Origin of the sequence: Antricoccus suffuscus, from assembly GCF_003003235.1 — a bacterium.
Classification (GTDB): domain Bacteria; phylum Actinomycetota; class Actinomycetes; order Mycobacteriales; family Antricoccaceae; genus Antricoccus; species Antricoccus suffuscus.
Genome location: NZ_PVUE01000004.1, coordinates 57,672 through 172,622, shown reverse-complemented (window position 1 = coordinate 172,622; position 114,951 = coordinate 57,672). Strand labels below are relative to the sequence as shown.

Here is a 114,951-nt window from a genome sequence, read left to right as displayed (position 1 = left end):
AATCAGCCGTGCCATAGCTCAGCTCTCCTGCTTCTCGTTGTCGATTGGCCTGATCAGCAAGCTTCCGCTGGGATGCACGGTCGCCTCGTGTCCGGGCAGGATCAACGTGGTCGAGTCCATCTCGGTCACGATCGCCGGACCGGTCACGACGTTTTCGGCCTTCAGTTTGCCGCGGTCGTATTGGCGGGCCTTCACGACGGCGTCGTCGATCCAGACCTCGGTGTCCGAAAGGTACGCCGAGGCAGGGTCCTTGCCCCCGCCCTCGAGCGTCGTCAATCCGATCTGCGGACGCGGGCCGGCCGCCGTCGCACGGAGGGTGACCAGTTCGTGCTGGTTGTTGTCGAGAAGGAAGTCGAAGAGCCGCTTGTGCTCGGCGTCGAACTCCGCACGCAGGCTAGCCAGCCCGGCTCCGCTGCCGTCGAAAGCGGTGAGGTCGATCGTCACCGGGATCTCGAATCCCTGCCCGTGATAGCGCAGGTCGCCCGAATAGGTGACCTTTTGCTCCGATTCGGGAATCCCTTCCTCGTCGAGCGGTACCCGCGCCTCGTCCGCCAGCTCCTGCATCATCGAACGCATTTCGTCGTCGGTGAGCGCGTCGAACGTGCGGATCAGCGTCTGTACAGCCTCGTTGCGCATGTTCGTCGTCGCGTCGCCGTACGCGCACAGCACGCCGGGCGAGGGCGGGATGATCACCGGCCACGCGCCGGTCAGCTTGCCAAGCGCGTTGGCATGAAGCGGCCCGGCCCCGCCAAACGCGACAAGCGCAAACTCCCGGGGATCGAAGCCCTGCTGCACCGACACCAACCGCAGCGCGCCGAACATGTTTTCGTTGACGATGTCGATAATCCCGGCGGCCGCGTGTTCGGCCGACCCGAGCTTCGCCGCTTCGGCAATCGTCGCCACCGCCGCACGGGAGGCCTCGCGGTCGAGTTTCACCTCGCCGCCGGCCAGGTCAGAGGGCAGATAGCCGAGTACGACGTTGGCATCGGTGACGGTCGGCTCGGTGCCGCCGCTGCCGTACGCCGCCGGGCCAGGCACTGCGCCGGCCGACTGAGGCCCGACCCGCAATGCGCCGGTGAGCTCGGGGACGTGTGCGATCGAGCCGCCACCAGCACCCACGCTGCGGACGTCGACCGAGGTCGCGCGGACCTTAAGGTCACCGATGTTGGTCTCCCGTCCGATCCGCGGCTGCAGTCCTTGCACAAGTGCAACGTCCGTCGACGTACCGCCCATATCGAAGGTCAAAAAGTCCGGAAAGCCTGCCTGCTCGGCAAACCAGGCCGCGCCAGTGACGCCACCGGCAGGCCCAGACATCAGCATGGAGACCGGGTTTTGTTGCGCCGAGCTCGCCGCGATCAGCCCACCGTCACTGCGCAAGATGTAGAGCTTGCCGTCGACCCCGGCGTCGGTGAGCTCACGCTCCAGATTGGCTACATAGCGGGACACCTGCGGCTGCACATAGGCGTTGGCAACGGTAGTAATGGTGCGTTCGTACTCGCGCAGCTCGGGGAGCACCGTCGAGGAGAGTGACACCTCGATCCCTGGCAGCTCCTCGGCGGCGATCTCTCGAATGCGAGTCTCGTGGTCCGCGTTGGCGTAGGCATTGATGAGGCTTACACTCAACGCCTCAATATCGCGCGTCTTCAATTGGCGCAGCGCGCGGCGTACGTCGTCCTCGTCCAACTCGGTGACGACCTTGCCGTCGGAGTCGACCCGTTCGGTCACCTCGACGGTGTTTTCCAGTGCGGCAAGGGGTTCTGGCTTAGGCCAGATGATCCAGCCGGCCAGTCCGCCGGGCACGAACGAGCGCGCGATCTGGAGCACTTGGCGAAACCCCCGGGTCGTCACGAGCCCGACCCGCGCGCCCTTCCCTTCGAGGATCGCGTTGGTGGCGACCGTCGTACCGTGGAGGACCTCGCGCACCTGGTCCAGCGTGACACCCGCCGAATCGCAGGCCTGTTGGATGCCTCGCAGTACGCCGATCGATTGGTCTTCGGAAGTTGAGGGCGTCTTAGCCCGGTAGCTCGCGCCGCTCTCCTCGTCGATCAGGAGTATGTCGGTGAAGGTCCCCCCGACGTCGGCGCCCAGGCGAAATGTCATAACCGGCTTCCTTCCCAATTTGCGGTTCAGCACCAAAAACACTTAGCGGCAACGCAAGCCCCGTGCAAACCCAACCCGAAAGTCGTATACGACTTTCCGCAATCACGCGTTAGCCACGGCTCAAACATACGGAGTAACAGGGTGTCGATCAATAGCGCGCGCTAGAATGGCATACGATCTGCCCTTCTTGGGCAGCTGATTCTGCCTGATAGGTTGACGCTCGTGCGCACAGTTACCCCCAACTCCGACCCCGCCCGTGCGTCCGAGCTCGTCTACGCCACGGTCCGCCGCGAGATACTGTCCGGGCGACGCGTCTCGGACAGCTGGCTGCGCGAGGGTGACATCGCCGACGAGCTGGGAGTCAGTCGTACGCCGGTGCGCGAAGCTCTTCGCCGGCTGACCGCAGAAGGACTGGTGCGGCACGAGTTCAACCGCGGCGTACGGGTCGAGACCTGGTCCTCGAAGCAGCTGGAGGAAATCTTCAGCATGCGCTACGTGCTCGAGCCCTGGGCGTGCTCGCTGGCCGCTACCGCCGGGCTTATCGAGATCGCCGAGCTGGACTCGCTCGCATCAGCGATGGATGAGGCCGTCAGTGATACGCCGGACTTCGCGCAGCTCACCACTCTCAACAACGCGTTTCATCGCCACATCGTCGAGGGATCCGGCAACTCTCAGCTGGCTAGCGTGATCGCGTCGATCATCCAAGTCCCGTTGGTGCACCGCACTTTTGAGCAATATTCGGCCCGATCACTTCGCCGTAGCCTGGCGCACCACCACGAGCTCGTCGATGCACTGTCCGCACACGATCCGCAATGGGCACAATCGGTCATGCAGTCACACGTGCGCGCCGCGTGGACGACTGTCATTGCTCACCAACCGCCGTCAGGACAGCTTTCCGCCCTGCCCGATCCGCCCGCTCACCCCGATATAGAGGACGACCATGTCTGATTTTCTTAACCCACAGCCGCCGGCCCGACGCAAACTGCGTGAGGCATTGGCTCGAGGCATGGTGATCGCGCCCGGCGCCTATGACGCGCTCAGCGCGCGGATGATCGACGACGCCGGCTTCGATGCCTGCTATCTCACGGGGTTTGGCACGACCGCGAGCTTGTTGGGCCGACCCGACATTGGGCTCGTGTCCCAGAGCGAGATGGCTTCGACGGTACGACGAGTCGCAGCCGCCATCGACGTACCGGTGATCGCCGATGCCGACACCGGCTACGGCAACACCCTCAACGTCGTACGCACCGTGCACGAGTACGAACAGGCTGGGGCCAGCGCGATCCAGCTCGAGGACCAGGTCTTCCCCAAGCGCTGTGGGCACATGGACGGCAAGGAGGTCGTCGATCTTGGTGAGGCCGTCTCCAAGATCAGGGCCGCCGTCGCGGCGCGGACCGACCCGGACTTCCAGGTCATCGCGCGTACAGACATCGCGGCCATAGAGGGTGTCGACGCGGCAATCGACCGCGCGAAGGCTTTTGCCGACGCCGGGGCCGACGTACTGTTTGTCGAGGCGCCCCCCACGCGCGCTGACATCGAGAAGGTCGCGAACTCGCTTTCCGACCACACGTTGCTGTTCAACTGGGTCGAAGGCGGAAAGACCGAGGGCATCGACATCGACGTCATCCGCGACCTCGGATTCCGTCTGGTGATCTTCCCAATCAGCACGCTTTTGGCTGCCACACATGCGCTCCGCGACCTACTGACCACACTGAAGTCGACATCCTCGACGGATGCAGCGCGCGCCCGCATGGACTCCTTCGACGACGTCGTACAGATCGTCGGTCTCGACGAAGTCCGCCAAATCGAAGAGTCCTTTAGTCGGTGAAGTTGGCTCGGACCTCGGCGGCCATGCCCTCGGGGGCGAGGTCGATCATCGCCTCGGAGTGCAACTTCTCGAAGTAGGTGACATCGCTGCGATACATCGGTTCCGCGTTGGACCTGCTCACAACCCTCAGCAGCAGCGAGTATCGATCGGACGGCGACGGCCCTCCGCCGTACATCGCCCAGTTGAACGCCGTGAGGTTGAGCGAGAAGTAGGTCTGGAAGACCTTTGACAGCGTAAAGCCCAGATCCGCGCAGTCGTCAGGGGTCAGTTCGGTGATGTCGTGTGCGCCATCGACGACCGCCCACACCTCATGGAAGCCGATCGGCGCCCAGGGTGTGAGGACCGAGACTCGGCCACGACGACCGATCCACCGCTCGCCGGCTTCTTCCTGACCTACGAGGGCATCCCAGTAGGACCCGGGGCCGGCCCACTGCTGAGAGAGGTTCACAAGGTTGCGTTGGACCGTCGTACCAATGTCATCATGAGCGGATTGGCCGTGCGGGTGAATCAGCGAACTGCCGCTCGGAGGCAGATAGTTGGCGTTGACCGACGACCACATGGGACGCAGTCCGTGCACGCCTTTGGTGTAGACCGTAAATGCCTCCAACAGGTCACCGACCCGCTTCGGCGTCAGCTCGGGCAGGTCGAGGAAGTGTGACTCGGTGTCGTAGAGGCCGACCGATGAAAACTCCGAGTACGCCATCACGTTGGGGACGACCGCGGCCGACCCACGACGGATGCGGCCCTCGTCCGTGATCGACGGGTCGAAGGAACCGGTCGCCATCTCGATCTTGTCTGCGCAGAACGGGCAGAAGGGTGGCGTCGCAGTCAGCTCCGACAGGTCGGGGCGGGTCTGCGGCGCGAGCTTAGAGCCGGTGATGATTCGCGAAGTGTGGCCCGTGAGCGGATCCACTCGCACCTCGAGCGGCACCTCGACGATCGACGTGGGGTTGGTGAGCTCCGGTACGCGTGCGGTGATGTCGTGCTTGACGAACTCGATAGCAGCCATGCGCCCAGCCTACAAAGTCGGCCGCCCAGCGCAGACCCGCCCACTCGCGAGGCCCCCACCCGTCACAAAATTCCCCAGCCTTGAATCCGAATTTTGTGACGGATCATCGGGGATTTTGTGACGGATCATCGGGGATTTTGTGACGGATCGTCGGGGATTTTGTGACGGATCGCGCTACTTGGCGGGCCAGTACGTCGCGCGGAGCGCCTTCTTCTGAAGCTTGCCGGCCGGCGTACGGGGCAACTCGGCAACGAATTCGACCGTGCGCGGGCACTTGAACCGCGCGGCGCGCTCGATGCAGTAGTCGATCAGTTCGCGTTCGAGGTCAGCATCGGACTTGTCCGAGGCGGTGCGGATGACGACGGCCTTGACCTGCTCGCCGAGGTCGTCGTCCGGTACGCCGATGACGGCCGCGTCGAGGATCTCCGGATGGCTCAGGATGAGGTCCTCGACCTCCTGCGGATAGATGTTTACGCCGCCGGAGATGATCATGTGGGTCTTGCGGTCGGTCAGATAGAGGTAGCCGTCCTCATCGAGGTAGCCGACATCCTCAACGGTCGCCATCGCGCCATCCTCGTCGGTGGCCTCAGCCGTACGTTCCGGATCACCCTTGTAATAGAAGTTGGTCGCGCCGCGGAACCAGATGACACCTTCTTTGCCTGGCGGGCAGTCGTTGCCGTCTTCGTCGCGGATCACCAGCTCGCCCAGCACCGCTTTCCCAACGGTGCCAGGGCGCGCCAACCACTCCTCGGAATCGGACATCGTGAAACCGTGACCCTCGGTGGCGCCGTAGTACTCGTACATCACCGGACCCCAACGATCGATGATGGCCTGCTTGAGCTGCGGCGGGCACGGTGCCGCGCCGTGCACGACCGTCTTGAGGGTCGACACGTCGTACGACGAGAGCACCTCTTCAGGCAGTCGCATGATGCGCGCGAGCATCGTCGGCACCACCTGCGTGGTGGTGATTTTGTACTTCTCAACTAGTGCAAGGAACTGCTCGGGGTCAAATCGCTCCATCACGACCGATGTCACGCCCAGCCGAATCGCGCCGGACAGCGCACTGTGTGGCGCCGAGTGATAGAGCGGCGCCGACGACAAATACGTCATGTCCGCGGTGAGTCGGAAGATCATGTCGGTGAACGCGTAGACCGGAAGCGTGTCGCGTGGATGGCCCTCGGGCAGCGGCCGCGCGATGCCCTTCGGGCGGCCCGTCGTACCGGACGAGTAGAGCAAGGCCACGCCGAGCCGTTCGTCCTCGATAGGTTCCTTCGGGTACGGCGCGATCAGCTCCTCAAAGCTCTCGAACGGCGCCTCGAGATCGCCTGCCTCACTGATGATCCAGCGCTCGACGTTGGGGCATGCGGCGGGCAGTTCGCGCGCGATCTCCAGCAGCTCCGAGCCGATGAAGGCAACACGCGACTCGCTGTCGTTGATGATGTAGGCGATCTCGTCGACCTTGAGGTGCGAGTTGACGCAAACATATCGCAACCCGGCACGCTCGGCGGCGCCCTTGCAGGTGATGTACGTCGGAGTGTTGTACATGACCAACGCGATGTGATCGAGCGGCTTAAGACCGAGACCGCGCAACAACTGGGCCGCTTGGTTCGCACGTGCCTCGTAGTCGGCGTAGGTGATCACTTCGCCACTACCGGCCATGATGATCGCAGGCTTGTCAGGATTGGTGCGAGCGTGTTCGGCGGCGTACATCTTGGGTGGACCTCCGGGATAAGAGAATTAACTGAAGGTTAATCGGCTCGCGTTTAGACGATCAGGCGACCCACGGGGCCACTCATTGGGCCCGGTCAGCCTATATACGTATCGACGTACGGCCCATATATTGGCAAGGTGGCCGCACGCGCTGAGGGGACGTCGTCTAGGCCGAACCGGACAATAGCTGCGCTGTGTACCGGTACGGCGATCAGTGGCATGAATTCCGGCATGATCGCCGTCGCGCTCTCGACGATGCGCGGCGAGCTCAAACTGAATCCCGCATCGATCATGTGGGTGATCACGATCTACTACCTGGCCTCGGCGATCCTGCAGCCGTTGATGGGGCGGCTCGCCGATCGGTACGGCCCGCGGAAACTGTTCCTGTTCGGCATGGGCGTCATCGTGGCGGTCGGTATTGTCGGCCCGTTCGCCTCCACGCTGCTCACCGTCTGCATCGCACGCGTCTTTCTCGCGATGGGTACCGCGACAGCCTTCCCTTCTGCCGCGGCCATGTTGCGGGGTATCGCGGCTTCATCCGGCAAGAGTGCGCCCAAGATGATCGGTCGGATCCAGATGATCGACACCGGCGCCTCCGCAATCGGTCCGGTCATCGGCGGGTTACTCGTCACCCACATGGGTTGGCAGTCGGTCTTCTGGGTCAACATTCCCTTTGCGGCACTAGCCCTGATCAGTTCGCTGTTCTTCGCACCGGAGGACGGCGTACGCGCAAAGGTTCCGCTGCGGAGCACCATCGTCGAGTCGGACGTCCCAGGAGTAGCGGCCTTCGCCGTGGCGGTCGTGGCGCTGCTGACCTTCCTACTCGAGCTCCCCACCGCACCGATCTGGTGGCTGCTTCCCCTCACGCTGGTCGCCGGCGCAGTCTTCGTCTGGCGAGAGTCACGCTGCGTGAAACCTTTTATCGATCTTCAACTGCTCGGGGCTAACACCGAGCTACTCATGGTCTATCTGCGCTTTGCACTGATCAATATCGTCTTCTACGGGGCTCTGTTCGGGGTGCCGCAGTTCCTCGATGACCACGGCGGCTACCGCACCGATGTCGTCGGGATACTCGTCGTGCCACTGGCCGCGTTCACCCTGCTCCTTACGCCGTACACCGAGCGGCTGATCGAACGAACGGGTCTTCGGCATGCGCTCGTCGTTGGCGGCGTCGGGCTTTTTGCCTCGACGGTTCTGTCTATGCTTCTCGTCGTGTCGACGGCGCCGTACGTCGTGCTCGTGGTCACCGCGGCCATGGGCATCCCCTATTGCATTCTCACTATCTCGCTCACGCAGTCCCTCTATGTGGCAGCCAACCCCGACGAAGTCGGGGAGGCCGCGGGCCTCTTCCAGTTGTCCCGTTGCATCGCGGGTATCTGCTCGACCGCGGTCGTCGGTATCGCATTCGCTTCGGGCAGCGGCGCCACGGCTTGGCTCTACGTCGCGGGCGCCATCACGATTCTCGCTTTCGGATACCTACTGCTCGTCCTGGGTCGGCAACCACGACAGCTCAGGCCCGCCTGACCGCCGAGATCGACCCCGCGTTGTTCGGCCTACTTGGCGGGCCAGTACGTCGCGCGGAGCGCCTTCTTCAGCAACTTGCCTGTTGGCGTACGAGGCAGTGACTCGACGAAGTCGACCGTGCGCGGGGATTTAAAATCTGCCACGCGCTGAGTGCAGTAGTCGATCAGCTCGCGTTCGAGGTCAGCGTCGGACTTGTCGGACTCGGTGCGGATCACGACGGCCTTGACCTGCTCGCCGAGGTCGTCGTCCGGGACGCCGATGACCGCGGCGTCGAGGATCTCCGGATGGCTGAGGATGAGATCCTCGACCTCCTGGGGATAGATGTTTACGCCGCCGGAGATGATCATGTGAGTCTTGCGGTCGGTCAGATAGAGGTAGCCGTCCTCATCGACGTACCCCACGTCCTCAACTGTGGCCATTGTCCCGTCTTCGTCGGTCGCCTCCGCCGTGCGCTCCGGATCGTCTTTGTAGTAGAAACTGGTCGCGCCGCGGAACCAGATGACACCTTCTTTGCCTGGCGGACAGTCATTTCCCTCGTCGTCACGTATGACAAGCTCACCAAGAACAGGCTTACCCACGGTGCCCGGACGCGCGAGCCACTCCTCGGAGTCGGACATGGTGAGCCCGTGCCCTTCGGTGGCGCCGTAGTACTCGTACATCACCGGGCCCCAGCGGTCGATGATGGCCTGCTTGAGCTGCGGCGGGCAGGGCGCGGCGCCGTGCACGATCGTCTTGAGCGTGGATACGTCGTACGACGAGAGCACGTCTTCGGGTAGTCGCATGATGCGTGCGAGCATCGTCGGCACTACCTGCGTGGTGGTGATCTTGTACTTCTCAACCAGTGCAAGGAACTGCTCGGGATCAAATCGTTCCATCACGATCGAGGTCGCACCGAGCCGGATCGCACCGGACAATGCTCCGTGGGGCGCCGAGTGGTAGAGCGGTGCCGTCGACAGGTAGGTCATGTCCGCGGTGAGTCGGAAGATCATGTCGACGAAGGCGTAGACCGGCAGCGTGTCCTGCGGATGCCCGTCCGGAAGGGGCCGCTCAATCCCTTTTGGCCGCCCCGTCGTACCGGACGAGTAAAGCAAGGCCACGCCGAGGCGTTCATCGTCGATGGGCTCCTTCGGATACGGCGCGATCAGCGCCTCAAAGCTCTCGAACGGCGCCTCGAGACCGCCCGTCTCGCTGACGATCCAACGCTCCACGCCGGAGCACATGGCGGGCAGGTCGCGCGCCATCTCCAGCAGCTCCGCGCCAAGCACAACGATCCTCGACTCACTGTCGTTGATGATGTAGGCGACCTCGTCGACCTTGAGGTGCGAGTTGACGCAGACGTACCTCAGACCGGTGCGCTCGGCCGCGCCCTTGCAGATGATGTTCGTCGAGGTGTTGTACATCAGCAAGGCGATGTGATCCAACGACTTGAGCCCCAGCCCACGAAGCAGCTGCGCCACCTGGTTGGCACGCCCTTCGAAGTCGGCGTACGTGATCACCTCGCCACTACCGGCCATGATGACCGCGGGCTTATCGGGAGTATTGCGAGCATGTTCGGCGGCGTACATCGAAGTGAACCTCCGGGACTGGCGACTATCTGAAGGCTACTGGGTGGCGGCCATAACCTCCACGAACTTCAGCGGCGTCAGTCGTAAAACCGAAATGCCAACCCGCGTGGGCAGCGACGCGCACGGCAATCGGTTCTATAGTCGGTCGTATGGCTGACGCATCTGCTCATCACAGCAGGATTACTTTCGATCGCCGCATCCGCGCCATGCACGAAGATCAGTCGCTCGCTCGAGTCCGCGAGCTGGCGCTGTTGGCGGGTTGCCAGTGACGACCGTCGCCGAGTTCGCCGATCTCGCTCAGGCAGAACAAGGGTTAGTCGTGGTCGCGACGCAGCGAGCGGACCGTAGTGTCCAGGCCTCGCTGGTCAACGCCGGCGTACTCGACCACCCGCGCACCGGCGAACCCGTGGTTGGCTTCGTCACCTATGGGCGCGTGAAGTTGGCCAACCTACGGGCTCGACCCCAGCTCGCGGTCACGGTCCGCTCAGGCTGGCAGTGGGCGACGGTGGAGGGCGATGCAGAACTGATCGGACCGGAAGACCCGGTTCCTGGCATGGACGCCGAACGGATTCGGCTGCTGCTTCGCGAGGTTTTCGTGGCCGCCGGTGGGCAGCACGACGACTGGAACGAATACGACCGGGTAATGACCGAGCAGCGCCGTTGCGTTGTGCTCGTACGACCGACCCGCTGCTACAGCAACGCGCCGACCAGCTGACAGGACCTGTCGGCGCTACCCTGCTTGGCGGCCCATGTGCGGTGCGGGTTGCGCCGAGGCCCATGCGGACGGGCACCCGGTCCCCGCCGCGACCGTCGCGAAGTCGGTTATCCCGGGTTGATGAGGTACGAGTAGGGCGCCCTGAGCATGCGGGACCCTGCGAGGGGTAGCAGCACAACCACGTGTCCTGCTACCGAAAACGCACCCGCGGCGGGCGCGGGTGCGTTTTCAGTCGAAGATCCACAGGGCCGATTAGGCCTCCACGCGCTCGATGATCACGGCCGGGGCCATCCCGCCGCCGGCGCACATGGTGATCAGGCCGTAGCGGCCACCGGTGCGCTCAAGCTCGTCGAGGGCGGTGCCGATCAGCATCGAGCCGGTGGCGCCGATCGGATGACCCAGCGCGATCGCGCCGCCGTTCGGGTTGACCTTTGCGCGGTCGACGTCCATGTCCCGGATGAACTTCTCGGTGACGACGGCGAACGCCTCGTTGACCTCGTAGACGTCGATGTCGTCCTTGGACAGGCCCGCCTTCTCCAGCACCTTCTTAGCGGCCGGGACCGGCGCGTTAAGCATGAATGTCGGGTCGTCGCCCATGTTCGCGTAGGCCACGATGCGAGCACGCGGCTTCAGGTTGTTCTTCTCGGCATATTCCTTCGAGGCCAGCAGAATCGCGGCCGCGCCATCAACGACACCGGACGAGATTCCGGCGTGGTGCATCGCCTCGAACTTCAGATCCGGGTAGCGGCGGGTGATCTGCTCACGCGGGGTGTGCCCGTTGCCCTGGTCGGAGTCGATGATCGCGCCGAAGGCCGGCTTGAGTCCTGCGAGACCCTCCGCGGTCGTCGACGGGCGCGGGTACTCCTCCTTGTCGAGCGCAATCGATCCATCCTCGTTGTAGACCGGTACGACGGACTTGTCGAAACGGCCTTCCTCGATCGCGATGGCTGCGCGACGCTGGCTCTCCAGCCCGAGCTTCTCCAGATCCTCGCGGCTGATCCCCTCGTTAGCGGCAATCGCGTCGGCGCCGATGCCCTGATGGGTCTGTGGGTGCAGCTCATCGAGGGCCTCGTTGCCGGCGCCCATGCCGTAGACCTTGATGCCCTTCTCGATCTTCTCCCGGGCCTGGGCGGCGGTCAGGCTCATCATCTCGGTGCCACCGGCGATGACGAGGTCCTCCATGCCGGACATGATCGAAGCCGCTGCCATGTTGACGGTGGTGATGCCGCTGCCGCAGAAGCGGTCGAGCGTGACGCCGGATGCCTTAGTGTCGTAACCGGCAGCCAGCAGTGCCATCCGGCCGAGGTCGCCGCCCTGCTTTCCGTCCTGTGAGGACGTCCCCCAGATGACGTCGTCGACCTCTGCGGTGTTGATGCTATTGCGGTCGCGGATCGCCTTCAGCACGGTCGCGCCAAGGTGCTGCGGGTGCAGGTGCGCGAGCGCGCCCTTGCCCTGCTTGCCGATTCCGCGCGGTGTACGAACCGCGTCGATGATGTAAGCGTCTGCCATGATGGCCTCCGAGATTGTATTAAGGGCTCAATTTGCAGCCTACGACACAACTATTCGGCATGCGTCGCCGCACACGTCGCGATGCAGCAAAACGGCGCGGAGACCTAACGACTGTCCGCCGCCGACTCTTAGGACAGCGCTTCGTTCAGCAGACCCAGCGCCGACGCAGCGAAGGCATGCATGTTTGACACGCGGTCGCCGGAACCGGTCTCGATCGTGCGGGACAACTCCACCGGACCCACCACACTGAGGAAGGTGCACCCCGCCGGATCGCCGTACCGCGTAGCCGACGGCCCAGCCGCGCCGAACTCGGCGATTCCCCAGGTCGTGCCAAGCCGGTCTCGTACGGCGCTCGCGAGCAGGTTTGCGTGCGGTTCGCTCAGCGGGCGCACCCCGGTCATGTCCGACGGGGTAATCGCCAGCAGATTGGTGATCGCGGCCTTGGTGTAGACCACGCTGCCGCCCACGAAGTACGCCGATGCCCCCGCCTGGGCCAACAGGGCCGCGGAGATCAGCCCGCCCGACGACGCTTCCGTCACGGCGATCGTCTCGCCTCGCTCACGCAGCGCAGCCGCGACCTCGCTCGCCGCCGCCAGCAGTTCGTCCACGGGTCCTCCTACGTTCGATTACGAATAGGCATCCAGGCTATCGGCCACATCCGACCGGTACATTGACGCGGCATACTCGGGCAGAAAAAACCCCGTGAGCTCGTGGTCGACGATCGCCGCCGCATGCGGTCGTTATTCGAACCGCAGGACGAGTTTGCCGCGCGCGTGCCGGGTCTGGACCTTGGCCAACGCGTCCAACGCATTATCGAACGGATAGACCCGTTCGACCTCCACATGCATTTCCCGCGAGGCTATCTGCGCCATCAGGTCGGCCAACTCGTCCCGGACGTCCGTTTGATAAGGGACCGTTTGCACGTGTACGCCGCGCTCGGGCTCCACGATGTCCCCGGAAATGGAAACGACGCTCCCGCCGTCCCGCACCACACTCAGGCTGCCGGCCGTGGTGTCAGGTTGCACAGCTATTGCCGCGTGAACCCCGGCCGGTGTCCACTTCATGATTTGCTCGGCCCAGGCCGGGTCGTGGTAGTCGACGACCATCTCGGCGCCCAGCGAGCGCATATAGCTGTGGTTCTGCTCGGAAGCCGAAGCACCGACCCGCCACCCCCGATGTCGAGCGAGTTGAATCGCCAGCGTGCCGATCGCCCCGGAACCTCCGGCGATGAACAGTGAGCCCCCGGCGGGCACCGCATCAAGGGCACGTAACGCCCGCAGCACAGTGTTGCCGGCTACCGGAACAGCCGCGGCGTCGACGAAATCCATCTCGGACGGCACCGTAACGATGGCCGCATCGGCCTTGACTGCGACGTACTCGGCCCAGGTGCCGCCCTTGGGCTGCATGGAACTGACGAACGCGATCCGATCACCAGGGGCGTGCGCCGACACCCGGCTGCCCACCTCTACGACGACGCCGGCAGCCTCGATCCCAATTGTGAAAGGATATTTCGCGTCACCTGGCAAAAAATAAGAGTCATGGATCCCCACGCCGACTGCACGCACACCGACGAGCAACTCGTCGTCGTCGATCTGCGGGGTCGGGACATCCGCTAGCTCAACGGAGTGAGCGCCGGCATGTGGTAGGACGAAAGCTCTCATGGCTCTGGTGTGCTCCTTGCTCCCCGGTAGTTACACGCTGAGACGTCGCCCGCGGCTGTGTTTGCGGGGCGCTTATGGCCACACTATGGGTTTTGTACCGCGGATGGGACCGACGATCCACCGGCTCCGCTGAGCGCACAAACCAAAATGACCCCTGACCGTGCTACCTGGTCAGGGGTCATTTTGTCTGGTGGGCAAGGGGGGACTTGAACCCCCACGTCCTTACGGACACTGGCACCTGAAGCCAGCGCGTCTGCCATTCCGCCACTTGCCCAAGCGGTGCTTAAACGACGGCATAGGTTAGCACGATCGGCCTGGCTCGTCGTACGCCGCCCTGGTCCGGGTCGGCTTTCGACTCCAGGGACGGATTTGGTCGCGAGTATGCGACCAAATCCGTCCCTGGAAGTCGCTACCTTGGGTGAGCCGCGTGCTGAGGCAGACTCGGGTGATGGAGTGGACGTCGTACGCCGACGCGTGGCTCGGCCGCGCGATCTACGAACACGGCCTCGGGCTCCTGCTGCTCGTCGCGTTTGTCAGCAGCATCGCTCAGTTCCGGGCGCTGCTCAGCAGCACTGGGCTGCTGCCGATCCCGGCGTACCTCAAGGCCACGAAGTTCTGGGCCCGGCCGAGCATTTTCGGCGCGCGTTACTCCGACGCGATCTTCCTGACGGTGGCGTGGATCGGTGCCGGTCTGGCCGCACTGACGGCGACCGGGCTGACCGCGCGGCTCCCTTGGTGGGCGCACACCGCAGTCTGGGCGGCGATGTGGCTGCTCTACTTGTCGATCGTCAATGTCGGGCAACGCTGGTATGGCTTCATGTGGGAGATGATCATCTGCGAGGCGACGTTCGTCGGAATCTTTGTTGGCCCCGCCAGTACGACGCCGTCCACGCTGGTGGTGTGGATGTTGATCTGGTTGCTAATTCGCATCGAGCTCGGCGCCGGGCTGATCAAGCTGCGCGGCGACTCGTGCTGGCGGGACCTGACCTGCCTGGACTTCCACCACGAGACGCAACCGATGCCCGGCCCACTGAGCTGGCACTTCCATCACCTGCCAAAGCCCTTGCACCGGATGGAGACCGCGGCGAATCACGTTGTACAGCTCGTCGTACCGTTCCTACTCACCGCGCCGCAGCCGGTGCGGACTTGGGCGGCGCTGGCGATCGCTCTCACCCAGGCCTGGCTCGTGTTGTCCGGCAACTTCGCCTGGGTCAACTTCCTCACGATCGTGCTCGCGCTATCGCTCGTCGACGCCTCTGTTTTCGGCGTCAGCGCACCATCGATGACCGCACCTGATCCCGCGGCGCAAGGCGTCGTGATCGCGGTGGCGGCCGTCGTACTGGTGTTGAGCTGGTGGCCGCTGCGCAACCTGCTGTCCAAGCGCCAACGCATGAACGCCCGCTACAACCCGCTATTGATCTGCAGCTCGTACGGCGCGTTCGGATCGATTGGGCGGGTACGGCGGGAGGTGGTCATCGAGGGCACCGCCGACCGCTCACTGTCGGCCTCTTCGCAGTGGCTTGAATACGAGTTCTACGGGAAACCGGGCGACGTACGACGGCGGCCGCCGCAGGTCGCGCCGTACCACTTGCGGCTGGGCTGGATGTTGTGGTTCGCGGCGCTGTCCCCGGCGTACCGGATCGGCTGGTTTGAACGGCTGCTCGCGCGACTGCTGCACGGCGACCCCGCGCTTTTGCGGATGGTGCGAGTGAATCCGTTCCCGGACGGGCCTCCGGCGTACGTGCGGGTGCGCCTTTATGACTACCGCTTCACCACGCGCGCGGAGCGGCGGCAGTCTGGCGCGTGGTGGCACCGCGATCTAGTCGGCACGGTGAACGATCCGCGGCGGCTACGCGAGCCACCGGTCCGGACGTGACGGATGGTCCGACATTCGTGACGGATCGTCGGACATACGTGACGGATCGCGGGTTACTTGGAGAGGAGGTTGGTGGGCACGGCTTCGTCGTTGGCGAGCGCGCCGAAGAAGGCCTTCGCGCCCTGTTCGTCCCATTTCACGACCGATCCGACGCCGCTGAGGGTCGGCGTACTCCCGATAGGCACGGTCGACGTAACCAGTTTGCTGTCGCCCATCGCCAGGCCCATGCTGGCGAGGTTCCACAGGTGTGTGCCGCTGTCGACCTCGAGCGAGTCGACCGCGGACAGCGCCATCGGCACCGACTTGAAGGGGTTGATCAGCGTGCCGATGCCGGATGCCTTGCTCAGCAGCGCGGCCAGGAACTTGCGCTGGTGCTTGACCCGGTCGAGGTCGGCCATCGGCGTCGCACGAGTCCGGACGTAGCCGAGCGCCTGCGCGCCGTCGAGCGTCTGACAACCGGCTTGCAAGTTGAGACCGGCCTTCGGATCGTTGATCGGCTTATCGACGCAGATGTCCACGCCGCCGACCGCGTCGACAACCGACGCGAATCCGCCGAACCCGACCTCCGCGTAGTGATCGATCCTGAGGTTCGTGATCTTCTGGACTGTTTGCGCGAGCAACTTGCCGCCACCGAAATTGAACGCCGCGTTGAGTTTCTGCTTCCCGTGCCCGGGGAGGTCGACGAGCGTGTCGCGCGGCAGGCTCACCAGTGTCGGTGCGACACCCGAGTCGGGCACGTGAAGCACCATGATCGTGTCGGTACGTTTGCCCGCAGCATCGCCGGTGGCGAGCTTCTTCTTCTGCTCGGCGGTGAGTCCCGCCCGGCCGTCCGAGCCGACCAGCAACCAGTTGGTGCCCTTCGTCGCGGCGGGACGACCGGAGTAGTCGGCCAGTACGTCGGACCGCTTCAAGGAAAAGTCCAGGTAGGCGCCGAAGCCGACGATGACCAACACCAGCACGAGCACGATCGACCCGAAGATCTTGAGCCCCTTGTGTCGTTTCTTCGGGCGCCCGCTCGGCGGCGGCGGATAGCCACCGCCAGGCGGCGGTTGACGGGGTGGCTGCTGAGGCGGGTACGTTCGCCGCTGGCCCGGGTAGTAGTCCTGCCCATACGACGTCGGCGGCGCGAGGGGGCGTTGCGGCGTACCCATGACGCGGGTGTCATTCGGCCCAGGACTATGTCGTTCACCTGCCGGCGCCTGATCGCCGCGACGGCGTTTGGAGGCGTTCCCGCGACCCCGTGGATCGAGGTACGCAGGAAGCTCGCGGTCACCGTAAGGGTCAGTCATTCGTACGAGGATACGTACTCCGGCGCCCGTCCAGCGTGATGCGACCGTGATTTGCCGCGAGCTTTCCTCGCGAGAGGCCTGCGGCGTGCGCGCTACGAGCGACGCGGCTCAGTTGGTACGTCGAGATCGGCCTTGCGCAGGCGGTAGACCTGGAGCTGCAGGTCGTAGTACTTATCGGTCTCTCCGACCCACTCCATCCCCACACTCTTAGCGGTGGCAGCGCCCCGAACGTTTCGTGGCCGCACAACCGCAAACAATTCGTCGATGAGCGCGCCGGACTCGAAAGCCTGATGTGCCACCGCATGACCGGCCTCGGCAGCCAGACCCTTACCCCAGGCGCGCGGGGCCAGCTGCCAGGCAATTTCGAGATCACCGTGGTACGGCGGCATCGGCAGCAGGGCGATGCCGCCAACAAGTTCTCCGGTTTCGCGTAACTCGATCGCCCATCGACCTTCGGGCAGATCGCGTCCATCGCACTCGGAGATCCAACGCTCAAGGATCTCTTCCATCGCGGGGATGTCTGGCACCTGCTGCATCGCCGGCGCGAGCCATCGAGACACGTCAGGGGTGCCGTAGATTGCAAGCGCGGCGGGCGCGTCCTGCAGCGTCCATGGTCGCAGCGTCAGTCGCGGCGTATGAATGCTGGACTCCTCGATGATGACCCCGTGCATCCTGTCAGTCATATGTTGAAGGTAACCGCGAAATAGGTGTTGTGCCCGGTCCGGGGGTCAAATGCCCGCGCTGCGCAGTCGGACGGCGAGTGCAGGGGACACACAACCAGCCGTACCTCCGGCTCGGGACGGGCCGTGGTTAGTTGTCGTCGCGAGGCAGATACGTGGACATCGGTAGACGTTGAGCGGGCTCACGTTTGGCTCGCCCGGCACGTCTACATCGTGGAAGTATCAGTACGACGAATTGAGGATGATCATGTTCGACCGTCACGCAACGATCACCACGGCCATCGGCGACCTCACCTTGGTCGCCGCAGACGACGCACTGATCGGGATCTACTTTCCGCACCACTGGGTCGGCGCCGCCCGCGCCTCCCGCGGTGCTGAAGTGGCCGCCGATAATGACCCTGTCCTGTCTGTGGCTGCCGCTCAGTTGCGGGAGTACCTCGCCGGTGAGCGCTCCGACTTCACCATCAAAACGGCCGCTGAAGGCGACGAGTTTCAGCAACGGGTCTGGGCCATCCTGCACGAGATTCCATCCGGGGAGACCACGACGTACGGCGCGATCGCCGCGCAACTCGGCGACAAGTCGCTGGCGCGGATGGTCGGCAAGGCGGTCGGTTCGAACCCGCTGTCGATCGTCGTACCGTGCCACCGGGTTGTCGGGGCCGACGGAAAGCTGACCGGGTACGCCGGCGGCCTGGAACGCAAACAGCACCTGCTCAACCTCGAGGGCGCGCTACCCGCGCAGGCCGAGGCGCTCTTCTAACGAAGCCCTCAGCGCGGTCACGCGACCCAGCAGCCGAAGCCAACGGCAAGTCGACCGGCTATGTCCGGGGTATCGAACGGTCCCCGTTTCGACAACTAGGGTAGACGCGTGAATCGCACCGATCGCCTGTACGCACTCGTGGAGGAGTTGCGGGCGGTGGCGCCACGACCGAGGAGCGCCCGGTGGCTCGCAGATCGATTCGAGGTCAGCACTCGGACCGTAGAACGGGACCTATCGGCCCTGCAACAGGCCGGAGTGCCGATCTGGGCAGAACCCGGCCGTACCGGCGGCTACTGCCTCGATCCGTCGCACACGCTCGCGCCTCTTGGCTTCACGGTCGACGAAGCGCTCGCGGTGACGATCTCTCTCGGGATGCTGGCCACGAGCCCCTTCCGTGACGCAGCGACCTCAGCACTTCGCAAAGTGGTTGCCGTGATGGATGACCGCAGCCTGAGCGAGACCGCGGACCTAGCGACACGCATCCACTTGCTCGATGACGGTCCTGCAGCAGAAGTACCCGCCGACTTACCACAAGCGCTGCGCACCGGACACGTGCTCCAGATTCTCTATCAAGACCGAAGCGGTACCGAGACCGTCCGTGAGGTCGAGCCCCTTGGCTTCGTCGGGAAGGGCCGCGGCTGGTACCTGATTGCCTGGTGCCGGCTCCGGAACGGAATCCGCGCATTCCGCGGCGACCGAATTATCACAGCGGAACCCACCGGCGAAAGATCGCCGCGGCGCGACTTTCGCGCGGAGGACCTCGACATCGTTTACGGGGAGCTGCGCACCGTCGGCGCGGGCAGATAAAGCCGATAAACACCGACAGGACGGTGTCGCCGAGGCACCCTACCGTCAGCGTGTCGCGGCAACGGGCCCGGCGGAAGGGAACATCATGGAATTCGCATCGATTCGGATTATCACCAACCACGTCGACCGGCTTGCCCACTTCTACGAGGCGGTCACGGGCACGACGGCGGCACGACCGGCCCCAGTGTTCGCTGAACTCCGAACCGCGACTGGCATCCTCGCGATCGGAAGTACCGCGACGATGGCGATGCTTGGGGAACACGCCCCGACACCAGCTAACAACAACTCGGTCATCATCGAGTTCCTCGTTGACGACGTCGACGCCGAGTTCACGCGACTGCGCGACGCCCTCGACGAGGTCGTGCTCGCGCCGGCCACGATGCCGTGGGGAAACCGGTCGACGTTATTCCGCGACCCGGACGGCAACCTCGTCAACCTTTTCTCACGGCCTGCCAGCTGAACACAACCGGCCGGTCAGCCGCGCGATCAGGGTCAGCGAGGTGGCGGGCCCGGGGTCACCAGGTGGCTGCGAAACGCCATGACGACGGCCTGGGTCCGGTCGCGCAGGCCGAGTTTCATCAGGATTCGGCTCACGTGCGTCTTGACGGTGCCCTCACCGAGCACCAGGTGCGCCGCGATCTCGGCGTTGTTGAGACCTTCGGCCATGAGTATCAGCACCTCGCGTTCGCGCGGCGTCAGGAGGGCAAGATCTTCGGCCGGCGGTAGCGCGTTGTCCGGACGAGCCGTGAACTCCGAGATCAAGGTGCGGGCAACCGCCGGGTCCAGCCATGCCTCACCGGCGGCGACAGCTCGGGTGGCCGGGACCAGATCCTGCGGGGCGGCGTCCTTGAGCAGAAAACCAGAGGCGCCAGCCCGCAGCGCCGCAAACACTGCCTTGTCGAGGTTGAACGTGCTGAGCACCAGTACCGACACCTCCCGGCGATCGGCCGCGACCTCAATACCGCCAGCGGTGATTCGCCGGGTCGCCTCGACGCCATCCATATTCGGCATCCGGACGTCGAGGATCGCGACGTCCGGTCGAAGCTCGGTCACCGCCTCGACCGCGGCCCGGCCGTCGTTGACCTGAGCGAGCACCTCAATATCCGACGCGACCGACAGCAACATCGACAGCCCGCCGAGCACCAACGCCTCGTCATCGGCGAGCACCACTCGGATCGTCATAGCGTCGCACCTCCAGTCACCGCGACCGCTGGTGTGGTGGATGGAATGGGCAACGTCGCGTGGACCTCATAACCACCGGCGTCACGCGGTTTCGCCTCAAACGCACCGCCGGCGAGCACGATGCGCTCGGTGAGGCCGAGCAGCCCGTTGCCGGTCGATAGCCGCTCGTCCGCACCACGCCCGAGCCCGTTGTCCCAGATCTTGATATCGAGCTGCGCCGCGGTCCACTTGAAATGCACGTTGACCGTCGCGCCGGCCCCTGAATGTTTGGTGACGTTGGTCAGCGATTCGCTCACTATCCGGTACGCCGCGGCATCCACACTTCGAGCGAGTGGCCGCGGAGATCCTTCGGCGTGCAGGATGACCTCGACTCCGGTGGCGCGGATCGACTCCAGCAGTGCCGGCATCTCGTCGAGACCGGGAGGCAAGACCAACTCGTGGATCGGGTGCTCGTCGACATCGGAGGTCCGCAGGACCGACAGAAGCCGGCGTAGCTCCGCCATTGCCTGCGTGCCGGTCTTCTCCACCACGTCGAGGGCATCCAGAGCGCGCTGTTGATCGTGTGTCATCACCGCGCGTGCGCCGGACGCCTGCAGCACCATAAGTGTGACGGCGTGGGCGACGATGTCGTGAAGCTCGCGCGCCACCTCGCTGCGCACGCTCATCACGGCGGCGCGCGCGGCTTCGGCCCGGCGAAGCTCATAGTTGCGATCCGCCGTCTTGCGCCACCAACCGATGCCGGCACCGACAAGCAGGATCGCGAGATAGCCGATCAGGATTCCGACGTAGACGCCGGCGCCCCAGTCGAAGTCGTGCGTGCGTGCCTCGGAGTACACCCACGACATGGCCGGAACGATCGCGACTACGGCGGCAAAGACGCCGGCGCGCAACGGCAGGAACGCGATGACTCCGGCAAGCACGATGCACACCGGGACGACCGGCCGGTACGTCGTACTCAGGGTAATCGCCACCGACAGCGCGCAGACCACGAGGAAGACCGGAATCCGGGCTCGCACCCGCAGCAGAAGTACCCCGAACATCAGCACACCGCAGGCCAGGACTATGCCCCATGCGGTCTGCGGGCCGCCGGCCCGCGGGTCGGGCGCAACGACGTCGGAGAAGAGGAACACGTCGAGCACAACCGCAGCCGCCAGCAGTAGCGTCTCGCGGATCCGGTCGACGCGGGGATTCTTGCTCTGTAGCAGTCGGCGGGTCGTGTCCGCGGGGTCGGTGCGCAGCGGGATCGTCGCACCCGTCGCCCGGTCTGCGTCGTCAGTCATCCCGGCACCTCAGTCGGTCGATGGTCAGCAAAAGATGCCGAGCCAGCTGCACAAGGACCACCGGTACTTCATGCCGACCACGACTTGCGGTGGCGTGCAGGTGATCTTCCGCGGGGCCTTCGTCAGCACTCGCTCATCGGTGAGGAGGGCGGTCCGCATCCCTTCGGCCGCGAGGCCGGCATGCAGGTCGCCGTCGAACCGGCTGATCAGGTCCTCGAAGTGTTTTTCGGTGGTGAGGTGATCGGGCACCCGTACGTCCGCGACGGGCGTCGCAAGCGTAATGATCGCGGTGACGGTCGGCGCGTCCTCGGTCGCTCGGTGTGCGAATGTGCCGGTCGGCTGCGCGCGTCGTACCGGCAGATCCGAGCCGGGCGGCGGTAGCACCGAGACTTCGCCAGGACAGATCCCGTCGAGCCGTTCGAACGGTAGGTCACGAACGAGGATCCGGTTGCCGGGCAGAAGCGTCGCGGGAAATCCGGTCAGCCCCGCCTCGTCCTTCGTCAGCAGCATCGCGTAGCAGGAGTCGTCGACCTTGTCGGGTTTGTCCGTTTTCGGCGTACCTGTTTTCGGCGCCGGGACCTTAGGAGCGCCGTCCTTGGCAGCGCCGTCCTTGAGGGCGCCGGACTTGGTCACCTTTTTAGGTCGTTTGGGCTCGATGGGTCGTTTGGGCTCGTTCGGTGTAGTCACGGTCTCCCCCGTCTTCAACTCACGCGCGTCCGATTGGACCTCGTGTCATCAATCTTGCGTTGGCAGCCCCCGCGGCGCATCTGCGCCGATGGATATTCACGTTGTATGCCGGCCGATGTATGCCTAGAGATATACCCCGAATACCTCTCCTTGGACAGATGCACGCCGCTGCTCGGCTGGGCAATAGTGAGGTCGTCGTTCCAAGCGGTGAGTACGCGATGAGCCATCGAGCGGCCGGATCGGGGGACTTGGCCACTCACTCCCCGCCTGCAGACGCTGCAGACTCTTCAGAAATGAAGAAATAGGTACGGCGGCTGCAAGCCAATGAGGGGGCGGTTCGGGGGACCGCCCCCTTTGGCTTTGTTCAGTCGGCTTTGTTCAGCGGGCATTGTTCGGCGGCGCGGTGGGTCATCTTTCGACTTGTGTGGAAGTTCGACGTACACCGGCGTACGTGAGACTTCCACGCAAATCGCGTTTGGCGAGCTAGGGCCGGAAGACGGGAGTGCGCTTCTCCTGGAAAGCGCTGATCGCCTCGGCGTGCTCCGCCGTTTCGTAGGCCTCGCTGAGGCGTTCCATCTCGCGCTGCTGGACGAGCGACAGATCGGACTCGACGGCGTTGACGGTGAGCAGCTCCTTGATGAACCTCAGCTGGGTAGGCGGATTCGCCGCCAGCTCGGTCGCCATCGACATCGCGCACTCGAGTACCTTGTCCGCGGCGACGACCCGGTCGACGAGCCCGATGCGTCCTGCTTCGGTTCCCAGGATCGTCGTACCGCTGAGGGCCAACCACGATCCCGCGCCGTAGCCGCACCGGGAAATGAGGAAGTGTGAGGAGGCGAGCTCCGGCACGAGGCCCATCTTGACGAATCTGGCAGATAACTTCGCGTCCTCGGAGGCCACAATCTGGTCGAACGGCAAGATCATCGTCAGCCCCACACCGACCGAGGCGCCATTCACCGCGGCGATCAGCGGCTTGGACCTGCGGCATAGTGCGACCCAGTCACTCACCTGATTCGTGGCTTTCGCATCGGACGGGGCGGGTGTCTTGTCCGCAAACACCGCACCGATATCCGCACCGGCACAGAAACCCCGTCCTGCGCCGGTCACTACGATCGCCCCGACACTGTCGTCGGCGTTCGCTGCTTCTATCGCGCTCGTGAGTTCGGCGCTCATCTGCCGCGTCCAGGCATTCATTCGCTCAGGACGGTTGAGCGTGATCTGTAAGACCGCATCGTGTTGGTCGACGAGAATTTGTTCGAACCCGGATCCGCTGACTGCCATGCGACACTCCCTCGGTGCATGCGTCACTCGGGCGCACGCTGATTAAGGCATTTGCCTCACGTTAGCGGATGCGCCGCAAGGAACGGTTCGACCATTGGCGGGCCTGGGCCGTCGGTGTCGCCCGCCGGAGCGGGCGACGCCGATGACTCCCCTTACCGTAGGGACCGTTCCGAGCCGTCGGGCGCGATTGCGATGACTTGAGATCCCCCGGTCTTGCGCCATCGCCATCGCGCGATAGGCCGATTTCTCGGCGCCTTGCGCAGTCTGGCCGGTCCCTACACTTGTAGAGACGCTCAACCCCGGCGAGTGTGACACGGGTTTCAGATATTTCTTTTCGACAATCCGCAGACCGTCGTAACCAGGATTCCGAGGTGGTTAGCTGGAAGGTTTGATGCGCTGAGCGCACCAAACCTTCCCGCTAAGACACAATCCGCCACCGCTAGGCGCGAAGGGTCTAAGGACGTCGCAAGATGATCGGTGGCTAGACGGCCTCGTCTGCGGTCACTTCCGGCGCCACGTGCTCACCGGGATAGAAGTACATCGTGACGAGAGCGGCAATCGCGCCACCGACGAGCGGCGCGACAATGAATAGCCACAGTTGGCTCAGCGAGTCACCGCCGACGAACAGCGCTGGGCCGATGCTGCGCGCGGGGTTGACCGACGTACCGGTCAGGGGGATACCGATGAGGTGCACCGTCGTAAGGGACAGGCCAATAGCGACCCCGCCGAGCTGCGGCCAGGAAGCCTTGCGCGTCACCGCGAGTACGACGGTCACGAACATAAAGGTCAGGACAACTTCAGCGAGGAAGGCGCCGCCGGCGTTCAGTCCGATCATCGACGCATCACCCCAACCATCCGTGCCGAGCCCGACTTTGTCGGTCGAATAGTCGGCCGCCCCGGCGAACATGGCACGCAGAAGCGCCGCTCCGGCGATACCGCCAACAATCTGAGCAATCCAGTAGCCGACCGCCTCGGTGATGGAAATGCGCCGCGCAACCAAGAAGCCGATCGTCACGGCCGGGTTGATGTGACAGCCGGAGATCGGGCCGATCGCGTAGGCGAGTACGAGCAGCACAAGCCCGAACGAGAGGGCGGTCGCGACGACACCCGCGGCAGCGCTCTTGCCCGTCATGCCGAACCCGAAGCACAGTGTCGCCGTACCGACAGATAAGAAGACAAGGAGCGCCGTACCAAGTGCCTCTGCGACCAACTTGCGGATATCCATTGATTCCTCCAGTTATGGCCGTCGAACATTACGACGACTAAACACATCTTTACCCCGTCGACGAGGCGTGTCTAGTCCTGTGAGCAGCGCAGATGGCAATTTTTCGCCGACAATTCACTCACCTATAGCCCGGTTGAATCTTCAAACTCCACCCGTGATTGGCTGGCTGCATGACTTCCATATCCTCATCCGAGTCGCAGCTCCTCGACGGCGTCGATCCGTCGCCCCTGTTCACGCCGTACTCCCTCGGCGGCCGAACGCTCGCCAATCGATTCGTCATGGCACCGATGACCCGCCAGAAGTCTCCGGGCGGCGTCCCCGGTGACGACGTGGCCGCCTACTACGCACGCCGCGCCGCCGATCTCGGCCTCCTGATCACCGAGGCGACGTACGTCGATCACCCATCGTCCGGCACAAGCCGCAGAGTGCCGCGCTTTTACGGTGAAGATGCCCTGGCCGGCTGGGCGCGTGTGGCCGAGGCGGTGCACGCCGAGGGTGGGCTGATCATTCCGCAGCTCTGGCACCTCGGGACTCAGCGTCAGGAAGGATCGCCATTCAACGAGGGTGCGCCGGTCATCAACCCGTCGGGCATCCATTTGGACGGTACGGCGAAGGGCGTCGCCGCGACCGTCCGCGACGTCGACGACATCATCGCCGCGTTCGTGCAGGGCGCCGTTGACGCTCAGCGGATCGGGTTCGACGGCATCGAAATCCACGGCGCACACGGCTATCTGCTCGACCAGTTCTTCTGGTCGCAGACGAACAACCGCGACGACAACTACGGCGGCACGCTCACCAAGCGGGTGCGATTTGCCGCCGAACTCGTGGCCGCCGTACGCGAAGCGGTAGGCCCCGAATTCCTCGTCGCTTTCCGCTATTCACAGTGGAAAGGCGGGAATTACGACGCGCAGATCGCCCAGAGTCCGGCCGAGCTCGAGCAGATTCTGACGCCGCTGGTCGACGCGGGCGTCAGCGCGATGCACGTCTCGACCCGGCGTTACTGGCTTCCGGCGTACGACGACTCCGAACGCACCCTGTCCGGCTGGACGAAGAAACTGACTGGACTGCCGACAATCTCGGTCGGTTCGGTCGGCGTCGCCAAGGCCTACCGCGCCACCGACGACGAGCAGACCGCGTCCTTGAGCCTCGCCCGTCTGGTCGAGCTGTTCGAGGCGGGCGAATTCGATCTCGTCGCACTCGGCCGCGCCGTACTCTCCGAGCCACAGTGGGCGACGAAGGTACGCGAGGGCCGCACCGACGAGATTCGACCCTACGACAAGGCCGACGACGCGACCCTCCTCTAACCCAGCAGGTCGGGAGGAACTCGCGGATCGTGCCACGCGTTCTCACGCTGGCGAGTACAAGCTCACGGAGGGCCGAGCAGGCGCGAGATATCGCGACTTGCAGAGTGATCAACCGCACCGCTCACAACGGGACCGATACCATGGCATACGCGTCTTTTCGGGCGCACGGCTTTTGGGTGCCCGCACACGGCAGCGAGAGGAGGCACGATGGGCGTTTTTTCACGGTTCGAGCGCAAGCTCGAAAACACCGTGGGCAATGCCTTCGCTCGCGTCTTCAAGGGCAAGGTCCACCCATCTGAGATCGCCCGTGCCCTGAAGATCGATGCCGACGACAACAAGGTAATAGTGGGTCATGACCGGGTCATGGTCCCCAACCGGTACGTCGTACAACTAGGCGCAACCGACTACGACCACCTCCACGAGTGGGAAACCCAGCTCACCCGCAGCCTGTCGGACATGGTCCGCGAGCACGCCGCGAGCGAGGGCTGGTCGACGTACGGTCAGATCAAGATCCAGTTCGCGCGTCAGGACTCGCTGAGCACGGGCGTGTTTCACGTCCAGTCATCCGTCAGCGGTAATAAGGACTCGATGCCGCCACCGCCGCCACCGGTTTCGCGCTCAACGGCACCGCCGATCGCCGCACCACCGCCACCGATCCCGCGATCCAACGACGACGACGAGCCGTCCACTCGGCTCATCGGCCGCCAACCGGCCGCCCCGCCCAGCCCTGCTCCCGCGGCGTACCAGCACCTCATCGTGGTCGACGGACCCAACACAAAGCACGTGCTCAAGAACGGCAAGAACGTCATCGGCCGCGGTTCGGCGGCGGACATCCAGATCACCGACACCGGCGTCTCACGGCTGCACGCCCAGGTCGTCGTCGATCAACAGGGAGCCGACGTGCAGGACCTGCAGTCGACCAACGGCACCCACGTCAACGGTCGCAAGGTCAGCAGCCAACGCCTCACTCACGGCGATGTCATCCGGCTCGGGCATAGCGTATTGGTGTACCGCTACGAGCCTGGTGATGGCCGATGACCGCAGCGATCGTCATCCAGGCCATCCGGTTTGGATTCCTCGCGCTTCTGTGGCTGTTTCTCTACTTCATCTTCCGGCTCGTCAAGGCCGACCTCAGCGGCTCGAAACCGCGCAGCGTCGCCACCGCTCCACCGCGCGCCGCAGCCCGTCCGCAACCCGCGCAAACGCAGCGCCCTATGGCACCGCGCGGCTCACCCCGCCAGCTGATCGTCACCGCCGGTGCACTGGTCGGCACCCGGATCAACCTCGGTACGGCGCCGATTCTCGTCGGGCGCGCGGACGACTCGACCGTCGTACTCACCGACGACTTCGCCAGCTCACGACACGCTCGACTCACCCGCCGCAGCGACGGGGAATGGCTCGTCGAGGATCTGGGCTCCACCAACGGCACGTACCTCGACCGCCAACGGGTCGCCGCTCCTATTCATGTGCCCGTCGGCGTACCGATCCGCATCGGTAAGACGGTCCTCGAGCTGCGCGCATGACGCTGTATCTGCGCTATGCGGCTCGTTCCGACCGCGGCCTCGTCCGGCAGAACAACCAAGACTCGGTGTACGCCGGATCGCGACTGCTTGCCGTAGCGGACGGGATGGGCGGTCACGTCGGCGGCGAAGTCGCGAGCAAGATCGTCATCGCCGCGTTCGAATATCTCGATGAGGACGTGCCAGCCGCCGACATGCTCGAGGCCCTACGGGACGCCACCCACTCCAGCACTCAGCATCTGCGGGAAGTCGTCGACGAACGGCCGGAGCTCGACGGCATGGGTACGACGCTCACCGCGATGCTGTTCAACGGACAGCGGATCGCGCTGTGTCACGTCGGCGACAGCCGCGCCTACTTGCTGCGCGATGGCACGCTGACGCAGATCACCCACGACGACACGTTTGTGCAGGCGCTGATCGACGAGGGTCGGATCACCGAAGAGGAGGCCAGCGTCCACCCGCAGCGCTCAGTGATTCTGCGCGCGCTCAATGGCGCCGACGTCGAGCCGGACCTCTCGATGCGCGAGGCGCGCCCGGGCGACCGTTACGTGCTGTGCAGCGACGGGCTGTCGAGCTTCGTGTCGTTCGAGACGATCCACGACGGCCTCGCGATCACCGACCCAGAGGATGCCGCCGAGCGTCTCATCGACCTGGCGCTGCGCGCCGGTGGTCCGGACAACGTGACGGTGATCGTCGCCGACGTGCTGGACGATGACGAGTCCGCGAGCGTGTCTGACTCACCCGTCGTCGACGGCGCGGCCGGCAACAACCAGGGGCAGCGCGAGTTGACGGGTACGACGCCGGCGGCCCGCGCCGCTATCGCGACCAATAACGACCGAGCCGCACCGCGCGACGAGGACGAGACACCCGACGACTCAGACGAGGAGCCGAAAAAGCGCAAGGGTAAGCGATTACTGATCACCCTGATCGTCGTCATTCTCGCCCTGATCGGGTTGTTCTTCGCTGGCCGTGCCTACATACACTCGCAGTACTTCGTGGGCGTCAAGGGCGACAACGTCGTGATATACAACGGCGTCAACACCACCATCGGGCCGGTTCGGCTCTACTCGCTTCAAGAAGACACCAAATACCGGGCCAGCGATCTCAATGAGGTCACCCGGTCCGACCTCACCACGGGTGTGGACGCGACCTCTCTGAAAAATGCGCGCGAGATCGTCGGGCGGCTCGCCAAACAGCTCCTGCCGTTGTGCCACACGACGCCCGACCCGGCAAGTCCGACGCCGACAAACCCCACGCCGACAAGCCCCGCACCAACAAGTCCGGCACCGGGCTCGGACACGGCGAGCCCACCGGCGGAGCCCTCCTCACCGCCGGCGGACCCATCGGCCTCCGGAGAGTCCGGCGCCAGCCAGTCGTCGGCGCCGCAGACACCCGGCGTCACTTGCCGGAAGGAGAGGTGACCGATGGTCGCCGTCTCCCCCGCCCAGCAAAACCGCGCACCCGCCGCGGCGTACCCCAAGCGCCGTAACGCCGAGCTGGCGATGCTCGTGTTCGCGACCGTCATCGTCATCGCCGCTCAAGTCGCTACCGACCTCGCACTCACCGGCAAACTCGACAAGCAACTCGCGTGGTACGCCCTCGGCTTTATCGGTGTCTGGGGGGTCGCGCACGTCGCCATCCGGATCACCGCGCCGTACGCCGACCCGATCTTGCTGCCGTGCGTCGCGCTACTGAACGGGATTGGGCTGGTCATGATCCGGCGACTCGATTTCGCCGATCAGGAGTACGCGCGCAGCGAGGGTCTGCCGATGCCCAAGGCGGATGGCACAACCCAGATCGGCTGGATGATCGTCGGGCTGGTGCTGTTCGTCGCGTTGCTCATCTTCATCCGCGATCACCGAACGCTCGGCAAGTTCAGCTTCACCCTCGGCCTCGCCGGAATTATCCTGCTGGCGCTCCCCGCGATCTTGCCCGGATCCCTCAGCCCCGTCATCAACGGCGCAAAGATCTGGATCCGCATGGCCGGGTTCTCCATCCAGCCGGGGGAGTTCGCGAAGATCGCGCTGCTGATCAGCTTCGCCGGCTACCTCGTCGCCAAACGGGACGTGCTCAGCCTCGCCAGTCGCAAAGTGGCCGGGATCGAGTTCCCGCGCGCCCGCGACCTCGGCCCGATCATCATCATGTGGGTCGTCAGCCTGCTGGTGCTGATGTTTGAGCGCGACCTCGGCTCGTCGTTGCTGTTCTTCGGCATCTTCGTCGCACTGCTCTACATCGCCACCGAACGCGTCTCCTGGGTCGTTATCGGACTCCTCCTGTTCCTTGGCGGCTCGACGCTTGCCTACTTCCTGTTCGGTCACGTGCGCGACCGGGTCACCGCCTGGCTTAACCCCTTCGGCAGTGGCGATATCGGCTACCAACTTCGACAGTCCCTGTTCAGCTTCGGCACCGGCGGCATCTTCGGCACCGGCTGGGGCCTCGGTCATCCCGACAAGGTGCCGCTGCCCAAGTCCGACTTCATCTCCGCTGCGCTCGGCGAAGAGCTCGGGCTGGTCGGGCTGGTCGGGATTCTTGTGCTGTTCGTCGTCATCGTCGAACGCGGCTTCCGCACCTCGCTGCTGGTGCGCGACTCCTTTGGCACGCTGCTGGCTGCCGGCCTCGGATTCTCGATGGGACTGCAGGTCTTCGTGATCACCGGCGGCGTCACCGGGCTGATCCCGCTGACCGGGCTTACGACACCCTTCCTGTCGTACGGCGGATCTTCCCTCGTCGCCAACTTCGCGCTGATTGCGCTCATCATGCGGATCTCGGACGCGGCAAGGCGACCCGCCGTACGCCCGACCCCGAAGGCCCCGATCAGCGAGCAGACTCTACAGATGGCGCAGATCAAGGTCGAAGAAGCCGCCAAGCGCCACCCGGCGAAGGCTCCTCGCCTGACGCTGCGCAAAAATGCTGCCGGTGAGCGTCTACCGCTATCCGACCAGCTGCAGAACCCTCCGGCTGACGAGGGGGACAAGGCGTGAAGAAGCCGGTCCGCAAACTCGCGCTGTTCGTCGTCGTCCTCTTCGCGCTGGTCGTCGCCAACCTCAACTGGCTGCAAGTCGTCCGCGCCAACGCGCTGCGCAACAACCCAGCCAACACCCGGGTCCTGCTCGACGAGTATCAGCGCCAGCGCGGCGCGATCGTGGTAGACGGCAAGGCCATCGCTACCTCGGTGAAAACCAAGGATCAGCTCAAATACCTGCGTACATACCCGCAGGGCGGTGAGTACGCCGCGGTCACCGGTTACTACTCCATCGTCTACGGCGCGACCGGGATCGAGAAGACCGAGAACGACGTCCTGTCAGGTACCGACGACCGGCTTGTCGGTACGGCGATCGGCGACCTGTTCTCCGGCCGTGATCCCAAGGGCGGCAACGTCGTACTCACGCTCGACTCGGCGGCCCAAGACGCGGCGTACAACGCTCTTGTGGCGGCAAAAGTCGTCGGCGGAGTTGTCGCTCTCGATCCCAAGACCGGCGCGATCCTGGCCGTCGCAAGCACACCGTCGTACGATCCCAACACCCTGAGCAGCCACTCGCCGTCGGCAATCCGCGCCGCCTCGCAGGCGCTCAGCGCGCAGAACCCGGACCCGCGCAACAACCAGGCGCTGAGCGAGAATTACCCACCAGGCAGCACCTTCAAGATCATCGACATGGCCGCCGCCTTGGACAAGGGTATGAAGCCGGACGACAAGGTGCCCGCGCCCGACCTCTACAAGCTGCCCGGCACGCAGACCACGCTCAGTAACTACAACGGCGAAAGCTGCACCTCGACCGGCGAGGACACGCTGCTGCACTCGTTTACGATCTCCTGCAACACGACCTTCGCGAAGCTCGTCGTCGACGAGATCGGTGAGACATCACTGCGCAGCATGGCGAAGAAATTCGGCGTGACCGGCAACTCGTTCGAGACACCGCTCAAAGTGGCTCCCAGCTCGCTGGGAGACATCATCGACAAGGCCGCGCTCGCGCAGTCCGCGATCGGTCAGCGTGACGTACGGTTTACCACTATGCAGGCCGCAATGCTGTCGGCCACGGTTGCCAACGGCGGCCAACTGATGAAGCCGTACATGATCAAGGAGACCCAGGCGCCGGACTTGTCCGTCCTCGACACGACATCGCCCGAGAAGTTCGGCGATCAGGCCATCAGTAAGAGCCAGGCCAAAGATCTCACGGACATGATGGTCAGTGTGGTCCAAAACGGCAGCGGCAAGGCCGCAAAGATCAGTGGTGTTGACGTCGCGGGCAAGACCGGCACGGCGCAGGTCGCCACGGGCATCCCGGACCACACCTGGTTCACCGGTTTCGCGCCGGCGAACAATCCGAAGATCGCGGTTGCCGTGTTCATCAAGAACGGCGGTGGGACCGGTGGCGAGAAGTCCGCGCCGATCGCCGCGGATGTCATGAAGGCTTACCTCAACGCGCACGGGGGTGGCAAGTGAGTGTGAAACCCGGCGTGCGCCTCGGGGACCGCTACCAGTTGCTCAGCCCTATTGCGACCGGCGGCATGGGTCAAGTGTGGCGGGCCGAAGACACCACGCTGCACCGCATTGTCGCGGCAAAGATCCTGCGCAGCGAATTCACCGGAGACGAGACGTTTATCGCCCGGTTCCGCGCCGAGGCCCGCAACACCGCGGCCCTGTCGCATCCCAACATCGCGAGCATCTACGACTACGGCGAAACCGTCCACGAAAGTGAGCGGCTGGCGTACCTCATCATGGAACTAGTCGACGGCGAGCCGCTCGTCGAGACGCTCATCCGCGAGCGCCGGCTGTCCCCCGACCGCACCCTCGACATCCTCGAACAGACCGCGATGGGTCTGGGGGCCGCACACCGCGCCGGGATGGTGCACCGCGACGTGAAGCCGGGCAACCTGATCATCCGGCCGGACGGCGTACTGAAAATCACCGACTTCGGCATCGCACGGGCCGCGAACAGTGTCGCGCTTACTGAGCAGGGCACGGTCGTCGGTACGGCGCAGTACCTCGCGCCCGAACAAGCCGAGGGTAAGCCGGCTATCCCGACCAGCGACATCTACGCGCTCGGCGTCGTTGGCTACGAGTGTCTCGCCGGCGTACGACCGTTCGACGGAGACAACTCGGTCGCGATCGCGCTGTCGCAGATCCGCGACACTCCGCGGCCGTTACCGCCCGACGTACCACCACACGTGCGGGCGCTGATCCAGATGACGATGGCGAAGAACCCGTTGATGCGTTATCGCGACGGTGCGGCGTACGTCCCAGTAGTACGCCAAGTGCGTGCTGGCGGCGCGCCCAATCCGCCGATAGCTCCAAACGCCGCGGGTACGGGCACCTTTCCGGCGGCCCGCGGTCCGCTCAGCAGCAACACCTCGAGTCGCCCCGTCGTACCGTTTGGGCCCGGCGGTCCGCCGCGTGGCTCTGGAGCGCCCGGTGGCCCTGGTGCGCCCGGCATGCCTGGAGGTCCTAGTACGCCGGGCGCCCGCGGCGGTCCTGGCTTACCGTCCCCCCCGGTTAGTTCGCAGACATTCGCCGGCGGCGTACCGATCGTTCCTGCAGCCCCTCCGGTCGGCTCCGACGGCAAGGGTGATCGCACCAAAATCGCTATTATCGTTGGGATCGGGCTGCTGGTACTGATCGCGCTGGTCGTGGCAATCGTGATCACTGTGAATGCGTCCAGCGATCCGTCGTCCCTCAATCAGCTCCCCCACGCGGAGCTCAAGCTACTCAATGCATCAACCGCGGAAGGCCAGACGATTACCTCATGACCCAGTCTCGAGTGTTCGGCGGACGTTACGAACTCGGATCCCTGCTCGGTTACGGCGGGATGGCCGAGGTGCTGCACGGGCGTGATACTCGCCTCGGTCGGGACGTCGCCGTCAAGGTGCTGCGCAGCGATCTTGCCCGCGATCAAACGTTTCAAGCCCGATTCCGCCGCGAAGCACAGGCCGCCGCCGCCCTCAACCATCCGTCGATCGTCGCCGTCTACGACACCGGCGCCGACACCGTCGACGGGGTCACGACGCCGTACATCGTGATGGAGTACGTCGAGGGACGCACGTTACGCGACTTGCTGAAGGCCGAAAAGACGCTACAACCCGATCAAGCGATGCGCATTACGTCGGAGATCTGCGCGGCGCTGGACTTCTCGCACCGCAACGGCATCGTTCATCGCGACGTCAAGCCCGGCAACGTGATGATCACCAACTCCGGCCGGGTCAAGGTGATGGATTTCGGGATTGCTCGCGCGGTGTCCGACAGTGCCGCGACGATGACCGCGACTGCCGCCGTGATCGGTACCGCGCAGTATCTCTCGCCGGAGCAGGCGCGCGGGGAAAATGTGGACGCACGTTCCGACGTGTACGCCGTCGGCTGCGTGCTCTACGAACTGCTCACCGGCGCGCCGCCGTTTGTCGGCGACTCGCCCGTAGCGGTCGCCTACCAGCATGTCCGGGAAAACCCGAAACCGCCGAGCGCCGTCAATCCGCGTGTGTCGCGCACCCTCGACGCGATCGTACTCAAGGCCCTGAGCAAGAACCCGGCCAACCGCTACCAGAGCGCCGCGCAAATGCAGGAAGACCTGAGCCGAGCACTCGAGGGCCGGCCGGTCGAGGCGACCCCGGTGATGACTGAAGAAGAAGCGACCACCGTCATCCCCACGACCCCACCGCCACCGGTCCCGCCGAACCGATCCGAACGCGCAGCGGCGTACGACGAAGACGAACGCAAAAGCGGTAGCCACAAAGCCATCTGGGCAGTCGTCATCGTCGCAGTAATCGCGGCCGTCATCGCCGCGTTCATCCTGATTCCCAAGCTCAGCGCGAAGGACGCGCCGCCGAAGGTCGCCGTGCCATCCCTGACCGGGCTGAGCGTTGACCAGGCAACCGCTGCGCTGGACTCCGCCGGACTTAAGCTCGGCAAGCAGACCGCGGCCGTCTCATCGCCGGGCGAAAAAGGCAAGGTCATCAGCCAGGACCCGAGCTCGGACTCGAAGGTCACAAAAGGGACGGCGGTCGATATCCAAATCGGTTCCGGACCCAGTACCCAGACGATCCCGCAGATCGTCGGACTGAGCAAGGACGATGCGCAAGCGGCGCTCACCGCAGCGCACCTGAAGGCGACGTTCCTCGATCGCGACTCGGCTGAACCGGCCGGTACCGTTGTGGACTCCTCGCCGAAGTCCGGTGAGCAAGTCGTCGAGGACAGCGTCGTCACCGTCTTCGTCAGCACCGGCCAGCTCACCCTGCCCAATGTCGTCGGCAAGGACATCACCTCCGCGCAACAGATCCTCAACTCTGCGGGGTTCAACAACATCCAAACGACCGAGGTCGAGGACGCCGGGCACGCGGCCGGGTCGGTTGTCGCGCAAGATCCGGTGACGCCCAAGGCGGCACCGACCAACACGATCAACTTGACCGTCGCGAAGGCCCCGCCCGCGCCGCCACCTCCACCGCCGTCGTCGTCGTCCTCGTCCTCGTCCTCGTCGTCGTCTGCCGCCAGCTCCTCGTCGAGTAGTCCGCCCACCCCTGGCGCCTAGGTCGCAAAGAGGCGCATGCGCCTCGGCGGCCGTTGCGCGGAATGTATTACTTAAGGCAGATGTCGCCGTACGCCAGTATTGTTAATCTTGGGCCGTCTCGGGGTACCTGTTTCGAAGGTTCCGCCACCACCGCACGCCGATTCGAAGGATCTGAATGCCCGCCACGCGCCCCATCGCCCGTAAGGTTTTGGCGTCCGCGACTGGCCTCGGATTGGCGGCGGCAATAATGATCGGCGGTGGGACGGCTGCTGCCGACCCGGATCTGTCGACGATGTCGCACCCACTGATATCCGGCTCGGCGATTCCCGCTCCGAAGCTTGGCGCGCCTGGCGTGTCCTCGGCCACCGAGGCTCCGGGTGCGGCGGGCGCTGACTCAGCTGGCCTTGGCGCGATAGACGACAACACGCTCATGGGGCCGTCGGTGCTCGATCCGTCTGAAAACCCGCCCCCCACTGCGTCCGGGTCCGGCTCGCCCGGGAAATCATCGTTAGACGGTCCGCCGACGCTCGACACCGACGTCACCTCGCCGTCTGCCCCAGTTCCCGCCGACAATTCGGCCACCGACTCGTCCGCAAGTGGCACGTCCGACACGGGCGATGGATCCGGCTCGTCGTCTTCTAGCGACCAGTCCAGCTCTTCCCCATCGACCACAGGTTCGACTGATTCATCAGCGTCGTCGGGTGACTCGACTTCTTCTGCTCCGGAAGACAGTGACTATCCGATTCCGCCGCTTGATCCACCCCAGTCTGATCCGGGTTCCGGCTCGCCCGGCGCCGTACCGACGGCTCAGCCAACCAGCACCGTCTCGGCAACCGCTTCTGCGCCGAGCACACCGAAATCGCCGGCTTCGCCCTCGGCGTACGGGAAACTGCCGAATACCGGGGTCGACGCCGTACCTATGTTGATCCTCGGCCTTGGACTGGTTGTCGTGGGTGTCGCGCTCGTGTTGTTCACTCGCCGCCGCAGTCGCCACTAACCCCCTCGCCTATCCGTCACGTATGTCGCGCGATCCGTCACGTATGTCGCGCGATCCGTCACGAAAGTTCGCCCATCCGTCACGAAAATTCGCCCATCCGTCACCACATGCGTGGAAGGTTAGGTTCGGCATATAACCACCCGCCGACCTCGAGCTCTAGCCGTTCATCTTGTCCAAGGATCGACTTCTTATCTCCTACTGCGATTCGCCAGCCAAGCTGCTCGCGTAGAAAGTCGCGTCGACTCTCATCGTGCGCTTTGTCCTCCGGCGACGTATGAAACTCCGCACCGTCGTACTCGACCGCAATACGTTTCTCTCTATAACCCATGTCAAGCCGATAGACGTCGTTACCCTGCTGATCTTTGATGATGATCTGGGCTTGGGGCCGCGGAAAGCCCGCATCCAGTAGCCGCAAACGGGTCCATGATTCACCGGGGGATTCCGATTTCACGTCGATCAGCCTGGCCAACTCTCGAGCTTGGACGATTCCAGGAAATCCACGCAGTCGCTGGACGTAGGACACGACCTCATCGACACAGACCAATTTAGCCCTGGCCAATCCGTCGGCTGCGGCGAGAGCGTACGGTCGTCGCATCTGTCGCAGCAGGTCAGCGGTGGTTCTCAGAGGTGTCGTGATGAGCAGTGAGTCGATCTCCATGACGTCATTTGGGTCGATGAATGCCTCTCGGCAGTCAACGTTGGGGTGCCGGACACGGGACGACCCATGCGGAATTACGACTGACGGGGTCAGCCGAAACCAATCGCTTGGCCGAAACGTATCGACGCCGTAAATCCAGGACGCGGATCCGTCGCAGATGATCGCGTGTGGAGGGGCGACGAGCCTTATCCCGGTTACCCGAAGTTCTCGGCTGTCGGGCACCGATGCATCGACGTACACGCCACGAAATAGCCGACGTAGCGCACGCTCACGAACCGCGTCGCGCAACTCCTTGCGGGTCATGCCGAACTCTAGGTGTTCCAGACTGATGAACGGCATTCCGTCGTTGATAAGAGACATACGAGGATTCCACTGCGAAACACCCGAGAGGGGCGCATCAGATGTCAGATTCTGTGGACGACACGCCGAGCTGTGGACAAATGCGAAGGCATACGTGACGGACGAGCCGACATACGTGACGGACGAGCGGACATACGTGACGGACGAGCGGACATAGGTGACGGATCGCCGGACATAGGTGACGGATCGAGCGGTGGGTTAGAAGGCGCCGGCGAGCCAGGCGAGTACGGCGGCTGTCACGTCCGTCGGGTGTTTGCCGAAGCTATGCGTGCCGGCCGCCGCCGTGACGTACGACGGATCGGGTAGTTCGGCGCGCACGTCATCCGGCGTACCAAATGGGTCACGCGCACCCTGTACGACGTGCAGCGGCAAGCCGGCTTCCAACGGCAGCCGCAGCTCCGAGGCTCGCGACTTCTCCGGCTTACCAGGCGGATGCAGCGGAAACGACAGACACAGTACGCCGTCCGCGCCGACCTCCTGCGCCGTACGGCAGGCCACGCGCGCACCCGCGCTGCGGCCACCGACAACCAGCGGCCGCGGTAGCTTCCCGCGACCGCTCATCAACGACGCCACGATCGGCAACCATCCTGCGTCGAGCGTCTTCGGCGGAGTCGCGACCTTCTTGCCGGCGACCCGCCACGGCATCTCGACGAGTACGACGGCCCACCCGGCCAGCGGTACGGCGTCGGCGATCGCGGCAAGATCAGACGCGCCGATGCCGCCGCCAGCGCCGTGCCCGAGGACCAGCGTGCCGACAGCCCGCGGCGGGCGAGTGACGTGTGCACGGGCAGGCCCGGTCGGCGTATCGATGTCGATGACTCGGCGGTTCATCGGGCCGCCCCTGACTACTTCTTCAGGCTCGCGCGGTAATCGGTGATGGCTTTGGCGGTCGACGGGTCGACGAAAACGTCGGCGAAGACATCGCGGCTACGCTCGATCCCCACCGCGAGCGGGGTGTTGAGCCAGGTTTCGATGAGGCCTTTCTGAGCCGCGATCGCGACTGGCGTGTGGCCGGAAAGTTTGTCCATGAAACGCATTGCCTCGGTCTTGAGATCCTCGGGCGCGACGAAGCTGTTCACGATGCTCGACAGCGGAGCCTGCGTGGCCGGGTAGTTGTCACCGGTCAGCAGGAACTCCTTGGCGAAGCCGAGGCCGACGTACTCCTGCAGCAGCGACGCGTCCGCGATGGACGGAATACCCAGCTTGACCTCGGGCAGCCCGAACAGGACCTTGTCGTGCGCAACGCGGATGTCGGCGGACATCACCATTTCGAACGCCGCACCCAGACAGAATCCGTTAATAACGGCAATCACGGGCTTCGGTGAGGTGCGTACGGCGGTCAGACACTCCGCGACGACACTGATCGCGTCGAACGCTTCCCGCCGGTTGAGACCGTGGAACGTGTCGGTGTGCATGCCGGCTGAGAACGAGCGGTCGCCGGCGCCAGTCAGGACGATGCCGCGGACAGTCCCATCGGACTCGTTGACCGCCTTGGTGATGACCCGCAGGTCGTCGAGGGTGGTGGCATTGAGGATCTCGGGCCGGTTTAGCGTGATCCAGCGGATGCCGTCGACATCCTCAACAAGCGGTGCGCCCATGGCTATCTGGTCCTCTCGGTTCTCATCAGTACGACGTGCCGATCTTGCCACGGCTGTCGGCCGATGAGTCTCGGCGGTACACGAACGGACCAAGGTTCTGTACCGCCCGACTCGCCTTCCTTGCGCGGACGCCGAAACCAGCACGCGGATCGGACACGTGCGCTGCGGTCATTTGTCGGGCTCACAGAGATACGCCGCAGATCGCCGCGACCGTTCTGACGAGCGCGCTGGGCTAGGGTTGTTGCATGGCTAGAAGCATCGCGACCTCGGACACTGTCGGACTCGATGAGCTCCTGGAGTTCGTGCGACCGCGTCACCGACTGGTGCTGAGCACGACACGCGCCGACGGTACGCCGCAAATCTCGCCGGTCACCGGCGGCGTCGACAAGGGCGGCCGGATCGTGATCGCGACATACCCGGGGCGGGCCAAGACCCGCAACGCCGAACGCCGCCCCCAGGTTTCTATCTGCGTGATTTCCGACGAATGGAACGGCCCATTCGTTCAGGTCGACGGCGACGCGGAGGTCCTCCATATGCCGGACGCGCTCGACGGCCTGGTCGACTACTTCCGCTCTATATCAGGAGAGCACTCCGACTGGGACGAGTACCGCGAGGCGATGAAGGTCCAGAACAAGTCGCTGATCCGGGTGACGCCAACCCGCTGGGGGCCGATCGCGACCGGCGGCTTCCCGGCCGATGTCGCCGCTCGACTGGACGCCCAGTCGTAGCGACGTGTGACGTAACGAAGGACGTCATCCGCGTTGGCGGCTATTGCGGCCAACACGTATAACCTCCGCCAAGAGGACTAGCCCGCGGCCCGTGCGTCAGCAGAGTGACGCCCCTGCGGAGCCGACTGCGGACGCCGGGAACGCGCGCGTCTCAGGCACCGGATTCCACGGACCGTCGGAGCACTCGTATGTCCAGCGCGGACCCCGCGCCACTAGCTCACCGAGTGCGGCGACGAGCCGGTCCACGTCGCCCGCCGTAGAGCCCAACCCAAGACTTGCCCGTACGGCGCCGACGCCGTTACCAAAGCGCGCCAGCAATGGATGCGCACAAAACCGTCCATCTCGTACGCCGATCCCATGCTCGGCCGAGAGGTACGCGGCCACCTGACCGGGCGCGTAGCCGGCGACCGTGAAAGCGACGATCCCGACCGATTCGCGCGAGTCATCCCAGATACGAAGTACGTCGATCCCTTTGATACCAGCTAATCCGGCCAACAAACGGTCGCGCAGCGCGGCCTCGCGCGGCCCGCCGTCATGTGCCGAGAGCGCGTCGCACGCAGCCGCGATCGCCGCTGCCCCGAGCACGTTGGGAGACCCGGCCTCGTGCCGGGCAGGAGCCGAAGCCCAGATCGCCTCGCCGACCGTCACGTTGATCACTGCGCCACCGCCTGCGAGGTACGGCGGAGCATCGTCGAGCCAATCGCGCCGTCCGACCAGTACGCCGGCACCAAATGGCGCATAAAGCTTGTGTCCGGAGAACGCTAGATAGTCGACACCGCACTCCGCCAAGTCCACCCGGCGGTGCGGCACGAGCTGCGCGCCGTCGACCACAATCCTTGCACCGCAGCGATGCGCGATCTCAGCGAGACGCGCGATCGGCAACACCTCACCAGTCACGTTCGAGGCCCCGGTGACAGCAAGCAACGCCGCTGGGCGGACGGTCAGTTCGTCGGACAACCGCTCGCACGTCTCATCAATAGTTCCGGCCGCCTCAACGATGCGCGCATCACGCCAAGGCAGCAGGTTTGCATGATGCTCGACGTCGAGTACGACGGTCTCCCCCGGCACGCAGCCGGCAAGAAGATTCAGTGAGTCGGTGGTGTTGCGGGTGAACACGACGACCTGGTCGTCGCACGCCCCGATAAACCTGGCCACAGATGCACGAGCATCTTCGTACGCCGCAGTCGACACGCGCGAGGCGTAGCCCGCGCCGCGATGCACACTCGCGTAAAACGGCAGCAGTTCGGCGATCCGGTCGGTGACCTCAGAGAGGGCGGGAGCGCTTGCGGCATAGTCGAAGTTGGCATACCGGATGGTGCCGCCGGGCACCAACGGGACTTCAAGGTCGCTGCCCGAGACCCGCGCGTACGGCGTGTCGCATGCCGGAGCCGCGGCGCAAGCCGGCACGGAATCGCGGTTCAGCTCAGGATCGCGGTAATGCAACGCATCATCGAACTGGACAGCTGGGAGTACAGAAGTCATCTCAAAACATCCCTCGGGATAAGGGACTCGTAGGAAATCCAACTCAGGATGAGAGAACCGACGTCCTCGGAGTCCGCGCTTGCCGCCTCCGGTTTTGGAGGTACGGCCTGGTCGTCACCCGGAGCACCCCACCGCGGTGGAGGGTTGCCGACCAGCGAGCCGGGGCTTGACGCTGGTACTCATGACCTGGGGAAGATAGTGACAGACGTGCCCGTGACGCGTCAACTCGGGGTACGTCGGAGCCGGCGACTACATTCATGAAACAGGCAAACTTCGGAGGTATATATGAAGATCGGTCAGCTCGACGTACTCCCCGTCATCGACGGTTCCATGCAGGCGCCGGCCCGTGACATCCTCAGTCGGCCCGGCGTAGACGACGCCTGGGCGTGTCACAGCGAACTCCTCGACGACAGTGGAGCGTTGCACATGACCGCCGGCGGGTTCCTGATCCGCACCGGTGGCCGCATCATCGTCATCGACACCGGACTCGGCACCATCAAGGCCGACGACGTCCAGGTCGGTGGATTCCTTGACAGTCTGCGCGGGTACGGCGTCGAGCCCGCCGATGTCACCGACGTTCTGTTCACGCACCTGCACTACGACCACGTGGGCTGGGCGACGTCGAAAGGTCAGGTGATCTTCCCGAACGCGACATATCGCGCGCACGCCGCGGACTGGGCACACTTCGTGACCGCCGACGACGCCGTACCGGGCGCGGTCAAGAAACTGAAACCGATCGAGCCGCAGTTGGAACTGTTCGACGCCGAACACACTGTCGCGCCCGGCCTCGACGCGCGGCCGGCGCCCGGGCACACTCCCGGTACGACGCTGTTCATCATCTCCAGCGAGGGGCAGCGCGCGCTACTGCTCGGCGACATCGTGCACTCGGTCGTCGAACTGTCCGAACCCGACTGGCAGGCGGTGTACGACGTCGACGCCGCGATGGCCAGCGCCGTACGCAATGCGATCGCCGACGAAGCGCTAGCGAAGGCCGACCTCGTGGCCGCGGGACACTTTCCGGACCTCGCCTTCGGGCGAATCCTCAAGAGTGACGGGGTACGACGATGGGAACGCGTCGGGCGTTGACCTCCGGTCGCTACCATCCAATGAGTGAGATCTAAACGTCGTAAGCCACCACGGCCCGCCCATCGGGGCCCGTGGGCATCGACGCTGCGGGTAGTCCTCGCCTTGTACGTCGTATTCGGGATCGTCGCGGGGATCGGCATACTCACCTTCGGGCCGTCGGCGCCATTCGACCCGTCAGACTCGTCGTCCGCACTGGACCGACTTTCCTCGGACCCGGCCGGCAGTACGTCGCGCTTCAACAGCGGCGCCGCCGAACAAGAACCCTCGTGGAGCGCCGACGACTTCCTCGCCGCGGTTAAAGGGCACGACTCCGGCGGCCAGATAGTGCGAATGCCAGGTGCGCAGACCTACCTCGATGACGCGGCTGTCGAGGCGGCCATCGCGGGGAGCAATCTCGTCGTTGTGGTCACCCCACCGACCCCGCTTGGGGCCGTCGAGAAGACCCGAGTCCGCGACAACACGGTGCAGAAGTTCTGGGCTGCCAAGCGCGGGCTAACTGTCATCATGGTTCACGGTCAGGCGGCGTACTTGCCCGGACCGGACCTATATATCCGTACGACGCCGCAGGGCGGAATCCCGATGCGTGAGGTGATGCGCACCGCGGACATGACCCCATCGGTGATCTACGTCGCGACGGAATCGGTCCAACACGCGAACAAAAACGATCAGCCGCGTGAGTACCCGCCGGGCAGCGGTGCGACCACAGCAAAGGACCTGGCGCTGACCGACACTCGAGCGCCCACAAGTGCCGAACTCGCCCCGATCACCAAAAAATTGAACTCCGGCAACCTCTACGTCGACCCGTCCATCAAACACAAACCCAAGTACAACAAGGCCTGGGGCGACGTCGCACCCGGCAAGAAACTCAAAGTTGTCATCCTCCCGTTCGCGAAGCCGGGCACCGCGATCGACTACACCGCGGCCCTGAAGAAGAAGTACCCTCACGACGCCATCCTGGTGATGACCGGCAAGTGGGTCGAATCGGCAGGCATCAACCGGCAGACGATGGTCGACGCCATGATCCAGACGTACGGTCTGGGCGGCTTCGCACTCGACGAGGCCTCGCAGCAGCACGCCGGGAAGATCCTCGACTGGATCACCAGCATCGACGCGTCCGCCACCGAAAGTCACGCGTTCGCGCGCCCCCTGCCGGTCCTGCCGAAGCCTGGCTTCCCGCGGTGGGCGTCGTATCTGCTCCTGGCCACGTCGCTTGTCATTGCGGCCGGTTTCGGCGTCGATTTTCTGCTCTCGAAACGCCCGAACGCCGCCGAGCTAAACGGTCAACACTGGCGCGACCGGGTGGCGGGCGGATTCGCCGCCAGCTATCTCGACCTCTCGAGTGCGCCGTACCTCGGCAAGGACGGCAGCCTCGACAAACCGGCCTCGGTGCAGCACCTACTAGATAGCGCGTACGCCGACCTGCTCACCCTGCGCGGCATCAACGTGGACAAGAGCCACAAGCGAGCCGAACATCTGGCGGACACGATCTGGCACGCCCTGGATAAGGCCGCCGCGGCGCTCGACCGACCCGAAGCCGGGCCGACGCAGACGATGCCGGCAACTCTGCGCACCGCGCCGGACCCGGCCACCGTCAAAGAGGACCGCGAGCGGCAGACGAAGATGCACAATCAAATCAGGGGCTGGCTGATCACGGTCTGCGTCATCGGCGGTCTCGTTGGCGGGTTCTTACTCCTCAACAAGGTCCGCGAAGCGAATATGGACGACCATCCGGACATGAACGTCACAGCCCTGAGCACGTCGAACATCATGACCGTCGGCGTGGACGGCGTCGACGTCAAGGCACTGCGGCACATCGTGGGCGATCGCGGCATGCTGGTCGCGGTCAGCAACAAATCGGGTGAGTACAACTCCGACCTGGCCTACAACATGGCCAAGAACTACCCGGACGCGGTCGTCTTCGTGATCAAGGACGGTGAGGTCGACTCGGCGGAGATCGGGTCAAGTGTCCAGGAAGGTGACTACGACCGGTACTCCCTCATCGACGACTACACGGGTCTGGGGAACAGCGAGGCCGGTAACGCCCCGCTCGTTCGGCAACTCGCGTTGCTCTATGACCGGCTCGGCGCGGACGGCTCGATCGACAACGTCAACCGTACGACGTACGACCCGCCGTCGCCGCCGTGGGGCTGGATCGCCGCCGGGCTGGCGGTCTCGCTGGCCGCCGCCGGCCTGATGGTGCGCACCGGGACGCGGCAAGCCGCCGCCCGAGAACGTGAACGGACCGAGCAGCGGGCCGCACGCGAAGCGCTCGCCACGCGAGCCGCCGGCATCGCACTGCTGCTGCTGAAAGCGCGCGACGAATCCACCTCGGATACCGAGCGGCTGGCGAGTCTGGGCGCGGAGTATTCGGCGCTCCTGCAACGGCTCGATGAGGTCGACCCAGGCGACATCGACACGCTCCGCAGCGACATCGACGCATTCGGCAAAAAGGTACGCGCCACCGCGCCGAAGGCCAAGGGGCACTAGCTCAGGAACTCATCGATGAGCCACGACGTCAGAGTCCAGCCGATATCATCTGCGGGCGGCGTACAAGCGCCGCGGGCGGACCGACAAAGTAGACCGAGGAGGACGCGCGTGCCCACGTGGCTCATCCTCGCTCTCGCCGTTGCCATCGTCGTACTGGCGGCGTTCCTGACCGCTTACTTGCGAGTACGACGCGATCAGAACAAGTCCTTTGCGCCCGCAATCCGGGCCGTGCGCGCCCGCCTTGAGGCCGTCACGTACGAGATCGATACCAGCCCCGTCGACGTCGACACCTCCGAAGCCGCAGGCATCCGCGACACCGCCGAGGCACTGCTCGCGACGGCCGAGGACCGCCGTTCGGCGCGTGTCTGCGGGCGCGCCGATCAACTGCTGCTGCGGGCCGAGCGGGCACTGCTCACAGCGCGTAGCGGCGTTGCGCACGACGGGAAACAGGGCGGAAAGTAGTGCGTCGTACGACCGCGCATCGTCGCCCCGGGTGGTTAGTCGTACTGCGCGCGTTTCTCGCGACGTACGTCGTACTCGCGCTCGTGGGCGGGATTCTGACGATTGCCGCTACCGCGAGCCCGTCGTTCAACAGCAACACCGACGGCGCCAACGCAATCAGTAATGACGTCGCCGACAGCATCTCGCGGTTTAACCAGGACAGCGACAGCGAGGAACCCTCGTGGACCGGCGACGACTTCCTCGCCGCCGTCGCCGGGCACGAGTCAGGTGGGCAGATCGTGCGCATGCCGGGCGCCGACACCTACCTCGATGACGCCACGATTATTGCGGCTACCGCCGGGACCAAGGTGCTCGTTGTCGTCACCCCACCGACCCCGCTCGGCGCCGTAGAGAAGACCCGCGTTCGCGACAACACCGTGCAGAAATACTGGGCGCAGAAGCGTGGGCTGTCGGTCGTCATGGTGCATGGTCAGGAGGTCTATCTCCCCGGGCCCGATCTGTATGTCATCTCGACACCCTCGACCGGCGTACCCATGCGGGAAGCGATGCGCACCGGTGATGCGACCTCGACGGTGGTCTACGTCGCCAAGACCGCGGCCGCCTACGTGCCCGGGACGTCGGACTATCAGGACATCACCCACGCAGGCTCGGACGCCACGACCGCCAAGACCCTCGCTCTCACCGACACGCGCCCTCCGACCGAAGCCGAACTCGCGCCGATCACCGCCGCCCTGGACGCCGGCGATCTGTTCGTCGACCCGTCGATCAGCCCGCGACCCGAATACAAAAAGGCGTGGGGTGCCGTCGCTCCCGGCAAGACGCTCAAGGTCGCGATCCTTCCGTACGCCGCACCCGGTACGGCGGTCGACTACGCAGGCGCTCTCGCGCAGAGGTACCCCGACGACGCCGTACTTGTCATGACCGGCAAATGGATCGAGTCTGCTGGCGTGGACCGGCAGATCATGGTCGATGCCTACATGCAGGTCTACGGACTGGGCGGATTCTCTTTCGCCGCGTCCGCGCCCCAGTACGGCGCGGTCCTTGACTGGGTCACCAACGTCGCCGGATCGGCGATCAAGAGCCACGCGTTCGACCGTCCCCTGCCCAGCCTGCCCGAGACCAGCTTTCCCCGCTGGGTGTCCTACTTGCTGCTCGCGACCTCGCTCCTCATCGCCGTCGGCTTCGGCCTCGAGTACCTGATTGAGCGGCGCCGGCCGGTGAGCAGTCAGAGCAGGCAACAATGGCGCGACCACGTCTCGAGTGCGCTCGCCGCGAGCTATCTCGGTCTCAGCACGGCGCCGTACCTTGGCAAGGACGGCGGCCTGACCAAACCACCCGAGATCCAAGCACTACTCGACGGCGCATATGCCGATTTGCTGACGTTGCATGGAATCGACGTAGATCACGAACCTGCCCACGCCGGGCAGATCGCGCTCGCCGCTTGGGACGCACTGGATCACGCCGCGCGCGACCTAGACCGCCCAGGGTCCGGGCCGACACAGAGTCTTCCAGCCGCGATGCGCGTCGTACCTGAACCCGCTCGGCCAGCGAAACCGTCGCTTTTTGCCCGTATAAAAGCGAAGTTGACGAAGCGGGTGCGGCGCGCGGACAAGCCGGCACTCGTAGGCCGCGTGGTCATTGTCGTCGTGATTATTGGGTTCGCCGGGTTCTTCGTGAAGTCATTGACATCGCCAGCGGACTTTTCCACCCAGACCACCGCCGACATCTCGGCGCTTTCCACATCCAACGTCCTGTCCCTCGGTGACCTACCACGCAAGGAGATAGCCGCGATCTCCCAGGACATCGGCAATCGGGCCATGCTGGTCGCCGTCGCCGACTCGTCCCAGACCACTAATCCCTACAATCTGGCGAACGCGATGGCGGCCGAGTATCCCGATGCCGTCGTCTTCGTCGTCCAGGATGGGGACGTCAAGGCGGCACAGATCGGCTCCGACGCGCGGATCGGGAAATACAACAAATACTCGCTGATTGACGACTACTCCGGCCTCGAGAATCCTTCGGGAGGCAACGAACCCTTAGTGCGACAACTCGCGCTTCTCTACGACCAGCTCGCCGCGGAACACTCGATCGCACAAGTCAACCGCAACAGTTACGACCCGCCGACCCCGCCGTGGGGCTGGATCGCTGCCGGGCTGGTGATCGCGCTCGCGGCGACTGCCTTCTTGGTCAGTGCGGCGACCCGGCGTACCTCGCTACGCGAACGCGAACGCGACGAGGAACGCGCGACCCGCGAAGCACTGTCTTTACGGCTCGGCGCAGTCGCGCCCGTCCTGCTCGATGCCGGTCCCGCAGTAGACCAAGCGCTGTTGGCACGGCTCGGCGCCGAGCACTCCGCGCTAATGGACCGAGTGGCCGCCGGCGATCCGACCCAGCTCGACGACCTGCGCACCGAGATCGACGCGTATGTGCAGAAGGTGCGATCGTCCGTGCCCGCGGTCCGTCCCTAAGCCACACCCGGCGTTACGTACCCGCGGCAGGGGCGCATCGTCACCCCCTGTCACGCGAAACTCCCCCTTGTCGCGGCACTGGAGGCGGGACAAGGAAGCGGCTGAGCGCATCTAGACACCGGCAAACGCGCGACGGTAGGCGGTCGGCGTGGTCTTCACGATCCGACCGAAATGCACCCGCATGGTCGCGGCATCCTTGAAACCGGACCGTACGGCGACCTTGTCCATCGGATCGTCGGTCTGCTCGAGAAGGTGCTGGGCATATTGGATTCGCTGCTGCACCAGCCATTTGTACGGCGTCGTGCCGGTCTGTTCGACGAATCGGCGCGCGAAGCTGCGAGGTGACATGGACATCGACGCTGCCATGTCCTCGACCGTGTGCTCGGCCGCGACATCGGCGAGCAATCGGTCGAGCAGTTCCGACAGCGCCGAGTCGCGGCACTCGACGACCGGCTTGTGGATGAACTGTGCCTGACCGCCGTCGCGCTGCGGCGGCACCACCATCCGGCGGGCGATCTTGGTCGCGACCTCCGCACCGTCGCTCTCGCGAACCAGGTGCAGGCACAGATCGATCGCGGCCGCCGTACCGGCACTGGTCACTACCCTGCCATCGCTGACGTACAGCACATCGGGGTCGACGATGATGTCGGGAAAGGCGGCGCGGAAGGCGTCGATGTGGTGGTGGTGCGTCGTACATCGGCGTGCGTCGAGCAGCCCGGCGTGCGCCAGCGCGAAGGCGCCGGTGCAAAACGACGCGACGATCGCTCCCCTATCCAAAGCCGCTCTAAGCGCCTCGACCATCTCCAGCGGCGGCGGTGTGTCCGGCCGTGCCCACGTGGGCACGATAACCAGATCTGCCCTGGAGGTACGTTCGAGCCCGTACGGCGTGGTGATCGTAAAACCACCGACCGCCTCGACCGGCCCTGGCTCGAGCGCGCAGACCGCGAAGTCGTATTTCGGTACGCCGTCCGCGACTCGATCCACGCCGAACACCTCAACCGCGACGCTCAGCTCAAATGGCGACTGCGGCTCGGAAATGATTGCTACGACATTACGGATGCGCTGTCTCGCTGGCATGGGGTCGATAGTCGCACACCATTGGCAGTAATCCAATGATAGTTGTCATTTCTGCCAATGGAAACGGGGTCTAACTACGCCGATGCTTGAACCATGAAAACGCGACGGAACACCGGAATCACCCGCTATATAGCCAAGGCGGGCAAGGCCATGAACCGGCTCCTTGCGCCGGATTACTCCACATGGGACCGCAGCTCGGGCCGCATCCGCGAGCAGGAACGCCGTACCCAAATCCGCTAACTGATCGCCTCGTCGCCGCGGGCTGAATCGGTTCTGGCTGCCGTGCTCAACGAAATGCGCGCTCTGCCCCGTCTACGCGTACTTCCCAACAATACCGGGCATTTCGCGTTTGATCTGGTCGGCGGAGTCCTTCGTAAGCTCGTAGGTTAGCTCTGTTTCGCTTCTTAGCACCTTGGACACGTTGGTCCACTTGGTGCCCACCGCCACAGGCCCCGACGTTGATTGCGTACAGGAAATCGTGCCTGGATCCCAATGGACGGCGTTGGCGAAGTCGCGAAGGTATGCCGCGACCTTCGCGCTGTCGACGGGGACGGAAAAGGTGCGCTGGACTCGAACCACGATTATGAATTTGCCCTTCTCGGTCCTTTTCCCCGCCTGCCTGACTGTCTTCTTAGCGGCACGACGGAGCGCTGAGCGGAGGTCCGAGCACGGGCCGTACGGTATCGATCATTGTCATTCCGTGTTCCTCCGTTTGGTTGCGGTGTCTGCGTTTCAGTGCACGTCGAGAGCGAGATGCACCTGGTGGTCTGCGTGTAGCGCACCAGTGGTTCCCGTCGCGACCACGTACCAGGTGAGCACGGTGTGCAGCGACCTGAGGGTTGCCACCGCGTCTGCGGGCACACCGAGTTCGAAGGGGAACGCCTTGGCGGTTCCGGCCGGCATACTCAGCTGCTCGGCGAAGTGCACGGAACCGTGGCGCACGAAGACCGAGTATTGGGCGCCCTTGGCGATGACGTTCTGTCCGTCCCCTCGAACCAGGCGCAGATCCACATCGAGCGACTTGTAGGTCACCGCCTTCGACGCTTCGACAATTACCGTGCCGCAGATCTTCGCGCCGGCAAGCATGTCTCGGGCCGACACCTCGACGTGGAAGGCCGGGCCGCCGACGAGCTCGGGCGCCCGAGCAGTGATCTCCGGATGGCCCTTGGCGTTCGAGTTCACCTGCAAAGCGCATTCGGCGGTCGTGGAGCGTAGCCGGTGGGAGATGACGCCCTGGACGGCCCAACCCAGGGCCCCGTTGACGGTGCGGCAGGCGTCGGGAGGGACGACAAAGACAGTGCTGTAGTCGCCTTCCACAACCGGTTGGCCGGCAGGTATCAACGTGGACTCGGCGACCACACCGATGTCGTTGTGGACGTTTATCGTCGTGTCGCCGTCTTCATCTGTCGACTTGGAGCTCCAGCGGTGCTTGGACACTAGCCGGGCTGCCACGCCGCGGGCCTTGTCATCGGGCGGCCCGGTCACGCGGACGGTCGCGGTGACTGTGCCGCCGGCCTGGACGTGTGCGGGATCGACCCTGACTTCGATGGTCTGCTTGTCGTGGTTGCCGAACAGTTTCATAGTTGCTCCTCCTACAGGCACTATGACGGTTCGGGGGCCGTGTGCGCATCGTGGAGAACACCGAATCTGTCCTGCCTCGTCTGCGTACTTGTACGTAAAGGCACTGTCCGCGACTTGGGCGGCGCTCGGCCCGAGTGCTCGCGCCCTACCGGGAGGTCGAGGAAACGCTAGACAGTGTCATCGATGGGAGGGAGCCGATCGGGTTGAAGACCAGCTTTGAGACAACCTCATCGACGCGAATTTAAACAGCGACGAGCAGTCCCCCGGCGCCTCGTCTAGTCTCGTCCACCCCTGGACATGACCTGCGCCGTGGTCGCACACTTGTGTGATGTCCATTACATCGAACTCGTCAAGTCGAGATACTGCGCCTATTGATGCCGGTCGGACCAAACTACCCATCGTCTATTTGCGAGGCTTTGCCGGCACGACTGATGGTATCGACACCACGACTAACGATCCTTTTTACGGGTTCAACACCGGCACGACCCATGTCCGAATCGATGGAGACGGCGATCCGGCGTACTACCAGTTCGAGGGGCCACTGATCCGGCTGCTGGTCGAGGAAGGATACAAACTGCTCGTCAACGGAGGGCAGCGGCAACTGCTCGATCAACGGAAGGGCCTACTTGACGGGGGATCCGTCTGGATCGATCGCTTTTATGACGTCGCCGCAACGACGTTCGCACCCGCGCCGAAGGAGAGCCTCTTCCAGCGCATCGAAGACAAGCTCCACCACATGGTCAGCGCCGACGGGTTCCACATCGAAGCAGCTGCAACCGACCTGTACAACATGATCCTCGAGATTCTGGACCGTACTGGACAGCCCAAGGTGATTCTGGTTGCGCACTCAATGGGTGGCCTGGTGGCCCGGTGCATGATGCAGAAGATCTGCCAGACCGCTGATGGCAAGACCCCGCGACGACCGGCCCGCGAGATCGTCGACAAGCTCTTTACCTACGGAACTCCGCATGGAGGCATCGAGACCGCGCTGCTCGGCGTCAACGCGGCCATGGAAATCTTCGGTCCCGCGGGATCGGACATGTTCTCCCCGCCCAAGATGTATGGCTATCTCACCCCGGGGGCCAGCTTCGGGGACGACCCACCCAGGGATGAGCCCTGGGACCCACGGCGCGTTCCCGACGACGTCTTCGACCTCAATAAGATCTTTTGCATTGTCGGCACGGATCCGAAGGACTATGGGCCAGCCCGACTCGCGATCGGTCCGCAAAGTGACGGACTGGTGCGAATCAAGAACGCCTACGTCAAGGGTGCCCATCGCGCCTACATCTATAAGTCCCATTCAGGACCGTACGGTGAAGTCAACTCGGAAGAGGGTTACCAGAACCTTCGACGATTCCTATTCGGGCGCTGGGCAGTATCTCTCTCGTTCGCGGACCTGACTCGGGACCTGCCAGACGACGGCACAACCTGGCAGGCCGATATGCGGCTATCCATCAGGGGCCTCGCGATTGTGATTAGCGAGCAGGCAGCCGCACGTTGGTGCCCGATTATCCTGAACAAGGTTGCGGCCGCTGCGACTAATCCGGCGCCCGATGCCGACGTCAAGCACGACCGAGCCGACGCACCGATCCCCATTGTGTCGACCTTCCTCATTCCCCCGACCGCGACCGACACCACAGATCCCGCGATCGTGAGCGGAAATTTGAGCCGGTACGTGGTAACCCTTAACGTGCACTCGGTGGTCACGGATCGCGGTGCTTTCGACTTCTCCAATCACCTCGAACAAGTCGGGGACTGGCAGGACTCGCTGATCGTGGACGTCGGTGGATCCGAGCTTGCTGCGGAGGCTTGGTACGAGTGGAACTCGCAAGTCATCGGCGCCATCAGTTCGGTGCCTAAGATGCCGAAAAAGCTCGATTTGCGCCCCACTACGGACGGAGTCCACGTGGGAACGGTGCAATTGCCGGATTCGGCCCGGGCGCTTCCGATCTTCGCAAAAGGCGCGTCACTGCGGATAACCGTAGCCGACCGTCTGTCCGATGCGAACCAAACTCCTGGTTGACCGCTAGGCGAGGGAGAACTTCGCCTCGTCGCGGACTTCACCCAATGCGACATCGAGCGCATCGGATGCCTCGACCGCGCCGGGTTGGCCGATCGATTCGAGCCAGTTGGCGACGATCTGGTAGCCGTGCTCGGTGAGCACCGACTCAGGGTGAAACTGCACCCCGTCGATCGGCAGGTTCTTGTGCCGCAACGCCATCACGGCACCAGAGCCCGTCGTACCGGTGACTTCCAGGTTGTCCGGCATCGTCGCGGCGTCGACGACCAGCGAGTGGTAGCGGGTCGCGGTGAAGGGCGACGGCAGACCTCGTAGCACCCCTTGTCCGTCGTGCTCGACCTGAGAAGTCTTGCCGTGAAGAAGCTCGGCGGCGTTTACGACGTCCCCGCCGAACACCTCTCCGATCGCCTGATGCCCCAGGCACACCCCGAACAACGGAAGTCCCGCCATCGAGCACGCCGTCACCATTGCTTTGGAGACGCCGGCCTCGGACGGCGTACCCGGACCCGGCGAAATCAGTACGCCGTCCGGTGCGTGTTGCGCGATCAGTTGCTGAGCCCCCAGCAGATCTGAGGTGACGTCGTCATTGCGTACGACGGCCGTCTGGGCGCCGAGCTCTGCGATGTATTGCACGAGGTTGAACACGAAACTGTCGTAGTTGTCCACGACCAGGACTTTCATGCTCACTGCAGGCTCCTCGCTGTCGCGCGGTCAACCGACGGGTCAGTTGACGGTCACGTTGTTGTATGGCATCAACGGCTCGATCCACGGGAAGATCACGAAGAAGAGCAGCGCCGTTACCGCTAAGAACAGGATAAGCACCTGCAGCAACTTGAGGGGCAGGCCTCCAGGGAGCTTGCGCCACAGCCACGTATACATCCGATCAGCCCTCCTTCAGCGCGGGCACGTCGCTCGCCGCGGGGTACTGCGCTTTCGACAAGGGTTCCCCCTCCAGGTAGGCATGCACGATGAGCCTCTCTGCGGCCGAGAACTTCGGATGGCACGTCGTCAACGTGAGTAGCTTCTGCGTCGGCTCCGCCTTAGGGTCCCCCGGCACCGGCGCGATCACGTCGTAGTCGCTCGGCTTAACGACCGACATGCCCTTCGCCGGGTACGCCGGATCCACGTAGTCGTCGGTGCCGGGCTTGCCGATCACGCGATAGACATACCAGTTCGCCTTCGTCTCAAACACGATCGCGTCGCCGGGTTTGAGCTTGTCCAGGTTGAGAAACGGTGAGCCCTTGCCGACGCGGTGTCCGGCGACGGCGAAGTTGCCGACCTCTCCCGGCCCGACCGTGTCGGTGTAGTGGCCGGGGCCCTTGAGCAGCGCGGCCTCCGTCGTACCCTCCACGATCGCCTCGTTGAAGTCGGCGCCGAACGCCGGGATCCGCAGGATCGCGAACGCGTCACCGATCGGCACCTCGCTGATCTTGGTCTCTTGCTGCGGTACACCGACCGTCGGGTCGTCCCACTGCTGCTCCAACTGTGCGTGCAGCTTGTTCTGCTTCTGCGCGTTGAAAATGTTGGTGATGAACGCTTCGTAGACGATGAAAAGCAGGACGACGACACCAAGCGTGATGAGCGTCTGGCCGACGCCGCGCAATACCGTGCGGACCACGTCGCCCTTGCGCTGCACCGGCCTTTCGTCATCCTGAGCCTTTGGGTCTTGAGCGTGTGGGTCTTGAGCGTGTGGGTCTTGAGCGTCCGGATCTTGAGCGTGCGGGTCGTCAGTGCCTCGGTCGTCCAGCTCGGCGCGCTCCGACTCGTGCCCTCCTTCGACGCGCTCGTCTTGCGCCGCGGACTCGCCATCGACAGGCTCGGCGGACGATGCGTGTTTCGGCTCCGACGGGTTGTCGGACATAGATCCCCTATCGACGATTCTGCTCGTGACCTCTAGTTTGGTGTATCACCGCCGTACGACGCTAACCGATAGGCGTGGCGACCGACACACCCAACGCGCCTTCGTACGCCGGCGCGCTGATCTGGCTCTTACGCACCACCTTGTACCCCAGACCGAACGCGTCCACGGCCTCGAAGAACAGGTCGAGGCCGGGTTCGTCTTTCAAGTGCTGCTCGATCGCGTTCTGGTCGCCGATTCCGGCGATGACAAACGGCGGCGAGTAGGTCTTGCCATCGAGCAGCAAGGTATTGCCGACGCAGAGTACGGCGCTGGTATTGATCAGCCGCTTGCCCATGATCGTCACGGCATCCACTCCGGCGGCCCACATCGCGTTGACCACTCCTTGCACATCGCTTTGATGGATCACCACGTCGTCGGGGCGCGCGCCGGGCGGCAGCTCGCCATTGGGGCCGAGCGGCGCGTCATTCAGTGACACCTCGACTCCGGAGCCGGTCAACGCGGTCAGTCCGGCGGACTGTTCGAGCGCCTGGGCCTGCTTTTGGGCGGCGGCCACGCTCACGTCGTACCCCGCGATCCCCTGCTGGAGATCCGCAACGGACTTATCGAGTTGGTTGCGTTCCGCGGCGTACCTATTGACCGCACTCTCGCGAGCCAGGACGAGTTCGCGCAGTTGGGATTCGTCGCTGCGCAGGTCGCTGCCCCTCGACGTGGAGGCACTGATACCAAAAACGCAGCCCGCGATAAGCATGACTACCGGGACCATGATGGTCCATCTCGTCGGGCGGTTACGTCGATGTCGCGCCATGTGCCTCAGTGTGCCTGTCGGTTGCGGGTATCCTGAACGTTGGTCATCCACTCGCAACCTATACGTCGTTGCTCCGCCACGTCGGCGCTGCCCTGCAGATGGCCACGAGAATTCACCAAGGAGTTTCCCAGGTGCCAAAGTCCAAGGTCCGCAAGAAGGCGGCATACACGCCGCCAGCCGACACACTTCCAAGCGCCCGCACGCGGGCGGCGGCGAAGGAGCCGAGCCCGCCGTGGTGGGCGCCGGTGATGGTTCTGCTGATGGTGGCGGGCCTTGCGTACATCGTCGTCTTCTACGTCCGTGGCGACAAGATCCCCTTCATGATCTCCCTGGGTGCTTGGAACTACGTCGTCGGCTTTGCGCCGATCATTGTCGGGCTCGTCATGTCGATGAAGTGGCGCTAGCGGCGCAATTTCCGCAGGTCACGCCATAGTTACATCCATGTAGTTATCCACCGCGTTGTCCACACCTGTGGATAACTACCGGCCGTGAATCTGGCAGTAGCTCACAAATGTGGCGTTCTGCAGCGCCGGTGGCGGGGTCTCGCTGCCAAATAGCACATATGTACGGCTCGTCGGGGGATGTTCGTGGCGGACGGGCAGACATACGTGACGGATCGGCGGACATACGTGACGGATCGGCGGACATACGTGACGGATCGGCGGAACATACGTGACGGATCGGCGGACATACGCGACGGACGGGCAGACAAAAGTCGCCGCCCGGAAATCCCGGACGGCGACTTCGTACGTCGTGAGTTAAGCGGTTGCGAGCGAGAGCTCCGCGACAGCGGTGAAATGACTGTTCGCGTCGCCCAGCAACAGCCGGTCGACCTTCGCGCGACGCCAGTAGAGGTGCGCGTCGTGCTCCCACGTGAAGCCGATACCACCGTGCACCTGGATCAGCGTCTCGGAGGCATGTTCGAGGATCTCCGCGGCACGCGCCTTCGCCGCATGCGCGGCCAGCGGAGCCTCGTCGGGCGAGTGGTCGAATGCCCAGGCTGCCCACCACACGAGCGACCGGAGCTGCTCGACATCGACGTACACGTCGACGAGTGCATGCTTGATGGCCTGGTACGACCCGATCTTGCGGCCGAACGCCTCACGCATATTGCCGTATTCGACGCCCACATCGAGCGCCTTCTGCGCGGTGCCGAGGTCCTCGGCCGCGATCGCGATGAAGCCGGCGAGGCGGGCCCGCGCCCACAGCTCGGTCGCATCCTCGACGAGGACCTCTTTGTCCGTCAGCGTGACCGTAGCCAGACCGCGGGTCGGATCGATCGGCTCACCAGAAGCAACCGTTCCCGAGGCGAGCACGAGCGACTTGCCGTCCAGCGCCAGGAACTTCGTCGCGGTCGCCGCGTCAATCGCGGGCCCGTTGCCGTCGACGACGGCGTACGCGACACTGCCATCGGCAAGTGCGGCGAGGTGTTCGCTGTGTCCGGCGAGGAGTACGGCGGCGCGCGCCGAGGTGATCATCGACGGCGAGGCGAGCGCCCGCCCAGCCTGCTCGGCGACAACCGCGAGGTCGAGCATGGACTGACCGATGCCGCCCTCCGACTCCGGCACGGTGATGCCGAGGAAACCGAGCTCGGCAATCGCCTTGAGACCCGGCGCCGGAGCGGCGCCGCTATCGAGCTGATCACGCGCGTGTGCAGGCGAAGCGTTCTTACTAAAGAACTTCTCGGCCATGCCGGCGAACTCCCGCTGACCTTCGTCTAAATCGAAATTCATGACTTTTTCGCTCCTTCGAACGGCGAGGTCTTGTCGAGACGCGGTTCGGCCGGCAGCCCGAGGACCCGCTCGCCGATGATGTTGCGCAGTACTTCGTTGGTGCCGCCGGCGATGGCGAGTCCGGGCAGCCCGGCCTCGGTCGATTGCCACAGGTTGTTGCCGTCCGAAGTCGCGGCGTAGACCGCATCGTCACCGAGCAGTCGTACGCCGAGATCGGCACCGTGTCGCGCGACACGAGTACCGGACAGTTTGCCGGCGCTCGCTTCGGGGCCGGGAGCCTCACCCTTACTAAGCTTCGAAAGCACTCGATGTCCTGTGTAACGCGAGCCGAGTGAGTCGACGAGGATTGCGCCTAGGTCGCGCTTCGCGAGCGCGCGGTTCTCCTCCGTGAGCTCGGGCAGCCGAGCGCGCGCGTGTTTGAGCAGTTCCTCGGCCGGCACGCCGAGCTCGCTGCCGCCGCCACCGACGTTGACCCGCTCGTTCATGAGCGTGGTCAGCGCGACGCGCCACCCGTCATTGACGTCGCCGAGGCGCTCTTCGTCGGCAATGATCACATCGTCGAAGTAGACCTCATTGAACTGCGAGCGGCCACTCATCTGGCGCAACGGGCGCACCGTGACACCCGGGTGGTGCATATCCACGACAAACATCGTCAAACCACGATGTTTCGGGAGCGTCGGGTCGGTGCGGGTGAGCAGGATGCCGTAGTCGCTGAACTGGGCGCCGGTCGTCCAGACCTTCTGGCCGTTGATCCGCCAGTTGCCGTCGGCCTCGCGAACGGCCGTCGTACGCAAAGCCGCGAGGTCCGAGCCCGAGGCGGGCTCGCTGAACAGCTGGCACCAAACATCGTCGGCACGAAACAGCCGGTGAAGATAGCGGTCCTGCTGTTCTTTGCTGCCGTGCGCAATCACGGTCGGGGCACACATGCCCATACCGATGCCGTTGATCGGTCCGGCGACACCCGCCTCGGCGAGCTCCTGGTTGACGATCGCCTGCTGGATGGGCGTACCGCCTTGACCACCGAACTCCTTCGGCTGGCCAATTCCCATGAAGCCACCGTCGTACAAGGTTGCCTGGCTGAGTTGCTGATCTTCCTTGCTGGCGTCGGCGTACCGCCCGCCGGGGGCGAGCTTAGATTTATGTTCCTTGATGTAGGCGCGCACCCTCTCGCGGTACGCTGCCTCCTCTGGGGTGTCCTCGAAATCCATTGTGAAGTCCTTAGAAAGATGGTCCCTGGAAGGCGATTATTCGCCGGTGAACTTAGCCGCGCGCTTTTCGACGAACGCCAGTACACCCTCGGCGTTGTCCTTGGTCGACAGCAGCTTGGTCTGGCCTTCCTCCTCCGCCTCGAGTGCGGCTTCAAGCAGCGCGATCGTGTTGGTGTTGATCGCTCGCTTGGAGGCGGCGTACGACTGCGTCGGCCCGGCTACCAGCTTCTCGACGAGCGCGTTGACCGTGCCGTCGAACTCGGCGTCTGGCACCGAGCGGTAGATCAGGCCCCATTCCTCGGCCTTCGCGGCCGGGATCTTGTCCGCCAGTAAGGCCATCTCCATCGCGCGGCTGCGGCCGACAAGGGCCGGCACCAGGAGGGTCGCCCCGCCGTCGGGCATGAGGCCGATCCGGGCGAACGCGAGCAGGAAGTACGCCGACTCTTTTGCGATGACCAGATCGCAGGCGAGGGCGAAGGACGCACCTACGCCTGCCGCTGCACCATTGATGGCACCGACGACCGGCTTGCCCAGCGCGGTGATCTTGGGGATGATCCGGTTGATCACGGTCAGCACGGATTCCTTGTTGCCGGAGGTGTCGGCGGAGCGATCGCGTTGCAGGTCCGCGCCGGAGCAGAAGCCGCGCCCTTCGCCGGTGAGTACGACGACCCGTACCTGCGGATCTTTGGCGGCCTCGTCGAGCGCGTTTTCGAGCTGGACGGTCATCGGACCATTGACCGAGTTGAGGCTCTCAGGACGGTTGAGCACGAGACGCATAACGCCGCCCTCGCGCTCGACTCTTACTTCGGTGGCTGTCTCAGACATCGTTTCCTCTTTAGGTCGAGCGCCGAAGGCGGCGCCATTGGACTTCGTTCAGTGCGGGTTTTCGCGGTGCGGTTTAGTGCGGGGCGGGTTAGCGCCGTGTTTAGCGCGGTGCCATCCGGATCGCGCCGTCGAGGCGGATGACCTCGCCATTGAGCATCGGGTTCTCGATGATGTGCGAGGCGAGTGCGCCGTACTCCTTCGGATCGCCCAACCGCCGCGGGTGGGGCACCTGCGCGCCCAGCGACTTGAGGTTTTCCTCGGGTAGGCCCTGCAGCAGCGGCGTCAAGAACAGTCCCGGAGCAATCGTGCACACCCGGATCTGCATCGAGGACAGGTCGCGAGCGATCGGCAGGGTCATGCCGACGATGCCGCCCTTCGACGCGGAGTACGCCGCCTGCCCGATCTGACCTTCGTACGCCGCGACCGAGGCGGTGTTGATGATGACGCCGCGCTCCTCGCCGACGGGATCGTTCTTGAGCATGCGCTCGGCGGCGAGGCGGATCACGTTAAACGTGCCGATCAGGTTGACTTCGACGATCTTCTTGAAGTGATCGAGCGGGTAGGCGCCTTTCTTGCCGACCGTGCGGATCGAGCCGCCGATTCCCGCGCAGTTGATCGCGACCCGGATCTCGCCCAGCCCTTCGGCGATATCGAGAGCCTTGCCGACCTCTTCTTCGCTGGTGACATTGGTGGGCGAGAAACGTACGGCGTCGCCGAGTTCCTTCGCGACGTCTTCACCCTTAGAGGTCGGGAGGTCGATGATAACGACCTTCGCGCCCTTCTCCAGGAGCTTCTTGGTCGTTGCCAGCCCGAGGCCGGACGCGCCGCCGGTGATTACGGCGACTTTGTCTTTGATCTCCATACGATCGGGAATCCTTTAACTAGTTGGTGTTTATTTTGGTGCCGCCCGCCTGCAAGCGGGCCACGGTATGCCACCGGCACCGGGCCAGGAAGGCACGGTGCCGGTGAACAACGAGCCTCTAGAGACGCTCGAGAATTGTGGCGTTGGCCTGCCCGCCACCTTCGCACATGGTCTGCAGGCCATACTTCGCGCCGCCATCGATCATGGCGTGGATCAGGGTCGCCATCAGGCGCCCACCCGAGCCACCCAGGGGGTGCCCAAGCGCGATCGCCCCGCCATTGACGTTCATCTTGTCCTCGCTCACGCCGAGCTTCTTGAGCCACAGCAGCGGCACGCTCGCGAACGCCTCGTTGACCTCGAAGATGTCAATGTCCTCGATCTTCAGGCCGGAGCGAGCGATGACCTTCTCGGTCGCCGGGACCGGCGCGTCGAGCATGATGATCGGGTTGGAACCGGCGAGCGCGGTCGAGTGCACGCGCACGAGCGGGGTGAGGCCGAGTTCCTTGGCCTTCTCGCTGGTGGTGACGAGCATCGCCGACGAGCCGTCGGAGATCTGCGAGGCGTTGCCGGCGGAGATGACACCGTCCGCCTTGAAAGGCGTGGGAAGCGTGCCGAGCTTCTCGACGGTCGAGCCGCGGCGTACGCCTTCGTCGGCCTTGACGATGCCATCCGGGGTCTCAACCGGGAACAGCTGCGACTCGAACGCACCGGAGTCCTGCGCCTTGGCGGCCTTCTCATGCGAGCGAATCGCGAACTCATCGAGCTGAGTGCGCGAGAAGCCCTGTTGCTCGGCGATCATCTCCGCGCCGATGCCCTGGTTGGGAGCGACCTTGTAGCGGTCCATGAACAACGGGCTATTCGGCGTACCGACGTCGACGCCCTTGGACGAACCCATGGGGACACGGCTCATCGACTCGACACCACCGGCGACGACGACATCGTTGTAGCCGGCGATGACCGACGACGCGGCGAACACGAGCGCTTGTTGGGACGATCCGCACTGACGATCAACTGTGACGCCGGTGATGGACTCGGGCCAGCCGGCCGCGAGCACGGACTGGCGGGCGATGTCGTTGGTCTGCTCGCCGACCTGGCTTACGCAGCCCCAAATAACGTCTTCAATCTGAGTTATGTCGATACCGGAACGCTCGGCAAGCGCCTGCAGTGTCTGGGCCGACAGGTCGACCGCGTGCACGCCGGACAAGCCGCCGTTTCGCTTGCCAACTGGGGTGCGAATGGCCGCACAGATAACTGCATCGCGCATGAGATTCCTCCGTGAAATGTGGTTTGGGTCTCCTATGCCGACAGTACGACACCACATGGATGGGTGGTACTGCTAGGTCGTCCAATTATCCGTGAGTTCAGCCACGGCCTGTTAGTGTCGCTAACTATTTCGCCAGCCTAGTTCGGTTTTCCGTTGCGGCCGTTCGCGCACAGGTGTGCTGTTTGGCAGCAAGACTTCATCGGCGGTGCTGCGAAACGGCACATGTGTGGGCAGGTGATTCAAGAAAGCGAGGAACGACCAGGAGCGCTGCTGCCGCGTCTAGCCTGGGTGAAACCGGACCACAAACACGCAAGCCGCCGGCGCGACGGGTACGAAGACACGGACCGTGGGATACGAACTCACGGACCGTGCTTAGCCGGCGAAGAGCGCCATGTGCAGCACGACAAGTAGGCAGAGCACGACGAAGAACGAGCCGAGAGCGATGAACTGCCAACGGTTACGACGCTCGTCTCGCGGTGCCGTGATCAGTAGGAGTGCGATGATCGCGCCGCCGACGAATCCGCCCACAGCCGCCCACGCGGAGGACTCGTCTGCGACGGTCAGGTAGATGATGATGTCGAACGCCGCGACGAGCAGCAGCGCCCAGATGCGGAACCGGGCCCGTCGAGCGACGACGAACGCGGCGCCCATGATCCCCATCGCGGCACCGCCACCGGTGGCGAAACGCGAGATCGCGGGCTCGAAGTAGAGCACCGCTACACCGGCGGCGAGCGCGAGGGTGCCAAGCGTGACGAGGTAACGGCGCGCACCCCAGCGCTTCTCGACCTCCGTGCCGACGACGAGCAGTGTCAGGACGGTGGCGATCAATGACCACAAGTTGGAGTGCAGCAGCGCCGCGGTCCATAACCGATAGACCTGGCCGGTGTCGACAAACCCCGGAATCATAGCCAGGTGTTCGAACGACGGCGCGGGAGTCTGGTCGGCGACATCTGCCGGCGCGGATGCGGCGTTGAAGATGAAAACGATGACCACGACCGCGGCCAGCCCGACCGACAGAATCCAGGGCTTGCGTAGCGCGTGATTGGTGGTATCGCGTACGACCCGCTCGTGGGAAGTCATCGTTCCTCCGCTGCTGCGTACCTCACGCGACCGGTCATCACCCTGATTCGGGCCGCCGGGAAGCACAGGATGCGCGGAGGTCATTCTGTCCAGCGTAGCCCGAGGAGGCCTAGGACCTGCGGCTGGGCTTGCGAGTTAGCAGTAGGAGGTAGGTCACGACAGCACCGGTGATGAAGCCCCCGACATGCGCGCTCAGTGAGATCCCGGGAAGCAAACTGATCACGATGTTGAGCGCGAGGATCGAGATCAAGGGCCGGAGGTTGGCCTTATTGCGCACCATGAGTACGGCCGCGCCGCCGAGCAGCCCGAACACCGCGCCAGACGCGCCGGCAACCAGACTGTTCGGCGTGAAGAGGTACGCCGCACCTGACGCACCGAGCCCAGAAAGTAGATAGAGCGCGCCGTACCGCACCTTGCCCAGCGCCTGCTCGATGCTGTTGCCGATGATGTAGAGCGAGAACATATTGACCGCAAGGTGGGTCAGCCCGAAGTGCAGGAACGCCGTGGTCAACAAGCGCCAGTACTGCCCGGCATCTACGAACGGCCCGTACAAAGCGAGGTCGAAGAAAACCGGACTTCCGCTGGGGTTGGTCAGACTGTGCGCGGTGGCCGCGGTGACGACGTACATCACGACGTTGATCGCGATCAAGCCGACGGTGACGACGCCGAAGTTGCGGGCCCGGTATGCCGTCGTACGGGCCACCGACGGCCTGCGCACCGAGCGCGCGCCTTCACGCACGCACTCGGGGCACTGGAACCCTACCGACGCCGCGGTCATGCAGTCGGGGCAAATCGGCTTGCCGCAACGAGTGCAGGTGATCGCGGTTGGTCGGTCCGGGTGCCGATAACAGGTCGTCACGAAAACCGCCGGTTGGTACAGGTCGCCAGTTACTTCTCGATCGAGACCGAGTTGATGACCACGTCGTCGAGCGGACGATCCGAGCCATCGGTCGCTACCGACTCGATAGCGTCGACGACGTCGCGGCTCGCCTGGTCGGCAACCTCACCGAAGATGGTGTGCTTGCCCTGCAGCCAGGTCGGCTCGGTCGTGGTGATGAAGAACTGCGAACCATTGGTGCCACGGCCGCCGCGCTTGCCGGCGTTGGCCATCGCCAAGATGTAGGGCTTGGTGAAGGACAACTCTGGGTGGATCTCGTCGTCGAACTCGTAACCCGGGCCGCCCATACCGTTGCCGGCCGGGTCGCCGCCCTGGATCATGAAACCAGAAATGATCCGGTGAAAGATGACGCCGTCGTACAGCGGGTCCTTGCTCTTCGCACCGGTCTGAGGGTGCGTCCATTCGCGGTTGCCCTCGGCAAGATCGACGAAGTTGGCGACCGTCTTGGGCGCGTGGTTGGGGAACAGGTCCAGGACGATGTCGCCCTTGTTGGTGTGCAGAGTCGCGCGCACGAGGTTTCTCCCTCAAGTTGAGTAATCAATGTGATGGCGCGGTGCCCCATCAGCACCGTCCAGTGACATAGTTCCACGTCACGTCCGGTCGCGCCGCGTGAACGACCACGATCACACACCGGCGGCGTACTAGAGTCTGGATCATGGCGAACTCAGGCTTACGCGCCCAGATCATCGACGACCTCGGCGTACGGCCGACCATCGACGCGGCGAGCGAGATCAACGACCGCGTGCAGTTTCTCAAGAACTATCTCCGCTCCACGCCCGCGACGGGGTTCGTGCTGGGCATCAGCGGCGGTCAGGACAGCACCCTCGCCGGTCGGCTGGCACAGCTCGCGGCCGAGCAAGTGCGCGCAGAGGGGGGTACGGCGCAGTTTGTCGCCGTACGACTTCCATATGGCACCCAGGCCGATGAGGACGACGCCCAGGTGGCGCTGAAGTTCATCACGCCCGACGAGTCGCTGACGGTCAACGCCAAACCCGGCGCGGACGCCACGGTCCAGGCCACCGTCTCGGGGATGGGCGAGCTGGCCGGCGGCGAGATCCGCGACTTCGTGCGGGGCAACGTCAAGGCCCGCGAGCGGATGATGGTCCAGTACACAATCGCCGGGCAGCTCGGCCTGCTGGTCGTTGGCACCGATCATGCCGCCGAGGCGGTGACCGGCTTCTACACGAAGTACGGCGACGGCGCGGTCGACCTGACCCCGCTCACCGGCCTGACGAAACGGCAGGGCGCGGCGCTGCTGCGCGAGCTCGGCGCGCCGGAGAGCACGTGGCGCAAGGTGCCGACCGCGGACCTCGAAGACGACCGCCCGGCGCTGCCGGACGAAGAGGCGCTCGGCGTGACCTACCGCGAGATCGACGACTATCTCGAGGGCGCACAGGTCACCGACGAGGTCGCGGAGAAGATCGAGCGGATGTACCTCAACACCCGGCATAAGCGGGCGATGCCGGCGAGCCCCCTCGACTCCTGGTGGCGCTGAGGGCAAGCCGACGCCCACCGACATCATTCCGGCACAAAGGTGGTGTTGTGCAGCATCGTCCAACCGTCTTTACAGGCACTCCTTCTGCACATCCCCACATTTGTACCGATCAGCAGCAGTCACAGCCACGCGGTGCTGCAAAACGGCACAAATGTACGAAGGTGCACAGAACGCGCAACGAGCTGCGCACGGAACGCGCAAGGAGCTGCGGGTGCAGCAAAGTAACAAACTGGCTAAACGGCGGCCCTAGTGTTGGACGCGCTTACAGGGTGCTGAGGGCCTGGGTCGCGATCTCGGTCGCCTCGAGCGAGCTTTCCTGGTTGATCGTCACGTAGAGCAGCGCCGTACCTTTGTACGCCGCGAGCACGGTCTCGTTGCCACCCTTCTTGACCAGCACCGACCCGCCCTCACCGGCGCTGACCGGGTTGCCGTCCGGCGCGAACTGAAGTGCGAGACTCATTGCCTGGGCCGCGTCCGTGACCGTCGTACTCGACACCGTTACGGCGACCTCGCCATTGGGCCGCGCGAAGGCGCACTGTGGCAACGGCCCGGTCGGTGGCGTAACGGTGGTGACGGTGACCTTGCTGAGATGCTGCCCGATCGTCCCCTTCACGAACTCGGTGTCGAGGTAAGGGCACGCCGCTTCGACGGCCTGGGTTGTCGGCGCGGGCGCCGCTGTGCTTGAGTCAGACGCAGATGCCGTGGACGACGTACTCGGCGAGGCTGAAGACGAGTCCGACTTGGCCGGCGTACCACTGCATCCGGCGACCAACAGCGTGGCCAACGCGCCAATTGCGAATAAGCCTGACATCGATGACGGGCGGTTTCGCGAGATCATGCGGTCAAGAATAGTAAGGAGCCAGCCAATGATGGGGACCGGTGGAGACGCCGTCGTACACGCGCTACACGCACTCGGGGTGGAGGCCGTGTTCGGGATCGCGTCGATTCACAACCTGCCGATTCTCGACGCGATCGTGCGGGACGGCCAGATCAAGATCTTCGACTGCCGGCACGAGCAGAACGCCGTACACGCGGCCGACGGCTATTCGCGAGTGACCGGCAAGCTCGGCGTCGCCATCACCTCGACCGGTCCAGGTGCGGCCAATGCCGCCGGCGGACTCTTCGAGGCGCGATTCGCCTCGTCCCGGGTCCTGATGCTGACCGGTCAGGTCGAGTCGCAGTTCTACATGCAGGGCAAGGCATTTCTGCACGAGGCCGAGAGCCAGATGCCGATGCTGACCTCGCTGACCCGGCAGTCGTGGTCGGTACGGCGTACCGAGGACATCGTGGCCGACGTCGTCGCGGCGGGTACGGCGGCGATGTCCGGCCGCCCCGCGCCGACGGCCGTCGAAATACCTATCGACTTCCAGTACGCCGAGCACGAGTACGACGAGGCACCGGCGGTGCAGATCCGGCGTACGACACCCGACAGCAAACGGATCGCCCAGGTCGCCGAGCTGCTCGGCACAGCGAAGCGACCGCTGATCTGGGCCGGCGGGGGCGTCAACCACGCCGGCGCGGCGGATGCATTGCGGGCGCTGGTCGAGCGGCTGCAGATCCCGGTCGTGACCTCGATGGCCGGTCGCGGCGCGGTGCCCGAGGACCACCCGCTGAGCGTCGGCCCGCTGATCACTGAGAAGCCGGTGCGCGAGCTGATCGCCGATGCCGACGTCGTGGTGGCGATCGGTACTCACTTCCACATGACCAACACCGGCAACTGGGCCATCCAGATCAACGGGCAGCTGGCGCACATCGACGCGGACTCGCGGGTGTTCGACCGTAACTACCCGACCGCCGCGCGGGTGATCGGCGACGCGTTGCTGTCGATCGAGGCGCTCGACTCCGCGGTGGCCTCGACCTCCGCGGAGGCCGAATGGCTCACCCGCTCTCAGGAGGCTGGGAGCGCGGCGCGGGACGGCGTACGCAAGCAGATCGGCACCGAGTACGCCGCCATCATGGACGCGATCCGTGACAACCTGCCCGCCGACGGTCCGGTCGTGCGCGACGCGACGGTCCCGGCGTACGTGTGGGGCAACCGGCTGCTGCCGATCGTGCGTAGCCGTACGTCGATCATGCCGGTCTCCAACGCGATCGGCCCCGGCCTGCCACTGTCGGTCGGCGCGTGTGTCGGCGCCGGCGTACGCACCGTCGTCATCCACGGCGACGGCGGCATCATGCTGTCGATCGGGGAGCTGGCCACGATCGCGCAATACCAGCTGCCGCTGACCGTGTGCGTGTTCAACGACAAGGGTTACGGCATCCTGCGCAAGATCCAGGGCTCCACGTTTGACGGCGCGCTGCACGACGTCGACCTTGCGACCCCGGACTTCGCCGCGCTCGCCGAGTCCTGTGGGATCAAGGGCGTCTCGGTCGATAACGCCGCGGACTTCGCGAAGGTATTCGCCGAGTCGTGCCAAAGTGACGGTCCGACGGTCATCGAGATCGACATGACCAACCTCGGCGAGCTGATGTACGGCGGGAAGCAGCGCATGATGGGCTAGCTCGCCTCGCCGTACGACGCGCTAACGTCCGGCAAAGTGGTCGTCCTGGCGACCGCTTTGCCGGACGTTAGGTTGAGGTCCGCGGGTTGGGCTGGCAGTTAGTACTGGGCGGCGCCGTACACGTACACGGTGTCGCCATTGCTCAGCATCTGGTAGAACTGCACGGCTGAGGTCTGCGAGAGGTGTACGCAGCCGGCCGAGGGGTTGCTGAGGCTGCCCTGATGGAATGCCACGCCACCGACGAAGAACACCGAGTACGGCATCGGCGCGTTGTCGAACTCCTTGGAGTAGTGCATCTTCTGCTTCAGATAAACGTGGAACGTGCCAGTCGGGGTACGGGCCCCGGCCTTGCCGGCGATCATCTTGACCGGACCATAGGTCACCTGGCCGTCGGACTGGATCCAGGTCAGGTTGTCGGTCAGGTCGACGCACGCGGTGGCCGTCGACGGGCACTGGTTATTGGCCGGGACGCCATTGCCCTGCACAGGCGGGGGCGGGTTGGCTTCCTTTTCGGTCATCATGTGCAACGTCTTAGTGGCCGCGGTGCCCGCGACATAGTTTTCGTTGCCGGCGAACGATGCCGAGATCTTGTAGTCGCCCGGCGTCAGGCCCGGGATCTCAAACGTCGCCTTACCGGCCTCATTGAGCGTTGCGGACGCGTACGCCTGACCATCCTTGAGCAGGGACACGTCGCCGTGCGGTACGCCGGGGTTGGGCGTCTCGACCGTGATCGTGACCTTGGCGGTCGTGCTGGGTTTGATCTTCCAGTTGGCGCCGAGGTAGACAACGGTCGGCTGGTTGAGCGTGGCCGGGTCGGGTCCGGGCGGCGGCGCGGGAGTCGTCGGGTCCGCTGGAGCGGATTCGGAGGGCGACGCGGACGACGACGGAGCGCTCGACTCGGCCCGAGTGGACTGTGTCCCCGACTTAGTGGCGCCGACATTTTGCGTGTTGGGTGATGCGGCCACACAGCCGGACAAGCCGATGAGCGCCGCGGCGATTGAAGCCGCTAGCAGGGTCGCCTTGTGGCGACGCGTTGTGCGAAGCGCGTTCATGGGCGTCGTACTCCTTCATTGCATAGGTCCTTTATCCAACGCCGCCGAGGCTCACGCGGCAAGGGAAACACCTAGATGTTCACCAATGTGTAACGGATATGCGCCGTTTTGTGACCTAACCGTCTGTATCACTCGAGTAGACGCGGGGCCCGCTGAAAAGGTTGACGCGACGAAAGCGGTACTCGTGGCGCATCCAAATCAATCACACAGGTAAGACACAGACCGCCGCGCCAAGGTGGAGACATGAATGAAGACACCTTCGGCACTCAAGGCCAACCGCCCCTTCCTGGGCAGCCCGACAACAATGGTTCGCAGCCGGTTTCCGGCCAGCGGAGCGACGCACCGGCTGAGCCGACCGCCGCAGGACAGTACTCAGTTCCCGCCTCGTTCGATGACGCATCCGATGCTCAGACACCGAGTGTGCGCTCGTCCGATTCCGGTTCATCCGCCGCGCAGCAGGCGCCATCGCAGCCCGGCTACGTCAACCAGCCTTACCATCCCGGACCTCCGCAGGCCGCCAGCCCGCAAGCGCCGGCCGGGCAGCGCTACGGCGTACAGCCGACTGGCTCGTGGCCGACCGTGCCGCCGCCATTTGGCGTGACGGGGCCGCGCCAGCCGACCGGAACGCACCAGGCCGCCGGTCCGCATCAGCCGACCGGCGGTTACCCCGCGGGCGGCACCCAGACGCTGCCGCCGTACATGAAGCCTCCCCAGAAGAACCCGCGGCGCCGCGGCGGTCTGCTCGTCACGGCCGCGCTGATCGCCGGACTAGTCGGCGGTTCCGGAGGTGCGGTCGCGGTCAACGCGATTGCGGGTGGCTCGGCGAACACCGCCAACGCGCTGACCACCAGTAACGTGCAGGCCAAGGACCAGGTGCTCAACGGTTCGGTCGAAGCGGTCGCCAAGAAGGTCATGCCGTCCGTCGTACAGATCAACGTCGCCAACGGCCAGACGGCCGGCACCGGCTCCGGGATCATTCTGACCACGGACGGGATGATCATGACGAACAACCACGTCGTCGAGTCCGCGGCCTCCGGCGGCTCCATCACAGTGCTCTTCAGCGACGGCACCAGCGCCAACGCCACCATCGTCGGACGCGACCCGCTCACCGATATCGCCGTGATCAAGGTGCAGGGTAAGTCCGGGCTCACGCCCGCGACGCTCGGCAAGTCCGCCAACGTCAAGGTCGGTCAGGACGTCGTCGCGGTCGGTTCGCCGTTGGGCCTGCAGGGCACCGTCACCAGTGGAATCGTCAGCGCCCTCAATCGCCCGGTCAGCGCCGGCAGCAGCGAGAGCGGCGCGAGCAACACCGACGTCTACCCGGCGATTCAGACCGACGCGCCGATCAACCCCGGTAACTCCGGCGGTCCACTCGCCGACATGAACGGCAACATCATTGGCGTCGACGCATCCATTGCCAGCACGAATACGTCGAGCTCGCAGCAGTCCGGTTCGGTCGGTCTCGGGTTCGCGATCCCGATGGATCTGGCCTCCAACATCGCCAGCCAGATCATGGACGGCAACACCGTCGTACACGCCAAGCTCGGCGCCAGCGTCGCGGACTCGGTCGGAGCCGACGGCATCACCGCTGAAGGCGCCCAGATCAAGGCGGTCACCGCGGGTAGCGCTGCTGCGAAGGCGGGCCTTCGAAGCGGGGACGTCGTCACCTCGGTCAACGGCATCACGATCAACAACGCCCAGGGGCTGGTCGCGGAGATCCGCTCCTTCAGCCCCGGCCAGACGGTCAGCATTACCGTGCAACGCAGCGGCAACGCGATGCAGCTCAAGGCGACGCTTGATTCCGACGGCGGCCAACCGACTTCTTGACGGTGGTGCCTTAGCTGGAAGGTTTGGTGCGTCTAGCGCATCGAACCTTCCAGCTAAAGGTCGACGTGGAAGGTGCCTGATTCGTCAAATCGCGCCGGCCGCACGCGTACGACGGCGGCCGGCGGGATCGGACCATAAATATGCGGGAAGCGCTCGGCGGTGCCGGGCGCTTCTTCTATGCGTAGCTCCGCTTGCGCGGCGGCAAGCTTGTCGAGGTCGATCTCGAGTACGACGAGTTCCTCGGGGTCATCGGCATAAAACCGCTCCGCGACACCGGCGAGCTGATCTACGAAAGCGCAGTGGGTGAACCCCTCTTCCTGCAGCGTCACCCCGCGCGTCGAGGTCTCGTAATGGCCGGCTTCCCACTCAGACCGATGCGCCAGGTGAAAGATCTTCCGCTCGACGGGCACTTGCGGGACGTCACACGCCCCGGTCGGTATTGGCGCCACTTCGAATGACCTCCTGAGAACGATGCGCAAGATAGAAGAAGACCGTACGCCGTCGAGGGGCTACGTTGACGACATGACTACTGAATCGATTAGCGCACGTCGTACTGTCAACGCCCCTGCCGACCGGATCTTCGCGATCTTGGCCGACCCGGCAAGGCATCAGGACATCGAGCCGACCGACTGGGTCCGCGATGCCGTCGACTCTCAGCCGCTCACTGCAGTCGGCGACGTCTTCGCGATGAACATGTTCCACGTGGGACAAGGCGGCGACTATCGCATGCACAACAAGGTCACCGTCTTCGACCGTGATTCCGCGATTGCCTGGGAGCCCGGCCAGGCGAGCAAGTCCGGCACCGTCAACTACGGCGGGTGGGAGTGGCGTTACGACCTCAAGCCGACGGATGAAGGCACCGACGTAACCCTGAATTACGACTGGTCCGGCGCCAGCAAGGAAGTTCGGGCGGTCGTCCCGTTCCCCGCCGTCAATGAGGACTACCTCGGGAAATCGTTGGCTGGGCTAGCCGCACTCGCCGAGTGAATTCCGGTCGTCGGGCGTTCGCTCGACGACCGGAATTCTCTAGAGGCTACTTCGTTGAGGTGGCCGGAGGTGCTGCGTCGGTCGGGCTGGCCGGCGTAGTCGCGCCGGCTTCCGGCTTCGAGTTGCCGGTCGGCGCGGCTGGCTGGTTTGGCGTCGTTGTGGTCGTCGGCGGCGTCGATTCGGTGCTCGTCGGCGGCGTCGAGGTCGATGGCGTGCTCGGCGTCGTACTGTCGCTCGGGCTCGCCGACTGGCCCACAGACGGCGACGTCGAGGTGCCGTCCTGCGGAGCGGTGGTCGAGGTTGATGGAGTCTGGTTGTGGGTGTCCGACGGTTGGGCGGGAGTCGACGGCGGAGTCGTCTTGCCCTCGACGACCTGCTGCAACGATGTCCGATTGCCGCCCGAGATCGACTCGCCGGACGCGAGCTCGTAGCCGGTAATTCCGACCAGCGCAACCACAAAGATCGCACCAGCGCCGATGAGGATCGGGCGTAGGCGTAGCCGACGCAATTTGTCTTCGGGTACGTCGACCAGCAACTCTTCGATCTGGTCAGGCTCGTTGGGCGAGACGCCGGAATCGTGTGCGGTCACGTCGTCCCGGTGAGGTTGACGGTTGCTTGTACCCCGAGAATCCGGGATCTGTGTCGCCAGTTCCGCCGTACTGGACGCGGCGCCGGCTTGGCGCTCGATAACCCGACCGTCGGCTCCACGGCGGCGTACTTTGCCGACGATCGCGGTAGGTAGGGAATCCAACGCAATGTCCGTGGGCCGCTGACCGTCGAGCCGTTTGACGCGCACCACTTCCACCGCCGCCTTCGCCGCGGCGCGGGTATGTCGCAATGAAGTCGTATAGAGCGACGCGGCGACCGCCGAGATCACGCTGATGACCGCAGCGCCAATGATCGTGCCCGCAACGCCGAGCTGGGAGCCTAACGCCGCCGCGGTAGCCGCTGCGAGCGAACCGCCAATGACCTGGGTGAGCGAAAGGTCGAACTTCTTGGCGGGTTTTGGCTCTTTCGACTCCGGAACGGATTCATCCGGGTCGGAAGAGGACGGACGGGCGTGGTCTGAGTTCATATCTCCGTTTGGGCAGACTTCTAGCTTTGATCACAATTGGCTAACGTTTATCCCAACGGTTCTGACGACCGAAACATGCCCGTCTGACGCCGACGTAAGACACATCACGACCGGCCGCGGAATTGTTACCCAGGGTAGTAGTGGCGCAGTGCCTCGTCGATACGAGCACGGTCGGGAATCGCGTCGACCGCACCGCGCTCTTGTACGGCCAGCGCGGCCGCCGCGCTGGCAAACCGCAACCGTTCCACCGCGGGCAGACCCTCGACGGTGGCCGCGGCATACGCACCGGAAAACGTGTCGCCGGCACCGGTCGTGTCGACCGCGGTGACGTGCGGTGCGTTGATCCGCACTGGCTCTGTGCCGCGGGTAGCGAGCAGCGAGCCGGCCGCACCGAGCGTGATCAGAACGCCTGGCACCGACCCGAGGATCACCGTCGCGACCTCTTCGGGCGTACCCTGCGTGCCGGCGCTCAGCGCGGCCTCGTGCTCGTTGACGATCAGCAGGTCGAGGTTTTCGAGCAGGTCGGCGGGCAGTTCGGCGTACGGCGCGGCGTTGAGCATGACCTGCACGCCTGCTGCACGGGCGATCGAGGCCGCCGCGGTCACCGTTTCGATTGGCACCTCGAACTGCATGAGAAGCACGTCGGCCCGCCGGATGATGTCGGCCTCGGCCTCGGTCAAGTCGGTGTAGCCGGCGTTGGCGCCCCCGATGACGACGATCGCGTTTTCGCCCTGCGCATCGACCATGACGTACGCCGTACCGCTCGACCCGTCGGTGCGGCGTACCGCTGACACATCGGCCCCGGCGCCGGCCAGTCCGTCGAGGAGCATCCGGCCCGCGTCGTCGTTGCCGACCGCGCCGAGGAAGGTCGTCGGCGCCCCGGACCTAGCCACCGCGACCGCCTGGTTAGCGCCTTTGCCACCGCAGCCGCGGCTGATCGTGTCGGTCAATACCGTTTCGCCGGGTGACGGGATCCGCTGTAAAGCGATCACGACGTCGAGATTGGCACTGCCTAGTACGACGACGCTCACGACATACTCCCAGGGTCGGCTGCTGTTGGCGGTGACGCTACCGAAACGCCCCCGCGCCACCGCACCCGGAGACCTCGGCACGGACGGGCGGACATTCGTGACGGACGGGCGGACATTCGTGACGGACGGGCGGACATTCGTGACGGACGGGCGGACATTCGTGACGGACGGGCGGACATTCGTAGCGGACGGGCGGGCTGACAAATGTCACTAGCGACCCGTGTCGGCGTACCGGAAATCCCTGACGGACCGCACTACCTGCAACGGCCCGCGCCCAGCAGGCTTGAGTCATGACAACAACACCAAGCGTCGAAGTCAACGAACTGCGTCGAAGCTACGGCGGCGACGGCGGTTATGAGGCCGTCCGAGGCGTGTCGTTCGAGGTACGCCGCGGCGAGTTGTTCGCGCTGCTGGGCACGAACGGCGCGGGCAAAACCTCGACTCTCGAGGTCGTCGAGGGACTGTCACGCCCGACCGGCGGCACCGTGCGGGTACTCGGCAAGGACCCGTACGCCGACCGCTCCGCCGTACGGCCCGATATCGGCATCATGCTGCAATCAGGCGGACTTCCGGGCGACCTGACCGCGCTGGAGACCGCTCGCATGTGGGCCGACAGCCTGGTCCGGGCCCGGCCGCCGCAGGAGGCGCTCGAGATGGTCGGGCTGGCGCATCGCGCCTCCGTGGCCGTCAAGGCGCTGTCCGGCGGTGAACGTCGCCGGCTCGATCTCGCGCTCTCGCTCACCGGGTGGCCGAAGGTGCTCTTCCTAGACGAGCCGACCACGGGGTTAGACCCGCAGAGTCGCCACGCGACGTGGGCGCTGATCGACAACCTCGTCAAAGAGGGCTGCGCCATCGTGCTGACCACGCACTACCTCGAGGAGGCGCAGAGCCTGGCCGACCACCTCGCGATCATGCACGAAGGTCGGATCGTCGCGGCCGGTACGCCGGAACAGATCGCCGCGGCGTACCCCTCGACCATCGCGTTCGAGTTGCCGCAGGGTCTGCGCTCGACCGACCTGCCCGCCGTAAACGGGGAGCGCACCGTCGATGGCTCCCGACTGACCCTGCGCACCGGCACACTGCAGCGTGACCTCACGATTCTCATGAAGTGGGCCGAAGAACGGTCCCTCACTCTCACCGATCTGCAGGCGCGGTCTGCGTCGTTGGAGGAGGCGTTCCTCGCGATCGCCGGATCCACCGGCCCCGCTGCCTCGCAAACCCTCCCGGAAGGAGTCGCAGCGTGACCACCATGACGACGACCCGACGGCAGCAAGACCGAAGCTCGCTGACCCGCACGATGGCGCTGGCCAAGGCCGAAACCCTGCTGCTGATGCGTAATCGAACCGCGGTCGCCAACTCGATCGCCCTGCCATTGCTTATGGTCGGCGCGCTGTTTGCCGTCGGCGCGTTCAAGTCCGCGACGAGCACCGCCACGGCTGCGGTGTCGGCGTTGGCGGTGATGGCGCTGTGTTTCGTCACCTACTACAACCTCGTGACGACGTACGTCGCCCGCCGCGAGGACCTCGTGTTGAAACGGTTGCGGACCGGCCAGGTCGGTGACGTCGGCATCCTGACCGCCGTAGCGGCACCCAGCATCGTGGTCACGCTGGTCCAGGTGCTCGTGGGGACGGCGGCCTTGCTGGCTATCGGCCAGGACCTATCGATGTCGAACCCGCTGCTGCCGCTGATCGGACTTCTGCTCGGCACGGTCGCGTTCGTCGTACTCGCCGCGGCCAGTACGACGTTCACCAAGACCGCCGAGACCGCGCAGATCACCACGATGCCGATGATCATGATCAGCATGGCGCTGTCCGGGATGTTCTTCCCGCTCAGCGTGCTGCCCGACGTACTGGCAGAGATCGCTCGCCTCCTACCGGCAAGCGCGGTCGTCGAGCTGTTCAATCTCGGCGTAGCCGGCGTGGACCGCTCCGGCAACGTGATCGGTGTGGGTGCGGGCATGACTCAGGCTCTGGTGCCGGTCGCCGTACTGGTGGCGTGGACCATCATCGGGGTAGTGACGTGCAGTGCACGGTTTCGCTGGGAGCCTCGCAGCTAATCGCGCACAATCGGTTAGGTCCGGCAAAGTGGTCGTTATCGCGACCACTTTGCCGGACGTTAGGCGGTCGACCACGACCATCAGGCACGATGTAACAGCGGACCAAGAGAGCCTCAATACGAAGGAGATCTGTGGCGGGCGTCAGACAGTGGTGGCTGGGACACAGCAACCCCGAACGGTTCGAGATCTACACCGTGTGGAGCCTCTATTTCATCCTGCTGATCGAACCGTTCCTCTGCCTCGGCCTGGTCGGGCGCGTGGCTCCCGGCCGGATGAACGCGTACGGCGTGTACGGCGTGGGCACCCTCGTACACGCATTCCTGTGCATCCTCGTATTGCGCGCGAGCTTTGAGCACGTCAAGTCGAAACGACCAGTCAACCGATACCTGCTAGTCGGACTGGCGGCGATAACCCTCGCTATGGTCGTGCTCGCGTGGTTTACCTTCGACTGGTTCGTCGCGGACGATATAGGTGGCCGGATGTGGGGGTCGCTCATTCCCGTCGCATTCGCGCTGGGAGCCGCGTGCCCTCTGCTCGCGCGTCGCCAGCTGTGGTTCGGCGCGCTCGCCGTACCCGTCGTCTTCGCGGCGGCGGCCGTGATCGGCGGGCCCGAGCGGCTCGGCGTCGTCGCCGTCGTGATCTCGTCCGGCGCGGTCATCCTGGGCGCCATCTTCACCGTCCGGATGTCGATTGCGATGGTCGGCCTCGTGTGGGAAATCGACCGATCCAAACATGCTGGCGCTGCGCTGGCTGTTGCCGAAGAACGACTGCGCTTCTCCCGCGATTTACACGACGTGCTGGGGCGCAACCTGTCGGTCATCTCGGTGAAAAGTCAGCTCGCCGCGGAGTTTGCGAGCCGGGGCCGTCCGGAGGCGAGCGACGAGATGCAGGAAGTACGCCGGATCGCCGACGACTCGCTGCGCGAGGTCCGCGAGGTGGTCCGCGGCTACCGAAAGAGTCATCTCGACACCGAACTCACCGGGGCGCAGGCGATCTTGCGTGCGGCCGGGATCGACTGCACGGTGGACGGTTCGGCCGGCGACCTGCCCGTACAGGCGCACGATGCGCTCGGCTGGGTTGTCCGCGAAGCGGTCACCAACGTGATCCGACACAGTGCCGCCGGCACATGCGCGATCACACTGATTCGACGGTCCGAGCCGGACGAGATTGCGCTTGTCGTGTGGAACGACGGCGCGCGGCAGTCGGGCCCGGCCGTGTCCGGTAGTGGACTGGCCGGATTGTCCGAGAGGCTCGGATCTGTGGGCGGCACACTAGAGTCTGCGCAGCCTGCTCCTGGCGAGTTCAGGCTCACCGCGACGATTCCGGCCAAGGCCTGGCTGCCGCGTGTCAATACGGATGTGAAGTCGTGAGCGACAATTCAGCCGACGCGATTCGGGTCCTCCTCGCCGACGACGAAACCCTCATCCGCGACGCACTGCGTGCGCTACTCAACCTCGAGGGCGATATCGACGTCGTTGCGGTCGCCGGCAGTGGTGAAGAAGTCCTCGAGATGACCGATCTGGCGGTTGATGTCGTCGTATTGGATCTGCAGATGCCCGGCATCGACGGGATCGAGACGGCCGAGCGGCTGCAGTCGACGTACCCGGATATCGCCACGATGATCGTCACGGGGCACGGCCGCCCGGGCTATCTACGCCGAGCGCTGGCCGCCGGGGTGCGAGGGTTCCTGCCCAAGACTGTGTCGGCGACGGTGCTGGCCTCCGTCGTACGTACCGTCCACGAGGGCGGGCGGTACGTCGATCCGGAGCTCGCCGCGGAGGCGATCAGCGCTGGTGACAGTCCGTTGACGCCCCGCGAGGCCGACGTACTCGAGCTGTCCGGAGCCGGTGCGCCGATCGAGGAGGTCGCTCAACGCGCACACCTGTCGCCCGGCACCGTGCGCAACTACCTGTCCTCGGCCATGGGCAAGCTCGACGCGACCAACCGACATGAAGCGGTGCAGATCGCCCGCCGCCACGGCTGGATCTAGGACCGGCGAGTCGCTAGCGCGGATCGGCCGGCGTACGAACGATCGGACGGATCCGGCGGCTGTCATCACGCACCTCACCGACCAGCTCTTCGAGCACGTCCTCAAGCGCGACGATACCCAGCGCCTCACCGTGGGCGCCGCGCACAAGCGCCAGGTGCGCACGCGCGCGCTGCATCTCGGTGAGCACCGTGCGCAGCGAGTTGGTCAGCAGGACCTCAGGGAGCGGGCGTACGACGTCCGGCCGAATCGGCTGCATCCGCTCTGCCGGATCCATCGTCAGCACGTCCTTGATGTGGATATACCCGATCGGCTTGAGGTTCGGACCGGTGATCGGGAAACGCGAGAATCCGTGCGCACACGCGTCTTCGGCCTGCGCCGGAGTCACGGTCTGCGGCAGCATCCGCATCTTCGACATCGGAATCAGCACCTTGCTGACGTCGTAGTCCTCGAACTGCAAAGCACCAAGCAGCAGCCGTTCGTCGTTGGACTCGAGCATCCCTCCGGTGCGGGACTCGCCGACGAGCGACGCGACCTCATTTCGAGTGAAGGTGCTGGTCACCTCGTCCTTCGGCTGCACCCGCAGCGTACGCAAGCCAAGGTTGGCGATCTTGTTGAGCAGCCAGATGATCGGATACAAGATCGCGACGATGACCATCAAAACCGGGGCGAGGACGTACGCCGACCGCTCCGGCCCGGCGAGCGCAATATTCTTCGGCACCATCTCGCCGATGACGACGTGCAGGTAGGTGACGATCGCGATCGCGATGACGAATGCGATCGGATGCTGCGCACTGTCCGGTACGCCGAGCGCGCGGAACGGTCCCTCGAGGAGGCTGGCGATGACCGGTTCGCTGATCGAACCGAGTGCGAGCGAGCAGATGGTGATGCCTAGCTGCGCCCCGGCCATGGCGATGGAGACGTGCTCGATCGCGTAGAGCGTGATCTTGGCGATCCGTGAACCGCCCTGTGCCTTCGGTTCGACGCGGGTACGGCGCGCCGAGATCAGCGCAAACTCGGCCGCCACGAAAAAGGCGTTGGTGAGCAGCAGGACGATGGTGAGGATGATTCCGGCGTACCAGCTCACGACCGGTCACCGCCCTCGTCGTCCGAGTCCGAGTCCCTGTCCTTGGCCGAGGCCGAGTCCGAGTGGTCGTCCGCGTCATCCTCTTCGGGCAGCTCTTCCATGCTGATGCGGACCGAGTCGACCCGATGATCGTCGATCTCCAGGACCTCGAAGTTCGCGAGCATCGGGTGGCCGTCTTCTCTACTCGGTGCCTCGATGGTCACGACGTCGCCGACCTCCGGGAACCGACCGAGCTCGACCGTGATGAGCCCGCCGAGGGTTTCGTAGTCGTCGTCCTCAGGGATCTCCAGGCCGATCAGCTCGGACGCCTCGTCCGGTCGCAGCAGGCCCGGCGCGATCCATCGTCCGTCGATGTCGAGCGTCGCGGCGTCTTCCTCGTCATCGTGCTCGTCGCGCACTTCACCGACCAGTTCCTCGATGAGGTCCTCGAGCGTGACCAGGCCCGCGATGCTGCCGAACTCGTCGATCAGCACCGCCATCTGCAGGCCGCCTTCGCGCAGCTGATCCATCAGATCGTCGAGCTCGAGGGTGTCCGGTACGACGACCGGTTCGCTGAGAATCGACCCGACGAGCGTCGTACGCCGCTGGTCATAGGGCACGCCGAGGGCGCGTCGCAGGTGACCGACGCCGACCACCCGGTCGGTTGTTTCGTCGAGCTCGGCGATCACCGGGAACCTTGAGAAGCCGGTCTCGTGGGCCAGCTCGATCAGGTTGTGGACGGTGTCATCGGGGTCGAGCACCGTCATCTGGGGCCGCGCGGTCATCACGTCATGGGCGCGGTGCTCGCCGAGGACCAGTGAACGCTCGAGCAGGTCGGCGGTCTCTTCGGCCAGCGTGCCCTGGTTCGCGGAGTGCCGCACGAGCGCGCCAAGCTCTTCGGGGGAGCGGGCCGAGGCAAGCTCTTCCTGAGGCTCGATGCCGACCAGCCGCAGGATCTTGTTCGCCGTACCGTTGAACAGCCTGATCACGTGCGCGGTGGACTTGGTGAATCGGCGCTGGAACCCTTGTACGGCGCGGGCCACCTCCCGTGGCTTCGCCAGCGCGAGGTTCTTGGGGATCAACTCCCCAAAGATCATCGTCACAGCGGTGGCCACGACCATCGCGATGGTTACGCTGACCGAAGTGACCACGGAGTCGGTCATGCCGAATGATCTCAGCGGCCCGCGGAGCAGTTCGGACAGCGACGGCTCGGCCAGGAAGCCGATCGCGAGGTTGGTGATCGTAATGCCCAACTGCGCACCGGAAAGTTGCGTGGACAGCGACTTCAGCGCTTTTTGGACGCCCTTAGCCCGCTTATCACCGGATGCTGCCTCATGCTCGACACTGGCACGGTTGACCGTGACGAACGCGAACTCCGCCGCCACGAACGCGCCACAGACGGCGACCAGGACCATCGCGATAAACAGCAGGACGAGTTCGATCATCACTGCACGGTTTCGGTACGCCGACGACCCGCTCTAGGTCTACAACTATCGCCGCCTGGGTCGGAACCGCTGGGCATGATCTCCATCCTGGTTGGCCACGGTCGGTGGCAAATACTGGTATCGCAGCATGAGAACTGCGTAACCGCTCCCTGTGGAAACGTTGAGACCCATTAAACCGTTCCAGCACGGCGTTGGGGAGGGCCAGCATAAAGATCACGTCACAAACGATCGATCCGTCACCTTCGACGCGCCACCCGCCACGACAATCCGTCGTCGGCCCGCCCGACATTCGTGACGGACCGCCGGACATTCGTGACGGACGGCCCGACATTCGTGACGGACCGCCGGACATTCGTGACGGACCGCCCGGCATTCGTGACGGACGGCCCGACATTCGTGACGGACGGCCGGACATTCGTGACGGATCGTGGGTTAGTGGTTGGACAGCGTCGGCTCGCCCAGTACGGCCGCCTCAGCGTCGTCGGCAACGTCGTCGTACTTGCGCACGGTGAGCCGCAGCGGGACTTCCTTGATCATGATGACCGCGACGAGGCTGACCAAAGCGACGATCCCGGCAACGAGGAAGATCCGCCCGGTGGCATCGCCGTACGACGCCCGCACTACCTCGACGACCGGAGCGGGCAGGTGCTTGAGGTCGAGCACGCTGACGCCCGCACCGCCCGACTGACTCATGTCAATCCCGAGCGCGCCGAGCCCGGAGGCGATCTTGCTGCCGACCTGGTTGGCCAAGATGGCGCCGAGGACCGATACGCCGATCGCGCCGCCCAGCGACCGGAAGAAGGCGACCGCGCCGCTGGCCGCACCAACGTTGGTGACGTCGACGGTGTTTTGTACGGCGAGCACGAGGTTCTGCATCAGCATGCCCATGCCGAGGCCGAGGATCAGCAAGAAGAGGCATACGTGCCACACCGGCGTGGTGTGGCTGATCGTGGAGAGCAGGCCGAGGCTCGCGATGAGCATGATGCTGCCGGCGACGATGTAGCGCTTCCATTTGCCGATCCGGCTGATGAGGGCGCCCGAGCCGGCCGATCCTACGAGGGAACCGAGCATCATCGGAATCATCAGCAGACCGGCCGCGGTCGGCGTGTAGCCCTGCGCGACCTGGAAGTACTGGCCGATGAACACCGAACTGCCGAACATCGCGATGCCGACCGAGACGCTCGCGATGATCGCGAGCATCGTCGTACGGTCGCGCAGGACGAACGGCGGAACTAGTGGTTCGGAGTGACGACGCTCGATCATGACCGCGATTATCGTTGCGACAATCGTGCCGCCGACAAACATGGCGCTCGGCCAAGAGACCCAGTCAAAGCTCGATCCGGCGAACGATACCCACATGAGCGGCAGGCTCGCGGCGATCGCGATGAACAATGCACCCCAGTAGTCGATCTTGACGTCGCGCTTAATGGTCTCGATCTTGAGGAAACGCTGCAGTACGCCGAGGCTGATCAGTGCAAGTGGCACGCAGACGAAGAACGTCCAACGCCAGCCGAGTGCCGGCGCGTCGACGATGACGCCGCCGAGCAACGGTCCACTGATGGTGGCGACGGCCATCGTTGCGCCCATGTAGCCGCTGTAGCGGCCGCGGTCGCGCGGCGGAATGATCGAGCCGATGATCGACTGGGCCAACGCGGTCAACCCGCCCATACCCAGGCCCTGCAGGCCGCGGCAGGCCAGCAACTGGCCGACGTCTTGGGAGAATCCGGCGAGCACGGAACCTGCGACGAAGACGAGAATGGCGATCTGTACGAGCGTCTTCTTGTTGACCAGATCCGACAGCTTCGCCCAGATCGGGGTCGAGACGGTCATGGTCAGCAGGGAGATCGTGACGACCCAGGTGTACTCGGTCTGGCTTCCGTCGAGATCACCAATGATCGTCGGCAGCGCGTTCGAGACGATGGTCGAGCTAATGATGGCGGTAAACAAGGCCGCAAGAAGCCCGAAGAGCACCTCGAGGATCTGACGATGCGTGAGTCCGTCGGAGGCCGCCTGTGGACGGGTTCCAGTCGTGGAGCTAGGCATGGACGCCTTTCGATTTGAAGACTCGTTACTTGCGGTACGCAACTTTACAACCGATTGCTTGGCACACGCAACTAGTTGTGTGATACGTCATTTACACCCGTGACGTGGGTGTGCGCTCCTTAAACGGTCGGGGCGGGCGGTTCGTCGTACTTGCGAACCGTCAGGCGTAGCGCCACCTCTTTGATGCACGAGACCGCGATCAGGCTGACCGCCGCGATCCCGGCCGCGACCAGGAAGATATGCGCGGTGGCATCGGCGTACGCCGTCTGCACGAGATTGAGCACCGGCGCCGGCAGATTGGCAGCATCACGAAGGCTGTCGCTGGAACCGCTGCCCGGGTCGATCCCGAGCGCGGGAAGACCGGCCGCAATGTGGCTGCTCACCTGGCTGGCCAGGATCGCGCCCAGTACCGACACGCCGATCGCGCCGCCGAGCGTCCGGAAGAACGCGACCGCTCCACTGGCCGCGCCCACCTGTGTGACGTCCACGGTGTTTTGGACCGCCAGCACGAGGTTCTGCTGCATCATGCCCATTCCGAGGCCCATCATCATCATGCCGACGGCGACGTGCCAGTACGGCGTCGTACGGCCGGAGAATCCGAGCACGGCGAGCCCCGCGGTCAGCAGTACCGCACCGATGACCAGATATCGCTTCCACCGACCGAACCTGGTAATCAAGTTGCCCGCGCCGATCGAGCCGAGAAGCGACCCTGCCATCATCGGTATCAGCATGATCCCGGCCTGGGTGGGCGAGTGGCCCTGCGCGGTCTGGAAGAACTGGGTCAGAAAGACCGACATGCCAAACATTGCGCAGCCCACGGCGAGCCCGGCAATCGTGGCGAGCAACGTCGTACGCTCGCGCATTACCTTCGGCGGCACGAGCGGCTCCGGATGCCAGTGCTCGACCCACACGGCGAGTACGACGGCGATCGCCGTAGCTGCAAGGAACGCCGCGGACGGCCAGGACACCCAGCCGAAGTCATCGCCGGCCAGCGATACCCAGATCAGCGGCAAGGTCGAGGCCACGGCAACCAGAATGCCGCCGAGATAGTCGATCTTGATCGGCCGCTTGATGGTCTCAATGCGCAGATGACGCTGCAGGATGACCAGGCTGATGAGCGCGAGCGGTACGCAAACGTAGAAGCACCACCGCCAGCCGAGCGCGTCGGCATCGACAATGACGCCACCGATCAGCGGTCCACTCACCATTGCCAGCGCACCGGTCGCGCCCATGTAGCCGCTGTAACGGCCGCGGTCGCGCGGCGAGACGATTGATCCGATGATCGACTGAGACAGCGCCGTCAGCCCGCCCATCCCGATGCCTTGGATTGCGCGACATGAGAGCAACTGACCCATGCTCTGCGACATGCCCGCGAGGATCGAGCCGGCCACGAAGATGACGATCGCGATCTGGACGAGGACCTTCTTGTTGAACAGATCGGAGAGCTTGCCCCAAATCGCCGTCGAGACCGTCATCGCCAGCAAGGACGCGGTGACCACCCAGGTGTACTGGGTCTGACTTCCCTTGAGTTCGCCGACGATGGTGGGTAGCGCGTTAGCGACGATCGTCGAGCTTGAGATGCAAGTAAAAAGGGCCGCCAGAAGGCCGACCATGACCTCGAGGATCTCGCGGTGGGTCCGCGTGTACTCCGGCTCGTCGGTCGAGGCCGAGGTCGAACTCGACTCGGCGGTTCTCGGAGTCGCCATGGACGTCCCTTCTGGCAGGATCACATCCCCATTGGACTGTTACTTGTAGTCAACAACGTTATGGCCCGGCGGTCCAGTTTTGCAACCGCGTTCTAATTTGGCCTCCCGGCCCGGAGACAGACCCCGTACGGCCGTCCGGATGGGTCCTCGTTGAGGGCACTATCGACGACGCGGGATGGTGTCGACCTTGTCCCAGCCGCGCCGTCGCGCTCGTGAGCCCTCATGCTCGTCGCGGCTGCGATACAGCACGTATGGACGGAAAACGTAGCCCAGCGGGGCGGTAAATACGTGCACGAGACGGGTGAAGGGCCATAGCGCAAACAGCGCAATGGCGAGTACGCCGTGGATCTGGAAGCTCAGCGGAGCATGGACCATCAGTTCCGGTTGCGGGTTGAAGTAGAAGATGCTTCGGAACCAGACCGAAACGCCTTCGCGGTAGTTGTAGGTCCCGCCCACGCCGGTGCCCGTGTTGACCAGCCCGGTCAAGATCACTGCGGCAAGCATGAGATACATGAGCTTGTCCATCTTGGTCGTCGCGCCCAGCACGGCTTTGGTGAAGCGACGCCGGTAGAGCAGTCCGATGAGGCCGACGATGGTGAACACGCCCGCGATGATGCCGACCGAGATAGCCATGAAGTGGTAGATACCCTCGGAGATTCCGACCGCGTCGGTCCAACTCTGAGGGATGCCCAACCCCATCACATGGCCCAAGAACACCGCCAGGATTCCAAAGTGGAACATCGGATTCGCCCAGCGCAGGATCCGGCTCTCATACATCTGGCTGGACCTGGATGTCCAGCCGAACTTGTCGTACCTGTAGCGCCAGACATGACCGAGAACAAAGATGGTGAGACAGATGTAGGGGAAGATCAGCCACAGGAACACATCGCGGAAGTTGTCCATCACACGCCTCCGGGCATGGGTAGCAAATCAGGAGTGCCGTACGGATTGAGGCCCACTTGCTCGTCTTCGGGCCCGTCGGCGGCGAGCCGTTGAATCGCTTCGTAGTCCGTGCCCTTCAGCGCGGGCAGCGTGGCACACACCGCCTCAAGCGCTCCGCGCCACGGTGATTCGATCTCTATCAGGTGAAGACGGAGTAGTTCGAGGCCGGCGCGGTTGTCCAAGATGATCTTGAGTCCGGCCTGAAGATCGGTGGTAGCTGCAAACTCGAGTACGACGCACAAGTGATCGGGCAGCTGATCATCGGTGAGAATCAAGCCGGCCTTCGTGTAGACCTGCTTGATGCGCAGCAGCGCCAAGCCACGTTTTCTGGTCTCGCCGTTCGAGAAGTACGTCAGAAATAGGCACCCTCGTCGCCGCGTGTCGAATGTGTCGACGTAATCACTTTGCAAGTCGTACAGCGACTGACGACGAAGGTGACCGATCGTCGTCTGCAGACCCGCGCCGATTTTAGCCGGCAAGCTGGCCGTGACCTCGGTGAGAAACTCCAGCCGGGCCAGCAGCTGCTCGTCCGGGTAGTCCATCAGAATCGACGCGGACTGCCACGCGCGGATCAACTCGTCCGCCGAGAATTTCAGGGACGAGACCTTCGGGATCATGGCTGGTCCTCAGTAGCGGCCGACGAGTCGTGCGGGTGAGGAAACAGTCCATCGGGCGTGCCCTGGCCGTCCCAGTTCAGCAGGTTGATCCGTACCCCTTCGGGACGCCCTGGGCCGTCAAACGAGCCGATGCCCGGGTCGGCACCCATGTTGGGATCCGCGCCGAAGGACGCGTCGAAGCCACCCATGCCGGGCCCTCCGTCGACGTTGAGGGAACACTCGGTGGCGATGTTTTCCAGCTTGTGCGCGTCCTCGTAGTGAGCAGGCGGAATCACGTACCGCTCCTCGTACTTGGCGATCGCAAGGAGCCGGTACATATCCCGGATTTCTTGGCCGGTCATGCCCACCGACTCGGCGATCGACTCGTCGGTCTCCCACCCCATGTTGATGTCACGCATGTAGGAGCGCATTGCGGCGAGTTTGCGCAGCACCCGATCGACCGGCGCGGTGTCTCCCGCGGTAAACAATCCGGCCAGGTAGTCAATCGGGATCCGCAGTTTGTCAATGGCCGCGAAAAGGTTATCCCGTCGCTCCGCGTCCTCACCGGTCTCGCTTACGGCGTCCACCACGGGCGACAGTGGCGGTATGTACCAGACCATCGGCATCGTGCGGTATTCCGGATGCAGCGGCAGCGCAACCTTGTACTCGTTGATCAGCGCCCAGATCGGCGAGTGCACGGCGGCCTCGATCCAGTCGTCCGGGATGCCTGCGAGCTGCGCCTCTCGGATTACCTCCGGATCTTTCGGGTCCAAGAAGACGCCGCGCTGCGCTTCGTACAGTCCATGTTCGTCCTTGGTCGACGCCGCCTCCAGCACCTTATCGGCGTCGTACAACATCAGGCCGAGGTAACGCAATCGCCCGACGCACGTCTCGGAGCAGATCGTGGGCTGACCGACCTCGATACGCGGATAGCAGAAGGTGCACTTTTCGACCTTGCCGGTCTTGTGGTTGAAGTACATCTTCTTGTAGGGGCATCCGCTCACGCACTGACGCCAACCGCGGCAGCGGTCCTGGTCGACCAGCACGATTCCGTCCTCTTCGCGCTTATATATCGCGCCGGTCGGGCAGGACGACACACACGACGGGTTGAGACAGTGCTCGCAGATCCGCGGCAGGTAGAACATGAAGGCCTGCTCGTACTCGAACTTGACCTTGTCGCCGACCTTTTGGAGGATCGGGTCGTTGTGTCCGTGCTCGACGGAGCCGGCGAGATCGTCGTCCCAGTTGGACGACCAGGTGACTTTTGTGTCCTCGCCGGTGAGCAGCGATTTCGGCCGGGCTACCGGCATGTGGTCCTGAGCCGGCGCCGTGGTGAGATTCTCGTAGTCGTAGGTCCACGGCTCGTAGTAGTCGTTGATGCCGGGCAGGTTGGGGTTGGCGAAGATCGTCGCCAGGTTCTTCAGCCGCCCTCCGGCCTTCAGCTTCAGCCGGCCACGCTTGTTAAGCGTCCAGCCGCCCTTCCACTTCTCCTGGTCTTCGTAGGTGCGTGGGTATCCCTGACCTGGCCGGGTCTCCACGTTGTTGAACCAGACGTGTTCGGCGCCGGACCGGTTGGTCCAGACCTGTTTGCAGGTGACCGAGCACGTGTGGCACCCGATGCACTTGTCGAGGTTCATCACCATCGCCATCTGCGCCATGACCCGCATTAGTACGTCACCTCTTGGCTGCGGCGACGGATCACGGTGACCTCGTCGCGTTGGTTGCCGGTGGGGCCCATGTAGTTGAACGCGTAGGTCAACTGGGCGTAGCCACCGATCATGTGGGTGGGTTTGATCATCAACCGGGTGAGCGAGTTGTGGTTACCCCCTCGCTCGCCGGACGTCTCGGACAGCGGCATGTCGATGAGCCGGTCCTGAGAGTGGTACATGTAAACCGTGCCTTCGGGCATCCGATGGGAGACGATGGCCCGGGCGTTGACTACACCGTTGCGGTTGACCGCCTCGATCCACTCGTTGTCCTTCACGCCGATCTTCTGCGCGTCCTGAGGGCTTATCCAGATCCCCGGCCCGCCGCGAAACAGCGACAACATCAGCAAGTTGTCTTGGTACTCCGAATGAATCGACCATTTGTGGTGCGGCGTGAGGTAACGGACCGACACACCCTTGCTGGGGGTAGCACCGATCTCGGGCTCGTCGAAGAGCGCGGTCATGTCCAATGGCGGGCGGAAGGTCGGTAACCCTTCGCCAAGCTCAGTGATCCAGTCGTGATCCAGGTAAAAATGTTGGCGCCCGGTGAGCGTGTGCCACGGCTTGAGCCGCTCCACGTTGATCGTGAACGGCGAGTAGCGCCGCCCCCCGCTCTCGGATCCGGACCATTCAGGCGAGGTGATCACCGGCACCGGCCCGCGTTGGGTCTCGGCAAACGTGACCCGTTTGCCCTCGTGTTCGGAGGCAAGATCGTGCAAGAGCGTTCCGGTTCGCTTCTCCAAGGTCTTGAAGCCCTGGGTCGCCAGATGCCCGTTCGTCGTGCCGGACAAGGTCAAGACCATCTCGCAGGCCTGAACGGCGTCCAGAATGTCGGGCCGCCCGTCCGCGAAACCCCCGCGTACGACGCCGTTCTTCGCCTTGAGGTCCCCGATCTCACGGGTCAGGTCGAACGTGACTCCCTTGGTGGTCGCGCCGAGCGTGTCCATGAGCGGACCGACGGCGCGCATCATGTCGCCGACGGCGGTGTAGTCCCGTTCGACTTCGATGAGCTTCGGCATCGTGACGCCGGGCTCGGGCTCGCAGTCGCCGTACTTCCAGTCCCGCACCCTGCCGTGTGGTGAAGCCATCGCGTCTGGCGTGTCATGGGTCAGCGGCGCCGCGACCACATCTGTCTGTTTACCGAGGTGGCGCTCGGCAAGTTTGCTGAAAACGCGGGAGATCTGCTGCCAGGCATCCCAGTCGGTGCGTGACTGCCAGGGCGGCGAGATCGCCGGGTTGAACGAGTTGACGAACGGGTGCATGTCGGTCGTGGACAGGTCGTGCTTCTCGTACCACGTCGCGGCCGGCAGCACGATATCCGACAAGAGCGTGGAGCTAGTCATCCGAAAGTCGAGGGTTGTCAGCAGGTCAAGTTTGCCGATCGGCGCGTGGTCGTGCCATGTCACCTCGTTCGGGCGGAATCGTTCGGCGGTTTCCTTCGCGCTGATTGTGTGCGATGCGCCGAGTAGGTGGTTCAGGAAGTACTCGTTACCCTTTGCCGAGGAACCGAACAAGTTGGACCGCCACAGTGACAGCACGCGCGGGAAGTTCTCGGGCGCGTCGGGGTCTTCGGCGGCGAACTTCAATCGCCCGGCCTTCAACTCCTCCACTATGTAGTCCTTGGTCGACTTGCCTTCTTGACGGGCCTGCGCGGTAATCACCAGTGGGTTGCGGTCGAAGGTCGGGTACGACGGCATCCATCCCAAACGCGCGGACTGGGCGATCACGTCGGCCGTGGTCTTGCCGGCGAGCTGGCCCTTGCCGGTCTGGGCGGTCAAGGTGTCGGCGCCGAACTGGTCATAGCGAAACTGGTCCGTGTGCAGGTACCAGTACGCCGTCTGCACCATATTGCGCGGCGGCCGGACCCAGTCCAAGGCGTTGGCCAGCTGGGTGTAGCCGGTCAGCGGGCGGACTTTTTCCTGCCCGACGTAGTGCGCCCAGCCGCCACCGTTGACACCCTGGCAGCCGGTGATCGTCGTCATCGTCAGGAATGTCCGGTAGATCGTGTCGGAGTGGAACCAGTGGTTGGTGCCCGCCCCCATCAGGATCATCGAACGGCCCTTGGAGTCTTCGGCGTTCTGGGCGAATTCGCGACCGATGCGTTCGGCGGCTTCGGCGGAGACACCGGTGATCCGCTCCTGCCACGCCGGCGTGTATAGGGACTCGGCGTCGTCGTACCCCGCCGGCCACTCACCCGGAAGGCCCGGCCTCCCAACGCCGTACTGCGCCAGCATCAGGTCGAACACGGTGGTCACCAGCCGCCCGGCCACCCGCCGCACCGGGACACCGCGGCGAATGACGCCGACCTCGCCCTGCCCGATGTCGAACCGCGGCATGTCGATCGGCACGTTGTCGTCTGCGTCGTCGATCAGGGACAGCCGAGGATCGACCTCGCCCAGGTCCAGGTTCCACTTGCCCTCCCCGGTTTCGCCGTACCGGTGACCGAGCGTGCCCGGTGGTACGACGAGCCGGTTCGTGACCGAGTCAATCAGCACGGTTTTGAACGCCGCGTTTTCCTGTTCGGGGGCAACCTCGTCGGTGAGGTCCTCGGCGGTCAGGAACTTGCCCGCTGTATAGACCGTCTCGCCGGCGGTGTCCGTTGTCTCGTCAAGGGTGACCAAGAACGGCAGGTCGGTGTATTTTTTGACGTAGCCGGTGAAGTACGGCGTCTGGCGATCGACGTAGAACTCTTTGAGGATCACGTGACCCATCGACATCGCCAGGGCACCGTCCGTGCCGGGCTCGGCCGGCAGCCACTCGTCGGCGAACTTGGTGGCGTCGGCGAAGTCCGGTGACACGACGACGACCTTTTGACCGCGGTAGCGGGCCTCGGTCATCCAGTGCGCATCCGGGGTACGAGTCACCGGGACGTTGGACCCCCACATCATCAGGTAGCTCGCGTCCCACCAGTCACCGGACTCGGGTACGTCGGTCTGGTCACCGAACATCTGCGGGGAGGCGACCGGCATGTCGGCGTACCAGTCGTAGAAGCTCAACATCGACCCGCCGATGAGATTGACGAAGCGCGCTCCGGAAGCGTGCGAGATCATCGACATCGCCGGGATAGGGGAGAATCCGGCCACCCGGTCGGGTCCCCATTTGCGGATGGTGTGGACGTGCGCCGCCGCGACGATCTCGATGGCCTCGTCCCAGGTCGCGCGCACAAGGCCACCCTTGCCGCGGGCGCGTTTGTAGCGCGCCGCGCGTATGGGGTCTTCGGTCACGTCGGCCCACGCGAGGACGGGGTCCTTCAAGCGGGTCTTCGCTTCGCGATACATCTCGAGCAAGACGCCGCGTATGTAGGGATACCGGGTGCGAGTGGGTGAGTAGGTATACCAGGAGAAGGAGGCTCCACGCGGACAGCCCCGGGGTTCGTATTCGGGTTTGTCGGGACCGGTGGTGGGATAGTCGACGGCCTGCGTCTCCCAGGTGATGATGCCGTCTTTGACGTAGACGTTCCAGGAGCACGAGCCGGTGCAGTTGACACCATGGGTCGATCGGACAACTTTTTCGTGACTCCAGCGATCCCGGTAGAAGGCATCACCGGAGCGCCCACCGACCTTGAGCAAGGTACGGCCGTCCGGCGACACCGGCTGGTTCTTGGTGAAGAATCGTCGGGTCCTGATCAAGGCATCTGTCAGTCCACTGTTAATGGTTCTGCTCATGAGCTACCCCTTCAGATTTGCACCGCACGCAAGCAGGACTCGGACAATTGAGTCCGTGATTCGCTCGTGGTTCTACAATCCGTCGTAATAGTTGCACATCGCGAGCAGTAGGTCGATAGCCCCGACGGAATCAACTACCCGCAACCGAGGGGGAGGTTCGCAGTTACGGCTGCAACTCGAGCCGGACCATCGGCAGCGTGGTGACCGGTCGCCCGGTGGCGGACTCGATCGTCGACATCAGTGCGGACCAGGTCCGCGGACGATCCCGCTGGTAGCGCTGCAATGTGGCGGCTACTTCGTCGTCAGTGAGCGGTACGGCGCGCGCCGGGGTGCTCATGCCAAACCCGACCGACACTCCGACCCGGGGATGGGCGAGGACGTTGCGATACCACTGCGCTTGGGTGCCAAATCCGGATGCGACCACATAACTGAGCGGTGACGGCTGCTCGACGACCTCGAGTACGACGTACCGGCGCGCCCCGGATTTGCGGCCGATGTGCTGGAGCATGAGCATGCGATGACCGAGCAGGAACCCGAGTCCCGTTCGGTAGAGGTAGATAGGTGCGCGCACGAAACCCCTGGTGCGTAGTGCTTTCGCGCCAATATCGACAAGTCTCACGTGCGCCTCCGCTCGCCTCGCATATCGCTCACGCTACCCGCCCAGCTATCCGTCGAGTACGCCGTCGACGTACATCCACCGGCCCGCGCGTCGGGTGAAACTGCTGCGCTCGCGGATGACGTCCGCTCCGATCTGCGCCACGAACTCGACCACCCCCGACTCGTCACCCGGCCGGCCGCCCGACGTCGCCACGATCTCGAGGTGGTACGCCGCCGCGTCGAGATCGACATCGATCTGCGGCGGCCGGGCCCGCGGATGCCACGTGCGCATGAGGTAGTCCCCGTCGCCGACGACGTACGCGCTGAACCGTGAACGCATCAGTTCCGCGGCGGTTTCGGCCTGTCGTTCCCCGCGGTGAAGCTGGCCGCAACATGCGTCGTACGGCGCACCCGAGCCGCATGGACAGACCGGAACCACGCCGAAAACACTCATCGGAGCACGGTACCCGGCTAGGACGTCACGGCACTTTGGGCCAGGCGGTACTTCTGTACCTTTCCGGTCGCGGTCGTCGGCAGATCCGCCGCCGCGACGATGGTGATCATGCGCGGGATCTTGAACGCCGCCAGGTGCGTGCGACAGTGTCGGCGCAGAACTTCCGGGTCCAGTACGGCGTCGCCGTCAGGCACCACCCATGCGGCGCCAACCTCGCCCATCCGCTCATCCGGGACGCCAGCGACGTACGCCTGACCGACACCGGGGAAGCGGTTGATCACATCCTCGACCTCCTTCGGCGCCACCAACTCGCCGCCGCACTTGTAGAGCTCGCGGGCGCGGCCGGTCAGCCGCAAATAGCCGTCCGCGCCGACGGATCCGAGGTCTCCGGTACGCAGCCAACCGTCCTCGATCATGCCCGCCGTACGTTCGGGATCTGCGTGATACGCCCGCGTCACGATGGGGCCGCGCACGCTCAGCTCACCCTCGGCACCGTCGGGCAGTGGTTCGCCGGTGAACGGGTCGACCGTGCGGTACTGCGCGAGCCGGCCGTCGTACCCTTCGGTTGCGGCGGCGCCGCCGAGCTTGCAGGCGCCGACCGTCTCGGATACGACCTCGAGCGCGTCGCCGGGCATGGTCAGCGCGGTCGCCGCAGACACCTCGGTCTGCCCGTAACCGGTGTAGACGGTGCGCGGAGCGAGCTCGCGCTGGACCCGTTCCCACAGCCAGACCGGTGCCGGCGCGGCTGCGGAGAACACCGACTCCAGACTGGACAGATCGTAGGCACGCTGGGCAGCCTCCTCGACGACTCCGACGGTCATCGTCGGCACGAACAGCACCTCGTTGACGTGCTCGCGCGCCACCGCTTCGAGCAGCGTGCGTGGGTTGAACACTTGGCGTGGAACGACCGCGCCACCGACGAACATGGCCGCGAGCAGGCCCTCGACGTACCCGAACACGTGGTACATCGGCAGCGCGAAGCAGATCCGCCAGCCGTCCGCGAACCCGCGATGGTAGGCCGAACCGTAGGCGCTGCGCAGCACCATGTCGTGAGTGAGCATCGCCGCGAGCGGATGGCCACTGGTGCCCGAGGTGAACACGATGTCGCAGATCGAATCCGGGTCGGTTTCTGGTGGCGTGATGTCGGTTCCGCGGGCCGCCACGTCGGTGAGACTCAAGGCGCCGTCGCGGCCGCCGCCCACGACTACGACGTACTCCAGCGTGGGAAGTGTCGCGCCGCCGCCGGCGGTTTCCCAGCCGGGCGCTATGGCATCGAGCGCGTCGAGGAAGTCGGTGGCCATCGAGTGCCCGATCGTGACCAGCACCTTGGCCTCGGAGTGCGCGAGCGCGGCCTGCAGCTCCTCGGCTTTGTACTGGAAGTTGAGCGGTACGGCGACCGCGCCAGCCCGTGCCACCGCGATCTTGACCGGCACGAACTCGGCCCGATTGTCGATCAAGATCGCGACCCGGTCGCCCCGTCGTACGCCGAGGTCCGCTAGCCCACCGGCAATCCGCTGCGACTGCGCCGCCACCTCGGCGTACGTCTGGGTCGCCTCGTCGGTGATGACGAACGGCCGGTCACCGAACCTCTCGGCGACCATGTCGAATCGGCCGGACAATGTCGTCGATGTCCACGCGCCCCACCGGGTCTCGAGCGCCTGCCTGCGTTCCGCTATCAAGTCCCCCATGTGCCCGGTTATATACCCTGCATCAGCATTTGCCCAGCCCGGCGACGGCCGTATCGGTCAAGCCTGATAGTCGGTGTTGTCCTGAACGTGCATATACAGTTGCTGCGCGGTGCTGTCGCGGGTCCCGCGTGAGGCCTCCTCCGCGATGTGCCCCACGAGGCCGACCGCGCGCGCCGCAGTGACGATGGTGCGGACGGTCTGCCAGCCGAAACCGAGATCGCCGAGCAGGCCACCGAACGTTCCCGCACCGTTCAGGGTGATCGGCTTGCCGCGCCGCTTCTCGACCTCGGCGTGAACGGCGGTCAGCAATCGGCCGTACTGGCCCAGGACGCCCCACTGCTCGGCGAGTTCGTACCAGCGCACGGTCCGCGGGTCGACAGGCCGGTGGACTGGGTGTCCAAACCCGGGGAGCCGCTCGCCGGTTTCCTCGTACTTATCGGCGATCGCCGTCGCAATTTCCTCTAGCGACGCCTCGGGATGCGCGGCAAAACCATCCGCGAGCATCTTCGTCGTCAACTCCATCGCGCCGAGGTAGACCGACCCGGCGCCGAGCAGACCCGCGGCAACCGCGGCCTGCGTTGCCTCTGGGGCGCCGAGCCAGGTCAGCCGGGCGGCCAACGAACTCGGCGTGAAACCATGTTCGGCGACTCCCAGCATCAGCGCGTTGAGCATCTTCGACTCGCTCTCCTGCGGAAGCCTGTTCTGCGCACCGAGAAATATGAGGTCGGTGAGCGACGCTTTGCCGATCAACTCATTACACAGATCGTGCCCGTAGATGGTGATGGCGTCGGTCGATGAGGTGCCGACGTGAGTGGAGTACATGGTGAATTCCTCTTGCTAGTTCGATGGTTTCATGACAAAACTACCGCGCGCATTGCTCGGCACCGTGACCACATCGGCGGACCAAAAACCAGCGATAGAGCCCGTCCTGCGGGGGTGGTGTCGGGTGTGTCGACGAGCTGGCGGGTGCACAGCAAAACGGGCCCGGCGCCCGATCACCCTAGGGAGATCGAACGCCGGACCCGCCTGCCGTTGGTCAGCGTCCGGTGCGACGCCGGCCGATTCCGACCAATGCGAAACCGAGGGCCAGCATCAGGCCGCCGAGTTCGACCAGCGGGAGCACGTCCGCGCCGGTGTAGGCAAGGTTCGCCCCGTGGTACGTCGGGCCGGCCTTCGTGACCTTGTCGGTCGACGCCGCCTGGACTGGTTCGGTGACCGCGACCGGCTCTATGACAATCGGGTCTTCGACAATCGGGTCTTCGGTCGGCGGAGTTTCGACCGGCGGATCGACTACCGGTGGATCGACTACCGATGGGTCCTCAACTGGCGGATCCACGGAGGGGTCCACCGGCGGCGTCGTACCCGTGACCGTCACCTCGGCAGCGTTGTCCACGCCGGCGACGGCCACGTCATCGGCCGAACCGCCCGCGCTGTTGAAGTAGGTGCCCGGTGTGCCCGAGACCTGTACGCCGAAGTGCATCGACAGCGAACCGCCCGCCGGTACCGTGAAGTTGCCGGTCCAGACCAGTTGGTTGCCGACGATCGTCGGGTCCGCGGTGGTCGCGCCACTCGACGAGCCCGGCACGTAAGTGAACCCGGCCGGCAATGTGTCGACGATGCTGGTCACGTTGATCGCCGTCTGGTTGGGGTTGCCGAAAGTGACCGTGTAGCCGTTCGAGCCACCGGCCTCGGTTGTCGGCGAGTCGGCCGTCTTGGCGGTCGAGATCGGTGCGACACCGAGCGGCGAGAAGATCGTCAGGTGTGCGCGCGTCGCTGACTCGCCCGGTGCGAGCACGATCGTCCAGCTCAGACCTGCGCCGTTGTCGATGTTGATGTCGCAAGACGCGCACTCATCGGGGAACGGCTGCTGGGTGCCGATGGCGGCCCACACAGCGCTATAGGACGATTGGATATAAGAACTTCCCGGCGACAGCGGGTAGAACTGCTCGATACGTTGTCCCGGACCACTGCCATCGTCGGCGGCGCCAACGCAGGTGACCGCACCGGTGACCGGGTCATAAGCGCCGTAGCCGTAGTCGGAGTTCTGCAGGTAGCAGTCGCCGGCCTTGTAGAGGACGATGGTGACCGTCGTCGTACCGTTGTTGGTGACCATCGTGTCGGTGCGGTATGACTCCTGTCCAACTATGTAGCTGTCGGTCTGCGTGATCCGCAGGGTCCCGGCGTCGGCGACCGTGGTCACCTTGTAGGGATCGACCGAGGTCCCGGCGCCCGTGCCGGTTTGGTCAACCGGCGTGAGTGCGACGTAGCCAGTTGCCCCGGTCGCGTTGCCACCCGCCGGCACGTACGCCGGACCGTACAGCGCGCCCTCACCGTTCGCGACGAACGTTCCGCAGGCAGTACCGCCGTAAAATTCGTCAGCCGTATCCGAGGAGTGGTTGACCGCGCAGTTGAGATCCGGGCTGATCACGATGTTGGTGAGCGGTCCGCCCGAGGTGATCTGACCGGGTACGACGGCCAGCGGTGCGATCAGGTCGTTAGCCGCGAGCACGGTCGGCTCGTCGACCGCCTGGGTGTCGATCGAAGTCCCGTCCGGCGCAACGTCTTCGCTCGGGCCGGTGGCTTCGGACGTATTGCCGGGCGTCGCGGCCGCGTCCGGTGCGTCCGTCGTATCCGTCGCGTCTGGTGCATCCGTCGCGTCTGGTGTGGACGGCTCGGATGGTGTGGACGGCTCGGATGGTGCGGATGACTCGGGCGTTGTGGTCGCTGTCGCCTGGGCCGGTGCGTCCGAGGCCTCCGCGGCCGGTGCCTCCGTGGCAGGTGCCTCCGTGGCAGGTGGTGGCGTGGCGAGCGGCACGGCCGCGCCTGTCGACGGGCTTGCAGGCGGTTCGGGCGCTGACGCCGTATCGCCGGCGTCGTCCGGAGCCGGTGGACTGTCCGCTATCGGGCTTGTGGACGGCTCGTCGGCCGATGCCGGCGCGGCGTACCCGATCGAAAATGCCATCGCTATGGCGAAGGCAAAGAAGACGGCGAATAGCCCGACTCGTTTTCTAGGCTTGTGATGAACAATCTGAGCATGTGCAGATAACACCGTGGCACCCCCGTGATCACGACTTCTCCAACAAACTTTTCAGTTGTCCGAGGAGAGTCTTACGTAGCTTCCCCGTTAGAATTCTGTCCTCGCACACAGGTGGTACATGGGTTTGAGGACCTCGTCAAATCCTCCAATAGTCCCGATGGCCAGTCAATACGCCGAAAGTCGGGTTTATGAAGTACACCTTTTGGCAGATGGCCAACCCACGGAACGACGCGTCACTGGTCCGCGCCGATGCACTATCTGCCGGGCGTCCTCATGGGGTACAGCCGGTTGTCGCCGGGTCCTGACCCTCGGCACAGGGTTGACCATTCGACGGCTTTCCCGTTGAAATGCTGTAGGTGACGACCGCACCGGGCGCGACGGGTTGCCCGACCGCGGGCGACTGGGCACCGACCCGTCCGGCCGGGACCGACTTGTTGTCCACCGGCACGCCACTGTCGGCGGCGGTGAGACCAGCCTTGGCCAGGGCAGACTTGCACTGCGCCGGGGTCTTGCCGACACAGTTGACCGGATTCTTGGCGGTATTGCCAGCAGCGACCTTCGGGTCCGCGGGCGGGAAGTTGACCATCGGGTAGCTGCCCAAGATGTTCTCCATCGCGAGCCGCCACATCGTCGCCGGGTAGCCGCCGCCGAACCCTTCCTCCGCGCCGGGCAGGCCGGGCATCGCCTCGCGGTGGAGTCCGTAGGCCATGACGGACGCGACGACCTGCGGTGTGTAGCCGATGAATGCGTACGACTCATTGCCCTGCGCGGTGCCGGTCTTGCCGGCGATCTGCCGACCATCACCTGTATAGGCGCGCCTACCCGTCTGGCCGGCGTGGCCGGGCATGACGTCCTTCAGCAGGATGTCGTTGATCGTGTCCGCGACGCCCGGCGGGATCGCGTTCGGCGTGCAGTTAGTGCCCGGCGTGAAATAGGGTGCCTTGGTCTTCGGGTCGACCAGTGGCTGGCCGTCCGGACCAAGGATATCCAGGACCGGCACCGGCTCGCACCGCGTGCCCCGGTTGGCGAGAGTCGCATAGGCGACCGCCAGCCGCAGCGGGTTAGCCGAACCCGGGCCCAGGGTGAACGACGCCTGCTGCTGTGCCTTCACTTGGTCGGCGATCGCGGTATCTCCGGGTGCCCACAGCCCCATCGCGGTCGCCACATCGACGATCGGGTCCATGCTGCCGATGTGGTCCTCGAGCCCGACGAAGTAGGTGTTCGCGGACTGGTAGAGCGCCTTCCAGAGCGGCAGGTTGTCCGCATACTTGCCGGCATTGCTGACCACGTACGGCTTGAGGCCATCCTTGAACTTCTTCGAGGTGTATGGCGCGTTGGCGCCGGTCACGAAGTTGATTCCGACACCCTGAGCGAGGGCGGTAACCGCAGGGAAGATCTTGTACGTCGAGCCAGCACCCTTGCCCGGCAGGCTGGGATAGTTCACCACGGTCTGGCTTATGTCGTTGGGATCGTTGCCGAACCTCTTATTCATCGCCAACGCGAGGATGTTGCCGTTGGTGGCATCGAGCACATCCATCATCGCCAACCGCTCGTCGGCAAGCCCGAAGACGCCGGCGTCCTTTGCCAGCGCTTCGCCCACGCCGAGGATGCCGTTGGTCGCCGCCTCCTGAAACGAAGGCTGGAACGTGGTCTTGATCGTCAGGCCGTCTTCCTTCAGGACCGCCGGCGGGATACCGAGCGTCTTAGTGAGATAGGTCCACAGGTAGTCGCAGAAGAATCCGCCCTGACTCGGCGCCTCCGAGCACGAGCGGCCAGGCTTAGCGCCCGGGTTGAGGACGATCGGCTTCTTCATCGCCTCTTCGCCCTCCGCGGCAGACAGCACGCCAGTGCTGATCATCGCGGAGAGCACGATGTCCCGGCGCTTCTTCGCGTCCTTGGGGTTGTTGAACGGGTTGAACTTGGTTGGAGTCTGGACCAGGCCCGCCAGCAACGCCGCCTGTTCGAGGGCGAGATCTGAAGGCTCCACACCGAAGTAGGTGATCGCGGCTGCCCGTACGCCATAAGCGCCCTGTCCCATGTTCATGAGGTTGAGGTACTTCTCCAGGATCTGGTCCTTGGACAGTTCCTTTTCCAGCTCGATAGCGATCTTCGCCTCGCGCAGTTTCCGGCCGATGGTCTGTTCGACCGCGGCCTGCTGCTCCGCCTGGGTCGACGCTTGGTAAAGGAGCGTGTTTTTCACCAGCTGCTGAGTGAGTGTCGACCCACCCTGCGATACGCCACCCGACAGCACGTTCTGCGCCAGTGCGCGGATCATCCCAGTCGTATCAAAGCCGTTGTGCTCGTAAAACCGCTTGTCCTCGATCGCCACGATCGCCTTGGGTATCCATGTGCCCATCTGGTCCAACGGAATCGGCGTGCGGTACTGGTTGTAGTAGCTGGTCAGCACGCTGCCGTCCACCGCGAGTACCGTGCTGACGGTCGTCGGCGTCTGGGCATTGAAATTCGTGGCCACGTCGGCCACCATTTTTGCCCCGCTCTTGGCTGCGATACCGGCACCGCCGATCACCGGGAAGAGCATCAGGGCGACGACCAGGCCGCCACAGGCGACGGCGACGACCAATTTCACCAGCGCTACTAGCTTGAACGACGAAGAGCCCGACATTCAGCCACGGTACGCGGAGTCTGTGCATTCGGCACCGAACCTGACCGAGTCCTCACACTACGACGCAACGGTCCGGGAAATAAAAGCACCCCGGCCTGCGAGGGACCGGGGTGTTTGTGGAGCCACGGGGAATCGAACCCCGGACCTCCTGCTTGCAAAGCAGGCGCTCTACCAATTGAGCTATGGCCCCGTGCTGTTCAGTTGTCGACGTACCGCGAGGTGTGCGGCGTTACTGCTTCGGCCGTAGATCCGGTGCCGTCGTAGCCTCGTGCCACAAGTCGGCCTCGGCCTTCGCGGCCTGCTGCTTGCGGACATACACGACGCCACCGAGTGCAGCGATTAAGAACAAAATCTTCTTCATTGCTACCACTCCAGTCGTTCTTAACGGCGTCGTCGTACGGCGAGATGCACCGATTCCGCGTGCGCCTGGGAAGAATCGAACTTCCGACCTCATCCTTATCAGGGATGCGCTCTAACCGACTGAGCTACAGGCGCGGGCTGCCGGTCGCCACGCGGATCATTTGAACCGTTCGATCCGCGAAACAGCAACCGGCAAATCTTACACCGATTGAGTTTAGCGACGTTCAGCCAGGGTGATCTCCAGGCCGCCGGCGAGATCGGCGCACAGATTGTAGATGTAGGCGCCGATCGTGGACAACGCCGTAAACAGCACGATGTTGACCGCGCCAATTAACGCCGCGCCGCCAAAGATGATCTTGGGAGAGACGACCGACCCAGAGCCCTTCGAGCCGAGTTCACTGAAGAGGCTGTCGATCGAGTCGAAGACACCCATGCCGGAAAGTACGCCGTACAAGATGCCGACCGCGACCATCCATACGAAGAAGAATGCGATCGCGAGGACCAGCGACAACTTCAATGTCGACCACGGATCAATGTGACGGATCTGCAGCTTCGCGCGACGCGGACCACGCGCCGACGGGCGTCGACCGGACTTGGTCTTCACCGCGCTCTGCGTGCTCGTCGCGGTCTGCGTGCCCGTCGCGCTCGAGCCGAGCCCGATCGACGTCGCCGGGCCAGGGTCCAACGCCGCGGACGTGGCCGGGGACTGCCCGTCGCTGCGTTCGGTACCGGCCGGATAGACCGAACCGGACGCCGGTTGGGAGATGTTGTTGGTGAACGACGACTTGTACTTCGACGCCGAGCTGGCAGGCGGGGCTGCGACTGTATCGTCGCTCCCCGCGCTGGACCCCTGCGATTTCGCCGCTGACTGTTTCGCGCCTACGGGCGCAGACAGCCAGTCGTCGGATCCAGCTTTGTTACTGCTCATCAGGTGCCTTGCTCCTCGGTTGACGCTGCCGCGTCTTCGGTGTTGCGGGCAATCGCAACAATAGTGACGTCTTCTGGCAGATTCATCAACTTTACGCCCATGGTTGCTCGGTCTTTGTTATGACGAACACCCTTCACTGGGGTCCGGATCACACCGCCGCTCGAGGTGATCGCGAACAGCTCATCGTCAAGATCGACCGCGAGCGCCCCGACCAGGTTGCCCTTGCGCGACTTGGAGTCGGCCGTCAGCACGCCCTTGCCGCCACGGCCCTGCAGTGGATAGTGCTCGATACCGGTCCGCTTGGCGTAGCCGTGCTCGGTCGCGACGAGTACGTCGACCCCTTCAGTGACGACAATCATCGCCAGCAACTCGTCGTCGTCACCGAAGCGCATACCGATGACGCCCGAGGTAGCCCGGCCCATAGGACGCAATGACTCGTCGGAAGCCGAGAAGCAGATCGACTGGGCCTTCTTGCTGACCAGCAGCAGGTTGTCATCGTCGTTAATCAGCTTTGCGCCGACGAGCTCATCGCCGTCGCGCAGGTTGATCGCAATGACACCGCCGGTGCGGTTGGAGTCGAAGTCCTCGAGGCGGGTCTTCTTGACCAGGCCGTTGCGGGTGGCCAGCACGAGGTAGGGCGCCGCGTCGTAGTTGCGGATCTTGATGACCTGGGCGATCGTCTCGTCCGGCTGGAACGCGAGGATGTTGGCGACGTGCTGGCCCTTGGCGTTGCGCGTCGACTCCGGCAGCTCGTAGGTCTTCGCTCGGTAGACGCGCCCCTTGTTAGTGAAGAAGAGGATCCATTCGTGCGTCGAGCCGATCCAGAAATGGTCCACGAGATCGTCCTGGCGCAGCGACGCTCCCTGGACCCCCTTGCCACCGCGACGCTGCGAGCGATAGAGGTCGCTGCGCGTGCGCTTGGCGTAGCCACTGCGGGTAACGGTGACGACTACTTCCTCATCGGGGATGAGGTCTTCCATCGACACCTCGCCGTCGTACCCGATGATCTTGGTACGCCGGTCGTCGCCGTACTTGTCGACGATCTCGGTGAGCTCGTCGACGACGATCTGACGCTGCCGCTCCTCAGAAGCCAAGATCGCCTCCAACTCGGCGATCTCCTTCTCGATCTCGGCGAGGGCGTCGATGATCTTCTGCCGTTCGAGGGCGGCAAGCCGGCGCAGCTGCATGTCCAGGATGGCAGTCGACTGAATCTCGTCGATCTCCAGCAACTCCATCAAGCCCGTGCGCGCCTCGTCGACGGTGGGGCTGCGCCGGATGAGCGCGATGACCTCGTCGAGGGCGTCGAGCGCCTTGACCAGCCCACGCAGGATGTGCGCGCGTTCTTCGGCCTTGCGCAACCGATAGCGGGTACGACGCTGGATAACGTCGATCTGGTGCGCGCAGTAGTACGAGATCAGCTGGTCGAGGCGCAGCGTGCGCGGTACGCCGTCGACGATCGCGAGCATGTTGACGCCGAACGTCGTCTGCAGCTGGGTGTGCTTAAAGAGGTTGTTGATGACGACCTTGGCGACCGCGTCACGCTTGAGCTTGATGACGATCCGCATGCCGATGCGGTCGGAGGTTTCGTCCGCGATATCGGAGATCCCGGCAAGCTTTCCGTCGCGTACCTGCATCGCGATGGACTCGCAGAGGTTGTCCGGGTTGACCTGGTAAGGCAGCTCGGTGATGACCAGGATGGTCCCACCCTTCTCACCTTCCTCGACGGTGATGACCGCACGCATCCGGATCGAGCCGCGACCGGTGCGGTAGGCGTCCTCAATACCGGCCCGACCGGCGATGAGACCGTAGGTCGGGAAGTCCGGACCCTTGATGAAGCCCATCGCCGACTCGAGGAGTTCCTCCTCAGTGGCGGTGGGGTTCTTCAGCGACCACACCACCGCGTCAGCGACCTCGCGCAGGTTTTGCGGCGGCATATTGGTGGCCATACCGACGGCGATCCCTGTGGAACCGTTGACCAGAAGGTTGGGGAACCGAGCCGGAAGTACGTCGGGCTCCTGGACCTTGCCGTCGTAGTTAGGCGAGAAGTCAACGGTCTCCTCGTCGATGCCGGCAAGCATCTCCAGCGCGAGCGGCGTCAGGCGGCTTTCGGTGTAACGCATGGCGGCGGCCGGATCGTTACCCGGTGAGCCGAAGTTGCCTTGACCGTCGACCAGTGGTGCACGCATCGACCACGGCTGGGCCAAGCGGACCAACGCGTCGTAGATCGCGCTGTCACCGTGTGGGTGGTAGTTACCCATCACCTCACCGACGACACGGGAACATTTCACGTGCGAGCGATCCGGGCGGAAGCCGGCGTCGTACATGCCGTAGAGGACGCGGCGGTGCACCGGCTTGAGGCCGTCGCGTACGTCGGGCAGCGCCCGCCCGACGATGACAGACATGGCGTAGTCGATGTAGCTGCGCTGCATCTCCGCCTGGATGTCGATCAGCTCGATACGCGAACCGTCGCTGGGCTCGTCCGGTGCCACCGGTGGTTTGACAGTCACTTGTGTTTATCTCCGTTAGTGCATAGCTGCAGTGTGAGGGACGTTAGATGTCGAGGAACCGGACGTCGCGGGCGTTGCGGGTGATGAAGTTGCGCCGGGACTCGACGTCATCGCCCATCAGCACGCTGAAGAGGTCATCTGCGGTCGCCGCGTCATCGAGGCTGACTTGCAGCAACATGCGGGTGGTCGGGTCCATGGTGGTCTCCCACAGTTCCTTGGCGTCCATCTCGCCAAGACCCTTGTAGCGCTGGATGCCCTCTTCCTTGGGCGGGCGCCGGCCGGCGTCGATGCCGGCCTGCAGCAGGCCGTCACGCTCCCGGTCGGTATAGGCGTATTGGTCGCCGGTCTTGCCGCCCCACTTGATCTTGAACAACGGCGGCTGAGCGAGGTAGACGTAGCCGGCCTCAATCAGCGGGCGCATAAACCGGAACAGGAAGGTCAGCAGCAGGGTGCGGATGTGCTGGCCGTCGACGTCGGCGTCGGCCATCAACACCAGCTTGTGATATCGAGCTTTCTCAATATCAAAGTCGTCGTGAATGCCGGCCCCCATGGCCGTAATCAACGACTGGACCTCGTTGTTTTTCATCGCGCGATCCAGGCGAGCCTTCTCTACGTTGATGATCTTGCCGCGAATGGGCAGGATCGCCTGGTAGAGCGAGTCACGGCCGGACCGGGCCGAGCCGCCGGCGGAGTCGCCCTCCACGATGAACAACTCCGACTTCGACGGGTCGTTGGAGCGGCAGTCCATCAGCTTGCCCGGCATATTGATGCCGTTCATCGCGGTCTTGCGACGGGCCAGCTTGCGGGCCTCCTGGGCGGCACGGCGAGCACGCGCCGCATCCGCCGATTTATTGATGATTGTCTTTGCTTCGCTGGGGTTGCGCTCAAACCAGTCGGTCAGCCAGTCGTTGCATAGTTTCTGCACGAAAGTCTTCGCCTCGGCGTTGCCGAGCTTGGTCTTCGTCTGACCCTCGAACTGTGGTTCGGACAGCTTGACCGACACTACGGCAGCAAGACCCTCGCGGATGTCGTCGCCGGAGAGCCGTTCGTCTTTGTCCTTGAGCACTCGCTTGTCGATGGCATAGCGGTTGACCACGGTGGTCAACGCCGACCGGAAGCCTTCCTCGTGGGTGCCACCCTCATGAGTGTTGATCGTGTTGGCGAAGGTGCGCACAGACTCACCGTACGACTCGTTCCACTGCATCGCGATCTCGCCGGAGATGCCCTTTTCTTCGGCGCCGAAGCTGATGATGGACTTGTGGATAGGGTTTTTGGACGAGTTGATGTGCTTGACGAAGTCTTCGAGCCCGCCGGGGTAACAGAATGTGACCTCTTCGGGCGTCTCATGCCGCTCGTCGCGTACGACGATGGTCAAGCCCTTGTTGAGGAAGGCCATTTCCTGCAGTCGACGGGTGATCGTCTCGAGGCTGTAGACGACCGCGTCAAAGATCGTCGGGTCGGCCCAGTAGGTGATTGTCGTGCCGGTGTCCTTGACCGCCGGACCCTTCTTCAGCGGCGCCGCCGGCTTGCTGTGCTCGTAGGTCTGCGTCCACTGGAAGCCGTTGCGGTGGATGTCGACATCGAGCCGCGTCGATAGCGCATTGACCACCGAAACGCCGACACCGTGCAGGCCACCAGAGACGGCGTACGAGTCGGAGTCAAACTTGCCGCCGGCGTGCAACACGGTGAGCACCAGCTCGACGGCCGGCATCGTCTGACCCTTGCCGACATTGACCGGGATGCCGCGACCATTGTCCTTGCAACGCACGCCGCCGTCGGCCATCAGCGTGACCTCGACCCGGTCGCAGTAGCCGGCGAGGGCCTCATCGACCGAGTTGTCGACGACCTCCCAGATCAAGTGGTGCAGGCCACGCTCGCCGGTCGATCCGATATACATACCCGGCCGTTTGCGGACCGCTTCGAGACCTTCCAGGACGGTGATCGAGTCTGCGCCGTATGCCTTCTTGGCCTTGCTATCGTTCGCGGGCTTCTCAGCCGGGTTTTCAGCCACTCGGGGATGCTGCCTTCCTGTTCGGACAGACACAGTTTCGCGTTATCGCGCAATGCCGGTCCCTGCTCTTCTCCGCACTCCTGATCCTCGGTCAGCCGGAATCTGCTTGACGGGGCCAGTAGTGAGGTAGGGCAGGGCTCTTAAAGTCCCGCAGCGGCGACCTCAGGGCGAAATCTGTCTGGTTGACCCTCTAATACTACGCCTAGATAGGGCTCAGACGCGGGATATGCACAGAGGCAACTAAGTGATTGACGCGTCCTGGGCGATTCTGTGCCGATTAGACGCCGGTTCGGGAGTGCTGCGGGGCGGTCGCGGGCCAGCATGGGACGCCACGGAACTTCGGCCGGATTTCATGTGCGCGCGCCTCGAATTCAGTTAGCGAGTATCTGTTCGCGCAAGATGTCGGCGTGACCGCAATGGTGGGCCAGTTCGCGCAACACCTGCAAGTACACCCAGCGCACCGTGCGGTCACCGCCACGATGTCCCGTCACAACAGCGTCCAGCGTGAGGTCGGCTACGGTACTCCGGGCTGTCGCGCACGCTGCCCTGTATGCGGCCGTCACGCTCGCGACGGTGTCGTCGTCAGCGAGCTGGAAGGACTCCTCCGGGCTGCGCACCAGTCCTAGTTCGAGCCGGGGTATACCCCCGATGCACTCCTCGAACCAGACTCGTTGCATCCACGTGACGTGCTTGAGCAAACCGAGCAGCGTCGTCGCCGACGGCACTAGCCGGCGACGGAGTTGCTCGTCCGACAGGCCATCGAGTCGGCGCTCGAAGGCACCGCGGTATTCCTCGACAAACGCCTCGAGCTGGGTGCGCTCGTCCTCGAGAAGCACGTCGAACGATCCCATCAAGACCTCCTATCAAGAGCGCCTCCGGCGACGGCTTGAGTCCGCGAGGCGCGAAATGCCCGTAATCTACGGGACCTAGATTACGGGCATTTCGGTTGACCGCGTCTCGGCGATATCCGGTGCGCGGTCTGTGCTCAGCGAACGAAGCGCTTAGGCAACGGCGTACTCCTGCTTCACCGCAGGCTCCAATGCGAGATTGACAAGTTCGGCCACGTCAGTCATCGGGCGTACGTCGATCACCTCGAGTACTTCGGCAGGTACGTCGTCGAGGTCAGGTTCGTTGCGCTTCGGCACGAACACGGTGGTCAGGTCCGCACGCTGGGCGGCAAGCAGTTTCTGCTTGAGCCCGCCAATCGGCAGTACCCGGCCGTTCAAGGTCACCTCGCCGGTCATCCCGACGTCCGAACGCACCGGCCGACCGGTCGCCATCGACGTCAAAGCCGTGACCATGGTGACACCCGCGGACGGCCCGTCCTTGGGTACGGCGCCCGCCGGGACGTGCACGTGAATGCTGCTGTCGAGCACGGATGGGTCAGTGATCCCCAACTGCTCTGCGTGGGCCCGCACATAGGACAGCGCGATCTGCGCCGACTCCTTCATCACGTCGCCGAGTTGGCCGGTCATCGTGAGCCCCGCTTTGCCAGGGACCGCGTTGGCCTCGATAAACAGCACGTCACCGCCGAGACCCGTCACCGCGAGACCGGTCGCGACACCGGGCACCGACGTACGCTCATGCGCCTCGGGTGTGAACCGTGGGCGTCCAAGGTAGTCGCGCAGGTTGTCCAGGTCGATGACCTGCTTGCCTTCGGACTCGTCTCCGGCGAGCTTCGTTGTCGCCTTGCGCAGCGCCTTGGCCAGCAGCCGTTCGAGCTGGCGTACGCCGGGTTCACGGGTGTAGTCCGCCGCGATCTCGCGCAGCGCCGCGTCGGTCAGCTCGACCTCGTCGGCGGTCAGCGCGGCCCGCTCCAGCTGCCGCGGCAGCAGGAAGTCGCGGGCGATCGCAATCTTGTCGTCCTCGGTGTAGCCGTCGAGGCTAACAATCTCCATCCGATCCAGCAGCGCCTGCGGAATCGAGTCGATGACGTTGGCGGTGGCCAGGAACAGTACGTCGGACAGGTCGAGGTCGACCTCGAGGTAGTGGTCGCGGAACGTGTGGTTCTGCGCCGGGTCCAGCACCTCGAGCAGCGCCGCCGCGGGATCGCCGCGGTAGTCCGAGCCGACCTTGTCGATCTCGTCGAGCAGTACGACGGGGTTCATCGAGCCCGCCTCGCTGATGGCCCGCACGATGCGACCCGGCAGCGCGCCGACGTACGTCCGGCGGTGCCCACGGATCTCGGCCTCGTCGCGGACGCCTCCGAGGGCTACTCGCACGAACTTGCGGCCGAGCGACCTGGCGACGCTCTCACCGAGCGACGTCTTTCCGACACCGGGCGGGCCTACGAGAGCCAGTACGGCGCCCGAACCACGCCCGCCAACGATTTCCATGCCGCGCTGAGCGCGACGGGCACGGACCGCGAGGTATTCCACGATCCGGTCCTTGACGTCCTCCAGGCCGTGATGGTCGGCGTCGAGTACGCCGCGTGCGGCGGTGATGTCCGAAGAGTCCTCGGTGCGCGTCGTCCACGGCAGGTCGAGGACGGTGTCCAGCCAGGTGCGAATCCAGCCCGCTTCGGGGCTCTGGTCGCTGCCGCGTTCGAGCTTGCCGACCTCGCGCAGCGCCGCCTTCCGGACGTCTTCTGGCAGGTCGGCGGCCTCTACGCGCGTGCGGTAGTCGTCCGCGCCGTCGGGTTCGTCTTCGCCGAGCTCCTTGCGGATCGCCGCGAGCTGCTGCTTGAGCAGGAACTCCCGCTGCGTCTTGTCCATGCCTTCGCGTACGTCGGTGGCGATCTTGTCGTTGACCTCGACCTCGGCGATGTGGTCCTTGGTCCAGGCGATCAGTTGAGTAAGCCGTTCGCTCACGTCAGGGGTTTCGAGCAACTGGCGCTTCTGCGCCGAGTCAAGGTACGGAGCGTAGCCGGCGAGATCGGCCAGCGCGGACGGGTCGGTGACCTTGTTGACGGTGTCGATCACCTGCCATGCGTCACGCCGTTGAAGTGTCGAGACGACCAGCGCCTTGTATTCGCTGGCCAGCGTCTTGACGGTCTCCTCTGGCTCGGCGTTCTCGATCTCTTCGGTCTCTACCCAGAGCGCCGTACCTGCACCGGGGACGCCGGATCCGATCTTGGCGCGGCTTTCGGCCTTGACCACGGCCGCCGGTTCTCCAGTGGCGAGGCGACCCTGTTGCACGATTGTCGCGACCACGCCGTACGACGGGTAGCGGTCCTCGAGTCGCGGCGCGACGAGGAGCTTGCCGTCCGAACTGTTCGCGGCGGTGTCGATCGCGGCCCGCGAGGCGTCGTCCAGCTCGATCGGGACGACCATACCGGGCAGTACGACGAGATCGTTCACGAAGAGTACGGGCAAAGGCGTTATAGTAGCCATCGTTGTACCTAACCTTCAAAGTTGAGTGTGAATGACTCAAGGCGTCCGGTGTCGGTTTTCTTCCCGCGTTCTCCCAGGGCGAACTTCCCGTCTTGTAGAACCCCGCGGCCGACGTGCGGGCTCGGCTCGGCATACCCGCACGCCCGCTCCGTCACGTCAGCTCGACTCCCGTCGTGACAAGGACGCTTGACATCAATTCGGTGAGCGTGCACAGTAGAACCATGACAAGCAACCTTGACACAACACGAGCGAGCAACGGCGATCGCACCAGAGCCAAACGGTTCATGACCGACTTCTTGCCCGCGATGGCGGCGTACGTCGTCATCCTCGTCGTTGTCGTTTTGTTCGGCGGCCTGGATGGCAACAGTCCGGCGCGGTTCGTCTGGGCAGTGCTACCGATCATCCCGCTCGCCTGGGTGATCTGGGCGATGGCACGCCACCTGCGGCGAATCGACGAACTCCAGAGCAGGCAGACCTACCAGGGGCTGAGCATCGGATTTGGTGCGGCCATGCTGGCCGCCGTCACGGCCGGTTTCCTCGGCATCGCCGGTCTCGACATGCGGCTCGGCGGCTGGGTCATCTTCGTCGTCGGCATGCTCGGCTGGGCGGTCGGTCAGGCAGTCCTCGCCGGCCGCAACGGATGAGAAACCACCTCCGCGCCCTGCGCGTCGCGCGCGGCTGGACGCAAGCGGTCCTCGCCGACGAACTCGACGTCTCGCGACAAACGATCAACGCGCTCGAGACCGGTCGATACGATCCGAGTCTTCCCCTGGCGTTCGCGTTGTCTCGGCTCTTTGAGCAACCGATCGAGTCGATCTTCGACCCCGAACCCGCCCGTCCGAACGTCCCTCAGGGACGGTAAACCCTCGGATAACGTCGAAGCCGCGTGCCATATCGCCACTTGAACATTCACCGAATGCGGGTCCCCTTCCGGCGCGGGAGGCAGGTTACTCGGCGGCGGCCGCGAGCTGCCAGTTGATGCCGAACCGGTCCTGGACCCACCCGAATGGACCGAATCCGTAGTCATCGATGGGCATGTGTGCCCTTCCGCCTTCGACCAGGGCGTTGAACAGCCGCTGCTGCTCGTCGGTCGATGGGCAGTCGATCCATACTGAGATAGCTGGGGTGAAGTCCCATTCGTGCCGGATTGGGCTGTCGCTGCAGCGGAACGTCAGGCCAGCGACTCTGAACTCGGCAATCACGATCGTGCCCTCGCCGCCAGGATCTCCGGGACCTCGACGCTGATCCGACAGCACCTCGCCGTCTTCGAAGAGTTCGACGTAGGCGCTCATCGCTTCCGAGGCACTCTGACCGCGGTCGGGTTGGAAGGTAAGGAATGGCGTGGCGTGCATGATGGATTCACCAATCTGCTGGGAACTGGGCCTGTGGTCAGGCTATCTTCGGCCCCGTCCGAATTCCTCGCCGCGACGGGTCCAGTCACGGACGCTCAGGCGGTGTGTGCCACAACACGGTCCTCAAACGGACGGCGTGATGGCAGGTCATGACGAGTGCACGTGACCTCAGTCCGCCGAGCCGGTCTCGAATGCATAAGCGTGATCAATACACGCACCAAGCCGGTCGAAGGGGGTGGCGACGCCGGTGACTCTGGTGAGCGTGGCAAGGCCGTTCTCGCGGTGGCCGGACGACCGCGAAATAGCCGTCCGCCATCGCCGCAGGACGAGGGCACCGATACCATATGTGCGACGTCAACCCTTGCCACTTCGGCTACCCGGGTGGTGTCGTCGGACCTTGCTCGGCGACCCGGCGCGCCACGAGATCCAAGAGAGCCTCGGCGTCCACCGCGTCAAGCTCGAAGAAGCCGAACCGTATCCGCGCGACGGGAAGATACTCGCGGATCAGCCCAAGTGGCAGCGGCTCAATCTCACGCAGCCTCGCCGCGCGACGGAAGCCGCCAGCGATCACCTCGCTGGGCTCGGGCTCGTCTCCGGTGACCTCGCCGATGATGGTGACCGCTTGCAGTGGCTCACCGTGGGGATAGGTAGTGCTCGGCGAGTAAATGAGGATGCCGTCGCCGGCCCTCATCCGGGCCAGCGGCGCCCGCTTGCCGTGGTTGGCCATCACGAAACCGCTACTTACGCCGCGCCTGGCGTGATCACGCGAGGCGACTATCACCCAATGCCGTCGAGATGTCATCACCGCAACGTAGTGCACGGCGCCGACACTCGATGAGATCCGAGCCATAGCCGGCGTTCGGCGACGTCGCGCGCTTGATCGTCCGCGGAACTTCTGATCGGACGACCGCCATAGGCTGACCGACGATGGCGCTGAGGTGGGACGCGACGATGACCGGGGGTGCTGCACCGGCCGTCCGGTCGACACGTCCGGGGACGTGGACTGCGCCGACCACTGCTCGATGGCCCGCTTCCCGAGTTTGGGTTGTACTTGCTCGGTCAGCCGCCGGCCCCTATTGCCAGGACGTTGAACAGCAAGCGACCGACGGCATCGGTCGGGTCGTAGACGGACCCACCGAGCGAGAGGCTGATCTGCCGGGCGATCAACTCGTCCGCGAAGGCGGATCGCGCCACCAGAAGCCGATCATCTACCGGGGCGAGTAGGTGGTGCCGATCGGAAGGTCCCACGTGCGGGAGGGCTTGCGGGCGATGAGCGCAGCAGTTTCGCCAGGCCAGTCCCAAAAGCGTCCCGTTTCCGTGCGGGCGATGAGCAGGCTCCGCAGATCGTCGACGAAGAGTCCGAGCCGGTCTCCGAAGAGGTGGGGAGCCGCGTACGACATCGATAGGTAGCCGGAGATGATGCCGTCGACGTCGCGAGTGACGTCGCGACGGCCGGGTGCATGGACAGTCGCCGGCTCCCCGAATCGTGTCTTGGCCAGCGAGACCTCCCAGGGCTCCGACGAACAGCTGCTGACGGGACGCAGGCCAGAGCGGCGATCCGGACCCAGGTACCGTGTGATCAGTTCCTGCACCTCCTGGTCGGGGATCGATGGATCACCGGTGCTCGTGGGTGCCGGACTGGCGTTGATGTCGTGGCTGACAAGCACGATCGCGCCGCCCGGCTCCAGGAGGTCATAGACAGTCTCGGCGACGGGAGTGCGAGAGACGCGGTGGAAAGACTGACCAAAGGTGACCACGCGCATCGGCGGGAGATCGAGCATGCCGATGTCCTCGGCTCTCGCCCGCCGCAGTTCGAGTGTCACAGCATGGGCTGTGGCGTGCCGGCGTGCTTCGGCGATCATGTCCGGGTCCGGATCGATCGCGGTCACCAGCTCGAACAGCGGCGCCAGCTGGACCGCCAGGACACCCGGCCCACATCCCACGTCGAGCAGGTGCCCGGAACCGTCGAGTTCCAACTCTCGAGCAACGACATCCGCGAGCTCGGCCGAGTACGGCGGCCGACCGATCAGGTAGTGCGGCGCGCTTCCAAGGTATTGACTTGGGTCGTAGTCCATAGATCAAGCCTCCCCGCTACGTGAGAAATCTGCGACCCCCGTGCGGACTCGACATTGAACCCGCCCGATCGCCCAACCAGTAGACGACGAGCGGATCCCACGGCCAGCGACTTGATCCGACAGGGGTTCCTCTCGCTGATCCAATAATCGTCAGGTCAGGCAGCCAGGTGTTGTCCATCAGGGTCCGTTGGGCGAGTTTGAGGTCGGCGACGTAGGCGACCCAGGCCGTGCCGCGGACATGCGGAACGGCGACATCGGGTACCTCGACGATGTCGCCGTATCGCCACGGAACACGCGGACACGGAAGGACCACCGCCTAGCAGCCATCCTCCACCCTGACAAGGTGATCGCCAACGCCGGAGTTGCCCGGCAGAGCTCGGCACAAGACGATGTCAGAATTACCAATGTTTGGTATTCTTAATCCATGGCTCAGAATACATCCATCAGCCTGGACGATCACTTCGCGGGCTTCCTGTCCCAGCAGGTGGCCGCCGGCCGCTACCGATCGGCCAGTGAGGTCGTGCGGGCGGGCCTCCGCCTGCTGGAGGACCGGGAGACGCACTTGGCAGCGCTGCGCTCTGCGCTGGAAGCTGGCGAGGTCAGCGGGCAACCGACACCATTCGACTTCGACGCCTTCATCGCAGCCAAGAAGTGAAGTAGTGAAGGCATACCGGCTCACTCCGGCTGCGCGCCACGACCTGTCAGGCATCTGGGACTACACGGCCGAACACTGGGATCAAGCCCAGGCCGAGAAATACGTCCTCGAGATCAAGGCCGCGATCGAGCGCATTGCCGCTGACCCCGAGCGAGGCCGTTCCTGCGACGAGATCCGCCGGAGCTACCGACGATACGGCATCGGCAGTCATCTGGTGTTCTACCGCGAGAGCACCGACACGGTCGACGTCATCCGGATCCTGCACCAGCGGATGGACCCGACGCGACACCTATAAGACTTGCCAACCTTTCTCTCACAGTGCTGCGCCTGTCCGATGAACGATCCTTGCGAGGGACGCGCTGAGCGATCACTGACCGGCGTCAGCGTCACCGCTCGTCGATCCGCGTGTGGTGACTTGGCGATTCTGGGGTTGTTGCGATGGTGATGCTGTCGCGTCAGGCACCTGCGGGGTTGGGGCGTGCATTGTTTCAGGCGCGACGGGTTCGGTCTGCGTATGTGGCGTAGGGGGCAGCGACTTCGTAGAACGCCTGCTTGGGTACTCGGATTGGTGGGTGTTGGAAGGAATCGTGGATCTTCACCAGGCCGAAAGAGCCGAGGTCCAGGTCGGTTTCGGGGTCGGGGCGGTGCGGGAACGTCCAGCCGGCGAAGGTGTGCCAGAACGCGCCGTGGAGTTCTTCGGTCTCGAATATGGCCAGTAGTTCCTTGGCATAGTTGGCCTGTTCGGCCTCGCTCCGCGCTGGCGGTGGCCGCTTGACAGTGGGTGCGGGTCCGTCGTCGATGATCATGAAGCCGGCGCCGCCTGCTTCGGCGGCACCTTGGTAGGTGCAGCAGCCGAACTCGCTGACCACGATCGGTTTGCCGAACTTGCCGTAACCACGCAACAGATCCCGGTAGGCGATCCTGTTGGTGCTGTCCCGGTACAGATCGACAGAGACGACATCGAACGGCGCCCAGTCGACCACTTCCCAAGGTGCGGACGCGTAGGTGACCGGCCCGGCGAAGCGGTCTTTGATCGCGGCGGCGACGCTAGCGAGTGTGGAGTTCAGCGCGTGTGGCAGCTGCTCGAACCGCGCGGACAGGTCAGGCACAGGTGTCGAGCCGGTCAGTGCGGATAGGCGTTCGTCGAGCGTTGCGCCGGGCAGGTAGCCAGCCGCGAACAGGCTCAGCTCGCAGCCGGCGACCATCGTTATCTGCCCGCCGGCCGAGCGGACGTCCTCGGCAATCCGGGCGGCCTCGGCTAGATATGCAACGATCTCGTCGCTGGCCAGGTCTGCCGGGTGCGGTGACAGCCACACGGCGAGCCCGGCGTCGAGCGCCGCCCTGGATGCCGCGCGTAGCCGGCCCGGGTCCGTTCCGGCGACGCGAACAGTGTTCGCATGCAGCGCGCCAGCGATGGTGGCCATGTCCGATTCCACGCTTGCCAGGTCGAACCGCGGGCGCGTCGTCTCGATGCCCCGGTCGGTGGCGTAGCGGTGGCCCACGTCGTAGTGCACCCCTCGGACGTCCATGATCAGTCGTCCCGCTTCGGGTAGCAGCGCTCGAGGCCGGCCGCGAGCTGGTCGAAGGCCACATCGATCTCGCCGGCAAGCGGCGCAGGGGTCGCGTCGGTGGGCTCCCCGGAGACGAACCACCGGTAGATGTGGGACTCGACCGCCAGGACAACCCCCATCGCCTGCGCCGCGGCTACCTCCGCCCTCCAGGTACCCGCGAGACCGGGATCTTCGCCCGACAACAATCCGGCCAGATCCTCGCGCTGCTGGTCGAAGAGGCGCTGCAGCCCGGCCCTCAACACCGGCGTGGACAGGATCAATCCCATGACGCGCCGCGTGCCCTGGACGTCGCCCTGGTCTGTGCGAGCGAAGCGTGCCGCGGTCTCATGGCAATGCGCCCGCAGCGCATCCACCAGTGATACGCCCGCGGCCCGTTGCCGAACGGTCTGGACAGGACCGTTGCCACGAACGCGCTCCAAGACGAGGTCCTCCTTCGTCGGAAAGTATGCGAACAACGTCGCCCTGCCGACCTCGGCCTCGTGCGCCACCTGCGTCATCGTCACCGCATCGAAACCCCGCGAGCAGAATAAGCCGATCGCAACCCGCGAGATCTGGGCCCGCGTCCGGGCCGCCTTGCGCTCCCGCAGCCCCTGCGTTGCCATCACCGAGCTAGCCATATCGAGTACAATATCAGACTTAGTCTCATCTTGGGTTATTCGCGATTCCGTGGCCGATCCGCGTCCGGCGGTTCGCGATCACTTCCGGCGGTTCGCGATCATAATTTGCGTGACCGAAATCGTTACAGTAGGACGATCCCGCTACGTCGACGCAAGCGATCTTGCTTGCTGTCCGATTCGTCCACCGCCATCGTCGCCGCTGACTGTTCCCCTTGCGGGGAAGGATCGCCACATCCTGCCGGGTGTCGACAGGGAGTTCCATGATGAGCCCAGCGGGTCGGGTGCGAGCGGACAAGCCTGCGGCATCTCGGTGAGCAGGCCTCGAACGCGGCAGCGCTCGGGGTGGGCACCTGCAGACCCATCCGTCCTGACTCGCTGGTCGACCGCCGGTGCCGTAGCGTCGCCGTTTGCCTGTGCGTTCCGCTGCTGCTCGACGGGAAGACTGTCTTGGTGGGGCAATGGCTAGAGTCGGGACGTGGAACGCGGCGAGGTTTGGTGGGCCGAGTTCGACGAGAAGCGGCTCGTGGTGCTGCTCTCCGGTGGTGCGGGGCAGGAGTTTCGGGCCATGCAGATCGTCGAGCCGGCGACACCGGAGCAAAAGCTCGGGTTCGTGCTGATGTCCGGTGACCAGGCAATCGATGCCGATGAGCGTCGCCGCGTCGTCGCCGAAGCCGGGCCGGATCCCCGGGCGGTCGGGATCGAAGTCTTCCTCGGAGCCGAGGCGGGTCTGGCCGAGCCCGGCGTTGTCCGGGTGGCGCTACCCAAGGATGGCACGATCTTCTGCACCTGGAGGGCGACCGTCGACGCCGATCACCTGATCGAGCGGGTCGGCGTCCTCTCGCCGGAGAAGCAGCACGAGCTGGATGTCGCTTTGCAGTTGGCGGGCGAGTGAGGGCGTCTGGGCCGGCCGCCGGCCATCATCGCCCCGCGGCGGATGGAACATTCGCCGAGCCGATGGTTCGACACGAACAGGGCGGCTGGCTGTCGCCTTCTGGCTCACGGATGGACGTCACGGCCTTCTCGAATTCGGTGCTGAGGTGTCTGGTGGGACGGTGTCGGCCGAAGGACGCCGGGCGTCGGGCGGCCAGCCCCACGTGCGATCGTCAGAAGTACCGCATACCTATCCCTCAGCGATCATCGAATGTCAATGGGCGATTGCGCTATCGCTGATTGTCAATTTATAGTTGCGCTATGAGAGACACGCTACCTACCCTTGACACACTGATTCTTCACGTCCAACGACTGCGTCCTGACGGCGATGCACTACAACGCCTCGATGATGCACTGGAAACCGCGACGACCGTGAGCGGGTTGACTGAGCATCTGGTTGGCCATTTCGTCGATGAGGCGCGGCGCACCGGCACCTCATGGGCCGAGGTTGGCCAACACCTCGGCGTCAGCCGGCAAGCGGTCCAAAAG

103 protein-coding genes, 3 tRNA genes and 1 riboswitch (2 of these 107 running past the window's edge) are annotated in these 114,951 nt (G+C 64.5%); of the genes, 39 read left to right on the top strand and 67 right to left on the bottom strand.

Annotation, left to right across the window (positions count from 1 at the left end; all coding sequences use genetic code 11):
* Together CLV47_RS07210 and CLV47_RS07205 are read right to left on the bottom strand one after the other, a co-directional pair.
* Positions 1-15: the beginning of a hydantoinase B/oxoprolinase family protein gene (locus CLV47_RS07210; protein WP_106348346.1), read on the bottom strand. Its footprint begins 1,857 nt before the window's first position; 15 of the gene's 1,872 nt are visible here — the first part of the coding sequence; its start codon is at positions 13-15; its stop codon lies off the left edge, out of view.
* Between the two features lie 3 nt (positions 16-18).
* Positions 19-2,100 (bottom strand): hydantoinase/oxoprolinase family protein, encoded by a 2,082-nt coding sequence (locus CLV47_RS07205; RefSeq protein ID WP_106348345.1) that lies wholly within the window; start codon positions 2,098-2,100, stop codon positions 19-21.
* A gap of 222 nt (positions 2,101-2,322) precedes the next feature.
* On the opposite strand from CLV47_RS07205, the gene CLV47_RS07200 reads away from it, so the two are divergent.
* Together CLV47_RS07200 and CLV47_RS07195 are read left to right on the top strand one after the other, a co-directional pair.
* Positions 2,323-3,048, top strand: a complete 726-nt coding sequence (locus CLV47_RS07200) for a GntR family transcriptional regulator (RefSeq protein WP_146135310.1) — start codon at positions 2,323-2,325, stop codon at positions 3,046-3,048.
* Positions 3,041-3,928 carry an isocitrate lyase/PEP mutase family protein gene (locus CLV47_RS07195; RefSeq protein WP_106348343.1) on the top strand — a complete coding sequence of 296 codons (888 nt, stop codon included), beginning with the start codon at positions 3,041-3,043 and terminating at the stop codon, positions 3,926-3,928. The genes CLV47_RS07200 and CLV47_RS07195 overlap by 8 nt, the downstream gene beginning before the upstream one ends.
* Here CLV47_RS07195 and CLV47_RS07190 read toward each other — a convergent pair.
* Both CLV47_RS07190 and CLV47_RS07185 read right to left on the bottom strand, forming a co-directional pair.
* Entirely contained in the window at positions 3,918-4,937 is a 1,020-nt protein-coding gene (locus CLV47_RS07190) for a hypothetical protein (RefSeq protein ID WP_106348342.1), read from the bottom strand. The genes CLV47_RS07195 and CLV47_RS07190 overlap by 11 nt on opposite strands.
* A gap of 174 nt (positions 4,938-5,111) precedes the next feature.
* The gene (locus CLV47_RS07185; protein ID WP_106348341.1) at positions 5,112-6,647 is read right to left on the bottom strand and encodes an AMP-binding protein; all 1,536 of its coding nucleotides are present in this window, start codon (positions 6,645-6,647) and stop codon (positions 5,112-5,114) included.
* A 138-nt stretch (positions 6,648-6,785) separates the two neighbouring features.
* Between CLV47_RS07185 and CLV47_RS07180 the strand changes: the two genes are divergently transcribed.
* Positions 6,786-8,171 carry an MFS transporter gene (locus CLV47_RS07180; protein WP_202862434.1) on the top strand — a complete coding sequence of 462 codons (1,386 nt, stop codon included), beginning with the start codon at positions 6,786-6,788 and terminating at the stop codon, positions 8,169-8,171.
* Between the two features lie 29 nt (positions 8,172-8,200).
* Here the strand turns inward: CLV47_RS07180 and CLV47_RS07175 are convergent, their stop codons facing one another.
* Complete coding sequence (locus CLV47_RS07175) at positions 8,201-9,736, bottom strand: AMP-binding protein (RefSeq protein ID WP_106348339.1); 1,536 nt, start codon at positions 9,734-9,736, stop codon at positions 8,201-8,203.
* Positions 9,737-10,001: 265 nt separating this feature from the next.
* On the opposite strand from CLV47_RS07175, the gene CLV47_RS07170 reads away from it, so the two are divergent.
* Positions 10,002-10,451 carry a TIGR03618 family F420-dependent PPOX class oxidoreductase gene (locus CLV47_RS07170; protein ID WP_106348338.1) on the top strand — a complete coding sequence of 150 codons (450 nt, stop codon included), beginning with the start codon at positions 10,002-10,004 and terminating at the stop codon, positions 10,449-10,451.
* Between the two features lie 252 nt (positions 10,452-10,703).
* On the opposite strand, the gene CLV47_RS07165 is transcribed toward CLV47_RS07170, so the two are convergent.
* The 4 genes from CLV47_RS07165 to CLV47_RS07150 all read right to left on the bottom strand — a co-directional run bounded on the left by CLV47_RS07165 (position 10,704) and on the right by CLV47_RS07150 (position 13,895).
* Entirely contained in the window at positions 10,704-11,960 is a 1,257-nt protein-coding gene (locus tag CLV47_RS07165) for an acetyl-CoA C-acetyltransferase (RefSeq protein ID WP_106348337.1), read from the bottom strand.
* A 128-nt stretch (positions 11,961-12,088) separates the two neighbouring features.
* Positions 12,089-12,568 carry a CinA family protein gene (locus CLV47_RS07160; RefSeq protein WP_106348336.1) on the bottom strand — a complete coding sequence of 160 codons (480 nt, stop codon included), beginning with the start codon at positions 12,566-12,568 and terminating at the stop codon, positions 12,089-12,091.
* Between the two features lie 132 nt (positions 12,569-12,700).
* A complete protein-coding gene (locus CLV47_RS07155; RefSeq protein ID WP_106348335.1) occupies positions 12,701-13,621 on the bottom strand; it encodes an NADP-dependent oxidoreductase in 921 nt (306 codons plus the stop codon).
* A 188-nt stretch (positions 13,622-13,809) separates the two neighbouring features.
* A tRNA-Leu gene (locus tag CLV47_RS07150) sits at positions 13,810-13,895 on the bottom strand.
* Between the two features lie 174 nt (positions 13,896-14,069).
* Here CLV47_RS07150 and CLV47_RS07145 point away from each other — a divergent pair.
* The gene (locus CLV47_RS07145) at positions 14,070-15,497 is read left to right on the top strand and encodes a lipase maturation factor family protein (protein ID WP_106348334.1); all 1,428 of its coding nucleotides are present in this window, start codon (positions 14,070-14,072) and stop codon (positions 15,495-15,497) included.
* A 53-nt stretch (positions 15,498-15,550) separates the two neighbouring features.
* Here CLV47_RS07145 and CLV47_RS07140 read toward each other — a convergent pair whose 3' ends face one another.
* Positions 15,551-16,786, bottom strand: coding sequence for an LCP family protein (locus CLV47_RS07140; protein ID WP_202862433.1), 1,236 nt, complete (start codon positions 16,784-16,786; stop codon positions 15,551-15,553).
* Between the two features lie 92 nt (positions 16,787-16,878).
* Positions 16,879-17,469, bottom strand: coding sequence for a GNAT family N-acetyltransferase (locus tag CLV47_RS07135; protein ID WP_106348332.1), 591 nt, complete (start codon positions 17,467-17,469; stop codon positions 16,879-16,881).
* Between the two features lie 244 nt (positions 17,470-17,713).
* Here CLV47_RS07135 and CLV47_RS07130 point away from each other — a divergent pair, with 244 nt between their 5' ends.
* From CLV47_RS07130 to CLV47_RS07120, 3 genes are all read left to right on the top strand, one after another.
* Positions 17,714-18,226 carry a methylated-DNA--[protein]-cysteine S-methyltransferase gene (locus tag CLV47_RS07130; RefSeq protein ID WP_106348419.1) on the top strand — a complete coding sequence of 171 codons (513 nt, stop codon included), beginning with the start codon at positions 17,714-17,716 and terminating at the stop codon, positions 18,224-18,226.
* 108 nt (positions 18,227-18,334) lie between these two features.
* Positions 18,335-19,033, top strand: a complete 699-nt coding sequence (locus CLV47_RS07125) for a helix-turn-helix transcriptional regulator (protein ID WP_106348331.1) — start codon at positions 18,335-18,337, stop codon at positions 19,031-19,033.
* Positions 19,034-19,118: 85 nt separating this feature from the next.
* Positions 19,119-19,493: a VOC family protein gene (locus CLV47_RS07120; protein WP_106348330.1), complete on the top strand. Its 375-nt coding sequence runs from the start codon at positions 19,119-19,121 to the stop codon at positions 19,491-19,493.
* Between the two features lie 32 nt (positions 19,494-19,525).
* On the opposite strand, the gene CLV47_RS07115 is transcribed toward CLV47_RS07120, so the two are convergent.
* From CLV47_RS07115 to CLV47_RS07095, 5 genes are all read right to left on the bottom strand, one after another.
* Positions 19,526-20,215 (bottom strand): response regulator, encoded by a 690-nt coding sequence (locus CLV47_RS07115; RefSeq protein ID WP_106348329.1) that lies wholly within the window; start codon positions 20,213-20,215, stop codon positions 19,526-19,528.
* Entirely contained in the window at positions 20,212-21,495 is a 1,284-nt protein-coding gene (locus CLV47_RS07110) for a sensor histidine kinase (protein ID WP_106348328.1), read from the bottom strand. Before CLV47_RS07110 ends, CLV47_RS07115 begins: the two co-directional genes overlap by 4 nt.
* A 24-nt stretch (positions 21,496-21,519) precedes the next feature.
* Complete coding sequence (locus CLV47_RS07105; protein WP_146135309.1) at positions 21,520-22,182, bottom strand: hypothetical protein; 663 nt, start codon at positions 22,180-22,182, stop codon at positions 21,520-21,522.
* A gap of 483 nt (positions 22,183-22,665) precedes the next feature.
* On the bottom strand, positions 22,666-23,463 hold the full coding sequence (locus CLV47_RS07100) for an enoyl-CoA hydratase/isomerase family protein (protein WP_106348326.1): 798 nt from the start codon (positions 23,461-23,463) through the stop codon (positions 22,666-22,668).
* 481 nt (positions 23,464-23,944) lie between these two features.
* The gene (locus CLV47_RS07095; RefSeq protein ID WP_106348325.1) at positions 23,945-24,688 is read right to left on the bottom strand and encodes an aquaporin; all 744 of its coding nucleotides are present in this window, start codon (positions 24,686-24,688) and stop codon (positions 23,945-23,947) included.
* A gap of 170 nt (positions 24,689-24,858) precedes the next feature.
* Here CLV47_RS07095 and CLV47_RS07090 point away from each other — a divergent pair, with 170 nt between their 5' ends.
* The 9 genes from CLV47_RS07090 (at position 24,859) to CLV47_RS07050 (ending at position 36,002) form a co-directional block, all read left to right on the top strand.
* A complete protein-coding gene (locus tag CLV47_RS07090; RefSeq protein WP_106348324.1) occupies positions 24,859-25,992 on the top strand; it encodes an NADH:flavin oxidoreductase in 1,134 nt (377 codons plus the stop codon).
* A 207-nt stretch (positions 25,993-26,199) separates the two neighbouring features.
* A complete protein-coding gene (locus CLV47_RS07085; protein ID WP_106348323.1) occupies positions 26,200-27,030 on the top strand; it encodes an FhaA domain-containing protein in 831 nt (276 codons plus the stop codon).
* Positions 27,027-27,515: an FHA domain-containing protein FhaB/FipA gene (locus CLV47_RS07080; RefSeq protein ID WP_106348322.1), complete on the top strand. Its 489-nt coding sequence runs from the start codon at positions 27,027-27,029 to the stop codon at positions 27,513-27,515. The genes CLV47_RS07085 and CLV47_RS07080 overlap by 4 nt, the downstream gene beginning before the upstream one ends.
* A complete protein-coding gene (locus CLV47_RS07075; protein WP_106348321.1) occupies positions 27,512-28,933 on the top strand; it encodes a PP2C family protein-serine/threonine phosphatase in 1,422 nt (473 codons plus the stop codon). Before CLV47_RS07080 ends, CLV47_RS07075 begins: the two co-directional genes overlap by 4 nt.
* A 3-nt stretch (positions 28,934-28,936) precedes the next feature.
* On the top strand, positions 28,937-30,493 hold the full coding sequence (locus CLV47_RS07070; protein WP_106348320.1) for an FtsW/RodA/SpoVE family cell cycle protein: 1,557 nt from the start codon (positions 28,937-28,939) through the stop codon (positions 30,491-30,493).
* Complete coding sequence (locus CLV47_RS07065; protein ID WP_106348319.1) at positions 30,490-31,953, top strand: peptidoglycan D,D-transpeptidase FtsI family protein; 1,464 nt, start codon at positions 30,490-30,492, stop codon at positions 31,951-31,953. Before CLV47_RS07070 ends, CLV47_RS07065 begins: the two co-directional genes overlap by 4 nt.
* On the top strand, positions 31,950-33,257 hold the full coding sequence (locus CLV47_RS07060) for a protein kinase domain-containing protein (protein WP_238145269.1): 1,308 nt from the start codon (positions 31,950-31,952) through the stop codon (positions 33,255-33,257). Before CLV47_RS07065 ends, CLV47_RS07060 begins: the two co-directional genes overlap by 4 nt.
* Positions 33,254-35,026: a Stk1 family PASTA domain-containing Ser/Thr kinase gene (gene pknB, locus CLV47_RS07055; protein WP_106348318.1), complete on the top strand. Its 1,773-nt coding sequence runs from the start codon at positions 33,254-33,256 to the stop codon at positions 35,024-35,026. Before CLV47_RS07060 ends, pknB begins: the two co-directional genes overlap by 4 nt.
* 154 nt (positions 35,027-35,180) lie before the next feature.
* Positions 35,181-36,002 (top strand): LPXTG cell wall anchor domain-containing protein, encoded by an 822-nt coding sequence (locus tag CLV47_RS07050; RefSeq protein WP_106348317.1) that lies wholly within the window; start codon positions 35,181-35,183, stop codon positions 36,000-36,002.
* 100 nt (positions 36,003-36,102) lie between these two features.
* Here the strand turns inward: CLV47_RS07050 and CLV47_RS07045 are convergent, their stop codons facing one another.
* The 3 genes from CLV47_RS07045 to CLV47_RS07035 all read right to left on the bottom strand — a co-directional run bounded on the left by CLV47_RS07045 (position 36,103) and on the right by CLV47_RS07035 (position 38,618).
* Positions 36,103-37,020 carry a hypothetical protein gene (locus CLV47_RS07045; protein WP_106348316.1) on the bottom strand — a complete coding sequence of 306 codons (918 nt, stop codon included), beginning with the start codon at positions 37,018-37,020 and terminating at the stop codon, positions 36,103-36,105.
* A 198-nt stretch (positions 37,021-37,218) separates the two neighbouring features.
* On the bottom strand, positions 37,219-37,851 hold the full coding sequence (locus CLV47_RS07040; protein ID WP_106348315.1) for an alpha/beta hydrolase family protein: 633 nt from the start codon (positions 37,849-37,851) through the stop codon (positions 37,219-37,221).
* Positions 37,852-37,865: 14 nt separating this feature from the next.
* A complete protein-coding gene (locus tag CLV47_RS07035) occupies positions 37,866-38,618 on the bottom strand; it encodes an enoyl-CoA hydratase/isomerase family protein (protein ID WP_106348314.1) in 753 nt (250 codons plus the stop codon).
* 245 nt (positions 38,619-38,863) lie between these two features.
* Between CLV47_RS07035 and CLV47_RS07030 the strand changes: the two genes are divergently transcribed.
* Positions 38,864-39,346, top strand: coding sequence for a PPOX class F420-dependent oxidoreductase (locus tag CLV47_RS07030; protein ID WP_106348313.1), 483 nt, complete (start codon positions 38,864-38,866; stop codon positions 39,344-39,346).
* A gap of 96 nt (positions 39,347-39,442) precedes the next feature.
* Here CLV47_RS07030 and CLV47_RS07025 read toward each other — a convergent pair whose 3' ends face one another.
* Positions 39,443-40,828: an aminotransferase class V-fold PLP-dependent enzyme gene (locus tag CLV47_RS07025; protein WP_106348312.1), complete on the bottom strand. Its 1,386-nt coding sequence runs from the start codon at positions 40,826-40,828 to the stop codon at positions 39,443-39,445.
* A 70-nt stretch (positions 40,829-40,898) separates the two neighbouring features.
* Positions 40,899-41,015, bottom strand: a riboswitch (SAM riboswitch).
* Positions 41,016-41,113: 98 nt separating this feature from the next.
* Between CLV47_RS07025 and CLV47_RS07020 the strand changes: the two genes are divergently transcribed.
* From CLV47_RS07020 to CLV47_RS07005, 4 genes are all read left to right on the top strand, one after another.
* Positions 41,114-41,914 (top strand): MBL fold metallo-hydrolase, encoded by an 801-nt coding sequence (locus CLV47_RS07020; RefSeq protein ID WP_106348311.1) that lies wholly within the window; start codon positions 41,114-41,116, stop codon positions 41,912-41,914.
* Positions 41,915-41,938: 24 nt separating this feature from the next.
* The gene (locus CLV47_RS07015; protein ID WP_146135308.1) at positions 41,939-44,401 is read left to right on the top strand and encodes a hypothetical protein; all 2,463 of its coding nucleotides are present in this window, start codon (positions 41,939-41,941) and stop codon (positions 44,399-44,401) included.
* A 108-nt stretch (positions 44,402-44,509) separates the two neighbouring features.
* On the top strand, positions 44,510-44,863 hold the full coding sequence (locus CLV47_RS07010; RefSeq protein ID WP_106348309.1) for a hypothetical protein: 354 nt from the start codon (positions 44,510-44,512) through the stop codon (positions 44,861-44,863).
* Positions 44,863-47,331 carry a hypothetical protein gene (locus CLV47_RS07005; RefSeq protein ID WP_106348308.1) on the top strand — a complete coding sequence of 823 codons (2,469 nt, stop codon included), beginning with the start codon at positions 44,863-44,865 and terminating at the stop codon, positions 47,329-47,331. The genes CLV47_RS07010 and CLV47_RS07005 overlap by 1 nt, the downstream gene beginning before the upstream one ends.
* Positions 47,332-47,442: 111 nt before the next feature.
* On the opposite strand, the gene CLV47_RS07000 is transcribed toward CLV47_RS07005, so the two are convergent.
* Entirely contained in the window at positions 47,443-48,408 is a 966-nt protein-coding gene (locus tag CLV47_RS07000; protein WP_106348307.1) for a helix-turn-helix domain-containing protein, read from the bottom strand.
* A 93-nt stretch (positions 48,409-48,501) separates the two neighbouring features.
* Between CLV47_RS07000 and CLV47_RS22000 the strand changes: the two genes are divergently transcribed.
* A complete protein-coding gene (locus CLV47_RS22000) occupies positions 48,502-48,648 on the top strand; it encodes a hypothetical protein (protein ID WP_170110990.1) in 147 nt (48 codons plus the stop codon).
* A gap of 492 nt (positions 48,649-49,140) precedes the next feature.
* Here CLV47_RS22000 and CLV47_RS06990 read toward each other — a convergent pair whose 3' ends face one another.
* The gene (locus CLV47_RS06990) at positions 49,141-49,989 is read right to left on the bottom strand and encodes a hypothetical protein (protein ID WP_106348305.1); all 849 of its coding nucleotides are present in this window, start codon (positions 49,987-49,989) and stop codon (positions 49,141-49,143) included.
* Positions 49,990-50,317: 328 nt separating this feature from the next.
* Between CLV47_RS06990 and CLV47_RS06985 the strand changes: the two genes are divergently transcribed.
* Positions 50,318-52,012, top strand: coding sequence for an esterase/lipase family protein (locus CLV47_RS06985; RefSeq protein WP_146135307.1), 1,695 nt, complete (start codon positions 50,318-50,320; stop codon positions 52,010-52,012).
* A gap of 3 nt (positions 52,013-52,015) precedes the next feature.
* Here the strand turns inward: CLV47_RS06985 and CLV47_RS06980 are convergent, their stop codons facing one another.
* The 4 genes from CLV47_RS06980 to CLV47_RS06970 all read right to left on the bottom strand — a co-directional run bounded on the left by CLV47_RS06980 (position 52,016) and on the right by CLV47_RS06970 (position 54,675).
* Positions 52,016-52,690 (bottom strand): aminodeoxychorismate/anthranilate synthase component II, encoded by a 675-nt coding sequence (locus CLV47_RS06980; protein ID WP_238145275.1) that lies wholly within the window; start codon positions 52,688-52,690, stop codon positions 52,016-52,018.
* A gap of 42 nt (positions 52,691-52,732) precedes the next feature.
* Positions 52,733-52,888, bottom strand: coding sequence for a hypothetical protein (locus CLV47_RS21995; protein ID WP_170110989.1), 156 nt, complete (start codon positions 52,886-52,888; stop codon positions 52,733-52,735).
* Positions 52,889-52,892: 4 nt separating this feature from the next.
* Entirely contained in the window at positions 52,893-53,870 is a 978-nt protein-coding gene (locus CLV47_RS06975; protein WP_106348302.1) for a class E sortase, read from the bottom strand.
* 61 nt (positions 53,871-53,931) lie between these two features.
* On the bottom strand, positions 53,932-54,675 hold the full coding sequence (locus CLV47_RS06970) for a DUF881 domain-containing protein (RefSeq protein WP_106348301.1): 744 nt from the start codon (positions 54,673-54,675) through the stop codon (positions 53,932-53,934).
* A gap of 131 nt (positions 54,676-54,806) precedes the next feature.
* Between CLV47_RS06970 and CLV47_RS06965 the strand changes: the two genes are divergently transcribed.
* Complete coding sequence (locus CLV47_RS06965; RefSeq protein ID WP_106348417.1) at positions 54,807-55,079, top strand: cell division protein CrgA; 273 nt, start codon at positions 54,807-54,809, stop codon at positions 55,077-55,079.
* 354 nt (positions 55,080-55,433) lie between these two features.
* Here the strand turns inward: CLV47_RS06965 and CLV47_RS06960 are convergent, their stop codons facing one another.
* The 8 genes from CLV47_RS06960 to CLV47_RS06925 all read right to left on the bottom strand — a co-directional run bounded on the left by CLV47_RS06960 (position 55,434) and on the right by CLV47_RS06925 (position 63,057).
* Positions 55,434-56,408 (bottom strand): acyl-CoA dehydrogenase family protein, encoded by a 975-nt coding sequence (locus tag CLV47_RS06960; RefSeq protein ID WP_106348300.1) that lies wholly within the window; start codon positions 56,406-56,408, stop codon positions 55,434-55,436.
* Complete coding sequence (locus tag CLV47_RS06955) at positions 56,405-57,616, bottom strand: acyl-CoA dehydrogenase family protein (RefSeq protein ID WP_106348299.1); 1,212 nt, start codon at positions 57,614-57,616, stop codon at positions 56,405-56,407. The genes CLV47_RS06960 and CLV47_RS06955 overlap by 4 nt, the downstream gene beginning before the upstream one ends.
* A gap of 36 nt (positions 57,617-57,652) precedes the next feature.
* Positions 57,653-58,441 (bottom strand): enoyl-CoA hydratase, encoded by a 789-nt coding sequence (locus tag CLV47_RS06950; protein ID WP_106348298.1) that lies wholly within the window; start codon positions 58,439-58,441, stop codon positions 57,653-57,655.
* Positions 58,442-58,541: 100 nt separating this feature from the next.
* Positions 58,542-59,303, bottom strand: a complete 762-nt coding sequence (locus tag CLV47_RS06945) for a 3-hydroxyacyl-CoA dehydrogenase (protein WP_106348297.1) — start codon at positions 59,301-59,303, stop codon at positions 58,542-58,544.
* A gap of 118 nt (positions 59,304-59,421) precedes the next feature.
* Positions 59,422-60,567 (bottom strand): thiolase family protein, encoded by a 1,146-nt coding sequence (locus tag CLV47_RS06940; RefSeq protein WP_106348296.1) that lies wholly within the window; start codon positions 60,565-60,567, stop codon positions 59,422-59,424.
* A gap of 372 nt (positions 60,568-60,939) precedes the next feature.
* The gene (locus tag CLV47_RS06935) at positions 60,940-61,647 is read right to left on the bottom strand and encodes a rhomboid family intramembrane serine protease (protein ID WP_170110988.1); all 708 of its coding nucleotides are present in this window, start codon (positions 61,645-61,647) and stop codon (positions 60,940-60,942) included.
* 109 nt (positions 61,648-61,756) lie between these two features.
* On the bottom strand, positions 61,757-62,365 hold the full coding sequence (locus CLV47_RS06930; protein ID WP_238145268.1) for a rhomboid family intramembrane serine protease: 609 nt from the start codon (positions 62,363-62,365) through the stop codon (positions 61,757-61,759).
* Positions 62,366-62,535: 170 nt separating this feature from the next.
* Positions 62,536-63,057 (bottom strand): peptidylprolyl isomerase, encoded by a 522-nt coding sequence (locus CLV47_RS06925; protein ID WP_106348293.1) that lies wholly within the window; start codon positions 63,055-63,057, stop codon positions 62,536-62,538.
* A gap of 143 nt (positions 63,058-63,200) precedes the next feature.
* Between CLV47_RS06925 and nadE the strand changes: the two genes are divergently transcribed.
* Positions 63,201-64,040 carry an ammonia-dependent NAD(+) synthetase gene (gene nadE / locus CLV47_RS06920; protein WP_106348292.1) on the top strand — a complete coding sequence of 280 codons (840 nt, stop codon included), beginning with the start codon at positions 63,201-63,203 and terminating at the stop codon, positions 64,038-64,040.
* A gap of 262 nt (positions 64,041-64,302) precedes the next feature.
* Here nadE and CLV47_RS06915 read toward each other — a convergent pair whose 3' ends face one another.
* Complete coding sequence (locus CLV47_RS06915; RefSeq protein ID WP_106348291.1) at positions 64,303-64,878, bottom strand: DUF2020 domain-containing protein; 576 nt, start codon at positions 64,876-64,878, stop codon at positions 64,303-64,305.
* A gap of 28 nt (positions 64,879-64,906) precedes the next feature.
* Here CLV47_RS06915 and CLV47_RS06910 point away from each other — a divergent pair, with 28 nt between their 5' ends.
* Entirely contained in the window at positions 64,907-66,541 is a 1,635-nt protein-coding gene (locus tag CLV47_RS06910) for a thiamine pyrophosphate-binding protein (RefSeq protein ID WP_170110987.1), read from the top strand.
* 98 nt (positions 66,542-66,639) lie between these two features.
* On the opposite strand, the gene CLV47_RS06905 is transcribed toward CLV47_RS06910, so the two are convergent.
* On the bottom strand, positions 66,640-67,593 hold the full coding sequence (locus CLV47_RS06905) for a L,D-transpeptidase family protein (protein WP_106348289.1): 954 nt from the start codon (positions 67,591-67,593) through the stop codon (positions 66,640-66,642).
* 243 nt (positions 67,594-67,836) lie between these two features.
* On the opposite strand from CLV47_RS06905, the gene CLV47_RS06900 reads away from it, so the two are divergent.
* On the top strand, positions 67,837-69,420 hold the full coding sequence (locus CLV47_RS06900) for a trypsin-like peptidase domain-containing protein (protein WP_106348288.1): 1,584 nt from the start codon (positions 67,837-67,839) through the stop codon (positions 69,418-69,420).
* A 53-nt stretch (positions 69,421-69,473) separates the two neighbouring features.
* On the opposite strand, the gene CLV47_RS06895 is transcribed toward CLV47_RS06900, so the two are convergent.
* Positions 69,474-69,869 carry a DUF952 domain-containing protein gene (locus CLV47_RS06895; RefSeq protein ID WP_238145267.1) on the bottom strand — a complete coding sequence of 132 codons (396 nt, stop codon included), beginning with the start codon at positions 69,867-69,869 and terminating at the stop codon, positions 69,474-69,476.
* 73 nt (positions 69,870-69,942) lie between these two features.
* Between CLV47_RS06895 and CLV47_RS06890 the strand changes: the two genes are divergently transcribed.
* On the top strand, positions 69,943-70,407 hold the full coding sequence (locus CLV47_RS06890; RefSeq protein WP_106348416.1) for an SRPBCC family protein: 465 nt from the start codon (positions 69,943-69,945) through the stop codon (positions 70,405-70,407).
* A 46-nt stretch (positions 70,408-70,453) separates the two neighbouring features.
* On the opposite strand, the gene CLV47_RS06885 is transcribed toward CLV47_RS06890, so the two are convergent.
* Together CLV47_RS06885 and CLV47_RS06880 are read right to left on the bottom strand one after the other, a co-directional pair.
* The gene (locus tag CLV47_RS06885) at positions 70,454-71,482 is read right to left on the bottom strand and encodes a hypothetical protein (RefSeq protein ID WP_106348286.1); all 1,029 of its coding nucleotides are present in this window, start codon (positions 71,480-71,482) and stop codon (positions 70,454-70,456) included.
* A gap of 125 nt (positions 71,483-71,607) precedes the next feature.
* Entirely contained in the window at positions 71,608-72,513 is a 906-nt protein-coding gene (locus tag CLV47_RS06880) for a ribokinase (RefSeq protein WP_106348415.1), read from the bottom strand.
* Positions 72,514-72,803: 290 nt separating this feature from the next.
* On the opposite strand from CLV47_RS06880, the gene CLV47_RS06875 reads away from it, so the two are divergent.
* The 4 genes from CLV47_RS06875 (at position 72,804) to CLV47_RS06860 (ending at position 76,559) form a co-directional block, all read left to right on the top strand.
* The gene (locus CLV47_RS06875; RefSeq protein WP_106348285.1) at positions 72,804-73,757 is read left to right on the top strand and encodes an ABC transporter ATP-binding protein; all 954 of its coding nucleotides are present in this window, start codon (positions 72,804-72,806) and stop codon (positions 73,755-73,757) included.
* Positions 73,758-73,762: 5 nt separating this feature from the next.
* Positions 73,763-74,569, top strand: a complete 807-nt coding sequence (locus CLV47_RS06870) for an ABC transporter permease (RefSeq protein WP_238145274.1) — start codon at positions 73,763-73,765, stop codon at positions 74,567-74,569.
* A 131-nt stretch (positions 74,570-74,700) separates the two neighbouring features.
* Entirely contained in the window at positions 74,701-75,939 is a 1,239-nt protein-coding gene (locus tag CLV47_RS06865) for a sensor histidine kinase (protein ID WP_106348283.1), read from the top strand.
* Positions 75,936-76,559, top strand: a complete 624-nt coding sequence (locus CLV47_RS06860; RefSeq protein ID WP_238145265.1) for a response regulator transcription factor — start codon at positions 75,936-75,938, stop codon at positions 76,557-76,559. Before CLV47_RS06865 ends, CLV47_RS06860 begins: the two co-directional genes overlap by 4 nt.
* A 13-nt stretch (positions 76,560-76,572) precedes the next feature.
* Here the strand turns inward: CLV47_RS06860 and CLV47_RS06855 are convergent, their stop codons facing one another.
* The 22 genes from CLV47_RS06855 to lon form a co-directional block, all read right to left on the bottom strand.
* Positions 76,573-77,643 carry a hemolysin family protein gene (locus CLV47_RS06855; protein ID WP_106348282.1) on the bottom strand — a complete coding sequence of 357 codons (1,071 nt, stop codon included), beginning with the start codon at positions 77,641-77,643 and terminating at the stop codon, positions 76,573-76,575.
* On the bottom strand, positions 77,640-79,067 hold the full coding sequence (locus CLV47_RS06850) for a hemolysin family protein (RefSeq protein ID WP_106348281.1): 1,428 nt from the start codon (positions 79,065-79,067) through the stop codon (positions 77,640-77,642). Before CLV47_RS06850 ends, CLV47_RS06855 begins: the two co-directional genes overlap by 4 nt.
* Before the next feature lie 432 nt (positions 79,068-79,499).
* Entirely contained in the window at positions 79,500-81,110 is a 1,611-nt protein-coding gene (locus CLV47_RS06845; RefSeq protein ID WP_106348280.1) for an MFS transporter, read from the bottom strand.
* Between the two features lie 119 nt (positions 81,111-81,229).
* The gene (locus tag CLV47_RS06840) at positions 81,230-82,816 is read right to left on the bottom strand and encodes an MDR family MFS transporter (protein WP_106348413.1); all 1,587 of its coding nucleotides are present in this window, start codon (positions 82,814-82,816) and stop codon (positions 81,230-81,232) included.
* Between the two features lie 159 nt (positions 82,817-82,975).
* A complete protein-coding gene (gene narI / locus CLV47_RS06835) occupies positions 82,976-83,719 on the bottom strand; it encodes a respiratory nitrate reductase subunit gamma (protein ID WP_106348279.1) in 744 nt (247 codons plus the stop codon).
* Positions 83,719-84,375 (bottom strand): nitrate reductase molybdenum cofactor assembly chaperone, encoded by a 657-nt coding sequence (narJ, locus tag CLV47_RS06830; protein WP_106348278.1) that lies wholly within the window; start codon positions 84,373-84,375, stop codon positions 83,719-83,721. The genes narI and narJ overlap by 1 nt, the downstream gene beginning before the upstream one ends.
* Positions 84,372-86,021, bottom strand: coding sequence for a nitrate reductase subunit beta (gene narH, locus CLV47_RS06825; RefSeq protein WP_106348277.1), 1,650 nt, complete (start codon positions 86,019-86,021; stop codon positions 84,372-84,374). The genes narJ and narH overlap by 4 nt, the downstream gene beginning before the upstream one ends.
* Complete coding sequence (locus tag CLV47_RS06820; RefSeq protein WP_106348276.1) at positions 86,021-89,725, bottom strand: nitrate reductase subunit alpha; 3,705 nt, start codon at positions 89,723-89,725, stop codon at positions 86,021-86,023. Before CLV47_RS06820 ends, narH begins: the two co-directional genes overlap by 1 nt.
* Before the next feature lie 163 nt (positions 89,726-89,888).
* Positions 89,889-90,344, bottom strand: a complete 456-nt coding sequence (locus CLV47_RS06815) for a nitroreductase family deazaflavin-dependent oxidoreductase (RefSeq protein ID WP_106348275.1) — start codon at positions 90,342-90,344, stop codon at positions 89,889-89,891.
* 45 nt (positions 90,345-90,389) lie between these two features.
* Positions 90,390-90,776: a YchJ family protein gene (locus CLV47_RS06810; protein WP_106348274.1), complete on the bottom strand. Its 387-nt coding sequence runs from the start codon at positions 90,774-90,776 to the stop codon at positions 90,390-90,392.
* A 17-nt stretch (positions 90,777-90,793) separates the two neighbouring features.
* Positions 90,794-92,464, bottom strand: a complete 1,671-nt coding sequence (locus CLV47_RS06805; RefSeq protein WP_106348273.1) for a class I adenylate-forming enzyme family protein — start codon at positions 92,462-92,464, stop codon at positions 90,794-90,796.
* A 57-nt stretch (positions 92,465-92,521) separates the two neighbouring features.
* Positions 92,522-93,286 (bottom strand): citryl-CoA lyase, encoded by a 765-nt coding sequence (locus CLV47_RS06800; protein WP_106348272.1) that lies wholly within the window; start codon positions 93,284-93,286, stop codon positions 92,522-92,524.
* A gap of 214 nt (positions 93,287-93,500) precedes the next feature.
* The gene (locus tag CLV47_RS06795; protein ID WP_106348271.1) at positions 93,501-95,426 is read right to left on the bottom strand and encodes a DUF11 domain-containing protein; all 1,926 of its coding nucleotides are present in this window, start codon (positions 95,424-95,426) and stop codon (positions 93,501-93,503) included.
* Positions 95,427-95,772: 346 nt separating this feature from the next.
* A complete protein-coding gene (locus CLV47_RS06790) occupies positions 95,773-98,124 on the bottom strand; it encodes a penicillin-binding protein (protein WP_106348270.1) in 2,352 nt (783 codons plus the stop codon).
* A gap of 117 nt (positions 98,125-98,241) precedes the next feature.
* Positions 98,242-98,314, bottom strand: a tRNA-Ala gene (locus tag CLV47_RS06785).
* A 39-nt stretch (positions 98,315-98,353) separates the two neighbouring features.
* Positions 98,354-98,485: a DLW-39 family protein gene (locus CLV47_RS22455; RefSeq protein WP_238145264.1), complete on the bottom strand. Its 132-nt coding sequence runs from the start codon at positions 98,483-98,485 to the stop codon at positions 98,354-98,356.
* A 60-nt stretch (positions 98,486-98,545) separates the two neighbouring features.
* Positions 98,546-98,619 (bottom strand) — tRNA-Ile (locus CLV47_RS06780).
* Between the two features lie 79 nt (positions 98,620-98,698).
* Positions 98,699-99,412, bottom strand: a complete 714-nt coding sequence (locus tag CLV47_RS06775) for a DUF3566 domain-containing protein (protein ID WP_106348269.1) — start codon at positions 99,410-99,412, stop codon at positions 98,699-98,701.
* Positions 99,412-101,919: a DNA gyrase subunit A gene (gene gyrA / locus CLV47_RS06770; protein ID WP_238145262.1), complete on the bottom strand. Its 2,508-nt coding sequence runs from the start codon at positions 101,917-101,919 to the stop codon at positions 99,412-99,414. Before gyrA ends, CLV47_RS06775 begins: the two co-directional genes overlap by 1 nt.
* Positions 101,920-101,962: 43 nt before the next feature.
* Complete coding sequence (gene gyrB / locus CLV47_RS06765) at positions 101,963-103,930, bottom strand: DNA topoisomerase (ATP-hydrolyzing) subunit B (RefSeq protein WP_106348268.1); 1,968 nt, start codon at positions 103,928-103,930, stop codon at positions 101,963-101,965.
* A 371-nt stretch (positions 103,931-104,301) separates the two neighbouring features.
* Positions 104,302-104,781 (bottom strand): DinB family protein, encoded by a 480-nt coding sequence (locus CLV47_RS06760; RefSeq protein WP_106348267.1) that lies wholly within the window; start codon positions 104,779-104,781, stop codon positions 104,302-104,304.
* 150 nt (positions 104,782-104,931) lie between these two features.
* The gene (gene lon, locus CLV47_RS06755) at positions 104,932-107,262 is read right to left on the bottom strand and encodes an endopeptidase La (RefSeq protein ID WP_106348266.1); all 2,331 of its coding nucleotides are present in this window, start codon (positions 107,260-107,262) and stop codon (positions 104,932-104,934) included.
* A gap of 221 nt (positions 107,263-107,483) precedes the next feature.
* Between lon and CLV47_RS06750 the strand changes: the two genes are divergently transcribed.
* Positions 107,484-107,906 carry a hypothetical protein gene (locus CLV47_RS06750; protein ID WP_146135306.1) on the top strand — a complete coding sequence of 141 codons (423 nt, stop codon included), beginning with the start codon at positions 107,484-107,486 and terminating at the stop codon, positions 107,904-107,906.
* The gene (locus CLV47_RS06745; RefSeq protein WP_106348264.1) at positions 107,903-108,124 is read left to right on the top strand and encodes a helix-turn-helix transcriptional regulator; all 222 of its coding nucleotides are present in this window, start codon (positions 107,903-107,905) and stop codon (positions 108,122-108,124) included. The genes CLV47_RS06750 and CLV47_RS06745 overlap by 4 nt, the downstream gene beginning before the upstream one ends.
* A gap of 85 nt (positions 108,125-108,209) precedes the next feature.
* On the opposite strand, the gene CLV47_RS06740 is transcribed toward CLV47_RS06745, so the two are convergent.
* The 4 genes from CLV47_RS06740 to CLV47_RS06720 form a co-directional block, all read right to left on the bottom strand.
* Positions 108,210-108,614 (bottom strand): VOC family protein, encoded by a 405-nt coding sequence (locus CLV47_RS06740; RefSeq protein WP_106348263.1) that lies wholly within the window; start codon positions 108,612-108,614, stop codon positions 108,210-108,212.
* Between the two features lie 373 nt (positions 108,615-108,987).
* Positions 108,988-109,416 (bottom strand): EVE domain-containing protein, encoded by a 429-nt coding sequence (locus CLV47_RS06735; protein WP_170110986.1) that lies wholly within the window; start codon positions 109,414-109,416, stop codon positions 108,988-108,990.
* 257 nt (positions 109,417-109,673) lie between these two features.
* Positions 109,674-109,808, bottom strand: coding sequence for a hypothetical protein (locus CLV47_RS22595; protein ID WP_272946786.1), 135 nt, complete (start codon positions 109,806-109,808; stop codon positions 109,674-109,676).
* Between the two features lie 14 nt (positions 109,809-109,822).
* Positions 109,823-110,689: a class I SAM-dependent methyltransferase gene (locus tag CLV47_RS06720; RefSeq protein WP_106348261.1), complete on the bottom strand. Its 867-nt coding sequence runs from the start codon at positions 110,687-110,689 to the stop codon at positions 109,823-109,825.
* 424 nt (positions 110,690-111,113) lie between these two features.
* Between CLV47_RS06720 and CLV47_RS06710 the strand changes: the two genes are divergently transcribed.
* Positions 111,114-111,344, top strand: coding sequence for a type II toxin-antitoxin system ParD family antitoxin (locus CLV47_RS06710; protein WP_106348259.1), 231 nt, complete (start codon positions 111,114-111,116; stop codon positions 111,342-111,344).
* A gap of 4 nt (positions 111,345-111,348) precedes the next feature.
* Complete coding sequence (locus tag CLV47_RS06705; RefSeq protein ID WP_106348258.1) at positions 111,349-111,639, top strand: type II toxin-antitoxin system RelE/ParE family toxin; 291 nt, start codon at positions 111,349-111,351, stop codon at positions 111,637-111,639.
* 193 nt (positions 111,640-111,832) lie between these two features.
* Here the strand turns inward: CLV47_RS06705 and CLV47_RS06700 are convergent, their stop codons facing one another.
* Positions 111,833-112,873 carry a hypothetical protein gene (locus tag CLV47_RS06700; RefSeq protein ID WP_106348257.1) on the bottom strand — a complete coding sequence of 347 codons (1,041 nt, stop codon included), beginning with the start codon at positions 112,871-112,873 and terminating at the stop codon, positions 111,833-111,835.
* Positions 112,874-112,875: 2 nt separating this feature from the next.
* On the bottom strand, positions 112,876-113,532 hold the full coding sequence (locus tag CLV47_RS06695) for a TetR/AcrR family transcriptional regulator (RefSeq protein ID WP_106348256.1): 657 nt from the start codon (positions 113,530-113,532) through the stop codon (positions 112,876-112,878).
* Between the two features lie 475 nt (positions 113,533-114,007).
* On the opposite strand from CLV47_RS06695, the gene CLV47_RS06690 reads away from it, so the two are divergent.
* Together CLV47_RS06690 and CLV47_RS06685 are read left to right on the top strand one after the other, a co-directional pair.
* Positions 114,008-114,424, top strand: coding sequence for a hypothetical protein (locus tag CLV47_RS06690; RefSeq protein WP_106348255.1), 417 nt, complete (start codon positions 114,008-114,010; stop codon positions 114,422-114,424).
* A gap of 299 nt (positions 114,425-114,723) precedes the next feature.
* On the top strand, positions 114,724-114,951 hold the 5' end (the start) of the coding sequence (locus CLV47_RS06685; RefSeq protein WP_106348254.1) for a Clp protease N-terminal domain-containing protein. 501 nt of this gene lie beyond the right edge of the window; only the first 228 of its 729 coding nucleotides appear in the window; the start codon lies at positions 114,724-114,726; the stop codon falls past the right edge of the window.

What these genes read in the sequence shown, in the direction of transcription:
- CLV47_RS06975 (WP_106348302.1), bottom strand. Translation starts at nt 53,870, where the DNA reads ATGTCCGACAACCCGTCGGAGCCGAAACACGCATCGTCCGCCGAGCCT.
- CLV47_RS06700 (WP_106348257.1), bottom strand. Translation starts at nt 112,873, where the DNA reads ATGGACGTCCGAGGGGTGCACTACGACGTGGGCCACCGCTACGCCACC.
- CLV47_RS06970 (WP_106348301.1), bottom strand. Translation starts at nt 54,675, where the DNA reads ATGGCGCGACATCGACGTAACCGCCCGACGAGATGGACCATCATGGTC.
- CLV47_RS06935 (WP_170110988.1), bottom strand. Translation starts at nt 61,647, where the DNA reads ATGACTTCCCACGAGCGGGTCGTACGCGATACCACCAATCACGCGCTA.
- CLV47_RS21995 (WP_170110989.1), bottom strand. Translation starts at nt 52,888, where the DNA reads ATGTATACGTGGCTGTGGCGCAAGCTCCCTGGAGGCCTGCCCCTCAAG.
- CLV47_RS07205 (WP_106348345.1), bottom strand. Translation starts at nt 2,100, where the DNA reads ATGACATTTCGCCTGGGCGCCGACGTCGGGGGGACCTTCACCGACATA.
- CLV47_RS22000 (WP_170110990.1), top strand. Translation starts at nt 48,502, where the DNA reads ATGAAAACGCGACGGAACACCGGAATCACCCGCTATATAGCCAAGGCG.
- CLV47_RS07120 (WP_106348330.1), top strand. Translation starts at nt 19,119, where the DNA reads ATGGAATTCGCATCGATTCGGATTATCACCAACCACGTCGACCGGCTT.
- CLV47_RS07035 (WP_106348314.1), bottom strand. Translation starts at nt 38,618, where the DNA reads ATGGGCGCACCGCTTGTTGAGGATGTCGACGGCATCCGCTGGATCACG.
- CLV47_RS06740 (WP_106348263.1), bottom strand. Translation starts at nt 108,614, where the DNA reads ATGCACGCCACGCCATTCCTTACCTTCCAACCCGACCGCGGTCAGAGT.
- CLV47_RS07165 (WP_106348337.1), bottom strand. Translation starts at nt 11,960, where the DNA reads ATGGCAGACGCTTACATCATCGACGCGGTTCGTACACCGCGCGGAATC.
- CLV47_RS07185 (WP_106348341.1), bottom strand. Translation starts at nt 6,647, where the DNA reads ATGTACGCCGCCGAACACGCTCGCACCAATCCTGACAAGCCTGCGATC.
- CLV47_RS06875 (WP_106348285.1), top strand. Translation starts at nt 72,804, where the DNA reads ATGACAACAACACCAAGCGTCGAAGTCAACGAACTGCGTCGAAGCTAC.
- CLV47_RS06720 (WP_106348261.1), bottom strand. Translation starts at nt 110,689, where the DNA reads ATGGACTACGACCCAAGTCAATACCTTGGAAGCGCGCCGCACTACCTG.
- CLV47_RS06775 (WP_106348269.1), bottom strand. Translation starts at nt 99,412, where the DNA reads ATGAGCAGTAACAAAGCTGGATCCGACGACTGGCTGTCTGCGCCCGTA.
- CLV47_RS07155 (WP_106348335.1), bottom strand. Translation starts at nt 13,621, where the DNA reads ATGAGAGCTTTCGTCCTACCACATGCCGGCGCTCACTCCGTTGAGCTA.
- CLV47_RS07190 (WP_106348342.1), bottom strand. Translation starts at nt 4,937, where the DNA reads ATGGCTGCTATCGAGTTCGTCAAGCACGACATCACCGCACGCGTACCG.
- CLV47_RS07175 (WP_106348339.1), bottom strand. Translation starts at nt 9,736, where the DNA reads ATGTACGCCGCCGAACATGCTCGCAATACTCCCGATAAGCCCGCGGTC.
- CLV47_RS07020 (WP_106348311.1), top strand. Translation starts at nt 41,114, where the DNA reads ATGAAGATCGGTCAGCTCGACGTACTCCCCGTCATCGACGGTTCCATG.
- narJ (WP_106348278.1), bottom strand. Translation starts at nt 84,375, where the DNA reads ATGATCCCGAAGGTCTCGTCCCTGAAATTCTCGGCGGACGAGTTGATC.
- CLV47_RS07130 (WP_106348419.1), top strand. Translation starts at nt 17,714, where the DNA reads ATGTTCGACCGTCACGCAACGATCACCACGGCCATCGGCGACCTCACC.
- CLV47_RS07000 (WP_106348307.1), bottom strand. Translation starts at nt 48,408, where the DNA reads ATGCCAGCGAGACAGCGCATCCGTAATGTCGTAGCAATCATTTCCGAG.
- CLV47_RS06845 (WP_106348280.1), bottom strand. Translation starts at nt 81,110, where the DNA reads ATGCCTAGCTCCACGACTGGAACCCGTCCACAGGCGGCCTCCGACGGA.
- CLV47_RS06910 (WP_170110987.1), top strand. Translation starts at nt 64,907, where the DNA reads ATGATGGGGACCGGTGGAGACGCCGTCGTACACGCGCTACACGCACTC.
- CLV47_RS07145 (WP_106348334.1), top strand. Translation starts at nt 14,070, where the DNA reads ATGGAGTGGACGTCGTACGCCGACGCGTGGCTCGGCCGCGCGATCTAC.
- CLV47_RS07100 (WP_106348326.1), bottom strand. Translation starts at nt 23,463, where the DNA reads ATGGCAGTCAGCGGATCCGGGTTCGAACAAATTCTCGTCGACCAACAC.
- CLV47_RS06805 (WP_106348273.1), bottom strand. Translation starts at nt 92,464, where the DNA reads ATGGGGGACTTGATAGCGGAACGCAGGCAGGCGCTCGAGACCCGGTGG.
- CLV47_RS06850 (WP_106348281.1), bottom strand. Translation starts at nt 79,067, where the DNA reads ATGATCGAACTCGTCCTGCTGTTTATCGCGATGGTCCTGGTCGCCGTC.
- CLV47_RS06945 (WP_106348297.1), bottom strand. Translation starts at nt 59,303, where the DNA reads ATGGAGATCAAAGACAAAGTCGCCGTAATCACCGGCGGCGCGTCCGGC.
- CLV47_RS06905 (WP_106348289.1), bottom strand. Translation starts at nt 67,593, where the DNA reads ATGAACGCGCTTCGCACAACGCGTCGCCACAAGGCGACCCTGCTAGCG.
- CLV47_RS06695 (WP_106348256.1), bottom strand. Translation starts at nt 113,532, where the DNA reads ATGGCTAGCTCGGTGATGGCAACGCAGGGGCTGCGGGAGCGCAAGGCG.
- CLV47_RS07080 (WP_106348322.1), top strand. Translation starts at nt 27,027, where the DNA reads ATGACCGCAGCGATCGTCATCCAGGCCATCCGGTTTGGATTCCTCGCG.
- CLV47_RS06885 (WP_106348286.1), bottom strand. Translation starts at nt 71,482, where the DNA reads ATGAACTCAGACCACGCCCGTCCGTCCTCTTCCGACCCGGATGAATCC.
- CLV47_RS06810 (WP_106348274.1), bottom strand. Translation starts at nt 90,776, where the DNA reads ATGAGTGTTTTCGGCGTGGTTCCGGTCTGTCCATGCGGCTCGGGTGCG.
- CLV47_RS07115 (WP_106348329.1), bottom strand. Translation starts at nt 20,215, where the DNA reads ATGACGATCCGAGTGGTGCTCGCCGATGACGAGGCGTTGGTGCTCGGC.
- CLV47_RS06735 (WP_170110986.1), bottom strand. Translation starts at nt 109,416, where the DNA reads ATGACATCTCGACGGCATTGGGTGATAGTCGCCTCGCGTGATCACGCC.
- lon (WP_106348266.1), bottom strand. Translation starts at nt 107,262, where the DNA reads ATGGCTACTATAACGCCTTTGCCCGTACTCTTCGTGAACGATCTCGTC.
- CLV47_RS06985 (WP_146135307.1), top strand. Translation starts at nt 50,318, where the DNA reads ATGTCCATTACATCGAACTCGTCAAGTCGAGATACTGCGCCTATTGAT.
- CLV47_RS06840 (WP_106348413.1), bottom strand. Translation starts at nt 82,816, where the DNA reads ATGGCGACTCCGAGAACCGCCGAGTCGAGTTCGACCTCGGCCTCGACC.
- CLV47_RS07090 (WP_106348324.1), top strand. Translation starts at nt 24,859, where the DNA reads ATGACTTCCATATCCTCATCCGAGTCGCAGCTCCTCGACGGCGTCGAT.
- CLV47_RS06800 (WP_106348272.1), bottom strand. Translation starts at nt 93,286, where the DNA reads ATGTACTCCACTCACGTCGGCACCTCATCGACCGACGCCATCACCATC.
- CLV47_RS07030 (WP_106348313.1), top strand. Translation starts at nt 38,864, where the DNA reads ATGGCTAGAAGCATCGCGACCTCGGACACTGTCGGACTCGATGAGCTC.
- CLV47_RS07075 (WP_106348321.1), top strand. Translation starts at nt 27,512, where the DNA reads ATGACGCTGTATCTGCGCTATGCGGCTCGTTCCGACCGCGGCCTCGTC.
- CLV47_RS07095 (WP_106348325.1), bottom strand. Translation starts at nt 24,688, where the DNA reads ATGGATATCCGCAAGTTGGTCGCAGAGGCACTTGGTACGGCGCTCCTT.
- CLV47_RS07040 (WP_106348315.1), bottom strand. Translation starts at nt 37,851, where the DNA reads ATGAACCGCCGAGTCATCGACATCGATACGCCGACCGGGCCTGCCCGT.
- CLV47_RS07110 (WP_106348328.1), bottom strand. Translation starts at nt 21,495, where the DNA reads ATGACTGACGACGCAGACCGGGCGACGGGTGCGACGATCCCGCTGCGC.
- CLV47_RS06900 (WP_106348288.1), top strand. Translation starts at nt 67,837, where the DNA reads ATGAATGAAGACACCTTCGGCACTCAAGGCCAACCGCCCCTTCCTGGG.
- CLV47_RS06710 (WP_106348259.1), top strand. Translation starts at nt 111,114, where the DNA reads ATGGCTCAGAATACATCCATCAGCCTGGACGATCACTTCGCGGGCTTC.
- CLV47_RS06960 (WP_106348300.1), bottom strand. Translation starts at nt 56,408, where the DNA reads ATGAATTTCGATTTAGACGAAGGTCAGCGGGAGTTCGCCGGCATGGCC.
- CLV47_RS06955 (WP_106348299.1), bottom strand. Translation starts at nt 57,616, where the DNA reads ATGGATTTCGAGGACACCCCAGAGGAGGCAGCGTACCGCGAGAGGGTG.
- CLV47_RS06980 (WP_238145275.1), bottom strand. Translation starts at nt 52,690, where the DNA reads ATGAAAGTCCTGGTCGTGGACAACTACGACAGTTTCGTGTTCAACCTC.
- CLV47_RS06795 (WP_106348271.1), bottom strand. Translation starts at nt 95,426, where the DNA reads ATGGCATTTTCGATCGGGTACGCCGCGCCGGCATCGGCCGACGAGCCG.
- CLV47_RS07195 (WP_106348343.1), top strand. Translation starts at nt 3,041, where the DNA reads ATGTCTGATTTTCTTAACCCACAGCCGCCGGCCCGACGCAAACTGCGT.
- CLV47_RS06940 (WP_106348296.1), bottom strand. Translation starts at nt 60,567, where the DNA reads ATGCGCGATGCAGTTATCTGTGCGGCCATTCGCACCCCAGTTGGCAAG.
- CLV47_RS06915 (WP_106348291.1), bottom strand. Translation starts at nt 64,878, where the DNA reads ATGATCTCGCGAAACCGCCCGTCATCGATGTCAGGCTTATTCGCAATT.
- narH (WP_106348277.1), bottom strand. Translation starts at nt 86,021, where the DNA reads ATGCGGGTCATGGCGCAGATGGCGATGGTGATGAACCTCGACAAGTGC.
- CLV47_RS06870 (WP_238145274.1), top strand. Translation starts at nt 73,763, where the DNA reads ATGACGACGACCCGACGGCAGCAAGACCGAAGCTCGCTGACCCGCACG.
- CLV47_RS22455 (WP_238145264.1), bottom strand. Translation starts at nt 98,485, where the DNA reads ATGAAGAAGATTTTGTTCTTAATCGCTGCACTCGGTGGCGTCGTGTAT.
- CLV47_RS06990 (WP_106348305.1), bottom strand. Translation starts at nt 49,989, where the DNA reads ATGAAACTGTTCGGCAACCACGACAAGCAGACCATCGAAGTCAGGGTC.
- CLV47_RS06745 (WP_106348264.1), top strand. Translation starts at nt 107,903, where the DNA reads ATGAGAAACCACCTCCGCGCCCTGCGCGTCGCGCGCGGCTGGACGCAA.
- CLV47_RS07025 (WP_106348312.1), bottom strand. Translation starts at nt 40,828, where the DNA reads ATGACTTCTGTACTCCCAGCTGTCCAGTTCGATGATGCGTTGCATTAC.
- CLV47_RS06750 (WP_146135306.1), top strand. Translation starts at nt 107,484, where the DNA reads ATGACAAGCAACCTTGACACAACACGAGCGAGCAACGGCGATCGCACC.
- CLV47_RS07135 (WP_106348332.1), bottom strand. Translation starts at nt 17,469, where the DNA reads ATGACTGACAGGATGCACGGGGTCATCATCGAGGAGTCCAGCATTCAT.
- CLV47_RS06820 (WP_106348276.1), bottom strand. Translation starts at nt 89,725, where the DNA reads ATGAGCAGAACCATTAACAGTGGACTGACAGATGCCTTGATCAGGACC.
- CLV47_RS07045 (WP_106348316.1), bottom strand. Translation starts at nt 37,020, where the DNA reads ATGTCTCTTATCAACGACGGAATGCCGTTCATCAGTCTGGAACACCTA.
- CLV47_RS07070 (WP_106348320.1), top strand. Translation starts at nt 28,937, where the DNA reads ATGGTCGCCGTCTCCCCCGCCCAGCAAAACCGCGCACCCGCCGCGGCG.
- narI (WP_106348279.1), bottom strand. Translation starts at nt 83,719, where the DNA reads ATGGACAACTTCCGCGATGTGTTCCTGTGGCTGATCTTCCCCTACATC.
- CLV47_RS06790 (WP_106348270.1), bottom strand. Translation starts at nt 98,124, where the DNA reads ATGTCGGGCTCTTCGTCGTTCAAGCTAGTAGCGCTGGTGAAATTGGTC.
- CLV47_RS07085 (WP_106348323.1), top strand. Translation starts at nt 26,200, where the DNA reads ATGGGCGTTTTTTCACGGTTCGAGCGCAAGCTCGAAAACACCGTGGGC.
- CLV47_RS06890 (WP_106348416.1), top strand. Translation starts at nt 69,943, where the DNA reads ATGACTACTGAATCGATTAGCGCACGTCGTACTGTCAACGCCCCTGCC.
- nadE (WP_106348292.1), top strand. Translation starts at nt 63,201, where the DNA reads ATGGCGAACTCAGGCTTACGCGCCCAGATCATCGACGACCTCGGCGTA.
- CLV47_RS07050 (WP_106348317.1), top strand. Translation starts at nt 35,181, where the DNA reads ATGCCCGCCACGCGCCCCATCGCCCGTAAGGTTTTGGCGTCCGCGACT.
- pknB (WP_106348318.1), top strand. Translation starts at nt 33,254, where the DNA reads ATGACCCAGTCTCGAGTGTTCGGCGGACGTTACGAACTCGGATCCCTG.
- CLV47_RS06950 (WP_106348298.1), bottom strand. Translation starts at nt 58,441, where the DNA reads ATGTCTGAGACAGCCACCGAAGTAAGAGTCGAGCGCGAGGGCGGCGTT.
- CLV47_RS07140 (WP_202862433.1), bottom strand. Translation starts at nt 16,786, where the DNA reads ATGACTGACCCTTACGGTGACCGCGAGCTTCCTGCGTACCTCGATCCA.
- CLV47_RS06760 (WP_106348267.1), bottom strand. Translation starts at nt 104,781, where the DNA reads ATGGGATCGTTCGACGTGCTTCTCGAGGACGAGCGCACCCAGCTCGAG.